Genomic DNA, 113777 nt, shown 5'->3' with positions numbered 1-113777 from the left:
GCCAGTTCGCCGACCAGCGCCTCGATCCATGCGCGGCGGGGACCGTCCTTGGCGACGAGCAGGGCCGAACCGACCTTGACCACCAGGCGGGGACAAAGCTGGGGGCTACCGAGGTCTGCAAGCGTGGCGATTTTCATTGAGCCAGCGGATTAGGGAAAATGCGCGGCGATGCAAGGCGCGATGACGCGCGGGCTATCGTGCGCGCAGGGCGGACTGCGGCGGGAGGAGTCTGGGATGGGGCTGATGGAAGATGGGAGGAACGGGAAATGATCCCGGGGCCATGGGCCCCAAACCCCTTGCCGTCTTCCGGCGCAGCCGTGGTGAGCGGGGATGGGGATTGCGCGGCCTTGGCGGCGGGAGACAAGTTCAATGGGCAAAAAGGTAGCGCACAAGGGCCATGGCAAAGGCGAAGGCAAAACCGTTCCAGAAGTGGTCAAGCCCGACCAGACCCTGCCCCCTTCGGGCTCTCAACTTGCCGACCTGGAGCATAACGAAGCCCATGACGAACGGCACCACGAACACCGCCGCAATCCGGAAATCTGGATTTGTAATTTGAGACTTCGGCAGGACCAGAAGGCTGATTCCGCCCGCAATCGCGCCCCATAGATTGAAACCCAGTGATGCGAAAAGCGGGTGACGAGGCCGGGTGATTGGCGCGGCGACCAAGCGAAGCCCCAGTTCGGCAGCGGCTTCGAAGAGCAACTGGATAAGGAGTTCGCCGAAGAGCTGGAAGATCAGTTCAAACAGGAATTCCATGACCGTGAAACTATGCCCCTTGCCACAAGTGGAGGCAAACATGGTCAAACAAAGTCTCGGACGCAAATCGCACGCACTGCGCCGCCCCTTCCGATAGCCTTCGCTCGCTCAGATCGTCATTTTTGGCGTGGCCCGCCTGCGAGGAAGGCAACCTGGCGCGCGAACGCATCGCCGGGCGACGGATTGGGGTGCAGGAGTATTGACCCCTGCATTAATCACGTATTCCTGACGCTTATTCGTCCGCTCAGATCGGGGACCACGGGGTGTCGTCCTGTTCCTCGCGTTCGCCGTCGGGCCGTTCGGTGACGGTGGCGGCGGGGAGGTAGGAGATCACGGCGTCGAGCAGGGCCTGGATGCCTGCGCCGCTGGCGCCGGAGATCGGGAAGACCTCGTCCGCGCCGGCTTCCTTCAGTTCGCGGGAGAAAGCTTCGACCAGTTCGGCATCGACGAGGTCGATCTTGTTGAGCGCGACGAGGCGGGGCTTTTCATCCAGCCCGCCGCCATAGGCTTCGAGTTCGGCCTCAACGATGTCCATCGCCTCGACCGGGTCGGTGCCGTGGACGTCGATCAGGTGGATGAGGACGCGGCAGCGCTCGATATGGCCAAGGAAGCGGTCGCCCACCCCTGCCCCGTCGGCGGCGCCTTCGATCAGGCCGGGAATGTCGGCGAGGACGAATTCGCGGCCCTTGTGGCTGACCACGCCGAGCTGCGGGCGCAGGGTGGTGAAGGCATAGTCCCCCACCTTGGCCTTGGTGTTGGTGATCTTGTTGATGAAGGTCGACTTGCCGGCATTGGGCAGGCCGACGAGGCCGGCATCGGCCAGCAGCTTGAGCCGCAACCAGACCCACATTTCCTCGCCCGTGATGCCGGGCTGGTGCTGGCGCGGTGCGCGGTTGGTGCTGGTCTTGTAAGATGCGTTGCCGCGCCCGCCGAGCCCGCCTTCGAGGAAGACGACGCGCTGGCCGGCCTCGGTAAGGTCGGCGAGCACGGTTTCGCGATCTTCGTCCGAGATGATCTGGGTGCCGACCGGGACCTTGACCACGAGGTCGTTGCCGCCCGCGCCGTTGCGGTTCTTGCCCATGCCGTGGCCGCCGCGCGGGGCCTTGAAATGCTGGGTGTAGCGAAAGTCGATCAGGGTGTTGAGACCGGCCACGGCCTCGAACACGATATCGCCGCCCTTGCCGCCGTTGCCGCCATCGGGCCCGCCGTATTCGACGTATTTTTCACGCCGGAACGAGACGGCACCGGGCCCGCCGGAACCGGCGCGCACATAGATCTTGGCCTGGTCGAGAAAATGCATGGTGGGCGATCTAACGGTTTATGAGGCATTTGTCGCGCGCGACATTAGCTTCGCTGGCCTTCGGCTCGACAAGCTCAGGCTGAGCGGGAATGGATGGCCAGCGTGCTGGAAATTGCCTCAGCCCGAGCCGAGAATGGTGCCTTTCGAGAACCGGCGCGCAGCGACCATCAGGGTCGTGAGCACCGGAAGCGCAGATAGGTGCCGTTCGCAGGCCGGGATGTGGCAATTTACAGTACACTGGTGGAGCCGAGGGGGATCGAACCCCTGACCTCGTCATTGCGAACGACGCGCTCTCCCAGCTGAGCTACGGCCCCGTTCCAGTGCGAGCCCGAGGCCGGCCACCGGGGGGTGGCTGCCTGCGGGAGCGGCCCCCTTAGCGAAGGGTACCGCCCTTGGGAAGCGCAAAATGCACTTCGCCGCGCGCTTCGCTTACGAGGCCGGGCGGCCTGCCGCGGCCGCCGCGGCGGAGACATTGGTGCCCACCGCCGGGCTCGATGAACCGGGCAGCACGACGGGCGTCGGCGCGGGGGCATATTTGGCCTGCCAGTCGGCGAGGTTGACCTTGTACTCGTCGTAGCGGCGATAGAAATTGTCGAACACCACCTCGACGTTGGGCAGGCTGCGCGCGGCGAACGCCTCCAGCTCGACCGGCTTCACCACGAGGGCATCGCGGCTCATCGCGAGGACGGCGGTGCAGAACTCGCTCATCGTTGGCGGGAGGGCGTAGTGGTTATAGACCTCGGTCATGTACTTTTCGCGCGGGACGACGAAGCCGTTGCCGTACTTCTTGCGGAACTCGGCATCGACGGTCTTGTTCGCCTTGGACAGCCCCGCCGCGTGAGCCTTGAGGAAGGCCTTGTAGTTGGTGAGGATATCGGTGTGCCGCGGATCGTGGCAGTTGAGCGCCGCGACGTTGTAGGCCGAGCGCAGGTTCCACAGGGTCTGCGCTGGGGTGATGTTGCGGTTGACGCTGTAGCGCAGGCCCGTGGCATCGACCGGGGGAACGAACAGCGTGGTCGAAGCACCGAAGGGCGGCGTGGGCCGCGGCGGGATCACGATCGCCACCGGCGGCGGGGGCGGCGGGGGCGGCAGGGGCGCGGGCGGGGGAGCCTTTTCACCGCAGGCGGCGAGCAGCCCTGCTGCGCCGATGGCCGCCACGAGTGCGGCATGCTGCATGGTGAAACGGATCATTCAACACCCCTCCGGATGGCCGACGCTGCGGCCCAGGCGACCATGGCACGGCGCACCTTGCGCCAGCCTTAAGCGCATCATCTAGTGGTTAACGCAGCATATGAAAATGCCCGGCAGACCATTCGGACCGCCGGGCATCTCAATTAGTCGTGGGAATTGCTGCGGTTCGTCGCAATCAGCGGCGATCGCCCAGAAGCTGCAGCAGGAAGGTGAACATGTTGATGAAGTCGAGGTAGAGGCTCAGCGCCCCCATGATCACGACCTTGCCCATCATGTCCGACCCGGCCACGTAGGCATACTGTTCCTTGAGCCGCTGGGTATCGTAGGCGGTGAGGCCCGCGAAGATCAGCACGCCGAGCAGCGAGATCACCAGGCCCAGCCCCTGCGAGGGCCAGATCATGTTGATCACCATCGCCGCGAGCAGGCCCCAGACCCCCATGATGAGGAAGGTGCCAAAGCCCGACAGGCTCTTCTTCGTGGTATAGCCCACGAGGCTGAGGCCGGCGAAGGCCGCCGCCGTTGCAAAGAAGGTCGTGGCGATCGACGGGCCGGTGTAGACGAAGAAGATCGACGACAGCGACAGGCCCATGGACACGGCGAAGGCCCAGAACAGCGCCTTGAGCGTCGAGGTCTGCATCCGGTTGAGGCCGAAGCTCATCGCCATGACGAAGCCGAGCGGCGCCAGCGCGATCAGCCAGCGCAGCGGGGTGGCGAAAACCGCCGCAGCCGCGCCAGACGAGGCGAATACCAGCGCGACGATGCCCGAAAGCAGCACGCCCGATGCCATGTAATTGTAGATCGAGAGCATGTAGCGGCGCAGGCCCATGTCATAGGCGGCCTGGTTCGCCGGGGCGAAGCTCGCGGAGGCTCCGAAGCCCGACCACGCATTGCGGTTCGAGGGCTGGGGATCGTTCCAGTTAGCCATTGTCTTCAAAGCTCCTGTGACCAGCCCCGATCGGACCGGCTCGCGTAATATCGGCCTGTCTGCTTAATCTTTCAAGAATAACCGGACGGGCGCCCCACCTGTCTTTTGTCGCAGGATTGTTGCTGCAGGCAGTTCGGCCGCGCCTCAGCCGCGCGCGCGGGCCTCGCGGGTCATTTCAGCGCTGCGATCACGCGCGGCGCGCAGGGTATCGGTCATCAGCGCGGCGATGCGGCCTTCAGCATCGAGGACGTCGAGCCCGGCGCGGGTGGTGCCGCCGGGGCTGGCGACGCGGTCGGCGAGTTCGCCGGGCGAATTGGGCGAGGCAGCGGCAAGCGCGGCGGCGCCCTCCACCATGGCAAGGGCCAGGCGGTCGGCCTGATCGCGCGGCAGGCCAAGCTCGGCGGCGCCCGATGCGAGCGCGTCGATCATGCGGTAGACGAAGGCGGGGCCCGAGCCGGCGAGCGCGGTAACGAGGTCCATCCGGTCCTCGCCCGTGAGCCATTCGGCCTGGCCGAGCGGGGCCATCAGGCCGTCGACCTCGGCGCGGCTGGCGGCATCCCCCTCGCCCACCAGCCCGATCGGCGACTTGCCCATGGCGGCGGCGAGATTGGGCATGACCCGGACGATGGCGCGGGCGGCCGGAAACAGACGCCGCAGCGTTTCAAGATCGACCCCGGCGAGGACCGAGAGCAGCACCGTGCCCTCGCTCACCAGAGGCACGATCGGCGCGGCAGAGTCTGCCAGTTGCTGCGGCTTGAAGCCCAGCAACACGACATCGAAGGGCGCAGCATCGGCGGGCGCTTCGCGCAGCAAGGTGACGCCGGCAGGAGCCTCGGCCAGATAGGGATCAACCACGGTGAAGCTTTCCGGCGCGATCCCGCCGGCCAGCCAGCCGGCCAGCATGGCCCCGCCCATGTTGCCGCACCCGAACTGCAAGATCCTCACGGCCGTATCCCTTTCGCTGCCATTAATGCGCGATGGGCAAGCGGGGCCCGGCCGTCAAGCCTTGGCGTTCAGGCCTCTCCGGCAGCGTCGACCAGCGCGCTGGCGAGGGCCTCGGCCGGCGTCTTGTCACCCCAGAGGATGAACTGGAACACGGGGTAGAAGCGATCGCACTCATCGATCGCGGCCTCGACCACGGTCTGGGCCTGGGCGATCGAGAGCAGACCCTCGTCGCCCAGCATCAGGGCGTGGCGGTAGAGCAGGACCATGCCGTTCGACCAGACGTCGAAATGGCCGAGCCACATCTGTTCGTTGACGAGGGCCAGCGCCTCGAACATCGGCGGTCGCTTGTCTTCGGGAATGCGGATGTCCGGCAGGCACAGCAGCTGCAGGACATGATCCTCGCGGCGCCAGATCCCGCGCAGCTGGTACGATGCCCAGGCCCCCTGGACCTCGACGGTAATCTCGTCGTCGCCCACGAAATCGTATTGCCAGCCGCGCGCATCGAAAAGCGACGCAAGCATTTCGACCGGAGCGGCATCGTCGTCGCGTTCCATGTCGTGCTGGTCCGTCCTCACTTGTCTGTTCTCCCCGAAGGCAGAGGCTGGATGCGTTGCTTGCCCCCTCCGACACAATCCGGACCCGGGCAAGCCCTGCGCAAAACTCGACAAGGCTGTTTACAAGGTGTGGAAAAGCAGGGGAAAGCCCTGCCCCACCCCATGTCAGGTGCCGGGCAGGTCGTCGACCACTTGCCCAGCGGGGCTGATCCACTCGAACGCGTCGAGCCCAGCCTTCTTGAGCTTGACGAGATAGGCCTCGGCCGCCGCCTCGGTCGGGAAAGGCCCGGTCAGCAGGCGGTTGGTGCGGCCCCAATCGGAGGTCATGGCATCCTTGCCGCGCAGGAGGGCCGGATTATCCTTCACCAGGCCGCGCCAGGTAAAGGCCAGCGCCCTGAGATCGCGGCCAGTGCCGACCTGGACCCAGATCCGGCTGGGGTGAGCCGGCTTCTTGGGCTCGGGCGGCTTGGGCTTGGCCGCCGCGATCTTGCGCACGTCGACCGCGCCGGGTGCCGGGGCAACCACTCCCTTGGACACGGTGAAATCGCCGAAGGCATCGGCAACGCGAGCCGGCGGCGCCGGGCGACGCACAGGCGCGGGAGCGGGCGCCGAGGCAGCGACGGGCGCCGGGGCGGACGGCACGTGCGGCGCGTCGACAAAAGCTGGCGCCGGCGCGGGAGGAGCGGCTGGCGACGAACCCGGCGCGGCCGATCCGCTCTGAGCAGCGACCACGCGGGCGAGATCGAATCCGGACGCGGAAGCCGGGGCCGGCGCGGGTGAAGCCACCGCCGGAGCGGGAGCAGGAAGGGCGGCCTGCACAGGTGCCGGAACTGGAGCCGGACGCGCGATCGGCGCGGGCTGGCTGGGCGCGGGCTGGCTCGGAGCGATGCTGGCGGTGACCGGTGCGAAGACGGGAACGCGCGCCGGGGTCGGAGCCGGACTTGGGGCAGGGGCGACTGGGAGCGGCGCAGCGGCTGTACGCGGGGGCAGTTCACCGGTTGCGACCAGCTGCGGCGGCGCGCCGACCTGACGATCGGGCATCGGTTCGGGCGGCGCGCTGCGCATCGCAGCAGGCGCGACCGGCGGGGTGACGGCGGCCGCGCGCGCGGGGGCTGGCTGGCGGACACTGGTCCGGCTGCGACCGAGCGGCGTCCCGGCCGGGACCAGCGGCGCATCGGCCGTGGAAGCAACGCGCTTGGGCGGGGCATAGAGCGCCACGCGCGGATCATCGCGCCCGATCTCGGCGGCGCGGGGAAAGCGGCCGAAATTGGCCGCCGCGGCCTGCTGGGCAGCCGTGAGGCGCGGCATGTAGCGCAGGTAGGGCGCGATCCCGTTGGCGAGATCCGTCGGCATCGACTGGTTGGCAATCGCCACGGCCTCGTCCGGACGCCCGAGGATCGCCAGGGCAAAGGCGCGGGTGCGCCAGGCTGCCTTGTCCTGCCGCTGCAGCAGGGGCGAGAGGGTCTGCTCCATTCCGGCGCGGTCCCCGGCGATGGCCTGGCTGAGGGCCAGACGGCGCTGGGTCTCGTCGTTCGGCGCGGCGGAGAGCGATTGGCGATAGTAACGCTGCGCGGTCGCATTATCGCCGACCAGATCGTAGGCGAGGCCGCGATCGGACACCACCAGCGGGTCGTTCACCCCTGCCCGCTCGGCCTCGGCGAACATCGGGATCGCGTCATAGGGGTTGGCGCTGCGCACCAGGGCCGAGGCGAGCCCGGCCTTGACCCGCATGTTATTCGGCGAAAGCTGGTCGGCCCGGGCGAAGAAGCCGGTGGCCGCGTCGATATCGCCCACCTGCAGCGCGGCATTGCCGGCGTCGATCAGGGCGCCCAGATCGCGCGGATCGCGGGCGAGGCGGGCGAGCGCGCTGTTGAGCGTCTGGGTGCTGCCGCCGGGCAGCGGCTGGACCACAGGCTGGGCCGCAAGCGGGGCCGGAAGCAAGGCCGGCGCGAGCAGGGCCGCGACCGGCAAGAGATACCCTGCGGCGATCCGCCGCGCACGCAGCTTGCCGCCGCCCAGATTGCAACTGCCCAGATCGCAGCTGCCCTGCCTGTCCTGCTTCACGTGACCCGCCTTCATTGCCGAAAACCACGCCGATCCCACGGCGTGGTCCCTGTATTGCCAGTTGTCTGCGCCCGTCGGTCGATTGGCCTGAGCAGGCGAAGCTGAACCGCGCCGGAACGGGCGGCGGACTTGCGCCCGCCCGCCCGCTGCGGCCGATTACTGGTTGTTTTGCCGGCCGAGGAAGCGCGGGATCGAGATCGACTGGCTCTCGCCGTCGTCCTCGCCCTCGTCCTCGCGCAGGCTGCGCCCGCCGCCGCGCGAGAGGTTGGCCATGCGCTCGAACAGGGTGGTGCCGCCACCCGACAGGCGCGGGGTCGGCGCTTCGGAAACCACCGGGCGGCGCAGGGCCGCAGCGGCCTGCTCGTCCTCTGCGGCAAGGCGGCTGGCGTCGAGCAGCAGTTCGTCGGAGGACGGCTCGGCCGGAGCATCTTCGACCGCGGCGACCGGTTCGGCGCCAGCCTCTTCGGGTTCGAAGCCGGCAAGGTCGAGTTCGAGCGGCTCGGCCGGTTCGGACGCGGCAGCGACGGGGGCCGGCTCAGGCTCGGGCGCGGCAACTATCGGGGCGGGAGCCGGCTCGGGCTGGACCGGCGCCGGGGCAGGAGCCTCGGCGCGGGCCACGCCCGGACGGGCGATCCCGCGCGAGGCGCCGAGCGAGAAGCCGCTGGACGTCAGCTGCTGCTGCTGTTCGGCGGTCTGCTCGATACCGGTGGCGACCACCGAGACGCGGATCTTGCCTTGAAGGTCCGGGTTGAAGGCCGAGCCCCAGATGATGTTGGCATTGGGATCGACCAGTTCGCGGATGTGGTTTGCGGCCTCGTCGACCTCGAGCAGCTTCATGTCCTCGCCGCCGATGATCGAGATGATCACGCCCTTGGCGCCCTGCATCGACACGCCGTCGAGCAGCGGGTTGGAGATCGCCCGCTCCGCAGCCTCGAGCGCGCGGCTTTCGCCCTCCGCCTCGCCCGTGCCCATCATGGCCTTGCCCATCTCGCCCATCACCGAGCGGACGTCGGCAAAGTCGAGGTTGATCAGGCCCGGCATGACCATCAGGTCGGTGATCGAGCGAACGCCCTGCTGGAGCACCTCGTCGGCCAGCTGGAAGGCTTCCTTGAAGGTGGTTTCCGCCTTGGCGACCAGGAACAGGTTCTGGTTCGGGATGACGATCAGCGTATCGACGTGCTTCTGCAGCTCCGCGATGCCGCTTTCAGCCGAGCGCATCCGGCGGGTACCCTCGAACAGGAACGGCTTGGTCACGACGCCGACGGTCAGCACGCCCTTGTCACGCGCGATCTTGGCGATGACCGGCGCAGCGCCGGTGCCGGTGCCGCCGCCCATGCCGGCGGCAATGAAGACCATATGCACGCCTTCCAGCGCGCGCTCGATCTCGGCCACGGTCTCTTCCGCCGCGGCCCGGCCCACTTCGGGGCGCGAACCGGCGCCAAGGCCCTGGGTGATATCCGGCCCGAGCTGGATGCGATGCTCCGCGATCGCATTGTTGAGCGCCTGGGCATCGGTGTTGGCGACGATAAAGTCGACACCCTCGATCTCGGCCTGGATCATGTTGGCGATGGCATTGCCGCCAGCTCCGCCAACGCCGATCACGGTGATGCGGGGGCGCAGTTCCTCGACTGCCGGCGGTCCGATATTGATGCTCATCCTGATCTCCAGCCAGGGCCCGGGGCGGCGGGCACTACAATTATTGGTAAATGCACCGTTCGAATCGGCAGACCAAGGGGGCAACAGGCTTTGTCCACAGTCCGCAGCCGCGCATTTCCCCCATTCTGCCTCAGAAATACTCCATGACGGCCCGGTATATCCGGCTGACCAGCCCCTTGCCGGCGCTGCCCGCCACCGAACGGCCCGCGCGGCCGACCGAGCGGATGTCGACCGGATCCGCCGCGGCATAGAGGATGAGCCCGGCGAGCGTGGCGAATCCCGGCCGGGCATGAGCCTCCGGCAGGCCGATCAGCTGGGGCGGACGGCCGATCCGGACCGGCTTGCCGAGCGCCTGCTGGGCATAGTCGGCCAGCCCCACCAGTTCGGCGCCGCCGCCGGTGATCACCACCTGCTGGCCGCGCGTGCCGCTGAAGCCGAGGTGTTTGAGCGCCTTGTTGACCTCTTCCATCTGCCGCCCGAGCTGGGTGGTGATGACCGAGACCAGTTCGGCGCGGGGGATGCGGTTCTGCTCGTCGGCATGGCGGGCCAGCGTGCCGGTCGGCTCCTCGCCCGGCCCGTTGACCGGGACCAGTTCGCGGTGGTCGGCCGGGCTGGCGATGGCCGAGCCGTTGACGCATTTCAGGCGTTCGGCCTGGAAGCGGCGGATGCCGAAGGCCGAGGCGATCGCGTCGGTGATGTCGCCCGAGCCCAGCGGGATCGAGGCAAGGCCAAGCAACATGCCGCCGGCATAGACCGAGACATTGGTGACATCGCCGCCCATCTCGACCAGCGCGACGCCGAGGTCGCGCTCTTCCTGCGTGAGGCAGGCATGGCCCGCCGCCATCGGCGAGGCGACCACGGCATCGACGTCGAGATGGGCGTTCTGCACCGCCTCGGTAATGTTGCGGACCGGCGCGCCATCGGCGAGCATGACATGGATATCGACGCCCAGCCGCTCGGCATGGAGTCCGCGCGGATTGGAAACGCCGTGCGCCCCGTCGAGCGTGTAATGGGCGGGCTGGGCGTGGAGCACCATGCGCCCGTCGGGCTGGATCACCTCGCGCCCGGCGACGAGCAGTTGCTCGATATCGTCCTGCTCGATCCGGCGGCCGCCGATCTCGATCTCGACCTGGGCGACGGAGCTGGCGAGCCCCGCCCCGGCCGTGCCGATCCAGACCGAACCGATCGCGGTCTGGGCAATTTTCTCCGCCCGCTCGATCGCATCGCGCACGGCATAGGTGGCGGCCGCCATGTCGGTGACGTAGCCGCGCTTGACCCCCTGCGCGGCGCGGTGCGCGGAGCCGAGGATCTGCAGTTCGCCGCCTTCGGTGATCCCGGCGACCATGGCCGAGATGCGGAACGAACCGATGTTGACCGCGCCGATGACGCGGGTGATGCGCGCGGGCTGCACCATCAGGTCTGCTCCTGCGCCTTGGCTTCGGCTTCCTTGGCCGCCTTCTTGGCGGCTGCCTTTTCGGCAGCAGCCTTGGCCGCGGCCTTGGCCTCATCCTCGACCCGGCCGGGAACGCGGAAGTAGATCCGGTCGCCCGCGCGCATGTCGAAGGCGGCGACCTTGCCGCCGAGCAGGCGGTTGGTCCCGTCAAGCCGGGCGAAGGCCATCAGGGCATTGGCCGACGTCTTGTCCCCCTCGGGCAGGGCGAGGACCTGCCCGGTGCCGAACTTGAGGTTCCAGCGGCGGTTGCCGACCCATTCGGCCTCGGTCACCTGCGGCTTCAGCGCCGGGGCGGCATCGAGCAGGGCGGAAAGCGCCACGACCTGCTGGCCCGCGCCGGGACCGGAGACGACGAGCTTGCCCTTGGCCCGCGCGGCCGAGACCGATTCCAGTTCATGGCCGGTGGCATCGATCAGAACCAGCTTGTCGGGCTTCCTGAGCACCGCGTGGGGCCTCCGCTCGACGATGTCGACCACCAGCGTATCGGGCAACTGGCGCGAGACGCGGGCATCCTCGACCCATGACAGGCCAAGCAGGTCAGCCCGCAGGCGGTCGATGTCGACCACCGTCATGGCCTGGTCCTTTTCGCCCAGGACCTTTTCATAGACCTTGAGTTCGTTGAGGTGGTTGACCCCGCGGACGTCAACCCGGCGCACGGCAAACCCGCTCTCGGCGGCGACCGCGGCGACCTGGCCGGTGGCGAGCGTGGGCACGCCGGCGATCACCGCAACGACCCAGGCGATGGCAATCGCGGCGGCGAAGATCAGGGCGAGGAAGATGCGATGGAGCTGTTCGTCGGTAAACGGCAGCCAGGCCATGATCGCGTCGAGCGCCGAGCCGGTGCGGGCGCGGGCGGCCTGCGCCTTGCGCGCCTTGCCCTGCTGCGCGGCGACCTTGCGCACGCCCGGTGCCTTGCGCCGGATCGTCTGGCTCATGCCGGGATTTCTCCGTGGTGCCGGGCGGCGGCAGCATCACGCAGGGCCTCGGCGATGATCGCCTCGACCAGGTCCTCGTAGCTCATGCCGCAGTGGCGCGCCTGCTCGGGCACGAGGCTGAGCGGGGTCATGCCGGGCTGGGTGTTGACCTCGAGCAGGAACAGGCCCTCGACGCCGCGCTCGTCATCCCAGCGGAAATCCGAGCGGCTGGTGCCCTTGCAGCCGAGCAGCTTGTGGGCGCGCAGGGCAATGTCCTTGCAGGCCTCGGTGATATCGTCGGGGATCTCGGCCGGGCAGACATGCTCGGTCATTCCGTCGGTGTACTTGGCGTCGAAATCGTAGAAGCCGGACTTGGGCTTGAGTTCGGTCACCATCAGCGCCTTGTCGCCGATCACCGCCGTGGTCAGTTCCTTGCCGCGGATGAAGGGTTCGGCCAGCAGGCGGTCGAACTCCTGCCACGGGCCCTTGGCGGCGCGGCTGATCGGGCTGCCCATGTTGCCGCCCTCGGTAACGATGGCGACGCCGACGGACGAGCCTTCATTGACCGGCTTGAGGACATAGGGCCGGGCAAGCGGATCGCGCTCGTAAAGCTCGGCGGTCTCGACGATGCGGCCGCCGGGCATGGGAATGCCGTGCGGCACCAGCGCCTGTTTCGTCAGTTCCTTGTCGATCGCGATGACCGAGGTGGCGAGGCCCGAATGGGTATAGGTCAGGCCCATCAGGTCCATCAGGCCTTGCACCGTGCCATCCTCGCCCGGCGAGCCGTGAAGCGCGTTGAACACCACATCGGGCGCGGCCTCGGCCAGGCGGGCGGCAACGTCACGGTCCATGTCGATCCGGGTAACGCGGTGGCCGCGCGATTCCAGCGCTTTCGCCACCCCTTCCCCGCTCATCAGCGAGACCGGCCGCTCGCTCGACCAGCCGCCCATCAGGACCGCGACATGAAGTTTCGGGAGGTTCACTTGCTACCTGCGCTTTCGATGACTGGCGTCGCGGCGGCAAAGCCCACGCCATTGTTTTCTGGCGCTCCGGCAAACATGCCTACGCCATTGTTGTCTGGCGCTCCGGCAAACATGCCTACGCGCTGAATTTCCCATTCCAGCTCGACGCCGGAATTCTCTTTTACCCGGCGCCGCACTTCCTCGCCCAGCGCCTCGATATCGGCGCTGGTCGCCTCGCCGGTGTTGATCAGGAAATTGGTGTGCTTTTCACTGACCTGCGCCCCGCCGACCATGAGGCCGCGGCACCCCGCCTTGTCGACCAGTTCCCAGGCCTTGTGGCCGGCGGGGTTCTTGAAGGTCGAACCGCCGGTCTTGGAACGTAGCGGCTGGCTCGCTTCGCGGCTGGCGGAGATGCGGTCCATTTCGGCCTGGATCGCCTCGGGTTCGCCCGGACGACCATGGAAACGCGCGGCGACGACGATCGCGCCGGTCGGCAATTCGGAATGGCGGTAAGTGTAGTGCAGGTCCGTGAGCGGCAGGGTGACCAGTTCGCCCGAACGCAGGACCACGTCACAATCGACGAGGATGTCCTTGACCTCGCCGCCATAGGCCCCGCCGTTCATGCGCACGAAGCCGCCGACCGTGCCGGGGATCGAGCGGAGGAACTCGAAACCGGCGATCCCCGCGTCGCGCGCGGTGGAGGAGACCAGGATGCCGCTGGCCCCGCCGCCGCAATCGAGCGTCAGGCCATCGAGCTTGCGGACTTTCGCAAAGGCCTTGCCGAGCCGCACGACGACGCCCGGCACGCCGCCATCACGCACGATCATGTTCGAGCCGAGACCAAGCGCCATGACCGGCACTGCGGGATCGAGCGCGGAAAGGAAGGCACGAAGGTCGGCCACGTCCTTCGGCTCGAACAGCCACTGCGCCGCGCCGCCCGCCTTGAACCAGACGAGCGGGGCGAGCGGGGCCTCAGCCGTAAGCTTCCCCGCGACCTCGGGGAATGGGGGGACGGTCAGATCCGCCACAGGCCGAGCCACTCCCACTGCGCGCGCGACCAGTTCTCGGCAGCCTCAACCGCCTGCTTGCCGGCCTCCTCAAGCTGCTGGCGCGCTTCGTCCACCCGTTCGGGATCGAGCGCCGTGCTGCCCGCCTCAACCAGCTTCGCGGCGGCTTCGAGCTGGGCCTTCTGGACCTCCAGCATGACCCGCATCCACGCTGTCGGATCGGGGAGAAAACCGTTCATCGCCGTCACCTCCTCTTGCCTATCGCATCGGCAAGACCGGCGGCCCACTTGGTAATGTCGCCGGCGCCGAGGCAGACGATCATATCACCTTCCCGGATCGTGTGGGCGAGAGTTTCAGCCAGATCATCGGCGCCGGAGGTGACGAAGGCGGCGCGGTGGCCCCGGGCCTTGACCCCTTCGACCATCGCCGCGCTGTCCACCCCCTCGATCGGCTGTTCGCCGGCGGGATAGACCGGAGCGGCATAGACCACGTCGGCATCGTTGAAGGCGCCCTGGAAGTCTTCCATGTGATCGCGCAGGCGGGTGAAGCGGTGCGGCTGGACCACGGCGATGACCCGGCCGGTTGCGCCTTCGCGCGCGGCGGCGAGGACGGCCCGGATTTCGACCGGGTGGTGTCCATAGTCGTCGATCACCGTCGCCCCGGCAACCTCGCCGACCTTGGTGAACCGGCGCTTGACCCCGCCGAACTTGCCGAAGCCGGTGCGGATCACCTCGCCGTCGCAGCCCATCTCGACCGCGACCGCGACGGCGGCGAGCGCGTTCTGGACGTTGTGGCGGCCGGGCATCGGCAGCTCGATCCCCTCGATCCGGCGGAACGATCCGTCGCGCTGGCGCAGGACGGCGGTAAAGCGGTTTCCGCCGGGAATCGGGGTGACGCCCTCGCCCCGCACGTCCGCCTGGGCGGAGAAGCCATAGGTGATCACCCGGCGATCGCGCACCTTGGGGATGATCGCCTGGACCTCGGGATGGTCGATGCACAGCACCGCCGCGCCGTAGAACGGCACGTTCTCGATGAATTCGACGAAGCACTCCTTCACCCGCTCGAACGAGCCATAGTGATCGAGGTGTTCGGGATCGATGTTGGTGACGACCGCGATCGTACCGTCGAGCCGCAGGAAGGACCCGTCGCTCTCGTCGGCCTCGACCACCATCCAGTCCGACGCGCCGAGACGGGCGTTCGAGCCGTAGGAATTGATGATCCCGCCGTTGATCACCGTGGGATCGACCCCGCCGGCATCGAGCAGGGCCGCGACCATCGAGGTGGTCGTGGTCTTGCCGTGCGTTCCGGCCACGGCGACAGTGTTCTTGAGCCGCATCAGCTCGGCCAGCATTTCGGCGCGGCGCACGACGGGAATGCGGTTTTCTAGGGCGGCGGCGACTTCCGGATTATCGCGCTTCACGGCGGTGGAAGTGACGACGACCGCCGCATCGCCAAGGTTATCGGCCTTGTGGCCGATCATCACCTTGATCCCGCGCTTGCGCAGCCCTTCGACCACGTAGCCTTCGGCAATGTCGGAGCCCTGCACGGTATAGCCGAGGTTGTTCATCACCTCGGCAATGCCGGACATGCCGATCCCGCCGATCCCCACGAAGTGGATCGTCCCGATATCGGTTCCAACGCCCTTCATTCGGCCATATCGCGCGCGAGGGCTTCCTTGCCGCCGGTGGCCTGCGCCGCACCGCCAACCCGGATCACGTCCATCAGGGGGGTAGCGCCGAAGCTTTCGACGAGATCGGCAAGGTCGCTTGCCGCATTGGGATAGCCGCAGTTCCACGCCGCATGGGCGGCATTGGCGAGACTATGCGGATGCTGGGCCATGGCCTGGATCTGCTTGGCGAGTTCGACGGCCGTGAATTTCGCCTGGCGGATCGAGCGGGCGCCGCCCGCCTCGACGATCTCGCGCGTGTTGGCGGCCTGGTGATCGTCAGTCGCGATCGGCAGGGGAATGAGGATGGCCGGGCGGCCCACGGCGGTCAGCTCGGCGATGGTCGAGGCCCCGGCCCGGCCGATGAACAGGTGGGCATCGGCCAGCCGCTCGGCCATATCCTCGAAATAGGTGGCGAGTTCGGCCGGGATGCCGTGGCTGGAATAGCGCTGGCGCACGACGTCGATGTCTTCCGGGCGGCACTGCTGGATCACCTGGAGCCGGGTGCGCAGCGCCGGCTGGAGCATGGCAAGGCCATCGGGCACGACTTCGGACAGGACCCGCGCGCCCTGGCTGCCACCGGTCACGAGCACGCGCAGCAGCCCGTCCTCGGTGAATTCGGGATAGGGCTGGTCGCGCAGGGTCAGGACCTCGGGCCGAACCGGGTTGCCGACGAGATGGACCTTGCCCGCGAGCTTTTCGGCGAGGCGATCGACCTGCCTGTAAGCCGTGGCAATGGCATCGACCTTGCCGGCGAGGAAGCGGTTGACCCGGCCCAGCACGGCGTTCTGCTCGTGGATCACCGAGGGGATCCTGGCCGAGGTCGCAGCTAGCAGGGTCGGCAGGGCGGGATAGCCGCCGAAGCCGACCACGGCGCTGGGCTGGAACGAGTCGAACAGGCGCAGCGCCATGCGCCGCCCCTCCAAGATCGCCCGAAAGCCCTTGAGCCAGTTCAGCGGGTTCTTCCCCTCGATCCGCCCGGCGGGCAGGACATGGGCGGGCAGGAAGTCGGGCTTGCCCGGAATCGCCGCGCCGCGCGCGTCAGTCACCAGCGCGACGTGGTGGCCGCGCCGCTCCAGCTCGGTCGCCAGGGCGAAGGCCGGAATCAGGTGCCCGCCGGTGCCACCGGCGGCCAGGACATAGTGGCGGCTTACCCCGCTCATTGGCCAACGCTCATTTCAGCACTCCGGCGTCGCGCAGGGTAAAGCGCTCGCGCTGCAGGTAGGGATTGCGGCGGGTGATCGCCAGCAGGAAGCCAACGCCAAGGCACAGCGCCACCGTGGACGAGCCGCCGTAGGAGATCAGCGGCAGGGTCATGCCCTTGGACGGGAACAGCTGGAGATTGACGAGGATGTTGATGAAGGCCTGCCCGCCAAGCTGGGCGGTAAGCCCGGTCGCGGCGAGCACCGTGAACAGATCCTCCTCCTCGACCAGCCGGAGCAGGACCCGGGTGACGAGGGCGAGATAGAGCAGGACGATCAGGCCGCAGACCAGCAGGCCGAATTCCTCGCCGATCACCGAGAAGATATAGTCGGTATGGGCCTCGGGCAGAGAGAGCTTGCGGGTGCCGAGCCACAGGCCGGAGCCGGTCCACCCGCCCGAGGAGATCGTGCGCGAGGCGAGGTCGACCTGATCGTAGGCCGTGCCGCCGCCCAGGAAATTGTCGATGCGGTGGCGGGCGTTGTCGTAGAGAAAATAGGTCGCCACCACGCCAACCACGCCGCCCGCGCCGAGGAGCGAGATCTGCTTGACCGGCAGGCCCGAAAGCAGGACCAGCACGAACCAGACCCCGGCGAACAGCACGGTCGAGCCGAAGTCCGGCTGGAGCATGAGCAGAAACGAGACCAGCCCCATCATGCCCGTGGCGATCCACAGCACCGGCAGGCCCGGATCGCGCACCCGCCACGACAGGACCCAGGCCATGGCGATGGCATAGGCGGGCTTGAGGAATTCCGACGGCTGCAGCGAAATGCCGAGATTGAGCCAGCGCTTGGCGCCGTTGACGTTGGTGCCGATAACCGGGACCAGCATCAGCGCGAAGATCATCCCGAAGCCGAGCATGATCCCGGCGCGGCGCGCGGTTTCCTTGGGCAGTGTCGAGGCCGCGAACATTGTGACGAGGCCGATGATCTGCCAGCGGATGTGCAGCACGAAGAAGTGCAGGTCATCGAGCCGGATTGCCGAGGTGGACAGGCGCCGCGCGCTGGCGGGCGAGGCCGCAGCCACGGCGGCGGCGCCCAGCGCCATCAGTGAGAGGACGAGGAACAGCAGCACCCGATCAATCTCGCGCCACCATACGGCCAGTTCGTGGCGGCGGTTGCGCTTGAGGCGCAGCCCGGCCGGAACCGCACCGGCGCGCGGGACGAAGGGCGTGTGATCGGAAATGCCGCTGAACTGGGTCATCCGCAGCTTCCTCCCTCGAGCAGGGCACCGACCAATTGGCGGAAGGCATCGCCGCGCGCCTCATAGTCGCGGAACTGGTCGAAGCTGGCGCAGGCCGGCGAGAGCAGGACCACGTCGCCCGGATGGGCCGCGTCGATCGCCTGGCGGATCGCCTCGCACATCATCTCGCTGCGGCGGACGGGCACATGGCCCTCGAGCAGCTCGGCAAAGCGCGGGCCGGCATCGCCGATGGTATAGGCGGCAGCGACGTTGCCCAAGAAGGGCACGCAGTCGTCAAGGTCATCGCCCTTGGGCAGGCCGCCAAGAATCCAGTGGATGCGCGGTGCGGGAGCGGCCGGGAAGGCAGCGAGGGCCGGGGCAGTGGACGCCGGGTTGGTGGCCTTGCTGTCGTTGATGAAGATAACGCCATTGGCCTCGGCCACCCGTTCCATCCGGTGGGGCAGGCCGTAAAAGGTCTTGAGCCCGGCCTCGATCGTCGCATCGTCGAGCCCGAGGTGACGAACCGTAGCGACGGCGGCGGCGGCATTGGCGCGGTTATGCGGTCCTTGCAGCGAGGGCCAGTCCGCCTGGTTGCCGGGCAGGTCCACCCCGTCGATGAACTGGAATCGCTGGCCATCGGGGGCGAAGCGGAGGATGTCCTCGTCCATCTCCGCCCGGTAGTCGACAAGCGCGACATGGCCGATCGCCTGCATTCCGAACAGGCGGGCCTTGGAGGCGACATAGGCCTCGTAGCTGCCGTAGCGGTCGAGGTGGTCGGGGCTGACGTTGAGCAGCACCGCGACATCGCAATCGAGCCGCTGGGTGATGTCGATCTGGTAGCTCGACAGTTCAAGGACATAGACCCCCTCGCCCCTGTCGTTCGGGGCGAGCGGCTTCTGGCCCAGGATCGGCAGGCCGATATTGCCGCCCATCAGGCTCGGCAGGCCGGCGGTCTGCAGCAGGTGGTGGACCAGCGCCGTCGTGGTCGACTTGCCGTTGGTGCCGGTGATGCCGACCACCCTGTGCGGGGGCAGGTTCATCCGGGCCTGCGAGAAAATCTCGATATCGCCGATCAGCGGCACGCCGTGACGCTCCGCCGCTTCGCGGATCGGGTGGCGGTTGAGCGGAACGCCCGGCGAGACCAGCACCCCGGCATAGCCGGCAAGGTCTGAAGTGACCGGATCGGCCAGGGCGACCCGTTCGCCGAATTCGGCGACGATGGCCTGGCGCGGCTCGTCGCGGCTGTCCCACGCAGTCACTTCGGCGCCGCTTGCCAGCAGGGCGCGGACCGCGGCGAGCCCGGTGCGGGCAAGACCGAGGACGGCATAGCGCTTGCCGGCAAAGGCGGGCGAGGTGATCATCGTAGCTTGAGCGTCGACAGACCGATCAGGGCAAGGATGATCGAGACGATCCAGAAGCGGATCACAACGGTCGATTCCGCCCAGCCGAGCTTTTCAAAGTGATGGTGGATCGGGGCCATCAGGAATACCCGCTTGCCGGTGCGCTTGTAGACGAAGACCTGGATGATGACCGAGACGGCCTCCATCACGAACAGGCCGCCGACGATGGCGAGCACGATCTCGTGATGCGCGGCAACGGCGATGGCGCCGAGCGCGCCGCCGAGCGCGAGGGAGCCGGTATCGCCCATGAACACGGCGGCCGGCGGCGCGTTGAACCAGAGGAAGGCGAGCCCCGCCCCCATGATCCCGGCGCAGAGGATGGCGAGTTCACCCGCGCGCGGCACGTGGGGAATGCCGAGATAATGCGCATAGTCGATGCGGCCCGCCAGATAGGCGATGATCGCGAAAGTCCCGGCGGCGATGATCACCGGCATGATGGCCAGCCCGTCGAGCCCGTCGGTCAGGTTGACCGCATTGCCCGCGCCCACGATCACCACGGCGGCAAAGACATAGTAGAGCGGCCCGAGCGGGATGTAGCGATTGCTCAGGAACGGGACGTAAACGTCGGTGCCGACCTGGCTGACGATGATCCAGGCGGCGATCCCGGCCACGACGAATTCCATGGCGAGGCGAACCCGGCCCGGCACACCCTTGTGGCTGTATTTGGTGACCTTGTCGTAGTCGTCCATGAAACCGATCGCGCCGAAGCCGGCGGTGACCGCGAGGCAGGCCCAGACGAAGGGGTTGGACAGGTCCATCCACAGCAGCATCGAGATCACCAGGGCGATCAGGATCATCAGGCCGCCCATGGTCGGCGTGCCGCGCTTGGCGAGGTGGCTCTGCGGGCCGTCCTCGCGGATCGGCTGCCCCTTGCCCTGGCGCACGCGCAGCATGTTGATGAAGCGCGGGCCGATGATCAGGCCGATCAGGAAAGCCGTGGCCATGGTCGCGCCGGCGCGAAACGACTGGTAGCGAATGAGGTTCGCAATGCCGGGGAAGTTCATCCAGTCGGCGATGAGGTAAAGCATGTTTGTGCGAACCTAGCCTTGCCCGAGAGTGAGGGCGGCGACCAGTTGGCCGAGCCCCACCGAATTCGATCCCTTGACGAGGAGGACGTCGCCGTCTTCCAGGCCCCATGCCGACAGGGCTTCGATTGCCTCTGCGGTTGACCGGCAATGAGCGAAGGGGATCACTTTGCCAAGCGCGCCGCCTGCCGATTTCCCCAGTTCGTCGGCCAGCGCGGTCATCTCGTCGCCCACCAGAAGCGCATAGTCTGCTCCGGCAGCCGCGAGCGGCCCGGCCAGCTCGGCGTGAAACTGCGGGCCGTGCTCGCCCAGTTCCTTCATCGCGCCGAGCACGGCGATGCGGCGCCGGGCCGGCGTGGCGCCGAGCTGGGCCAGGGTCGCGGCCATCGAGGCGGGGTTGGCGTTGTAGCTCTCGTCGATCAGCAGGGCCTTCCCGCTGCCGGCAGTTATGGTGTGGCGCGCGCCGCGCCCCTTGAGCCCTTCGAGTTCGGCAAGGGCGAGGCCCGCCGCGCCGAGATCGCCGCCCGCCGCGCGGACCGCGGCCATGACAGCGAGCGAATTGGTGACCCAGTGCTCGCCCGGTGCGGCGACGGTGTAGCACAGCCGCCGGTCGCCCATGTCGGCCGTGACCAGCGAGCCGCCGCCCGGCGCCATGACCGCGTCGAGCAGGCGGACATCGGCCTCGCTTGACCGGCCGAACGAGACGACGTTGGCCCCGGCACGGCGCGCGGCATCGGCAAGACGGCGAAAATGCGGGCCGTCGGCCGGGATCACCGCCGTGCCGCCCGGTTCGAGGCCCTCGAAGATTTCGGCCTTGGCATCGGCGATCGCTGCTTCCGAGCCGAGGTTCTCGATATGGGCCGGGGCGATCGTGGTGATCAGCGCGACGTGGGGGCGGACCTGCCGGGTCAGCGCGGCGATTTCGCCGGCATGGTTCATGCCCATCTCGAACACGCCGAAATGGCTGCCGGTGGGCGTGCGCGCGAGGCTGAGCGGCACGCCGACGTGGTTGTTGTAGCTTTTGACCGAACGGTGCGCGCGGCCGTGGCTTGAACGGTCGAGCGCGGCGAAGAGCGCTTCCTTGACGCTTGTCTTGCCGACCGATCCGGTCACCCCGATGACGCAGGCGGTTGCCGCGATCGCGGCACGGCGGGCGGTGGCCAGAGCTTGCAGCGCCTCGAAAGTATCCGGCACAAGTATATGCGGATAATTGACTTTCCGGTCGACCACCGCGGCGACGGCGCCGTTCCGGAAGGCGGAATCGAGGAAACGGTGGCCGTCCATGACTTCGCCCTTGAGCGCGAAGAACAGGTCACCCTCGACCACGTCTCGGCTGTCGATCTCGACGCCGGATACCTCGAATTCATCGCTGGCAAGGCCGCCGGTCGCCTCGGCCAGTTCGGCCGAGGTCCACAGCGCGAGGCGCCATTCGGTGAGGCTGTCTTCCGGCCAGTCGATCAGGGCGGCTATTGCACTCATTGCCCGGCGCACTCCCTCGCTACCGTGACGTCGTCGAAAGGTAGGACGCGCATGGCCTCGCCCCGCCCGATGATCTGCCCCTGCTCGTGCCCCTTGCCGGCAACGAGGACGACATCGCCCTTGCAAGCCGTCTGCAACGCCGCTGCAATGGCCTCGCGCCGGTCGCCGATCTCACGGACCTTGCCCATCAGGCCGCCCGAGCATCCGGCGAGCACGGCCTTGCGGATTTCGCCCGCATCCTCGCCGCGCGGATTGTCATCGGTCACGATCACGATGTCGGCCTGCTCGGCCGCGACCTGGCCCATCAGCGGGCGCTTGCCGGAATCGCGATCCCCGCCCGCTCCGAATACCACGATCAGCCGCCCGGTGACATGGGGCCTGAGCGCGGCGATGGCGGCTTCAAGCGCATCGGGGGTGTGGGCATAGTCGACATAGACCGGCGCGCCCAGCCCGGTGATCGCGGCCCGTTCGAGCCGCCCGCGCACCGGCTGGAGCCGGCCGAGCGCGTCGAACGTGCACGCCGGATCGCCGCCCGTGGCGAGGACGAGGCCCGCCGCCACCAGTGCGTTGGCGGCCTGGTAGGCCCCGATCAGCGGCAGGTTGATCGTGCGGGCCGCGCCTTCATGCTCGATCTGAAGAGTCTGGCCCAGAGCGCTGGGGGAGCGGGCGAGAAGGCGGATCTGCGTCCCCTTCTCGCCCACCGTGAACAGGCGCAACCCCCTTGCCTGCGCCCGCTCTGCCGACGACGGCGACCATTGGTCGTCGGCCCAGATGACTGCCGTGCCGCCTTGTTCCACCACCTCGTCGAACAGGCGCATCTTCGCGGCAAAATAGTCCGCCATGTCCTTGTGGTAATCGAGGTGATCGCGGCTGAGATTGGTGAAGGCCCCGGCCTTGACCCGCAGCCCCTCGTTGCGGAACTGGGCGAGACCGTGGGAGGACGCCTCATAGGCGACGTGCGTGACGCCTTCGCGCGCGAGGCCGGCCATGTTGGCGAGGAAGGTGACGATGTCGGGCGTGGTCAGCCCGGTCGAGACCGAGCCTTCGGGCGTGGTCACGCCGAGCGTACCGATCGAGGCGGCGCGGTTGCCCGCCATGCGCCAGATCTGGCGGACCATCTCGACGGTCGAGGTCTTGCCGTTGGTGCCGGTGACGGCGACGATCGTTTCGGGCACCGGCGCATAGAACCCGGCGGCAAGGCGCGCGAAAGCCCGGCGCGGCTCGGCATCGGCGATATGGACTGCGCCCTCGACGCGGGCTTCGGGCCGGGCGACGACTGCAACGGCCCCGGCCTGGATCGCGGCCGGAATGAAGTCCTCGCCGTTTACCGTCGCGCCCTGAAACGCGCCGAAGACCGTGCCCGGGGCAACCTTGCGATTGTCGATGGCGAAGCCGGTCACGTCGCGCTCCGCGCCCTCTGCGAGCGGCAGGCCTGCCGCGGCAGCAAGGGCGCCGAGCTTCATTCCCCTTCCCCGTTGCCGACCAGCGGCGCCAGTTCGGAAATATCGACGTCGCGGGTGGCATCGGGCATGACCCCGAGCAGTGGCCCGATGCGCGGCACGACCCGCCCGATCACGGGCGCCGCGTTCCAGGCGGCGGTGCGCTGGCCGGATGTGGCGACGGTGCCCTTGGGCTCGTCCATCATGGCGATGACCACGAAGCGGGGCCGGTCCATCGGGAAGGCGGCGGCGAAAGTGGTGATCAGGTTGGTGCGCTGATAGCCATGCGCGCCGGGCTTTTCGGCCGAACCGGTCTTGCCGCCGATACGGAAGCCCGGTGCATCGGCCTTGCGGCCCGTGCCGACCGAGACGATCATGCGCAGCAGCTGGCGCATCCGCGCCGAGGTGCTGGCCGCCCAGATGCGCTTGCCGGCCGGGACTTCATTCGGCTGGAGCCTGCGCAGGGTGGCCGGGCGCCAGATCCCACCGTTGACGAGCGCGGCATAGGCCGAGGCGAGATGCATCGGGGTGAGCGCGACGCCGTGGCCGTAGGATACGGTCATCGTGGTGATCCGCGCCCAGTCTCCGCGCGGCCAGATCGGGAAGCCGGCGGGAAGCTCGATCTGCGGGCGGCGGTCGAAACCAAGTTCCTGCATGGTCTTCTTGAGCTTCACCCCGCCAAGCTGGTCGGCCACCTGGGCGGTGACGATGTTCGACGAGTGGATCAGCGCCTCGGGCACGTTGAGCGAGGCGCCATAATTGTGGCTGTCATGGATCTGGAAGCCGCCGATCTGTAGCGGCGCACCCGATGGGTAACGGCGAGCCATGTCGGTCACCACGCCCGCCTCGATCGCGGCGGCAACGGTGATCGGCTTCATCACCGAGCCCAGTTCGTAGACCTGGTTGGTGACGCGGTTGAAGATGTTGGGGACCGACTGCTGGTCGATCAGGTTGGGGTTGAACGAGGGCAGCGAGGCCAGCGCGAGAACCTCGCCAGTATCGACATCCAGCACGATGCCGCCCGCACCCTTGGCCTCCGAAAGCTGCATGGCCCGCATCAGCTCATCCTCGAGCGCGCCCTGGACCCGGCTGTCGATCGACAGGACGGCGGGCTTGGCACGAGTGGCCGGATCGAACAGCTGCTTGTCGAACACGGCTTCCATGCCGAGCTTGCCATGCCCTTCGGTCGAGACATAGCCGAGCACGTGGGCGGCCATCGAACCTTGCGGATAATACCGCTCGTTCTCGCGCGGGAATTCGAGCGCGGGTTCACCCAGGGCATGGATGCGGTTGGCGTCTTCCGGCATGATCCGGCGGCGCAGATACTGCGGCTTGCCCGAGGCGAGGCGCGCCTTCAGCTTGGCATAGTCCTCGTCCGGGAAGATGCGGACGAGCGCGGCAGCCACTTCGGCCGGGCTCTTGACCAGGGCCGGGCCATCACCCAGCGCCTTGGGATTGTACCACAGGGCATAGGCCGGGAAGGCGCGGGCCAGCGGCACGCCGTTGCGATCGACGATCTCCCCACGCGGGGGCAGCATGGCATCGGCCATGGTGCGGCTTTCCGGGGCATCGCCCGACAGGCCGATCCAGCCGATCCGGAAGAAGGCAACGACGGCGATGAAGGTGAAGGCCGCCACGACCCAGTAGACCCGCCACTTGGCCACCAGCAGCGAACGCTGGCGAATGTCGACGAGCCGGACCCGTCCCGATGAGATCGCGGTCGAGACGGTAAGGGAGGTCATTTCAGTCCAGGGCCGCCTTCAGGCTCTTCGCAACGGGTTTGGGGCTGCGTTCGACATGGCTGAGGCGTTCGACCAGTCCATCCGGGGTCGAGCCGCTGGCCAGTTCGCGCGCGCGCACCTTGTCACGTGGCAATTCGGCGGCGATGGCCTTGCCGGTCAAGGGGTTGACCATGGCCGGAAGCAGGGAATCCCCCGATTGTTGCGCCGGATCGGCCTTGGCGACGCGAATCATGTCGGGCGCATCGGGCCCGCGCGGCTTGCCGAGCATGGCCAGCTGCCGCTCGCTTTCGAGATACTGCCCGGCGGTCGGCGCCTGATAGCCGAATTCCACCTCGTTGAGCGCGCGCAACTGCTGCTGATTGGCCCGCGTCTCGAACTCGGTCTCGAGCATGCCCCTTTCCATTTTCAGCGAGACGATCCGGCGCTCCGTGAGACGCACCTGGCTTTTCACCGCGTTGACCCGGAAGGTCAGGGCGAGCGTGAGCGCAAAGCACGTAACGAGGACCGCGGCCCAACCGATGGAACGGGCGCGGGAGCGAGTGAGCATCAGGCTGCCCTCCTTGCAGGTGCCGCGGTGCGCATAGCGCTACGCAACGTGGCTGAACGCGAACGGGGATTGAAGGCCAGCTCCGCCTCGGAGGGACGAACTGCCTTGGAAACATGTGCAAAAGTGGGACTGGACGCCGATTGGGCCTGCGGCAGGTGCCGCGAACCGCCGGAAACCGCCCCGCTGGCATCGCGCAGGAACTGTTTCACGATGCGATCCTCGAGGCTGTGGAAGCTGACGACGGCCAGCCGGCCACCCTCCGCAAGCAGTGATTCGGCCGCGAGCAGCCCCTCTTTCAACTCGTCCAGCTCGGCATTGACGTGAATGCGCACGGCCTGGAACGAACGCGTCGCCGGGTCCTTGGGCGCGCCGGGGCGATAGCCGAGCGCCTTGCGCACGACATGGGCAAGCTGGCCGGTGGTCTCGAGCGGGCGGGCCGCGACGATCGCACGGGCGACGCGGCGCGACTGGCGCTCCTCGGCGTAGAGGTAGAGCACGTCGGCGATCTCCGCCTCGGCCGCCGTATTCAGGAAATCGGCCGCCGAGGGCCCTTCCTGCGCCATGCGCATGTCGAGCGGGCCATCGGACGAGAAGGCGAAGCCGCGCTGGGGCTGGTCAAGCTGCATCGAGGATACCCCGATATCCATCACCACCCCGTCGACCCGGTCGATGCCGACTTCGGCCATGCCCTCGGCCATTTCCGAGAAACGGCGGGCATGCAGCACGAGGCGCGGCGGATTCTCGCGCGTTTCGGGCCAGAGTCGGCCAGCGGCGATGGCATCGGGATCGCGGTCGAAAGCGTGAACCGTGGCCCCGGCTTCTAGCAGACGGCGGGTATAGCCGCCGGCGCCGAAGGTGGCATCGACGATCACCATGCCGGGCGCGGGCTGAAGCGCGCCAAGCACTTCGCCCAGCAGGACCGGGATGTGGGGAGCCCCATTCTCGGGCCGGGATGCTTCCGCCATCACTTGCGCCCCCGGGCGAGGGCCTGTTCGGCGAGGTCTTCGCAGGCCAGCTGGGCATGGCGCCAGTCGGCCCCGAGCTTCATCAGTTCGTCGGGGTTGAAGATCAGGAAATCGGCGCCCGCACCCTGGAAATAGAGCCGATCAGCGATCAGCGCGCCTTTCACGAAGCGCGGCGGCAGGACGAAGCGGCCGGAATCGTCAAACGGCACCTTGAGGAAGCCGAACAGCTGGGAGGCGCGAAGCTGGCGATTGAACGGCTCATTCCGGCGAAGGGCGTTTTCCTCCTCGCGGTCCAGCTGGACGTCGAGTTCGGCCTCACGGCTGAGGCCGAACCCGACGAGGCACGGGAGTTCCGCATGAAGCTGGAGGCAAAGCTCCTTGCGGCCATCCCCTGAATCCTTGAGCGCCTTGCGGAAGTCCGGCGGCAGCACGAACCGATCCTTTTCGCCGCGAAGCGAAAAGCCCTGTCCGTTGTACCTGACGCGCCTGCCCTCCACTTCGCCCCCAGCCCCCTTCCGCTTTGGGGTGAAACCACGCTTCGAAAAGGGACGAATGAACCCGCCCGGCCGAGCCTTACGCCCGCCGGTTTGCAGCCCTGCTCCGCCATGTGGCGGACCCGCCCTGTCCGATGGAGTTCATTCATAACCCGGAGGGGCCGGGGTTGGAAGGGAAATTTGCGGGAAATCACGGGAAATTGCGTTTTCACGGCGGTTTTTCGCCAAAAACCGCCGTACACCTTCCGCAACAAGGCGGAATGATCCTGTTATGTTCACTAAATTCTGACATGAAAGCAGGGGGTTAGCTCGCTTCAAACGCAGCATCCCGCGATTTCCCCGGCTGCCCCGACGCGACTCGCAGACGCACCGTCGCAGGCCCGCCGGCGCGGCGCGGCCCCGTCCAGCCCGGGAAGGCTCAGGTCAGTTGGTGGGTGCGGGAACCGGGGCGGCGGTGGCCTTCGCCTCGGGCGAAGGGATCACGCCCATGTCGGCAAGCGGGTCGCTCTTGGGGGCAGCGGCCTCGGTCGGCAGGCCAGCCGCTTGCGGAAACGTGCTCTCCGCCATGCGGGCCCGCTCCATGATGATGTTCGCAAGCCCCACCAGCAGCAGCATCGCGGCCAGCCCGAACAGCCCCATCTGCAGGCGATGAATCGCCTGAGAGCGGAGTTCCCGCTGGGTGGGGGCGACAACGAGCTGCGGCCCGGCGCTGCGCCCTGACTGGTTCGGCCTGGTTGCCATTGGGCTCAAGATAGCCCCGCCCGCGACCAGCCGCAAGGTTCATGGAGCCAGAGGGGGAAGCCGCCTCCCTTCAGGCGAGCCAGGGAAAGACCGGCAGGCCTTTCGCGCGCAGCCATTCGGCGTTGTAGAGCGAGGACAGGTAACGGAAGCCCGTGTCGCACAGGATCGTGGCGATCCGCGCGCCCTGCCCCAGCTGGCGGCCGAGCGCGATGGCCCCGGCAACGTTGATGCCCGAGGACAGGCCAAGGCACAGGCCTTCTTCCGCGAGCAGGCGGCGGACCCATTCCAGCCCTTCCTCATCGGAAATGCGGAACTGGGTATCGATCGGGGCGCCATCGAGATTGGCGGTGATCCGCGACTGGCCGATCCCTTCGGCAACCGAGTTGCCCTCGGCCTTGAGCTCGCCGTGAGCGTAGTAGTTGTAGAGCGCCGCGCCGTATGGATCGGTCAGGGCGATGGCGATGTTCTCGTCAAAGGCCTTGAGGCCGAGGCCGACCCCGGCGATGGTCCCGCCCGTGCCGGCGGCGCAGGTGAAACCGTCGATCCGGCCATCCATCTGGGCCCAGATCTCGGGAGCCGTGCTCTCGATATGGGCCTTGCGGTTGGCGATGTTGTCGAACTGGTTGGCCCAGACCGCGCCCTCGGTCTCCTCCGCCAGGCGGCGCGAGGTGTGGACGAAGTGCCCCGGGTTCGAGAACGGCGCAGCGGGGACGAGGACCAGTTCCGCCCCGAGCGCGCGCAGCGTGTCCATCTTCTCGCGCGACTGGGTTTCCGGCATGACGATGATCGTCTTGTAGCCGAGGGCATTGGCCACCAGCGCGAGGCCGATCCCGGTATTGCCGGCCGTGCCCTCGACAATCGTGCCGCCGGGCAGGAGCGTGCCGCGCGCCTCGGCATCGCGCACGATCCACAGCGCCGCCCGGTCCTTGACCGAGGCACCGGGGTTGGCGAATTCGCACTTGCCCCAGATTTCGCAGCCGGCAGCCTCGCTCGGGCCCTTGAGCAGGACGAGCGGGGTATTGCCGATCAGGTCGAGCGTGTTGCGGACGGCGGGCGGGTTCATGCCGGAACTGCTAGGGCGCCAAGGCCCCGGCGGCAAGATAGATCAATCTTCCGGCGCGATAGTGACCTTGAGGCCGTCCATACCGGCACCCAGGATCAGCTGGCACGAAAGACGCGAGGTTTCGTTGCGGTGATCGGAGCTGTCGAGCAGGTCGTTCTCGTCCTCGCCCATCGCCGGGAGGGCCGAGGCGAAGGCGGGATCGACGTAGACGTGGCAGGTGGCGCAGGAGCAGCAGCCGCCGCACAGGGCCAGCAGTTCGTCGAAGCCGTTGTCACGGATGGCTTCCATCACCGACATGCCTTCGCTGGCCTGGACTTCCGATTCCGCGCCCTGGCGGTCAACGACGATCAGCTTGGTCATTCGCAAGGTCCCCGATCAAATTCGTGGTTCATGCCTGTTCGGCATACGGGCCGGGCTGCTAACGGGTGGCAGGTGGATTTGCAAGCAAACCGATGAGGCGGCCATGGGATTGAGCGCGGAGCAGTTGAAAGAGGGGCTGGACAGCCTCGCCGGGCGCGAGCCGGCATTCGCACTTGCGCTGGACAAGGTCGGCTATCCGGCGCCGCGCCTGCGCGAGCGGGGCCATGCCACGCTGCTGCGCACGATCGTTGGCCAGCAGGTGAGCGTGGCGGCGGCCAGCTCGATGTGGCGGCGGGTGGAGGCGCTGGCCGGGCCGGATATCGACCCCGCGATCCTGCTGGCGAGCGACTTCGACACGCTGCGCGGCTGCGGCCTGTCGCGCCAGAAGCAGGGCTATGTCCGCTCGCTGTGTGAAATGGTGAGTGCGGGCGAACTCGATTTCTCCGCCCTGCCCGCCGACGACGAGGAAGCGATCGCCCTGCTGACCCGGATCAAGGGGATCGGGCGGTGGTCGGCCGAGATCTATCTGCTCTTCGCCGAAGGGCGCGCCGACGTCTGGCCGGCGGGGGACCTTGGCGTCCAGGCCGGGCTGCACAAGGTGCTGGGTCTGGAGGCGCGGCCTTCGGAAAAGGAGACAAGGACGCTGGGCGAAGGCTGGCGGCCGCACCGCGGGGCGGCGGCGATCTTCACCTGGCATTGCTACGACAATCCGGCGCTCTAGAAACCAGTTGCAAAAAGAAATTAGCTCACGTCTTTTCCGGCGCGAGGACAGGCCCCATTTGGGGCCCCTGCTCCACGCCCCTGCCCCAAGCCAATGGAAACCGCCCATGCAGACTACCGGTTTTGCCGCCTATGCCCCCGATGCGCCGCTGGCGCCGTGGTCCTTCGAGCGGCGCGACCTGCGCGCTGACGACGTGGCGCTGGAAATCCTCTTCAGCGGCGTGTGCCATTCCGACCTGCACACCTGCCGGGGCGACTGGGGGCCGACCTACAATCCGATCGTGCCGGGCCACGAGATCGTCGGCCGGGTGATCGCTACCGGATCGGCGGTGACGGCCCACAAGGAAGGCGACCTTGTCGCGGTCGGCTGCTTCGTCGATTCCTGCGGGCATTGCGACAATTGCGAGAAGGACCTCGAGCAATATTGCCGCAACGGCTTTACCGGGACTTACGGCGGGCGCGACCGGGTGACGGGCGATCCGACCCAGGGCGGCTATGCCAAGCACATCGTGGTGAAGGACCACTTCGTGCTCAGGATGCCCGAGGGACTTGATCCATCCAAGGCGGCACCGCTGCTTTGTGCGGGGATCACCACCTGGTCGCCGCTGCGGCAGTGGAACGTGAGCGCGGGCACGCGGGTCGGCGTGATCGGCCTCGGCGGATTGGGCCACATGGCGGTCAAGCTCGCCGCCGCTTTGGGTGCCGAGGTCAGCGTATTCAGCCGGACCGTGGGCAAGGAAGCGGACGCGGCGGCGCTGGGCGCGGGCAAGGTCGTGATCTCTACCGACGCCGCGCAGATGAAGGCGGCGGCCGGGGGCTTCGACCTGATCATCGATACCGTGCCGGTCAAGCACGACCTCAACCCCTACCTGCCGCTGCTCGACGTCGACGGGACGCTGGTGATCGTCGGCCAGGTCGGGCCGATGGAGGAGGCGGTGACCGTGCCGCTGATCATGGGCCGCCGCCGGATTGCCGGTTCGCTGGTCGGCGGGATCGCGGAGACGCAGGAAATGCTCGATTTCTGCGCCGAGAAGGGCGTGCTGCCCGAGGTCGAGATGATCGCCATGGCCGAGATCAACGAGGCGTGGGACCGGATGGAGCGGTCCGACGTGCGGTACCGCTTCGTGATCGACATGGCGACGCTGGAGGGCTGACCTTCCTGCCGGATCAGAACAGTTTCTCGATTTCGAGCGCGAGGGCGATGTCGCGCGGGGTCAGGCCATCGGCGGAATGGGTGGAGAGCGTGATGTTCACCCGGTTCCACGAATTGCTCCAGTCCGGGTGGTGATCGGCGCGCTCGGCCGCCTCGGCCACGCGGGTCATGAAGGCGAAAGCCGCGGCGAAATCGGCGAAGGTGAACGAGCGGGCAATCGCCGTGCCGTTGTTCACCAGCGCCCAGAGCGGCAGGGCCTCGAGTTCGCGGGCCAGTTCGGCGGGCTTGAGGCGGCGGGGGGCATTGGGCATCGGGCGCTCCTTGGCAGGGGCGCGAGCTTCGCCTAAGGCGCTCGGCGATGCAATCGTGCCGACTTGCCGCAGAGGGTCTTGCCTGCCGGAGGGGGGACCGGATCCTGTTCCGGGGCCTGTCGCTCAGCCTTGAGGCGGGCGAGGCGCTGCGCGTGTCCGGGCCCAACGGGATCGGCAAGTCCAGCCTGATCCGCATTCTTGCCGGACTGATGGCGCCCTTTTCCGGAAGCGTGGAGCGCGAGGGCGAGGCCGGGCTGGTCGACGAGCGCCCTGCCCTCGACACCCACCTGCCGCTGGGACAGGCGCTGGCCTTCTGGGAGCGGTTCGATGGCCACGGCGCCGACGCCGTGGACCGGCTGGGGCTTGGCGCGCTGCGCGAGGTGCCGGTGCGGTTTCTTTCCACCGGGCAGAAGAAGCGTGCGGCGCTGGCGCGGCTGATCGCGCAAGGGGCGCCGGTCTGGCTGCTCGACGAGCCGCTCAATGGCCTCGACAGCGATGCCGTGGCGCTGGTCGAGACGATCGTGGCCGAGCACTGCGCTGCCGGGGGACTGGCTCTGGTCGCCTCGCACCAGCCGATCAACCTGCCCGAACACCACACGCTGGCGCTCCGGAAATATGTCCACGCCGGGGAATTTGCCGATGAGGAGTGGGGCGAATGAGCCACCGGCTCTGGGCGCTCCTTCGCCGCGACGTGGCGCTGCTGCTGCTGGGCGGGCGGCGCGGCGGAACCATGTTGCCGCTGCTGTTCTTCCTTGCGGTCGCCATGCTGTTTCCCTTTGCCGTGGGGCCGGACCCGAAACTGCTGGCGCGGACCGGCGGCGGGGTGATCTGGGTGGCGGCGCTGCTGGCGGCGATCCTGCCACTCGACCGGCTGGTGGAGCCCGATCTGGACGCGGGCATGTTCGACCAATGGGCCCTGCGCGGGATGAGCGAGGAATGGACCATCGCCGTGCGGGTGGTGGCGCATTGGCTGAGCTTCGGGCCGCTGCTGATGCTGGCCACCCTGCCCGCCTCAGCCCTGCTCGGGATCGACGCGGCAGCCTTTCGCACGGTGGAACTGGGCTTGCTGGTGGGTACGCCGGGGCTGGCGGCGCTGGGCGTGACCGTGGCGGCGCTGACCGCGGGCCTGCGCGGCGGGGCGGCGCTTTCGGGGCTGCTGGTGATCCCGCTGGCCGTGCCGCTGCTGGTGTTCGGCGCGGGGAGCCTTGCCACGGGCGGGGACAGCGGGATTGCCCTCACCGCCGCCGTGAGCCTTGTCCTGCTGGCGCTGGCGCCGTTTGCCGGCGGCGCGGCGGTGCGCGCCGGGCGGGGTTAGGGTGACACGGGTGTAACCCTGCGTTCGCGCCGGAATGGCGGGAATGCGCGGGTTTTTGGGTGAGTGCATGGGTGACACTTGTCCAACTCGGTGCGAGGCACTGACGGTTCAAGGAACGGGCTTGTGGGGCTCGCGACGGGAGGCTGACAGCGGGAGGCGATGTAGGAAAGTGGATTTTGGTGGGGCGCGATTGTGGGCTGTCTGGAGACGCGGACATTCCGGCCATTCGAGAAGCCCCCGCTCCTTCGCAAGCGGACCTTGGCGGAAAACACCCGTTTGTTGTGCGCTCAACAGGAACGGAGGCTTGGGGTGGGGAGCGGACACTAACGCATTATGTCGGTTTGTGCGGTCGCGCGACTTGCTTTATTTAAAGGGATCGACTGATGGCGGATTCGACGTCGTCAAACTCCTCTATAAAGCAGTTGGATCGCACGGCTTCTTCTAACTTCTCTCGGGCAAGATCGTGATTTCCGACCGCGCGAGCGACGTACCCTGTCAGATAAGAGCGGATGGGTGAGGGGTTGCGTCCGAAGCCCCAGACATTGTTCATGTCCTCTTCCTGATTGAGCAGGATATTCAGCACCTCGGATTTATCAGCCAGGCGATCGAACCACGATGCCGCTTCCGGTAGTTGCTCAGCAACGTCCCGTATGCACCACAGCAAGTTCTTGCCCTGCTCATCTAAATTCCAAACATCACCGTGCTCTTTGCCTCGGGGTGTCACTCTCCGCCTCAGTCGCCGTCGGAAATGGCATTGAGCTTCGTCAGGAATTTGGTGGCCATCTTTGACCTTCTGCGGCCACCGGGACGGCACATAATTTAGGAAAATACCGAGGTTCACACAAAAAGAGAACGTAGTAACGTCCATGACACCAGCGTTGTATGAATTGAATGACTGAAAATTCAGAACGTCGATCTTCCCCTCACAGTACCGCCATGCAGTTCGTGACGTAAAGTGACTAAAACCGACATCCTTCAGTAGGGGCCATATCCGCCCTCTTATTTCCCTATTTACGACCTTGCTGTCCATGCGTCGGAAGCCCTTTTCCCTCCGCCCTAGGCGGACAGAGTTCACGATATTCGACGCTACAAGAACGTCGTTCGAATGTCAGCAATCGGGTCGCGGATAGGCAGCTTTTGCCTGCGCTGCCGGAAACCACATGATTTCCGAAAAATATAGCCCAATAGTGACGGAATTCCGGACCCCGACATGGATGCTGAAACGAGTTCAGCATGACGCAGAGATCGGGGCGGCCTTGGTGCGTGGCCCCTTCGGCGAAGCTCAGGACATGCTTCGACAGGCTCAGGCTGAGCGGGGTTTTGTGGTTGGGACGAGGATGGCTGCCTCCTGATATTCCAGCCGAACGTGCTGTGGGTGCGCTGGGGATTTGCGCTGTCGCGCAGGCCCACCCCCAACCCCTCCCGCTTGCGGGAGGGGTTGGGGGTAGCGCCATCCCGCTGGCGGGAGGGGAGCAGGTCGCGTCAATAGGGCGGGTTGTGGAGGCCCTTGGGGCTGAGGGTGAAGATCTCGCAGCCCGTTTCGGTGATGCCGATCGAGTGTTCGAACTGGGCCGAGAGCGAGCGGTCGCGCGTTACGGCCGTCCAGCCGTCGTCGAGCATCTTCACGCCGGGCTTGCCGAGGTTGATCATCGGTTCGATCGTGAAGAACATGCCGGGGCGCAGTTCAGGGCCGGTGCCGGGGCGGCCGGCGTGGATCACTTCGGGGGCATCGTGGAACAGGCGGCCGACGCCGTGGCCGCAGAATTCGCGGACGACGCCGTAGCGGTGCGCCTCGGCGTGCTTCTGGATCGCGGCGCCGATATCGCCGAGGCGGTTGCCAGACCGCGCCAGGTCGATGCCGATCATCAGGCATTCGTAAGTGACGTCGACCAGGCGGCGGGCCTTCAGCGGCACGTCTCCGACGAGGTACATGCGGCTGGTATCGCCGTGCCAGCCATCGACCAGCGGGGTGACGTCGATGTTGACGATGTCCCCGTCGCGCAGGACCTTGTCGCCCGGAATGCCGTGGCAGATCACGTTGTTGATCGAGGTGCAGCAGGAATGGGCATAGCCCCGGTAGCCGAGCGTGGCGGGAACGCCGCCGCCATCGAGCGTCATCTGGCGGACGAGATCGTCGATCGCGCCGGTGGTGACGCCGGGCTGGACGAACGTGGTCAGCGCGTCGAGGATTTCGGCGGCGAGGCGGCCGGCCTTGCGCATGCCTTCGAAGCCGGCGGGGCCGTGGAGCTTGATCGTGCCGTCGCGCAGCACGGTCTCGTTTCCGGTGATGGTCTGGTATTGAGTCATGAGCCCTCACATAATCGCGGAGGCCCGATTTTGCGATGGAATATTACTTGGGTACGAGTCTTTGCTGGGTGCGCCCTTCGCCTTACGCGAAGGGCTTGCAGCACCGGCCGCGCGAGGTCACGCCGTCAGGCGGGGCCGGTCAACGCACATCAAAGCTGGCGCGGAAGGCGGGCTTGACCGCCGCCAATACGGCGGGCGTGACCGGGACCGTGACCTCGTAGGTCCCTTCGGCGTAGGGGCCGGCGCTGTAGGGCGCGACGAGGATGCCGAGGCGGTCGAAACCCTGCCCGCCGCGCGAGCCGAGGATCACCGTTTGCGCCGTGGGATCGATGCAGGCGTCGAAATCGTCGGCGGCGGTGCGCGTGACGGCGTGGCCGCGCTTTTTGGCGCGCTGGCGGTCAAGCTCGTCGCAGAACGGCGCGCGGATCGCCTTGGCCAGGGCCACGCGGGAGACGAACAGGTCGAGCGGGCTGCGCGCGCGGGCGGCCCTGCGGTCCCACAGCATCGAGCCGGCCCAGGTCATGCCATGAGCCCCCCCGGTGTAGGAATAGTAGGTGGCCGACAGGGAGAGCCAGCCCGGCAGGTTGGAGACCACCAGCCACGACTGGGTCCAGTCATACTTGCGATAGGGAAAGCCGCCGGCCTTGGCCTCGGCCGCGTCGGTGCGGGCATCCTTCTGCAGCTTGGCGAGGCGGGTGGCGAGATCGGCGTCGAGGCTGGCGCGCAGGCCCGGGATCGTTCCCGCCGCGGCCGGATAGGTGTAGGAGAAACTGTAAAGCGCGTTGTCCTCCTTGACCGCGCGAGCGGGCGGCGCGGCGAGCGCGGCCGGGGCGGTGACGGCAAACAGGATGGCGGCGAAGCGCAACATGGCATTTTCCCTCTTCACCGCCGGCTTATGCCGCGCCAAGATTGACGGAACATGACCGACAGACAAGCGCTCGTCCAAGCCGACCGTGGCCAGGCCGCCACGACCATCCATCTTGTGTCCAAGGACAGCTTCGCCGACTGGGCCAAGCGGCTCTCGGCCGGGCAGCGCGCGGCGCTGGCGGCGCAGAAATTCGACGGCGGCGGCTTCGACCATGCCGTGGTGCCCGATGGCGACGGCTGGTTTGCCGTGGCCGGCGTGGCCGACCTTGCCGCGCTTTCGACCTGGTGCCTGGCCAAGCTGGGCGAGGTCTTGCCGGGGGGCACTTACCGGCTGGCCGAGGAACCGGCGGCGCTGGACAAGGCCCTGGTCGGCTGGGCCTGCGGGCAGTACCGCTTCGACCGCTATCGCAGCGAGGCCAGCGAGGAAGGCCCGCGCATCCTGCTCACCAAGCAGGCCAAGGCGGTGGAGCCGGCCCTGGCCGAGGCGGCGGCGGTCGAACTGGTGCGCGATCTCGTCAACACCCCGGCCGAGGACATGGGGCCGGCCGAGCTGGAGGCCGTGGCCAGCCAGCTGGCCAAGGCCTACCGCGCTGAGCTGCACGTGACCAAGGGCGACCAACTCGAGCAGGTCTTCCCGATGGTCCACATGGTCGGCCGCGCGGCGGGGCGCAGCCATGCGCCGCGGATGATCGAACTGGAATGGGGCGATCCGGCCCATCCGCGGCTCGCCATCGTGGGCAAGGGGGTCTGCTTCGATTCGGGCGGGCTCGACATCAAGCCTTCATCCGGCATGCTGCTGATGAAGAAGGACATGGGCGGCGCGGCCCATGCCCTCGCCCTCGCCCGGCTGGTGATGGAGCACGGGCTGAAGGTGCGGCTGCACCTGCTGGTGCCGGCGGTGGAGAACGCGGTCTCGGCCAATTCCTTCCGCCCGGGCGACGTGCTGCGCAGCCGCGCGGGGCTGAGCGTGGAGATCGGCAATACCGATGCCGAGGGGCGCCTGATCCTTGGCGATGCCCTGGCCAAGGCGGGCGAGGCCAAGCCGGAGCTGGTGATCGACTTCGCCACGCTGACCGGGGCGGCGCGAGTGGCGCTGGGGCCGGATCTGCCGGGCCTGTTCGCGCGCGAGGATGCGACCGCCGAGGCGCTTTATCGCGGCGGCGAGGAGAGCGACGACCCGGTCTGGCGCCTGCCGCTGCACGCAGGATACCGGGAGTATCTCAAGAGCGACATCGCCGACCTCAATAACGCCGGCGGGGCGGGCATGGCCGGGGCGAGCGTGGCGGCGCTGTTCCTCGACAAGTTCGTGCCCGAAGGGATCGACTGGGCCCATTTCGACACCTTCGCCTGGCGCCCGGCGGCCAAGCCGGGGCGGCCCAAGGGCGGCGACGCGCTGGGCCTGCGCGCGGCCTGGCACATGCTGAAGGCGCGCTATGGCGGCTGAACGCGACGCCTTCATGCTGCGGGATGCGGCAGGCCGGGCGGCAGCCAACTTGCCTGAATGCGCACTATTGGCTAAGCGCCCGCCTTCATATCCGACTGGGGTCTCTGAAGGCTTGACCGATTTTTCCGACATTACCGCGCCGGGCGCCAGTTTTGCGCTGTCCGGGCCGAGTGCCAAGCTCGATCCGCTGCACCTGCCGGTGCGCGGGGACCTTGCGCATATCCGTCTCGCCGGAAAGGTCTTCGTGCCGCACTACGTCGTGCCGATGGCCCATGTCGTGGCCGCAGGCGGCGCGCCCCTCCTCAAGGCCGGGCGGAGCGACGCGGAAGCCATTGCCGAGGTTGAAGGCGGCGCCCTGTTCAACGTGCTTGATGCAGCCGGGGCCTATGCCTGGGGCCAGATCGGCGAGAACGGGCTCGTCGGCTATGTCGCGCTTGCCGCGCTGACCGCGCAGCCGTGACCTCCACAGTCTTCATCGACGGCGCGGCCGGGACCACCGGGCTCGAGATCGCCGAGCGGCTCGCCGGGCGCAGCGAGTTCGAGCTGATCGTGCTTGACGATGCGCGGCGCAAATTGCCCGAAGCGCGCAAGGAAGCCCTCCACGCCGCCGATTTCGCCGTGCTGTGCCTGCATGACGATGCCGCGCGCGAGGCGGTGGAGATGGCCGAGGGCAGCAAGGTCAGGATCGTCGATGCCTCGACCGCGCACCGGGTGACGCCGGGCTGGACCTATGGCTTTCCCGAGATCGTCGGACGCGAGGCCGTGGCCACGGCCGGCCGCGTCGCCAATCCGGGCTGCTATCCGACCGGGTTCATCGCGCTGATCGCTCCGCTGGTCCGCGCCGGGCTGGTGCCGGCCGACTGGCCCTACACCGTTAACGCCGTCTCGGGCTATTCGGGCGGCGGCAAGGCGCTGATCGAGCGGTTCGAGGACGATGGCGACATCGCCTTTCGCGGCTATGGCCTCGCCATGGGCCACAAGCACGTGCCGGAAATGCAGAAGCTGGCCGGGCTTTCGGTGCCGCCGCTGTTCGCGCCGGCGGTGATCCCGGCGCACCGGGGCATGGTGGTCGAGGTTCCGTTGCCGCTGGGCGCCATGCCGGGTGCCGCGGCGCCGGACGCGCTGCGGGCCGAACTGGCCGCCTACTATGCCGGCAGCCCGATCGTGACGGTGCGCGAGGACGTGCCGGACGAACTGCTGCTGCGCCGGTCGATGGAACCGTGGGACGGCATTGCGCTCTACGTGTTCGGCGCCGGGGACGACAGCCAGGCCCGGCTCGTGGCCGTGCTCGACAACCTCGGCAAGGGGGCCAGCGGAGCGGCGGTACAGAGCCTGAACCTGATGGCCGGCCTGCCTGAAACGGCCGGGCTGCGACTCTGATCACAAGTAATTGCTTAAAATTCGGGCAGAGCTGCCCGCAATTTAATCACGCCGTGCAAGTCCTCATCCTCAATCCGTTTCAACTGGGGGAGCGGTTTGGTTGCGAATCTTGCGATTCCGCTCTTTTCCATCCCGCGGCCTTCGCCTAGGCATGGTTTACCGCCTCTGGCACGATTCTTGGATTGGGGCTTCTGAGGCGATTGGACATCCGGTCCGGCAATCTCCCTTGACCAGACGGGCCGAGGGAGCGGGCCGCGGCAAACGCGCAGGGGTCTGGAAGACGTGAAAAAGATCGAAGCGATCATCAAGCCGTTCAAGCTCGACGAAGTTAAGGAAGCGCTCCACGAAATCGGCGTTTCCGGCATTACCGTGACCGAGGCCAAGGGCTTCGGGCGCCAGAAGGGCCATACCGAACTCTATCGCGGCGCCGAATATGTCGTCGACTTCCTGCCCAAGGTGAAGCTCGAGGTCGTGGTGGGCGATGCCCTGGCCGAACGCGTGGTGGAGGCGATCGCCTCGGCCGCCCAGACCGGCCGCATCGGCGACGGCAAGATTTTTGTAATCCCGATCGAAAGCGCGCTGCGCATTCGCACCGGGGAACGCGACGACGCGGCGATCTGATCGACCGCGCGACAATTTCGGGGCTATCCGTTCAACCAGTTTTTCCATGCCGGGCACGCCCGGTGGGAAATAAGTGCAGAAAAAGGGATCACGAATGACCAAGGCTAGCGACGTCCTCAAGCGGATCAAGGACGAGGAAATCGAGTGGGTTGACCTGCGTTTCACCGATCCGAAGGGCAAGTGGCAGCACCTCACCATGGTCGCCGCCATCCTCGGCGAAGGCGAGCTGGAAGACGGCCTGATGTTCGACGGCTCCTCGATCGAGGGCTGGAAGGCGATCAACGAGTCGGACATGATCCTCAAGCCCGACCTTGACGCGATCTACATCGATCCGTTCTCGGCCACCCCGATGATGATCATCAACTGCGACATCGTCGAGCCCTCGACCGGTGAGCTCTATGCCCGCGACCCGCGTTCGACCGCCAAGCGCGCTGAATCGTACGTGAAGAGCGCCGGCTTCGGCGACACCGTCTACGTCGGCCCGGAAGCCGAATTCTTCGTCTTCGACGACGTGCGCTTCTACGACGGCTACAACGGCAACGGCTTCTCGATCGACGACATCGAGCTGCCGACCAACTCGAACAAGGAATACGACGGCGGCAACCTCGCTCACCGTCCGCGCGCCAAGGGCGGCTACTTCCCGGTCGCCCCGGTCGACAGCCTGGTCGACATCCGCGGCGAGATGGTTTCGACCATGATCGAGATGGGCCTGCCCTGCGACAAGCACCACCACGAAGTGGCCTCGGCCCAGCACGAGCTCGGCCTGACCTTCGGCACCCTGGTGCAGACCGCTGACCGCATGCAGGTCTACAAGTACGTCGTGCACCAGGTCGCCCAGGCCTATGGCAAGACGGCCACGTTCATGCCGAAGCCGATCATGAAGGACAACGGCTCGGGCATGCACACCCACATCTCGATCTGGGATGGCGGCAAGCCCCTGTTCGCCGGGAACGGCTATGCCGGCCTGTCGGACATGTGCCTCTACTTCATCGGCGGCGTCATCAAGCACGCCAAGGCCCTGAACGCCTTCACCAACCCGACCACCAACAGCTACAAGCGCCTGGTGCCGGGCTATGAAGCCCCGGTTCTGCTCGCCTACTCGGCCCGTAACCGTTCGGCCTCGTGCCGCATCCCCTACGGCGCCGGCACCAAGGCGAAGCGCGTGGAATTCCGCTTCCCCGACGCGATGGCCAACCCCTACCTCTGCTACTCGGCCCTGCTCATGGCCGGCCTCGACGGGATCAAGAACAAGATCCACCCGGGCGAAGCCATGGACAAGAACCTGTACGACCTGCCGCCGGCCGAGCTGGCCCAGGTTCCGACCGTCTGCGGTTCGCTCCGCGAAGCCCTGGAATCGCTGGAAGCCGACTACGAGTTCCTGCTCGAGGGCGGCGTGTTCACCAAGGACCAGATCGAAGCCTACATCGAACTGAAGTGGCCGGAAGTGCTGCGTTGGGAAACCACGCCGTCGGCCGTCGAGTTCGACATGTACTACTCGGCCTGATCCTTCGGGACCGGTTGAAAGAAAGGGGCGCTCCGGGAAACCGGGGCGCCTTTTTCGTTGGGGCGGCCGGAAATTTCGTCTTGTGAAATGGGCGCGGGAGGCAGACCTTCGGCGGGAACGGCTGCGGGCCTTCGAGTCCGCGGCGGTGTTGGCGTGAAACCGGAGGGACGATATGCAGGGCTTGCTCGATACGCCGTGTGACCAGACTTTCATCCGCGTCGCCGAAGTGTGGATTCCCGATGGAGACCGGCTGCGGCTGGCTGACGGGAACTACGGGGCGCTGGCCGATTTTGCTGAGGTTTCACGGACGGCGAGCTTCGCCCGGGGCGAAGGCCTGCCCGGCAAGGCCTGGGCCGAGCAGCGGCCGGTGGTGCTGGGCGACCTTGACGGCGGCGACTTCGTGCGCGGCGCGGCGGCGGCCGAGGCCGGACTGACCAGCGCCGTGGCGATCCCGGTTTTCGCCGGGAAGCAGCTCAAGGCCGTGCTGGTGCTGATGTGCGGCGCCGGCGAGGGCCAGAGCGGCGGCATCGAGATCTGGCAGGACGAGGATGGCCGACTGGTGCTGGCCGACGGCTGCTATGGCGAGGCCGGCGATTTCGCCGCGGTTTCGCGCGGCATGTCGTTCGGCCATGGCCAGGGCTTGCCCGGCGGCGTGTGGTCCGCCCGGATGCCGGTGCTGATGCGCGACCTTGGGCGCGCGGCAGCCTTCCTGCGCTCTGCGGCGGCGAGCGCGGCCGGGTTCAAGAGCGGGATCGGCCTGCCGGTGCCGGTGCCCGATGGCTCGCACTATGTGCTGACGCTGCTGTCCTCGGTGAAAGCCCCGATCGCCCGGCGCTTCGAGCTGTGGGATACCCGCGTGTTCCGGGTTGGCCCGGGCGGGCGGGCCGAACTGGTCGACGGGATCTGCGAGCGGCAAGGCAACCTTGCCCCGGTGCTCAACCCGCCGGTCGATCCGGTGACCGTGGGTCTGTGGGAAGGGCCGATCGGGCGGGTGCTGGGAACCGGCCTGCCCTGCGTGCAGGAAGGGCCGACCGCCCTGCCGGAGGGTTACTCCCAGATGATCGCCCTGCCGATCTACCGCGAAACCGAGATGGCCTATGTGGCGGCCTGGTATCTCTGAGAGGGGGCCCATCGCGCTTTCAGGCAGGCGATGACCTTCGCTTGATCGCGCCGTGACGCCGTCCGGCCGGGCCGGATAAATCCGCTCGCATCGCTCACCGCACCAGCGCCCTCCGGAACTATCCGTAGAACGGGGGCGTTGGCTGAGGGAAGGAGATCGGCGATGCGCACCCATTTTGTGACTTCGACGCTGGGCATGGCTGCGGCCCTGAGCATGGCCTTGGCAGCGCCCGCACTGGCAGCGCCGGGTGGCGGCAAGGGCGGCGGCGGTGGCGGTGGTGGTCACGGCGGCGGCGGGCCAGCCCATGGCGGCGGTGCCGAGCGGGGCGGCGGCGGCGGCGGCGGCGGTGGCAACCATGGCGGCGGTCAGGCCCAGCATGCGCAGCAGTCGCATGGGGGCGGCAAAGCCGCGCACGCGCAGCAGGAGCGGGGCGGCGGGCGGCAGGCTCATGCCTCGGGCCCTGCCAAGGCCAGCCATGCATCGGCCAGGAGCGGCGGACGGGGCTCTGCCAAGAGCGCGGGGCATATGGCGACGAAGGGTAACGGGCGGGCCTCGGCAGGGCCGGGCAATTCGGCCAAGGCGATGCACAAGGCCGCGGTCGGTGCCGCTGGCGTCGGTGCGGTGGCAGGGGCTGCGCACCCGGGGAGCGGCGGGGGCGAGCGCGTTTCCTTTCGCGGGGAAAGGCCGAACATGTTGGGCGGATGCCCGCCGGGGCTGGCGAAGAAGTATAACGGGTGCAATCCGCCGGGGCTGGTCAAGCAGGCCTATGTGCCGTGGCGGGCGGACTGGTGGGGGTACGGGGACAGCGGCTATCGCTATTTCGACGGGTACCTGCTGCGCACTTCGGGCGTGAGCATCCTGGGTTATGTGCCGCTGCTGGGCGGGGCGCTGTTCATCGGCGAGATGTGGCCGGTGGGCTACGAGACGGCGCCGCTGCCGGTTTATTACGACCGGTATTACGACCTTGGGCCGGACTACCGTTATTATGACGACACGTTCTACCGGCTTGAACCATCGGGGCGGATCGTGGGCGTGGCGGGGTTCATGACCGGGGACGAATTCATCGTCGGGCAGCCGATCCCGGTAGGCTATGGCGTGTACAACGTGCCGTGGGACTACCGTGACCGCTATTACGACGGGCCGGACGCCTATTACCGCTATGCCGACGGCTACATCTACCGGGTCGATCCGAGGACGCGGCTGATCTTGGCCGCGATCGAACTGCTGAGCTGAAAGGACCGGGCATGAACAAGCCGATATATGCGCTCATGCTGGTGTTGGCGGGCGCGGGCATCGTGGCGGGCTGCAAGAAGGACGGGGCGCCTTCGGACGCGGCGAGCAGCGAGGCCGCGAAGCCGAGCGCCGACACGCTGACCAAGGCGCTGGCGGGCGAGGCGCAGTTCTCGACCGTTTCCGGCGCGATCAAGGATACGGGGCTGGCCGGGGTGTTCGAGGGCAAGGCGAGCTACACCCTGTTTGCGCCGACCAATGCCGCCTTCGCGGCGCTGGGCGATCCGGGCAAGGCGCTGATGGCGCCGGAGCAGCGCGCCGCGCTGGCCGCGCTGCTGCGCGAGCATATCGTGCCGGGGATGCTGACCAAAGCCGACCTGACCAAGGCGCTCGATGCGGCCGGAGGCAAGGCGGTGAAGCTGCGCTCCATGGGCAAAGGGACGCTGAGCCTGAGCAAGGAGGGCGACAAGATCGTGGTGACCGGGGCCGATGGGGCCAAGGGCGCCCTGACCGCCGAGGCGGCGAGCGCGAAGAACGGTTCGGCGCTGGGGGTGGACGCGGTGCTCAAGACCGTGAAGTGAGCGGGCGCTGCCGGCGAAGTTGACGAAGTTGACAGGGTTCTGGGGGGAAAGCCCCCTGCCCCGTCCCGCGACTTGTATTCGCGTCCTTCGACAGGCTCAGGATGAGCGGCGTTTTGAGCAGAGAGACGGTCGACCGCCTGTTCGGCCTTGGCGCGCCAGTGGTCCCATTCCCCTTCCGCGCGGCGGCGGGCGCGGGGATAGGCGCGCGGGCCAAGGCCGTCGGTCGCAGCGGCAACATGGTCGGCGCGTTCGGGCGGGAGGTAGGGATCGTGATTCCGCTTCCACGGTTGGGGTTCGATCGCCTGAGGCTCGGCGCCCGACAGGGTGGCGAGGAGTTCGTCGAAGCGCTCGGCGCGGCGGCGCGCATCGGGGCGGGATTCGCACTGCCTGTCGAGCCGGGCGAGATGGGCGAGGAGCAGGCGCGCGTCGAAGCGGCGGCGGACGGCGACCTGCTCGCCGTGATAGAACACCGCTTCCTCCACACCTTCAAGCGCGCGCTCGGCCAGGACCTGCTCGGCATGTTCGCGGGCGAGGATCAGCGCGGCATCCCAGGCGGCGGCGAAATGGGGCGAGCGGCGGCGGGCAAGGTAAGCCGCCTGCGCCGATATGCCGACGGCAGCGGCGGCCGAGCGGACCGAGCCGCCCAGCGACAAGGCCTGACAGAACCGCGCCTGCCGCTCGGGCGTGAAGCCATCGTGGCGCAGAGCGGGGAGATGGGGCTGCGCTTCCAGCCCCGCCCGCTCATCCCGAGCCTGCGCGAGGACGTCTCCCGGAAGCCCCAGATCGCGCGCGGCGGGGATCCAGCCGCGACCGAACGGGCTGGACGGCGTATTGTCGTGATCGGGCATGATCCGGCGCTCCTTCAGGTGCGGAGGGGATCACGGGAGATATGGGATTTCGGGGGGTGTAGGAAAATGGTTTCGGCGCGAGGGAGCGCGCGGGCGACGGCCCCCGCGCTCCCGCAAGCGGCCGATCAGTGCTTCGTCAACTGGCCGCGAATGGCCCCGGCCGGACGATCGCTGGTATGGATGTTGACGTAGTAGTCGCCGGTCATCGAAACGATCTTTTGCGCGGCCGCCTTGTCCACGGCCATGCAGGTTTCGGTGGGGGCATTGGCCATCAGCGTGACGACCGGCGGCCCGGCCACCCCGACCTTGCCCGAATGGATATGGGCCATGGTGAGCGTGCCAAGGTGTGCGCTGGTCAGGGTGTAGCACAGCTGGCCCTGCCCGACGTTGAGCCGGGCCTTGAAGGTGCCGGTGCCATCCGCATCCCCCGGCCCCGGCACTTCCGCCGCGCCGGTGAGCGAGGCCATCAGGGTCACGCCGGTGGCCTTGGTGGGCGCGGCAGACAGGGCCGGCGCGAGGGCGGCAGTCATGAGCAAAGCCAGCGCGGACGCGGTCTTGGGATAGGGCATTGTCTCTCTCCGCAATCTGGTGCGGCGTTTAAGCGCCGCCTGCGGGAGCAACGGATGGGGTGGCGGGGTGTTCCGGTCGGCCGGGAGGTGGTGAGCACGGAAGCCTAGACCATGGTTTTGGGCTGAAGGGAGGAAGGGGTTGATGCGAGGGCCATCGCCCTCGCGCTCCCGGAATTGGGGATTTAGCAACGTGTCGCCGTAATGCCCGTAATTCCAGCGGTTTGACGAGAAGGCCGCTCGACAAACCGATTCCTTTCCAGCAACTTAACCTTAAGATTATGGAATCTAAAGGAGAATCTTGACAGAAGACTCTACTCGTGAGATTCTCGGTATCGGTAGGCAACGCTGGATAAACCCTGCGGCCTGAGGAAAGAACAGGACGCCCCTTACGTGACGGTTGCCCACTGGATGGCAGCCTGAAAGCATATAAGGTTCGGGTGCCAGGGGCCTACCACCTTGCGAAATCGTAGCCGTAAAATTCAAAAATTCTCTTCTGATCGGCGGTCAAGTCCGCCCTCCAAGCCGGGGTTGGGAAAAGCGCTACCCCAAAATCGCGATGCAATCCTGCTTCCTTTGGAAGAATTGGTGCCAAGGATTTGGCTGGTTCCAAATCCCAAACCCCCGGCCCTCCGCAGTCGATTGCCTGATAGAATGCACTGGCTACGTAATCAGCCAGTTGAAGGCCCGCGCGCTCTTGGTGTGGGTGGGCAGCCATCAAGTCCCAGTCGAGCATTGACATAACTGGCTCGCGCTTCTTGAGGTATATCTGACCGCCCTGCTGCTGCTGTCGCAGATAATATTGATAGGCCGCTGTTTGGCTATATCTGATGCCCCCACGCTCTGAAAATTCAATCTTTATCAGCTTGCTTTCGCCATGGTCCTTCACCGTGCGAGCCGCGCAGAATGCTGTCACACGTTCAAGTAAAAGACGGATGCAAAAGTTATAGTACCATTGCTGCGATGGCGTCTTTTCTGCTCTTGGATTTTGATAACCCCGCATGTTCTTCTTGTTCGAGCATATTGCGAAAGCTCGAACAGGAAGGGCCGCGATCTGCTCGCCCGCAGAGATCTTTCGAGTTGGCGATAGGGTGCGGTAGTGCAAGTCGTGGCGCTGCTTCACGCCAAGGTTGGAAATGATGCCTCGCGTCCAGCCAAGAACATCAGGTTCGCGTTTTGCCTGCATGACAACCGCACTCAAGACCAGCCATTCACTCGCACCGTTTTGATCAATTGGACGCACTCGCTTGAGGCCGGGGTCACCAGCTTCATCGATATATGCGATGTAACCGTATTCTTTTTCGCTGGATGGCATCGTGCCTACTGGAACCGACAAGCTGGTTCAAAGTCAACTTGATAAGATTAAGCAAGCCGCCCGTGAGATCGGCGCGGACGAGAACAAGACGCATTGGGATGAGAGGCCGCGGAAAGAAGCTAAGCACATGCCGCAACCAGACAAGCCAAAGTGATCGCGGCCATCTTGGAAGCGAACGCCTTCGATTCAGCGTTTACTCCCTGCCTTCGTATCGTGGAGCGGGTTGCGCTGCCCTTGCGGGACCTGTGCCGCAGGCCAGCGCAGCTAAACGAGTTCAGGATGACGGTGGGCGAGGTTTGGAGCGCTCTGTTCGGTGGGCGGCGCTTGGATCTCTGGATTGCCGCGGGCCTTTGGCCCTCGCAGTGACGAGGGTGGGGTATGGGGCGAGGAAGCGGGATCCCGGGTCAAGCCCGGGATGACGGGGAATCGGGACGAACTGGCATGGGTGCGTCAGGTTGGCCATGAGGCGCGAAGTTCGTGCCGGGAGACGGATTGGGGGTCGAGGGGGCGATGGCCCCCTCGGTTGTTTTTGGGTTCTGGTGAGGTTTGGCTTGGGTTGTGTCTGGAACATGCCCTCCCCCGGCCCCTCCCGCAGGCGGGAGGGGGGTTGTTGCGCTTGGGGCGGGCGTTGCGCGCCTCTTTAGCTTCGCTGGCCTTCGGCTCGACAGGCTCAGGATGAGCGGGTGTTGGTGAGCGGGGTGAGCGTTTCGGGCGTAGATGCGGAACGTTGAGCTTGGGGCTCTGGATTGCCGCGGGCCTTTGGCCCTCGCAATGACGAGGGCGAGTGTGGGTGTGTGGGGCGAGGACGCGGGGCCCCGGATCAAGTCCGGGGCGACGGGGGATTGGGGCGGTGCACGGCGGCTGTGGATTGCTTCGTCGCTGCGCTTCTCGCAATGACGAAGCGTGGGGGTCAGCGTTCGAGTAGCGGTTTGAGGTAGTGGCCGGTGAAGGAGCGTTTGTGGGCGGCGACTTGTTCGGGGGTGCCTTCGGCTACGACTTCGCCGCCGCGGATGCCGCCTTCGGGGCCGAGGTCGAGGATCCAGTCGGCGGTCTTGATGACGTCGAGGTTGTGTTCGATGACGACGACGCTGTTGCCCTGGTCGACGAGGCGGTGGAGGACTTCGAGGAGTTTGCGGACGTCTTCGAAGTGGAGGCCGGTGGTGGGTTCGTCGAGGATGTAGAGGGTTTGGCCGGTGGAGCGGCGGGAGAGTTCCTTGGCGAGCTTGACGCGCTGGGCTTCGCCGCCGGAGAGGGTGGTGGCCTGTTGGCCGACCTTGACGTAGCCGAGGCCGACTTCGTTGAGCATGTGCATCTTGTCGCGGATCGGGGGGACGGCCTTGAAGAATTCTTCGGCGTCTTCGATGGTCATGTCGAGCACGTCGGCGATGGAGAGGCCCTTGAATTTCACTTCGAGGGTTTCGCGGTTGTAGCGCTTGCCGGCGCATTCCTCGCAGGTGACGTAGACGTCTGGCAGGAAGTGCATCTCGATCTTGATCAGGCCGTCGCCCTGGCAGGCTTCGCAGCGGCCGCCCTTGACGTTGAAGGAGAAGCGCCCGGCCTTGTAGCCGCGGGCGGCGGATTCGGGGAGGCCGGCGAACCAGTCCCGAATTTGGGTGAAGGCGCCGGTATATGTCGCGGGGTTGGAGCGGGGGGTGCGGCCGATGGGGGACTGGTCGATCTCGATCACCTTGTCGCACATCTCGAGGCCGGTGATCCGGTCATGCGGGCCGGCGATGACGCGGGCGCCGTTGAGGACGCGGGCGGCGCCGGCGTGGAGCGTGTCGAGCGTGAAGGAGGACTTGCCCGAGCCGGAGACGCCGGTGATGCAGGTGAAGGTGCCCAGCGGGAGCGAGGCGGTGACGCCCTTGAGGTTGTTGGCGCGGGCGTTTTCGACGGTGATCTGGTGGCCGTTGCCCTTGCGGCGCTTGGCCGGGACTTCGATCCGCCGCGCGCCGGTGAGGTAGGCGCCGGTGAGGCTGTCCTCGCTGGCCATGATGTCTGCGAGGGTGCCCTGGGCCACGATCTCGCCGCCGTGGACGCCGGCGCCGGGGCCGAGATCGACGATATGGTCTGCCGTGCGGATGGCGTCCTCGTCATGCTCGACCACGATCACGGTGTTGCCGAGATCGCGCAGGCGGTGAAGGGTTTCGAGCAAGCGGTCGTTATCGCGCTGGTGGAGGCCGATGGAGGGCTCGTCGAGCACGTAGAGCACGCCGGAGAGGCCGGAGCCGATCTGGCTGGCGAGGCGGATGCGCTGGCTCTCGCCCCCCGACAGGGTGCCGGAGGTGCGGTCTAGGTTCAGGTAATCGAGGCCGACGTTGTTGAGGAAGCCAAGGCGCTCGTTGATTTCCTTGAGAATGGCGCGGGCGATCTGGTTCTGCTGGTCGGTGAGTTTTTCGGAGAGGGTGCTGAACCAGTTCAGCGCGGAGACGACCGAGCGGCGGGTGCCGGAGGAAATGTCCTCGCCCGCGATCTTGACGGAGAGCGCCTCGGGCTTGAGGCGGGCGCCCTGGCAGGTTTCGCAGGGCTGCGCGGTCTGGAACTTGCCCAGTTCCTCGCGCATCCAGGCGCTCTCGGTTTGCAGGAGGCGGCGGTTGAGGTTGCCGATCACGCCTTCGAAGGCCTTCTTGACGGTGTAGGACTTCTTGCCGTCGATAAAGGTCAGGGGCACGGCCTTGCCACCGGTGCCGTGGAGGATGATCAGGCGGACCTCGCCGGGCAGATCGGCCCAAGGGGTTTCGAGGGAGAAGCCGAATTCCGCCGCGAGGCTGGCGAGGACCTGCATGTAGTACGGCGAGGGCGGGTTGGACTTGGCCCAGGGGACCACGGCGCCCTGTTTGAGCGAGAGGTGCTCATTGGGGACGACGAGCTGGTCGTCGAACAGGAGCTTTTCGCCGAGGCCGTCACACGCCGGGCAGGCGCCCATCGGTGCGTTGAAGCTGAACAGGCGCGGCTCGAGGCTCTCCAGCGTGAAGCCGGAGACGGGGCAGGCGAACTTTTCGGAGAAGACGATGCGGTTGGCGGGGAGGCCGGCGCCTTTGAGGTTCTTGCCGGTTTCCTCGGCTTCGCGGCCGGGGACGGGGCCATCGGCCAGGTCGATGTAGGCGAGGCCTTCGGCGAGCTTGAGGGCTTGCTCGAAGCTATCGGCGAGGCGGGTCTGGATGCCGTCTCGCACGGCGATGCGATCGACCACCACTTCGATATCGTGCTTGTACTTCTTGTCGAGCGTGGGGGCATCCTCGATGGCGTAAAGCTCGCCATCTATGCGGACGCGGGTGTAGCCGGCCTTCTGCCACTCGGCCAGTTCCTTGCGGTATTCGCCCTTGCGGCCGCGCACGACGGGGGCGAGCAGGTAGGCGCGGGTGCCCTCGGGCAGGGCCATGACCCGGTCGACCATCTGGCTCACGGTCTGCGCGGAGATCGGCAGGCCGGTGGCGGGCGAATAGGGAATGCCGATGCGCGCCCAGAGCAGGCGCATGTAATCGTAGATCTCGGTCACCGTGGCGACGGTGGAGCGCGGGTTGCGGCTGGTGGTCTTCTGCTCGATCGAGATGGCGGGGGAGAGCCCGTCGATATGCTCGACGTCGGGCTTCTGCATCATCTCGAGGAACTGGCGGGCATAGGCGCTCAGCGATTCCACGTAGCGGCGCTGGCCTTCTGCGTAGATCGTGTCGAAGGCGAGGCTGGACTTGCCCGAGCCGGAAAGGCCGGTGATGACGATCAGGCTGTCACGCGGCAGCTCGACGTCGAAGCCCTTGAGGTTGTGTTCGCGCGCGCCGCGGACAGTGATTTTCGAAAGCGACATGCGCGGGGATGTTCCACATCTGTTCGGGTGAGACAAGGGGGTTGGCTTCGGTCCGTCCCCAAGTAGGAAGCGCGCGGCCGCCTTGCAACTTGGCGCTGGCCGCGAAAGATGCCGGGCAGGTCGTCCGCCCTTCCCCGCCGTTCGCTCACTCGCCCCGCACGTGCGACGAAAAGTTAACGCTTTGTCGCATAGCTTTTGAAATCATTCGCGCCTGCCCTCACAAGCGCGGGCGACGGGTAGGGAGCTTCGCTTTTTCATGATGACGCAACGATTTGCCGGTGCTGTCGCGCTGGCTCTCGCACTGGTTCCGGTTGCGGCCCAAGCCGACGATCCGAACGATCCGACCATGCGCAGCGCCGCGGCGCGGGCGCGGGACAAGGCGATCATCAAGCGGCTCAACGAGGAGCAACTGGCTTACGTGCGCCAGCGCGACGCGGGCTATGCCGAAGGCTGGCGCGCATACCGGGAGGCCCAGCAGGGCCGCCAGCCGACCCGTTCGGGCGACCGGCAGGCCGATGCCGACTATGCCGAGGCCCGCGCCGACTATCAGCGCCGGATGGCCGAATGGCGCCATGCGGTCTCGGCCTGCCAGTCGGGTCGGTACGAGTACTGCGAGCGCTGAGCAGCGGTCCGCCGGAGAAAACGGCAAACCGCCCCCAATACTCGGCGTTACCTATACTCGCAGCCCTTTCCATATGGCACGAGCCGCGCCTCTCTACCGGCGGCCTGCGCTCCGCCCGCACGAGGCGGACGGAGTTTGATCGGGTTATTGCTTCTTGGCGACGGTAACCCCCGAGATCGCCAGAAAGTCCTGGACGAAGGCGAACGAGACTCCCAATTCTTCGGCATTCGGACCGAAGAATACCTTCGACAGGTAACCGTTGCTGAGCAAGGAACTGGCGAAGTTGACCGGGACTGTCATTGTTGTGACGGTGCTGTTGGTGGTTGAAGCCAGTTGCAAATTCAAGGTGCCGGTGCTGCTGCCGGCCGCGGCGAAATCGACGTTGAACAGAGACTGGCCAGTCACGTTGTAGGCTTTGGTTCCGTCGGAGTATTCGCCGATGCCATAGATCGGCCCCGCATAGGTGGCCGTCCCTGTCTTGGGCATCAGGACCGCTGGCGTGGGAACGCCGAACAGAGCGTAGCGAACGCCGGTGCCACTGCCTCCCGCAGGCGGCCCGACGTCGAGGCGATAGAAGCTGGCGTAGGACAGCTGAATCTCGCCGTTGGCGGCCCCAACCTTGTAGAATCTTGCCGTGACTGCACGGCCATCGACCGTACCATCGTACCTGATGAAGCGCGCATCGTCCTGCACCGCAGCTTTTTGCGATGGGCCTAGGGCGAACTGGCTAAAACTGTCGTAAAATGACGGCCCGGTGTTCGACAGGTGAGGCAGTTGACTGGCCGCAATCGTATAATTCTGGGTCGCCGGGTCGTAGGTCAGGGCCTTGCCGAGATTTTGCCCCCCGTAATGGACTTCAAACGCCGTGGAGGCAGTCAGCTTGTCCAGCGCGACGATGGAACTGCCGGGATCGTTACGCCCGAGAAAAGCACCGGTCGCGACGTTTCCGGCGGAATCAGCCGCCGAGAAGCTACCGCCGACCTCCTCGGCATTGGGACCAAAGAACATGCCGCTCACCGGCCCACCATATGAGCCGGACGACGTGCCGATGGTCATGCCGCCGGAAAGCTGGTTGGCGGTCGAACTCACGGTCAGGGTCGAGAAGAACGTGCCGCCACCGAAGGTCGAACCGGTGGTTGGACTCAGGAACTCGAGGTTGCCTGAGTGCTGAAAGGTCCCTTTGGCCAGATCGCCGATCATGTTGCCCGTACCGGAGATGGCCCAGAGGTTCCCATATTGTGAGATGGCCCCGTAAACCCGGGTAGCATAGGAGGCCGTTCCGGTGCGAACCAGAGTGGCTGTAGGCACGCCATAAACGAAGGAATTGATCGAGCCGTCGATTCCACCATCGCCGCGCTGGGTCTGACGCTGCCAGAAACCAGCGCCAACGTAACGGAACGTGCCACCGGTGCTGGTTCCGGTAGGCGTCAGCGTCAGGTCGTCGGTCGTGCTGCCGGATGTGACACGGTAATTGCCGGTGCTGGTCATCGCGGCGGGGCCGAACGACTGCGACTGACCGGCGGCATTCACCGTGTAGGTGTTGGTCGTCGCATTGTAGGCAAAGGTCGCGGTTGGCGTTGAGCGGCTCTGGCTGGTTGGTACACCGTTGCGATCATAGCTGACCGCCGCAGCCGCAGCCGTATTGGCAAAGCTTTCAGAGACAAGCGGCGCAATGAGGTCATCGTTAGTGGCAGCGGTCGTCGGCGTCGTGGTCGGACTTGTAGTCGGGGACGTCGGCGTGCTGGCGACGCTGCCGCCGCCTCCCCCGGCGCCGCAGGCGGACAGGGCGAGGCAGGTGGTCAGGGCCAGGAGCGGCAGGGCCCCGATCTTGCGTTCAGTCATCACTCAATTGCCCCCTTGTTGATGTTCAGAATGCCGAGGTGATCCCCAGTTCGGCGGAAATGCGGCGGTACGCGTAGAGTTCGACGGTCGAGCGGTTGCGTTCCCAGCTGACGCGGGTGAGCGGGGCGAAGCCCTTCCACTGGACGCCGCGCCAGGTGGCGGCGAGGCTGGCGGTGAAGCGGTCGTCCACGCGGCGGCGCGGGAACAGGAACAGGCGCGCGTCGGCCTCGAGCCGGTTGTAGCCGAGGGTGGCGACGAGGGTGGTGCGCCCGGCCTCGCGCCAGGCATAGGCGGTGGCGCCGCCGCTGGCGTCGGACCAGCCGGGGTCCTGCGCGGCGGTGCGGCTCGCGGTGAGGCCGAGGCCGAGGCCGGCGCGGGCGGAAAGGGCGCGGTCGAGCCCGGTGGAGAGCGCGTAGGTCGTGCCGGTCTGCAGAGCGTTGCGCTGGTTGACGGTGCGCGTGAGCCCGAGCGCGACGCGGGCCTGGGCCTTGGGCCCGAGCAGGTGGAGCCACGCGCCCTCGCCGCCCAGCGAGCGGCTGTAGGGATCGGTGCCGTACCAGCGCCAGGTCGGCCCGGCGGTGAGGGTGATCCGGTCCGTGCCCGAGCGGAATTCGGGGCCGAGCTGGAACCCGGCGGTAACGTCGCGGAACTGGGGATCGCGGTAGAGCGTGGCGCTGGTACTGATGCGCGCGAGCAGGCTGGCATTGCGGTCCAGCCCCTGCCGCAGCCATGCCTGACCGCGCAGGGCGAGGCCGAGGCCGGAGCGGGCGCGGGCATTGTCATCCAGCGCGAAGTTGCCGATTACCGTGCCGAGGGTGTCCGAGCGGGTGGCGCGGTTGATGTTGCTGTCTGGCGCAAGGGCCAGTTCGATCGAGCCGCCGAAGGGCTTTCCGGCCTGAAGCGCGGCGGCATAGAAGCGCACGGCGCGCTCCACCTCGGGCGGGAGGCCGGCGGCCTGGGCGGCGCGCAGTTCGCGCCGGGCCGCGCCGAGATCGCCGAGCAGGGCCTGTATCCGGGCGAGTTCGAGGCGGACGCGGGCGGCACCGGGCTTTTCATCGAGGATGCGGCGCAGTTCGACCGCGGCTTCGCGGTATTTGTGCTGGCGATCGGCCAGCATCAGGGCAAGGCGGAAGCGGGCCTCGGCCCTCAGTTCGGGATCGGGGTTGGCGGCAAGCGCGCGGTAGGCCTGCTCGGCCACATCAAACCGGGCCTGATCGCGGGCGGCATCGGCGAAGACGAAAAGCTGGGCCGGAGTGAGCTGGACGGTTTGCGCGGGCGCGGGGGCGCGCTCCGGCGCGCTATCCGCCGGGGCCACCTGAGCCTGGGCTGGCGCTGGGGCCGCACCCGCAAAAGTGATGCCCGCCGCAGCCATAGCCGCGGAGAGTCTTGTCAAACAGCCCCTGTCCATCCCACTCGATACTATACTTAGTTATAGTGCGTAGATCGGCACTTAGTGCCGGAACATGCCGCGGGCAACATGCAAAATTGCGCCTATGCGATTGAAAGCGTTCTTCTTCCCGCTTCGCCCAGCCATTCGCCCGAGACTTGCCAGACCCGTTCGATAAGCGCGGGCGACAGGGCCTGTTCGGGCGCGCCGTCGGCCGCGACCTGTCCGCCGGCCAGGACGATCACCCGGTCGGCATGGTTCATGGCGGCGGCGAGGTCGTGGAGGACGAGGACGACGCCGCGTCCGGTGCGGGCCTCGGCCTTGAGGCGGGCGATCAGGGCGGCGGCATGGGCGAGGTCGAGGTTGGCCAGAGGCTCGTCGGCCAGCAGCCACTCGGGCGCTCCGGCAAGGACGCGGGCGGCGAGCGCCCTCGCCCGCTCTCCGCCGGAGAGGCGCGAGACCGGGCGACGGCGCAGGTCGGCGAGGTCCATGCCGGAAAGGGCTGCCTCGACGGCGGCATGGTCTTGCGCCGGGGTGGCATGGGCGCGGTGGAGCGGGGCGCCTTGCCACGGCAGGCGGCCGAGGGCGACGAGGGTTTCCACGGTGACGTCCCACGCGACTTCGGGGCTTTGCGGGAGATAGCCGAGGCGGCGCGCGCGCTGGCGCGGGGGAAGCTGGGCGAGCGGAGTTTCGCCCAGCAGGACCGTGCCGTGGGCGGGCGTGACGAGCCCGGCGAGGCAGGCGAGGAGCGAGGACTTGCCCGCGCCGTTGGGGCCGACGATGGCGGTAAGCTGGCCCGGTTCGAGTGACAGGGTAACGCCATGCAGGCGGCCGGGGAGCGTGAGGGCGCTGGCGGCGAGGCTCATCCGAGGCCTCCGTCGAAAGCCGGCGTGCGGCGCAGGCGCAGCAGCAGGGCGAGGAAGAACGGTGCGCCGACGAGGCTGAGCGCTATGCCGAGGCGCAGCTCGGTGACGGTGGGGATGAGGCGGCAGAGGCAGTCCGCAACGAGCAGGAGCAGGGCTCCGGCGAGGGCGGAAGGGACGATCAGGCGCGAGGGCCGGCGATCGGTGAAGGGGCGGACGACGTGCGGCACCATCAAGCCGACGAAGCCGATGATCCCGGCGACGGCAACCCCTGCCCCCACGGTCAGGCCGACCCCGGCGATGAGGAGGGCCTGGAGGCGGCGCGGCTCGAGCCCGAGCGAGCGGGCGGCGGCCTCGCCCAGCAGGAGGGCATCGAGCGACGGGCCACTGGCGCGCAGGAGGGCGAGGCCGGCGAATGTGAGCGGGGCGGCAAGGGTCAGGTCGGACCACGAGCGGTCGGTCAGCGCGCCCATCAGCCAGGTCACGATCTCGGACTGGGCGAAGGGCGTGGGAGCGAGGCTGATGGCGAGGCTCATCAGCGCGCCGGCGAGGCTGGCGATCATCATGCCCGCGAGGGTGAACAGGGCGATCCCGCCCCCTGCCCCGCTTCCCGCCCCGTCACCGCGATGGCCCGCGATCAGGCCGAGCAGGGCCATGGCCCCGCCCGCGCCGGTCAGGGCGAAGAGGGGGAGGATGAGGGGGCCGGCGGAAAGGCCGGTCCAGAACGAGAGGACCGCGCCGAGGGCGGCGGCGGGGGCGATGCCGAACAGCCCCGGATCGGCCAGCGGGTTGCGCAGATAGCCCTGCATGGCCGCGCCCGAGGCGCCGAGGCCCGCGCCGAGCGTGATCGCCAGCAGGGCGCGGGGGAGGCGCAGGTCAATGAGGATCAGGGCGGCATTGGGGAGCGCGGGATGCAGCGGGTCAATCCAGACCTTGCCGGCGAGCAGCGAGAGCGGGAGGGCCAGCACGAGCAGCGCGGCGAGGGTGAGGTTGAGGCGGGTCATCGGGCGAGCTTGCGGCGAACGGCGGACAGGCGCTCTGCCGCGCGGATGATGGTGGAGCCGCCGCACCAGAGCAGCGAGGGATCGAGGCGGGCGCGGGCGGTGTGGGTCAACCGCGCGAGGACGGGGTGCGTCAACAGGCGGTTTTCGCCGGATGGGCTGTCGGAGGCGGCGAGGATCACGCGGGGGGGATCGACCAGCATCCGCTCCAGGGGGAGATAGTCAGCCTGCTTGAGGCCGCGCGCGGCGCTGAGGCTGGTGAAGCCTGTGCGGGTGAGCAGGTCGGCGATCAGGCTGTCGGGCCCGGGGACAATGCCGCCCGACTGCCAGACGATGGCGGTGACGGGAGCGCCATGCGGGGGGGCGGCCTTGCGCAGGGCCTGTTCGATCCGGGCGACGAGGGCCTCGCCCCGCGCAGGATTTCCGGCGAGCGCGGCGATCTGGCGGACCTGCGTTTCGCTTTGGGTCACGGTCTGGGCGATGGGCAGTTCGACCAGCGGGATGCCAAGCCGGGCGAGCGCGGCGCGAGTGGCCGGCGGGGTGAAAGTGCCGCCGATGACCAGCGCCGGGCGCAGGGCGGCGATCTCCTCGACCGTGCCGGTGATGGCGGGGAAGCGGCGCGCCGCGGCGACGTCCATCGAACTGGACGATGGATCGGAACTGTAGGCCGAGAGCGCCGCGATCCGGGCGGGATCGGCGACTTCGGCGAGGATCGCGTCAGTGCAGGGATTGAGGCTGACGATGCCGGAAGGAGTGGGGCCGGAAGGATTGGGGCCGGAAGGCGCGCCCTGCCCCGGCGCGGCGGCCGGGGAACAGGCCCCGAGCAGCAACGCCAGTGGCAGGGCGGCGCGCATCAGAAGCGGGTCCGCGCGCCGATATAGGCCGAACGGCCCGGCGTGTTGTAGCCCGCGACGGTCTGGTACTTGGCATCGGTCACATTATCGACGCGGCCGTAGAGCTCGAAGTGCTCGCCCACCGGCAGGCTGGCGCGCAGGCCCGCCACGGCATAGCCGTCGAGCCGGACCGTGTTGGCGGCGTTGTCGAAGCTGTCTCCCACCAGCCGGATATCCCCGCCAATGGCGAGACCCGCAAGGGGTGTCGTCCAGTCCGCCGCGAGGGTGAGCGCATGGCGGGGCCGCCGGGCAAGGTCCTTGCCGGTCACGCGATTGACGCTCTCCACGTAGCTGTAGGCCGCGTGGATCTGGAACGCCGCCACCGGGCGGACGTCGCCTTCCAGCTCGAAGCCGGTGGCCCGCGCCCGGTTGACGTTGAAGTAGCCGCCCCAGCCGCCATTGGCCGAGGCGTCGTAATCGATCAGGTCGCGGCTGTCGCGGCGGAACACGGTGGCGGCGAAGTGCAGCGGTCCGGCGCGGTTGCCGTGTTCGATCCCGGCATCGAGCGACTGGCTGCGCTCGGGCCGCAGGGCGAGGTTACCGGCGAAACCGTAGAGCTGGTACAGCGTCGGGGCCTTGAACCCCTCGCCCCACGAGCCGCGCGCGCGCCAGCCGCTGCCGAGAGCGACTGAGCCGTTGGCCCCGGTGGTCCAGACATCGCCGTAGAGCGGGTGGTGGTCGAGCCGCAGGCCGGCGGCGAGGTTCACCGGGCCGGACGTATAGTCGAGCAGGGCGTGAGCGCTGTCCTGGTTGACCGACTTGCGGGCATCGTAAGTGCCCTCATAGCGGTCATGCTGGTGCGTGCCGCCGAAGACCAGCGCGAAGGCCGGGGCGAAGCGCCAGCGCCCGTCGACGTCGATCTGCTCGTCGCGGCCGATATAGCCGTAGCCGCCGTAAGTGACGCTGTCATAGTCGCGGTGCGTGTCGGCGATGCTGTAAGCGGCGGTGAGGTCGAGCACGTCGCTGGCATAGGCGAGGCCAGTGCGGCCCGAGAGCTGCCGGGTTGTCTGGACGTAATCGTTGGCGAACGTGAAATCGAGGCCGACCTTGCTGCGGGCATAGCGTGCATCGGCGAAGGCCGAGAGGTTCGGGGTGATTTCGACCCGCGCGCGCAGGCCGCCCTGCCACTGCTTGAAACCGTCGGCCTCCGTGTCGGACGCGAGCTGGGAAAAACCGTCGGAGCGGGCATAGCCGCCATTGGCCGAGAGGCTGAGCCCGCCGGTCTTGATACCGGCCGCGAGGGCGGCGTTGACGCTGTCATAGGCGCCATATTCAGCCGAGGCCTGAACGCCCTCAGGCTGGCGGGTGGTGACGGCGACCACGCCGCCGATCGCGTCCGAGCCCCAGACGAGGGAATTGGCGCCGCGCAGCAGTTCGACCCGCTCGACATTGCTCGCCAGCAGCGTGCCGAAATCGAAACCCGAGCCGGGCGAGGAGACGTCGGCCACGCGGGCGCCGTCGACCAGCACGAGGGTCTGTTCGCTGTCCGCGCCGCGGATGCGCAGGCCCGAGAAGGCGCCGAGGCCGCCGTTGCGGGTGACGGTGACGCCGGGGAGGCGTTCGAGGGCGCGGGTCAGGTCAGGTGACTGGATCGTGTCGAGCTCGCCCCGGCCGAGGACCGAAATGGCCTGCCCGGTGGTGTCGAGCGGCTGGCGCACGCCGCTGCCGACAACGGTGATTTCCTCGTTGGCCGTGCCGGCCACATCTTCGGCCAGCGCGGGGCTGGCAATCAGCAGCGCGGCGGTGAGGAACAGATAGGTCTTCAAGATACAATACTCCCGTCATGAACGAATGCCGTCCATGGCGTGAGCCCCCGCCGACCTGCGGGTGCTGCGCTGCATTCCGGTACACCCCGCCCGGCGCGGAACGACCGTCATCGGCAGGTCTCCTGGCTTCCGGATCGATGCTTTCCGCCTGTCTTCCCAGCCGAGGCCAGTGACGTTGGTGGCGGAAGGCTCCCCGGTCACAGTTGCGGGGGCAGCGCGGGATTTTCAGCCCGCTTCCCTCTTAGGTCCGCGTTTGTACGGACAACCCATGACGTGGCCGGGCGGATAGGCGGCTTTGTTCGCGGGTGCAATAGGGTGGCGGGGTCGGGGTTGGCGGGAGGGCTGAAGGGGGCGTTAACCCCTCGCACCCTAGTGTGCCGGGACGGGACGGAGCGGATTCGGCGGGTGCGCCGGGACGCGGGCGGAATTACGCGCTTCGGCGCGTGACGCGAAGGAATGGTGTGGACCCTGTCTTTTCCCTTGAATGCGAGCTGAGCCCGCGGGATTTTTCCGCGCGGCTGAAGCGCCGCGCGCGCGGCGCGGGCGCGCGGGCACAGGCGCGGCACCGGGGGCGGCGGGCGCTGGCGCTCGCGGCGGCGATTGCCGTGCCGGCCTTTGCCGCGCCGCAGGACTGGGCCAGCCCCTTTGTCATCGGCAATGCGGCGGCCGCCGATCCGGCCGTGCTGGAGCCGATGCCGTTCGAGCGGGCGGGCATGAGCTTTCCGGGCTCGGCCTTCTATTACCTCGCCCCGGAAGCGAGCCGGCCGCTGGAAACGGATTCGCACTGGGACGGCGAGACTTCGGCAGGGCCCGCCGCGCGCGGCCTCGGCTTTCGCGGGACGGCGCTCGACCGGATGCGGGCCGAGACCTGCCTGACGCAGGCGATCTATTACGAGGCGGCGAGCGAGCCTGACGCTGGCCAGCGCGCCGTGGCCCAGGTGGTGCTCAACCGGGTGGCCCATCCCGCCTATCCCAAGACGGTCTGCGGGGTGGTCTACCAGGGCTCGGAGAAGCCGACCGGGTGCCAGTTCACCTTCACCTGCGACGGGGCGCTGGCGCGGGTGCCAAACCGGCTGTTCTGGGAGCGGGCGGCGAGCGTGGCGCGGGCGGCGCTGGCCGGATACGTCTATGCGCCGGTGGGGCTGGCGACACATTACCATACGATCGCGGTCCATCCCTACTGGGCGGACAGCCTGAATTTCATCGGCACGATCGGGGCGCACCGCTTCTACCGCTTCGGCGGGCCGGCGGGGGCCCCGGCGCTGTTCAACCCGGCGCTCTATCGCGGGGGCGAGCCCGACGCCGCGCCGCCGCCGCGCGGGAGCATCGGCGCGGCCGGCGAGACGGCGGCCGATCCGGTGGCGATCGAGCAGGCCTATGCCGCCGGGATGAAGGTGGCGGCTGTTGCCGCGCCCGAGCTGGCGCCTGGCCGTGCCCCTGCCCCTGCCCCTGCCCCGGCGCCAAGCTATGCCGCCACGATCACCGCGCGCGGGGGCGACGCGCTCTATACGGCCAAGGCCCTGCCCGGCTCGGGCGCGGTGCGGCCGGAATATGCCAATGCGGGGCAGTGGATCGCGCGGCCGGGAAGCTAGGGCGCTTCCCCGCCCCACCCCTGCGCCAAACCTTACCGCTTCCTCAACGCCCTCGTTAAACTCCCTAAACCATGCCGCGCAACCTCACCTTAGCGCGCAGGCCGCATAAGCGGGGCGGGTTCAGCCAATCGGGAGTTTCGCCGCGTGTCCATCTATTTTGCCGGATCGCGCCGCCTGTCTCTCTCGCCGCTGGCACGGTGCCTGGCGGTTCCGCTCGGGATGCAGGCGACAAACGACAATGGCCGCACGATCGCCGACAACGCCCTGCTGCGCGCGGCCCTGCTCCATTTCGCCGAACACGGTCTGGGCGCGGCACGGCAAGCGAGCCGGCAAGCCGAGGACTCCCTCCTCGCCGGGGATGACGAGGGCTATCGTCACTGGCTGGCGGTGTGCCGGACGCTCGATCGGCGGCTGGCCGACCGTACGCGCCGGGGGTGAGGCCGCTCCCGGAATTGCCGGTGTGATCCGGAGGGGCCGAGCGGCCCCTTCTTCGTGCGGGCCGGACGCTTTCGATCGGGCGCGGCACGTTTTCCATCTTTGTGCCGCGTGGCAGGCAAGGTAAACTGGCGCGGGTTTCGTAACGGGCCGCAGCGCCCCGATTCCGGTCCAATACCGCAAGCGCGACCCGATTTCGCATAGTTCCGACAGGGGCCGCAGGGATCAGTTCCGGCACCTTATTGCTATTGCGAACCATTATCGCAAAATGGCGGTTTTTCGACGTTTTTCGAGGTTGCTTTCCTGCGCTCACGCGCCTAGGGCACTCTCCGTTTCATCGGGCCCCTGCATGCTTTCGCGGGACATTTGGCAGGCTAGCCCAGCAGCGAGAAGTCCCGCGACAGGGAAGGTAGTCCATGGCTCGCAAGAAGATTGCCCTTATCGGCGCCGGCAATATCGGCGGTACGCTCGCCCACCTCGCCGCCCAGAAGGAACTGGGTGACATCGTGCTGTTCGACGTCGTCGAGGGCGTGCCGCAGGGCAAGGCGCTCGACCTGTCGCAGTGCGGCCCGGTCGAAGGCTTCGACGCCAAGATCACCGGCACCAACGATTACAAGGACATCGCGGGCGCCGACGTGATCATCGTCACCGCCGGCGTGGCCCGCAAGCCGGGCATGAGCCGCGACGATCTGCTTGGCATCAACCTCAAGGTGATGAAGGCCGTGGGCGAAGGCATTGCCGCCAATGCGCCCGACGCCTTCGTGATCTGCATCACCAATCCGCTCGACGCCATGGTCTGGGCGCTGCGCGAATTCTCGGGCCTGCCCCACAACAAGGTGGTCGGCATGGCCGGCGTGCTCGATTCGGCGCGCTTCTCGACCTTCCTCGCCTGGGAGTTCGGCGTCTCGATCCGCGACGTGAACACTTTCGTGCTCGGCGGCCACGGCGACACCATGGTCCCGGTGGTCGAATACTCGACCGTCAACGGCATCCCGGTCCCCGACCTCGTCAAGATGGGCCTCTCCACCCAGGAGCGCATCGACGCGATCGTCCAGCGCACCCGTTCGGGCGGCGGCGAGATCGTTGGCCTGCTCAAGACCGGCTCGGCTTTCTATGCCCCGGCCGCATCGGGCATCGCCATGGCCGAAGCCTATCTCAACGACCAGAAGCGCATCCTGCCCTGCGCCGCTTATGTCAGCGGTGAATATGGCGTGGAGGATCTCTATGTCGGCGTGCCGGTGCTGATCGGTGCGAACGGCGTGGAGAAGGTCATCGAGATCGAACTCGACGCTGACGCCAAGGCCGGCCTTCAGGTCTCGGTCGACGCGGTCAAGGAACTGCTCGAAGCCTGCAAGGGCATCGACGGTTCGCTGGCCTGAAACTGATTTAACCGCCCCTCAGGAGCGAAAACCCCATGTCCATCCTTATCGACAAGAACACCAAGGTCATCACCCAGGGGATGACCGGTGCGACCGGCACTTTCCATACTGAACAGGCGCTGGCCTATGGCACCCAGATGGTCGGCGGCGTGACCCCCGGCAAGGGCGGCACCAGCCACATCGGCCTGCCGGTATTCGACACCGTGGCCGAAGCCAAGCACGCCACCGGCGCCACCGCCTCGGTGATCTACGTGCCGCCGCCGTTCGCGGCCGATTCGATCCTGGAAGCGATCGACGCCGAAATCCCGCTGATCGTGACCATCACCGAGGGCATCCCGGTCATGGACATGGTCAAGGTGAAGCGCGCCCTGTCGGGTTCCAAGTCGCGCCTGATCGGCCCGAACTGCCCCGGCCTGCTGACCCCCGGCGAATGCAAGATCGGCATCATGCCCGCGAACATCTTCTCCAAGGGTTCGGTCGGCGTGGTCTCGCGCTCGGGCACCCTCACCTATGAAGCGGTGTTCCAGACCACCAACGCCGGCCTGGGCCAGACCACGGCCGTCGGCATCGGCGGCGATCCGGTCAACGGCACCAACTTCATCGACGTGCTCGAACTGTTCCTCGCCGACGAGGCGACCAAGTCGATCATCATGATCGGTGAAATCGGCGGCAGCGCGGAAGAAGAAGCCGCGCAGTTCCTCAAGGACGAAGCCAAGCGCGGGCGCAAGAAGCCGATGGCCGGCTTCATCGCGGGCCGCACGGCGCCTCCGGGCCGCCGCATGGGCCACGCCGGCGCGATCGTTTCGGGCGGCAAGGGCGATGCCGAGAGCAAGATCGCGGCGATGGAAGAGGCCGGCATCCGCGTCTCCTCCAGCCCCTCGCTGCTGGGCGAAACCCTGGTCGAGGTCCTCAAGGAACTCGTCTGAACCTGTGCTCGGGCGGCGGTAATCCGCCGCCCGCCGCGCGGGGCCTGACCGCTTCGCGCCAAGACATCAAGCCCGGGTGGTGGCGGCAACCGCTCCGGGCTGGCGAAGCCGGTCTGCAAGGGCCGGCATTTCGATGCATGAAGCCGCGGATGTGATGCCACTTTTGGCAGGAAACCCGCAAGGCGGGGCCGAGGACAAGACGATGGGCCAGGAAATGCACGACTTTCTCCCGGACATGGGCCAGGACGCACCGCAAGCGGGTCCGAGCTGGAAGCGGAGCAATTGGCCGCTGGTCGGCGGCGCGGCCGAGGACGAGCTGACCCAGTCGCTCGACCCGATGGCCCTGCGCGAGGCGATCAAGAAGTCGGCCAAGGGCCCGGCGGCCCCGGCGCTCGACGACGCGGCGCTGGAAGCGGCGGCCTCGGATTCGATCCGCGCCATGCTGCTGATCCGCACCTATCGCGTTCGCGGCCATCTTGCCGCCGACCTCGATCCGCTGGGCCTGGCCAAGCAGGACCTGCCGGCCGACCTCAACCCCGAATACCACGGGATCATCGGAGCGGCGCTGGACCGCAAGGTGTTCCTCGGCGGCGTGCTCGGCAGGCAGTGGGCCACCCCGCGCGAGATCGTCGACATCCTGCGCAAGAACTACTGCGGCAAGGTCGGCCTCGAATACATGCACATCTCGGACGTGGAGGAGCGCAAGTTCCTGCAGGACCGGATGGAAGGCGCCGACAAGACCATCGAGTTCACCCCCGAGGGGAAGAAGGCGATCCTCCAGGCCGTGGTGCGCGGCGAGCAGTACGAGAAGTTCTGCGGCAAGAAGTGGGTCGGCACCAAGCGCTTCGGCCTTGACGGCGGCGAGGCCATGATCCCGGCTCTGGAAGCCGTGATCAAGTATGGCGGCCAGCGCGGGGTCAAGGACATCGTCTACGGCATGGCCCATCGCGGCCGCCTCAACGTGCTCGCCAACGTGATGGCCAAGCCCTACAAGGTCATCTTCCACGAATTCTCGGGCGGCACGGCCAACCCGGAGGACGTGGGCGGCTCGGGCGACGTCAAGTATCACCTCGGCACCTCGACCGACCGCGAGTTCGACGGGATCAAGGTTCACATGAGCCTGATGCCCAACCCCTCGCACCTCGAGACCGTCGACCCGATCGTGCTCGGCAAGGTCCGCGCCTACCAGACGGAGCGCGACGACATCGGCGAGGGCCAGCACAAGTCCGTGCTGCCCGTGCTGATCCACGGCGATGCTGCCTTCGCCGGCCAGGGCATCGTCTGGGAGTGCTTCGGCTTCTCCGGCGTGCGCGGCTACAACACCGGCGGCTGCATTCACTTCGTCATCAACAACCAGATCGGCTTCACCACCAGCCCGCAGTTCTCGCGCGGCTCGCCCTACCCCTCGGACGTGGCCAAGGGCGTCCAGGCGCCGATCATCCACGTCAACGGCGACGATCCGGAAGCGGTGACCTTCGCCTGCAAGCTGGCGATGGACTACCGCCAGACCTTCGGCCGCGACGTGGTGATCGACATGTGGTGCTATCGCCGCTTCGGCCACAACGAAGGCGACGAGCCTTCGTTCACCCAGCCGCTGATGTATGCCCAGATCCGCAAGCACCCGCCGGTCAGCCAGCTCTATGCCGAGCGGCTCAAGGCGTCGGGCGTGATCGGCGAAGGCTTCCTTGCCGAGACCGAGGCCCAGTTCAACGCCCTGCTCGAGGAACACTTCGACGCGGCCAAGGACTACAAGGCCAACGAGGCGGACTGGTTCGCCGGCCGCTGGAGCGGCCTCAACAAGCCGGCCGACCCCGAGACCGCACGCCGCAACGTCGACACCGGGATCGAGCAGAAGCTGTTCGACAGCCTCGGCCGCACCCTGACCACGGTGCCCGAGGGCCTGACCATCCACAAGACGCTGGGCCGCGTGCTCGACGCCAAGCGCGAGATGTTCAACTCGGGCGAAGGTTTCGACTGGGCGACCGGCGAGGCTCTGGCTTACGGTTCGCTGCTGTCGGAAGGCTACGCGGTGCGCCTCTCGGGGCAGGACTCGGGGCGCGGGACATTCTCGCAGCGCCACGCGGTGTGGGTCGACCAGACTGACGAGCACAAGTACGTGCCGCTCTCGACCGTGCCGCATGGCCGCTTCGAGGTGCATGACAGCCCGCTCTCGGAATATGGCGTGCTCGGCTTCGAATACGGCTATGCCAGTGCCGATCCGAAGACGCTGGTGCTGTGGGAAGCGCAGTTCGGCGACTTCGCCAACGGCGCCCAGATCATCTTCGACCAGTACATCGCGTCGGCCGAGAGCAAGTGGCTGCGCGCCAACGGGCTCGTGATGCTGCTGCCGCATGGCTATGAAGGCCAGGGCCCCGAGCACTCCTCGGCCCGGCTCGAGCGCTATCTCCAGCTCTGCGCCGAAGACAACATGCAGGTGTGCAACATCACCACCCCGGCCAACTACTTCCACGTGCTGCGCCGGCAGATGCACCGTTCGTTCCGCAAGCCGCTGATCATCATGACGCCCAAGAGCCTGCTGCGCCACCCGCTGGCGAAGTCGAAGGCGTCGGACTTCATCGGCGAGGGGCATTTCATGCGCATCCTCTCCGACATGAAGCCGGTGGAGGACAAGGCGACCAAGCGGCTGGTGCTGTGTTCGGGCAAGGTCTCCTACGACCTGTTCGACGCGCGCGACGCGGCCGGGATCGAGGACACCCAGATCGTCCGCATCGAGCAGATCTATCCGTTCCCGGGCGAGCCGCTGGCCGCCCGCATCAGCCGGATGGGCAATCTCGAAGAGGTCGTCTGGTGCCAGGAAGAGCCCAAGAACAACGGTTCGTGGTTCTTCGTCGAGCCGCTGATCGAGGAGGCGCTGGCCAAGGCCGGGGCCAAGATAAAGCGTCCGCGCTATGCCGGCCGCAACGCCTCGGCCAGCCCCGCGACGGGTCTCGCCAAGCGTCATAATGCCGAACAGGCCGCGCTCGTCGCCGACGCGCTGGGCCTCTCGGTCCGTTCCGAAATCCGCCGCAAGCAGAAGGCCTGAGCCGGGCGCTGCCGCTTTCACCATTCGTTTCTGGCGACAAGCCTGAGGGAAAAGAGATGTCGATCGAAGTGAAGGTCCCCACGCTGGGGGAATCCGTGACCGAGGCCACCATCGGCCAGTGGCTGAAGAAGCCGGGCGAAGCCGTCGCGCTCGATGAGCCGATCGCCAGCCTCGAGACCGACAAGGTCGCGGTGGACGTCAACGCGCCGGCCGCCGGCGTGCTCGGCGCGCTGCTGTTCCAGGAAGGCGACAACGTCGGCGTCGGCGCCCTGCTGACCACGATCGAGCAAGGCGGCGCCGCTGCAGCCGCTCCGGCCGCGGCTGCTCCGGCGGCTGCCCCGGCTCCGGCCGCCGCGCCGGCCCCGGCTGCCGCGCCCGCCGCTGCCCCGGCCGAAGCTGGCGACCCGGTGGCGCTCTCGCCCGCCGTGCGCCGCGCCGTGCTCGAATACGGGATCGACCCGGCCAGCGTGAAGGGCACCGGCAAGGACGGCCGCCTGACCAAGGAGGACGTGATCGCCGCCGCCCAGGCCAAGGCCGCCAGCCCGGCGCCTGCCGCTTCGGTCCCGGCCGCGCCTGCTGCCGCGCCTGTTTCCGGCCGCAACGAGGAACGGGTCAAGATGACCCGCCTGCGCCAGACCATCGCCAAGCGCCTCAAGTCTGCCCAGGAAACCGCCGCTCTGCTCACCACGTTCAACGACGTGGACATGAGCGCGGTGATGGCCGCGCGCGATTCCTACAAGGACGCCTTCGAGAAGAAGCACGGCGTGAAGCTCGGCTTCATGTCGTTCTTCGCCAAGGCCTCGGTCCTCGCGCTCAAGGACATCCCGGCGGTCAACGCCCAGATGCAGGGCGATGAAATCGTCTATCACGACTATGTCGACATTTCGGTCGCCGTCTCGGCCCCGAACGGCCTCGTCGTGCCGGTGGTACGCGACTGCGACAAGCTTTCGTTCGCCGGGATCGAGAAGGCCATCGTCGAATTCGGCAAGAAGGCCCGCGAAGGCACGCTGACCATGGAAGACATGAAGGGCGGCACCTTCACGATCTCCAACGGCGGCGTGTTCGGCGGCCTGATGTCGACCCCGATCATCAACCCGCCGCAGTCGGCCGTGCTCGGCCTGCACCGCATCGAGGATCGCCCGGTCGTCCGCAATGGCCAGATCGTGATCCGCCCGATGATGTACATCGCGCTTTCGTATGACCACCGGATCATCGACGGCCGCGAGGCGGTGACCGCGCTCAAGACGATCAAGGAGGCGATCGAGAACCCGACCCGCCTGCTGATCGACCTCTGACAGGACGGCAAGAACAATGGCTGATTTCGACTACGACGTCCTTGTCATCGGTGCCGGTCCCGGCGGCTATGTCGCGGCGATCCGCGCGGCGCAGCTGGGGCTGAAGACGGCCTGCGCGGAAAGCCGCGAGACGCTGGGCGGGACCTGCCTCAACGTCGGCTGCATTCCCTCCAAGGCCATGCTCCACGCTTCCGAGTTCTATGAAGCCGCCGCCAGCGGCGAGATGAACAAGATGGGCGTGAAGGTGCAGCCCGAGCTGGACCTCGATGCCATGCAGGCGCAGCGGCTGGAGACGGTCAAGGGCCTGACCGGCGGGATCGAGTACCTGTTCAAGAAGAACAAGGTGGACTGGCTGAAGGGCCGCGCCTCGTTCGTCGACGCGCACACGGTTGAAGTCGCGGGCAAGCAGGTCAAGGCGAAGAACGTGGTGATCGCCACCGGTTCGTCAGTCACCCCGCTGCCGGGCGTGACGATCGACAACGATGGCGGCGTGGTGGTCGACAGCACCGGCGCGCTCGAGCTGGCCTCGGTGCCGAAGAAGATGGTCGTCATCGGCGGCGGCGTGATCGGGCTCGAACTGGGTTCGGTCTGGCGGCGGCTCGGTTCGGAAGTGACCGTGGTCGAATTCCTCGACCAGCTGCTGCCCGGCATGGACGGCGAGGTCCGCAAGGAAGCGGGCAAGCTGTTCAAGAAGCAGGGCATGGCGCTCAAGCTCTCGACCAAGGTGACCGGCGTGGCCGTGAACGGCAAGTCGGCCACCGTGACGGTCGAGCCCTCCGCTGGCGGCGCGGCGGAAACGCTGGAAGCCGATGTTGTGCTGGTGTCGATCGGGCGCCGCCCGAACGTCGATGGCCTGGCGCTCGACAAGATCGGCATCGCCGTCAATGGGCGCGGCCAGATCGAGACCGACCATGACTTCGCCACCAAGGTCCCCGGCGTCTGGGCGATCGGCGACGTGATCCCGGGCCCGATGCTGGCGCACAAGGCCGAGGACGAAGGCATCGCCGTGGCCGAGAACATCGCAGGGCTCACCGGCATCGTGAATCATGACGTGATCCCGGGCGTGGTCTATACCTTCCCCGAGATCGCCGGCGTGGGCCTGACCGAGGAAGCGGCCAAGGAAAAGGGCGCGATCAAGGTCGGCAAGTTCCCGATGATGGCCAACAGCCGCGCCAAGACCAACCACGAGCCCGATGGCTTCGTGAAGGTGATCGCCGACGCCGCGACCGACAAGGTGCTGGGCGTGTGGTGCATTGCCTCGGTGGCGGGCACGATGATCGCCCAGGCCGCCCAGGCCATGGAATTCGGCGCGACCAGCGAGGACATCGCTTACACCTGCCACGCTCACCCGACGCACTCCGAGGCGATCAAGGAAGCCGCGATGGCGGTGAAGGGCAAGCCGATCCACATCTGATTTCGGCCGCAAGGCAGAACGCAAAAGGGCCGTCCGGGCGACCGGGCGGCCCTTTTGCCGTGCGGTGAACGGGGGAACGGGAATCGGGCGAGGCGCGTTGGCCGGCAAAGAGGTTGACGCGATGCAGAACTTCACTCTCGCCCTTGCCGGGATCGCCGTCTCCACCGTGGGCGCGATCGCGGGCATGTCCGTCCGGCCCGAGCTGAAGGGCCCTTCGCTCCCCGACTGGCGCGAGAAGTATCGCGCCATCGCCATGCAGGCGACCGTGCCCGACGAGCCAGCGCAATATACGCTCCCGGTCTCGTCCTATGCCTATGACCTCGCTGCGGCGGGCTATCCTTCCAGCCGGCCGATGAGCCGCGATGAGCGCCGCTATGCCGAATTGCAGGCCGATCCGGCCCTGCTGCGGATGGATGTTCCGACCAGCGACGTCCCGCTCGAATTGGCGGACACGCGCGGCCATGATGGCCGGATCGAGCGGCCGGCGGCAGGGATCGACGCGGTCAACCAGGCCCTGCGCCAGACTGACGGCATCGGCGAAGGGCCCCTCCCCTCGGGCCCGGTGATGGCAGAGCCCGCCACGGTGCGGGTAACGCGCGGCAACGGGCAGATGGTGCCGGTGGTCTATGCGGCCTCCAATCTGGCCGGGGGCGCCAATCCGGTTGCGGGAGAGGGCGCGGGAGACTAGGACGCGGCCCATTCCACCGCATCCACAGGATCTGACCGACATGGCTATCACGCTCAAGCTGACCGAAGACGAGGCCGAAATGCTGGTCGACGCGCTTGAAGTGGATCTTGAGGGCTACGTCGAGGCCGCCAAGGAAGCGCGCGGCAACAACAAGCGCGACGACGTGGCGACCTTCACCGAGGCGGCCGAGCGGATCATGGCGCTCAAGAAGAAGATCGAGGCCCTGATCGAGGACTGATCCGGCGCACGCCAGGTGATGCCTCCCCTCCCCGGTCCTGACCTGCCAGCACTGCTCGGCCTGCTCGATCTGGCCGGGATTGCCGTCTTCGCGCTGAGCGGGGCCTTGCTCGGCGCGCAATTGCGGCAGGACATCGTCACCATGGGCTTTTTCGCGCTGGTGACCGGCCTTGGCGGCGGCTCCCTGCGCGACCTGCTGATCGGGGCGCCGGTCTTCTGGATCCACGATCCGCGGCTGGCCGCCGTCTGCCTCGGCATGGCGATAGTCGCGTGGTTCACCCCGCGCCGGCCATGGGAGGAGGACCTGCTCAACTGGGCCGACGCCCTGGGCCTCGCGGCCTATGCGGTGATCGGCACCGGCAAGGCGCTGGCCTATGCCGTGCCGCCGGTGCCGGCCGTGCTGATGGGGGTGATCACCGCCTGCGTCGGGGGGATCATCCGCGACGTTCTGGCGGGGCGCCCGTCGATCCTGATGCGCCGCGAGCTTTACGTGACGGCGGCGGCGCTCGCCGCCACCCTTGCCTGCCTGTCGCAACTGGCCGGCCTTTCGACCAGCATCGGCTGGCCGGTCGCCATCGCGGCGGGCTTCGCCCTGCGCGCGATGGCGATCCGGCACAGGCTGCACCTGCCGGTCTATGGCAAGAGCGAGGGCGGGGAGCCCTGACCGTCAGGCCGTGGTGGTATCGACCACTTCGGCGCCGGGGCCGTTCTTGAGAATCGATTCGATCGCGTTCTTGGCGCTCGCCTTGCTGGCGTAGCCCTCGGTCCAGAAGATGCTCTCGGCGTTGTGGCAGAAGTAGGCGACGAATTCGCCGGCCTTGTTCTTGCGGATCTCGAAACGGTGAGCCATCGGATCTTCTCCCTTGCCAATTGGCGGCGGGCCGCAGTCTAGCGCCGCCGCGCGGGCTGGCCAGAGGAGATTTGCGCGGTCAGGCGCGGAAACGGCGCGGACTGTAGGGGGCGGGATCGAGACCGGACGCCGTGCCGGTGAGCAGCGCCGCACCGAGCGCGGCCGCGGCCGGCGCGGTCTGGATGCCGAAGCCGCCCTGCCCGGCGAACCAGAAGAAGCGGGGGCTGGCGGCATCGAAGCCGAAAACCGGGAGGCGATCGGGAGCGAAACTGCGCAGGCCGGCCCAGCGATGCTCGACCCGCTCGATTCGCCAGTCCACCACCTGCTCCAGCCGGTCGATCGCCACGGCGACGTCGATCTCCTCCGCCGCCGCATCGCAGGGCGGGCTGGCGGTCTCGTCGTGCGGGGAAAGCCACAGGCGGTCACCCTGCGGCTTGAAATAGAACTTCTCGGCGAGGTCGAGCACCAGCGGCAGGCTGTCCGTTGGCGCAGGCGCAGTGCGCAATTGGGCGACGGTGCGGCGATAGGGCTGGATGGCGAGCGGGGCGATCCCGGCGGCGCGGGCCAGATCGTCGGCCCAGGCGCCTGCGGCATTGACCAGCACCCCGCAGCGCGCCCTCCGCCCATCGGCCATGGTCAGCAGCCACCCCTCCCCATCGGGCGCGGCAGCGGCGAGGCGGGCCGAGGTCCACAGTTCGGCCCCGGCGCGGCGCGCGGCGCCGAGATAGTCCTGATGCAGGCGGGCGACATCGATGTCGGAACAATCGGGCTCAAGCGCGCCGAGGGTCCATTCACCGCGCAGGCCGGGAATATGGGAAGCGATGGCGGCGCGATCGAGGCGCTCGACCCGCACGCCCAGCGCCTCGTAGCGGCGGACGAAGGCGGCCAGTTCCGCCTCCTGACTGGCGCGGGCGATGGTCAGGGCGCCGCGCGGGGCAAGATAGCCGCCTGCGCGCAGGGCCGGACCGGAGGCCGTGGTCAGCGGCTGGACGCCGGGGCCGCCATAGCTCTCGGTCCAGAAGGCGGCCGATCGGCCGGTGGCGTGGTAACCGGGGGCCTGCTCGGCTTCGAGCAGCAGGATCGCGGCGCCCGAGGGGGCGAGCGCGGCGGCGAGGCTGGCCCCTGCCATGCCGGCCCCGGCTATGGTGATATCGAATCGGCGGTCCATGTCGGGCGGTCAGTTCCCTGCGGGGGCCGCGCGGTCAAGGAAATCGTCGATCGCGGCGAGGGCCTTGTCGCGCACCGGATCGACCTCGCGCAGGATCTCATGGCGCGATTCGCTGCCGAATTCGAGCAGCTCGGCATGGGGCAACCAGCCGGCGGCGCGGCGAATCGCCGCCGGGCCGACCAGCTTGTCGGCGCTGGCGGCGATGATGAACACGGGGGTTTCGATCCGTTCCAGCACCTCGCGCCGATCCAGCCCGCGCATCGAAGTGATCGCCGCGCAGAGCCAGCCCCATGAACCGGGCCCCATGACGAGGCCGGGGCGCTGCTCGCGCCAGGCGATCTCGTCGGCATAGCGGGCGGCATCGTGGGTGAGCAGGACTGAGCGGTCGACCGGGAGCTGGCCGGGCTTCTCGCTCCACTTCCACGCCGGGCGGCGCGGATCGCCAGTGCCGCACATCAGCTGTGCAGCCCAGTGAAACGGGGCGAGCGGCAGGCCGTGCGTGATCAGGCCGAGCATTGGCGCGGAGAGGACCAGCGCATCGGGCGCGATCCGCCCCTCGGCCACGGCGCGCAAGGCGAGATGGCCGCCCATGGAATGCGCCACGAGGACATGCGGGCCGGGCCGGTGGGCCTGCCACTGGGTCCAGAAGGCGGCAAGATCGCCGACCCAGAGCGCGAAATCGTCGACATGGCCGGTGACGGAATCGGCCCCGAGACGGCCCGACAGGGCCTGCCCGCGCCAGTCGATTGCAGTCACTCCCCAGCCCTGCTGGTGCCAGTGATCGAGCGTCTCGAGATATTTCTCGAAAAAATCACCCCGGCCCGGAACGAACAGGAGGCTGCCCCGTTTGCTTTGCCCGCCTGCCCAATCGAGCCGCCGAACGGCCCATCCATCCGGAGCTATCCATCTGGATTCAATGGCATTTTCGGGAATTCGGCGACGATCGAATGTTACCGGTTTAACCTCAGTCACCCGTTCGCATCCCTAATTCCCGCCTCAAGCGGTTGGTTACTTTTTGGTAAGCCCTGTGGTGGCAGACACGTAATCGGACAAAGGGGTTACGGGGGCGTGTCGTGCGCAGTGAAATGCTTACCTATGGACTGCTGGCTCTCTTGGCAATCGGACTGCTGACGGCCGCGTTCACCGACCTCAAGCGCCGCCAGATCGACAACTGGCTCAACGCCGCCATCGCCCTTGCAGCGCCCGCCTTCTGGTGGGCGAGCGGGCTGGACCTGTGGCCGGGCGCGGCCTGGCAGATCGGCGTTGCCGCTCTGACTTTCGCGGTCTGCGCCGGACTTTTCGCGCTGCGCATGATGGGCGGCGGCGACGTCAAGCTGCTCGCCGCGCTCGCGCTGTGGATCCGTCCGGAACATTTCGCCTGGCTGGTGGTGTGGATGAGCCTGATCGGCGCGGTCCTGACCATCGTCTTCGCCGCCTGGCACATTGCCCGCCGCCAGCAGGGACGCGCCGCGATCCCCTATGGCGTGGCGATCTGCGCCGCCGGGCTGCTCACTCTCGCCGACAAGTCACTGCCGCTGCTGCAAGGCCAGCTCGGCTGAGTGACCCAATCTTAACCATTTTGACCCAGACTGATTTCAAATCGGGACATTCCTTAGGGGGGCTTGCAAAGCCATGGACAAGAGAAAGCTGATGCTGCTGCTGGGGGCGCTGGTCGTTGCGATCGGCACCGCCCTTGCTGCCCGGAGCATGCTCGGTGGTGGCGCCGCGCCTCAGGCCCAGGCCGCCCAGCAGGTGGCCCAGGGGCCGAAGGTGATGGTCGCCCAGCGCGCCCTGCCGGTCGGCACGATCATCACCCAGGACTCGCTGGTCTTCCAGGCCTGGCCGAAGGAAATGGTCAAGGACGCCTACTTCCTCGAAGGCGAGGCGGACCTGAACAAGCTGCTCGGCACCGTGGTCCGCTTTCCGATCACGGCCGGCCAGCCGCTGACCCAGGGCGCCCTCGTCCGCCCCGGCGACCGCGGCTTCCTCGCAGCCGCCCTCGGGCCGGGCATGCGCGCCGTGACCATCACCGTCTCGGCCAAGACCGGCGTTGCCGGCTTCATCTTCCCGGGCGACCACGTCGACCTGATGCTGACCCAGACCGTTTCGCCCGCGGGCGAGGATGGCGGCCAGCCGCTCAACACCACCGAGACCGTGCTGCGCAACCTGCGCGTGCTCGCCACCGACCAGTCGACCGATCAGGAAGTGGTCGACGGCAAGACCGTGGTGAAGGCCTTCTCCACCGTGACCATCGAGGTCACCCCGAAGATCGCCGAGAAGATCGCCGTTTCCGAAAAGATCGGCGCGCTCTCGCTCTCGCTGCGCTCGCTGGCCGACAACCAGTCGGAACTGGAACGCGCGGTCGCCTCGGGCCAGGTCAAGCTGCCCACCGGCGCCAGCAAGGATGAAGAGCAGCGTGTGCTCTCGGCGGCGATGAACCGCCCGCAGGACACCGGCTCGACCTTCGTCACCGGCGGCGACGTCTCGCGCTTCCAGCGCCGCGCCCTGCCCCGCGCCGGCAGCGCCGACGGCGCCTCGAAGTTCGCCAATGCGATGGGCTCGATGATCAAGGCCGTCGCCACGGCCGGCGCGCCGCAGGGCCAGCCCCTGCCGGTGCAGACCGGTCCCGTCGTCCGCGTCACCCGCGGCAAGAACACCACCTACGAACAGGCAGGGAAGTGATCATGGGCATGAACCGCACCATCCCCGCCACCGCGAAACCGAAGGGCAGCTCGATGACCAGCCGCTTCACTTCCTCCCTGCTGGGCGCCGCCGCGGCCCTCGCGATCCCGGCGACCGCCATGATCGCCGCTCCGGCCGCCGCCCAGACCGTGACCCGCCCGGCGCAGGACATCGCGCTCTCGATCGGACGCGGCCAGCTGATCACCGTCCCCGGACGGATGGCCGACGTCTTCGTCGCCAACGACTCCGTCGCCGACGTCCAGATCAAGTCGACCAACCAGCTCTACCTGATGGGCAAGGCCGGCGGCGTGACCACCGTCTATGCATCGGACGGCCAGGGCAATGTGATCTGGTCGGCGAATGTCCGCGTCGGCACCAACATCGACAGCGTTGACCAGATGCTGCGCGTGGCCATGCCGGAAGCGCGCATCGCGGTCTCGACCATCGGTTCTGACACGGTTCTGCTGACCGGCACGATCGCCGCCCCCGAAGACGCCGCCGAGGCCCAGCGCCTCGTCCAGGCCTTCATGGGCAAGCAGACCAACGTGATCACCCGCCTCAAGATGGCGACCCCGCTGCAGGTCAACCTGCAGGTGCGCATCGCCGAGGTGAGCCGCACCCTGTCGAAGTCGCTGGCGAGCAATATCGCCACGGCCGACGGGACCGGCGGGTTCAAGTTCGGCATCGGCCAGGGCACTGGCCCGACCCAGTGGACCCCGGGCGGCCTGATGGGCGTCAACGTGACCACCGGCTCGGCCGGCACCACGGTCGTCCCCTCGATCACGACCGGGACGACGCTGGCGGGAGCGGGCAAGCTGTTCGGGCTCGACATCCTCGGCACACTCGATGCGGGCGAAACCGCCGGTCTCGTCACCACGCTGGCCCAGCCGAACCTCACCGCGATCTCGGGCGAAACCGCCGACTTCCTCGCGGGCGGCGAATATCCCTATACCTCGTCCTCGGGCATCAACGGCGCGACGGTCGAGTTCAAGAAGTACGGCGTCTCGCTGAGCTACACCCCGACCGTGCTTGCCAATGGCCGCATCTCGCTGCGCGTCCGGCCGGAAGTGTCGGAACTGGGCGCCAGCGTGATCCAGAACGGCAACTCGGTGCCGACGATCACCACCCGCCGCGCGGAAACGACGGTGGAACTGGGCTCGGGCCAGAGCTTCATGATCGCCGGCCTGCTGCGCAACCAGACCACCAATTCGGTGCAGAAGCTGCCGGGCGCGGGCGACATCCCGATCCTCGGCGCGCTGTTCCGCTCGACCGGGTTCCAGCGCGGCGAGACCGAGCTGGTGATCGTGGTCACGCCCTACCTGGTCAAGCCGGTCGACGCCAATGCGATCAAGCTGCCGACCGACGGCTACCAGGCGCCGGACGACGTCCAGCGCATCTTCGGCAACCAGCAGAGTGCCGGCAAGAGCGGGGCCGACCGCCCCAAGCCGAGTGCAGCGGCGCCGACCCAGTCGAACAATCCGCCCGCGCCCAAGGTGGGCGAGGCTGACGCCGCCGCACCGGCCCTGGCCGCCGGCAGCGAACTGCCGGCCCGTAAGGGCAAGGCCGACACGTCGGCCCAGCCCGGCTTCAGCCTGAAGTGAGAGAGGTGAGACCCATGCGTACCATGACCCTTCGCGCCGCCGTCGCCCTCTCGGCCACCCTCGTCCTTGCCGGCTGCGGCGGGATGGCGGCCAACCGTTCGCTCGACAGCGTGCACCAGCCGATCGTCGAGAAGACCAACTTCGTGCTCGATCTCGCAACCGGCCCGGGCGGGCTTTCCCTGCCCGAGCAGAAGCGCCTCGCCGGGTGGTTCGACGCCATGCACCTGCAATATGGCGACCGCATCTATGTCGACGATCCGCTCGCCAGCCCCGCGACCCGCGCGGCCGTGGCCGAAGTCGCCGGCAAGTATGGCATCCTGCTCAGCGAGGGCGCCCCGGTGACCCAGGGCTACCTCAACGCCGGCACCGCCCGCGTCGTGGTGGTGCGCGCGGTCGCCTCGGTTCCGGGCTGCCCGGACTGGCGCGACAACTCCGACACCAATTTCGCCAATGCCACCAGCCACGGGTTCGGCTGCGCGGTCAACGGCAACCTGGCGGCGATGGTGGCCGATCCCGAACATCTCGTGCACGGCGCAACCGGTTCGGGCGAGACCACGGTCATGACCTCGACCAAGGCGATCGACGCCTTCCGCGAACATTCCGCCACCACCAACAAGGCTTCTACTCAGAGCACCGGGGGGAACTGACCGATGAACGCGCCGTGGAAGACCGGGATGCCCGGGAACAGAGACCCCTTCTCCGCCTATATCTGCGACGAGGCCGCGCTCGACGTGCTGCGCCCGGTCGTGGTCGAGATGGGCTGGCAGCCGGAAAAGTGCCACAAGGGCGGCCTGCGCAATGCGGTCCAGTCGCTCTCGATCACCGCCAGCCCGAACATCCTGATGGTCGACCTGTCGGAAAGCGGCGATCCGCTCAACGACATCAACGCCCTCGCCGAGGTTTGCGAACCGGGCACGGTGGTGATCGCGGTGGGTCAGGTCAACGACGTGCGGCTCTACCGCGACCTCGTGGCCAGCGGCATCCAGGACTACCTGCTCAAGCCGCTTTCGGCCGGGGCCGTGCGCGATGCCCTGATCCAGGCCCAGGCGATCTTCACCCAGCCCAAGGCACATGACCCGGCCGCGGCCAAGCGCCACGTCTCGACCGCCGTGGTCGGCACGCGCGGCGGCACCGGGGCCTCGATGCTGACCACCTCGCTGTCGTGGCTCTTCGCCAATGACCACCAGATGCCGACTGCGCTGCTCGATCTCGACGTGCACTTCGGCACCGGCGCACTCACCCTCGACCTCGAGCCGGGCCGCGGCCTGACCGACGCGATCGAGAACCCGAGCCGCATCGACGGGCTGTTCATCGAACGCGCCATGATCCGCGCGAGCGACCGCCTCTCGATCCTCTCGGCCGAGGCCCCGATCAATTCCCCGCTGATGACCGACGGCTCGGCCTTCGTTCAGCTCGAGGAAGAGTTCCGCCAGGCCTTCGAGATGACGGTGATCGACCTGCCGCGCAACATGCTGATCAACTTCCCCCACCTGCTGGCGGACGTGAACTGCGTGGTGCTGGCGACCGAATATACCCTCGCCTCGGCGCGCGACGCGATCCGCATCCTGTCCTGGCTCAAGGCCAATGCGGCCCACGTCCAGACCTTCGTTGTCGCCAACAAGGTCCAGACCGCGACGCAGGAGATCAGCAAGGCCGACTTCGAGGCCTCGATCGAGCGCAAGGTCAACTTCTCGCTTCCCTACGACCTCAAGGGCGTGACCAACGCGGCCAAGCTCGGCCAGACCTATGCCGAGGCCAACCGCGCGGCCAAGGGCGGCGCGGTGATCCGCGAGATCGCCGCGACCATCATCGGCGTCAGCGATGCCGAGGAAGAGGCCGCCAAGGCGGGCAAGAAGGCGGGCGGCGCCTCGCTGCTCGGCAAGTTCGACCTCAAGGGTCTGCTCGCCAAGAAGGACAAGGCCCCGGCGTGAGCGCCGGGATCGCAAGGACAAGGGTGGCCGCCCCCATGCGGCCGGATGACGAAGGGGCGGAGCTGCGCCGATGAACACGCTGCAGTTGATGGTGATCGCAACCGGCGGTGCCGCAGTTCTGGCGATGGGCTTCGGTGCCTTCTTCGGGCCCAACCCGGGCAAGGAAAGCGCGCGGCGCCTCCAGGCCCTGCGTTTCCGCCATTCCGAGAACGCGACCGACAAGGTCGAGGCCCAGATGAAGAAGGCCGTGGCCGCGCGCAAGCCCAGCGCCCACGTGGTCGCCGGCTCGGGCTCGAGGGCCGAGGCCCTGGCCCTCAGGCTTCACCGCACCGGCATGAACTGGTCGATGATGCAGTACATCTACGGCTCGGCCGGCCTGGCGCTGTTCGTGACCGCGCTGGTCTTCATGAAGACCGGCATTCCGATCGCCTCGCTGCTGGTCGGCGTGGTGATCGGTGGCGGCCTGCCGCACATGGCGGTCAACTACATGATCAAGCGGCGCATCGGGGCCTTCACCTCCAAGTTCCCCGACGCGATCGAGCTGCTCGTGCGCGGCCTGCGTTCGGGCCTGCCGGTGACTGAAACCCTCGGCATCGTCTCGAGCGAGGTTCCCGGGCCCGTGGGCGAGGAATTCAAGATGGTGACCGAGCGCATCCGCATCGGCAAGACCATGGAAGATTCGCTGCAGGACACCGCCGACCGTCTCGGCACGCCGGAATTCCAGTTCTTCTGCATCACCCTGGCGATCCAGCGCGAGACCGGCGGCAACCTGGCGGAAACCCTGTCCAACCTTGCCGACGTGCTGCGCAAGCGCGCCCAGATGAAGCTCAAGATCCGGGCCATGAGCTCGGAATCCAAGGCCTCGGCCTATATCGTGGGCGCGCTGCCGTTCGTGGTGTTCGGCCTGATCTGGTGGATCAATCCCGGCTACATCCAGAAATTCTTCGAGGACGAGCGCCTGATGGTGGCCGGCCTGTTCGGCCTGGTGTGGATGTCCATCGGGGCCTTCATCATGGCCAAGATGGTCAGCTTCGAGATCTGACGGGGGCGCGATAATCATGTTGGCAAACGAACATCCCACCCTCCTCGGCGTCGACGTCGTCTGGGTCGGTTCGATCCTCGCCGGGATCGCGGCGCTCGCCGTGGTCATGGCGATCTACGCCGCGGTCACCGTGCGCGATCCGATGGCCAAGCGGGTCAAGCAGCTCAACGAGCGGCGCGAACAGCTCAAGGCCGGCATCGTGTCCAATTCGGCCCGCCGACGCCAGAGCCTGGTCCGCAAGAACCAGACCGCCGACCGCATCCGCGAGCTGCTGTCCAACCTCAAGGTGCTGCAGGACAGCCAGATCCAGGAAATCACGCAGAAGCTGGCCTATGCCGGCATGCGTAAGAAGGAATGGGCGGTCGCGGTCATCTTCGGGCGCATGGTCCTGCCGATCGTGTTCGGCGGCATCGCGGCGATCGTGATCTTCGGGATCAACTTCTTCCCCGAATGGTCGAGCCTCAAGCGCTTCATGGGCTTCGCCGCGATGGTCATCGCCGGCTACAAGGCGCCCGAACTCTACATCGACAACATCGCCAAGAAGCGCACCGACGCGATCCGCAAGGGTCTGCCCGACGCGCTCGACCTGATGGTGATCTGCGCCGAGGCGGGCCTGACCGTCGATGCCGCCTTCGGCCGCGTCGCCAAGGAACTGGGCCGCGCCTATCCGGAACTGGGCGACGAGCTGACCCTGACCGCGATCGAGCTGTCGTTCCTCACCGAGCGCCGCATGGCCTTCGAGAACCTCGCTTACCGCGTCAACCTCGACGCCGTGCGCGGGGTGGTGACGACCATGATCCAGACCGAGCGCTACGGCACCCCGCTGGCCTCGGCCCTGCGCGTGCTCTCGGCCGAATTCCGCAACGAACGCATGATGCGCGCCGAGGAAAAGGCCGCGCGCCTGCCCGCGATCATGACCGTTCCGCTGATCCTGTTCATCCTGCCGGTGCTGTTCATCGTCATCCTCGGCCCGGCCGGCTGCTCGATTGCCGACGCCTTCTCCAACCAGAACAAGTAACGGTCGCGGCGAAGGTTCGAGAAAAAGGAAGGGCGGCCCCGCGGGGCCGCCCTTCTTCGTTTCACCGGTAGTGCCGTGCTTCAGGCGCGGACGGTCCGCTCGATCGCGCCGAGCAGGCTCTTGCCGCGCGCGTCGCGCAGTTCGATGCGGATCGTCTCGCCTTCGGCCAGCGGGGGCAGCTGCGCCAGCGGGGCGGAGCCGACGATCGTGCCGGGGCCAAGGCGGCGGTCGGCCGCCAGCTCGGCGACGAGCGCGCCGAAGTCGACCGGGGCAACGTCGTTGTTGGCCGCGACCTTCCCGCCGCGTTCGACGTGGAGCACGAGCCCCTCGCGCTCGAGAAACTCGGGCGTGGCGAGGAGCGGCGAGAGAGCGCCGGCCCCGAGATCGTGGACCAGCCCGACAAGGCGGACGGCGGCGCGGGCTTCGGCCGGGCCGGCGCCATGCGGCACCTCGCCGGTCACGACGCACAGTTCGATCGACGAGGCGATGCCCGCCTCGGCCACGTCCGAGCGGCCGGAAGCGAGATCGTCACCCGGGCGGTCCTCGCCATCGGCGGTGCGGCGGAAGGCGCGCGGCAGCGGGGCGCAGGCCTCGCGCTCGTGAAAGCGGCGGCGGGGGATGGCCGCGTGCTCAAGCTCGGTGAACAGGGTGTCGAGCAGCGGCGCCTGCCGGTCCCAATCATCCAGCGCGGCCTGCAGGGTGGGAACGATGTGATCGGCGTCGGCATACCAGGCCTGGTCGGTCGAGACCACAACCAGCCGTCCGTCACGGCGCTGGGGAAGTGAGGCGAGTTTCATGCATTTTCTCCCAGCACGCGCCCGGCAACGGCACCGAGCATGGCAACAAGTTTGCGATCGCGCGCGGCCGGCGCGGTAACGATTGCGTGATCGAGCGCGGTGTCGATCGGGCTCGGCTCGCGCGTTTCAGGCAGGGCCTTGGCGAGGCGCTTGACCGCATCGCGGGCGCGCGCGGCATTGGCCTTCATCACGGCGAAGACCTCGGCCGCCTCGACCCCCTTTTCGGCCTCGCGCCAGCAGTCATAGTCGGTGACCATGCCGAGCAAGGCATAGGGCAGCTCGGCTTCGCGCGAGAGACGCGCCTCGGGCATGGCGGTCATGCCGATGACGTCGGCACCCCACGTGCGGTACATCTGGCTTTCGGCGCGGGTCGAAAACTGCGGGCCTTCGATGGCGATGTAACAGCCCTTGTCGTGGACCGTGCCGCCGGCCTTGCGCGCGGCCTCGGCCACCAGCGCGGAAAGGCGCGGACAGACCGGATCGGCCAGGCTGACATGGGCGACCAGCCCTTGCCCGAAGAACGAATGGGCTCGGCCCGAAGTGCGGTCGATCAACTGGTCCACCGCGACGAACTGCCCCGGCGCCAGTTCCTCGCGCAGTGAGCCGATGGCCGAGAGCGCGACGAGGTCGGTCACCCCGCAGCGCTTCATCACGTCGATATTGGCGCGATAATTGATCGCGGAGGGCGAGAGGCGGTGCCCGGCGCCGTGGCGGGCGAGGAAGGTGAAGCGGACCTTGCCGATGCGGCCGATCGTGACCGGGCCGGACGGCTCGCCAAAGGGCGAGGATACTGCGATTTCCTGAGCGTCTTCAAGGCCGATGCCTTCGGCGAGGCCCGAGCCGCCGATCACGCCAATATGCCAGGATGCCAAGCGTCGTCCTCTCCTGCTCGCTGACCCTATGCTTGCGACAATCCAGTGGCCGGCGCAACAGGGGGCAATACTTTTCGCGCTCTCCCCTCGTGATTGCGAGGAGCCTGGCGACGAAGCAATCCAGGGCCTCGCATTGCCGCACTGGATTGCTTCGCTGCGTTCGCAATGACGAGGACGGGGTTACTCCACCGTGATCGCCAGGGCGCCGTCGCCCTCGTCGATCCGCACCGCGCTGCCATCGGGGATCTCCCCGCCGAGCAGCTTTTCCGCGAGCGGGTCCTGCACGTAGCGCTGCACCGCGCGCTTGAGCGGCCGGGCACCATAGACCGGATCGTAGCCCACCCGGCCCAGCCAGCGCCGCGCGGCGTCGGTGAGGTCGAGCGTGATCTTGCGGTCCGCCAGCAGCTTGCCGACGCGGCCGACCTGAATGTCGACGATCGGGGCCATGTGCTCCTGCCCCAGCCGGTGGAACAGGATGATCTCGTCGAGCCGGTTGAGGAATTCCGGGCGGAAGTGCGCGCGCACCACCTCCATCACCTGCGGCTCAACGCTGTCGACGTCCTGCCCCTCGTCCAGCCCGGCGAGGTACTGGCTACCGAGGTTCGAGGTCAGGATAATCAGGGTGTTGGTGAAGTCCACCAGCCGGCCCTGCCCGTCGGTCAGGCGGCCATCGTCGAGCACCTGCAGCAGCACGTTGAACACGTCGGGATGAGCCTTCTCCACCTCGTCGAACAGGACGACCTGATAGGGCCGTCTGCGAACCGCTTCGGTAAGAACGCCGCCCTCATCATAACCAACATAGCCCGGAGGGGCGCCGATCAGGCGGCTGACGGCATGCTTTTCCATGAACTCCGACATGTCGATGCGCACCATCGCGCTGTCATCATCGAACAGGAAGCCGGCCAGTGCCTTGGTCAGCTCGGTCTTGCCTACGCCTGTGGGGCCGAGGAACAGGAACGAGCCAAGCGGCCGGTTCGGGTCCTGCAGCCCGGCGCGGGCGCGGCGCACGGCCTTGGACACGGCAACGACCGCGTCCTTCTGGCCGATCACGCGGGCGCCGATTACCTCTTCCATGCGCAGCAATTTCTCGCGCTCGCCTTCCAGCATCCGGTCGACCGGCACGCCGGTCCAGCGGCTGACGACCCCGGCGATGTCATCGGCGGTCACTTCCTCGCGCAGCAGGGCATTGCTGGAGGCGCCCTGCGCCTCGGCCAGCTGCTTCTCCAGCTCGGGGATGCGGCCGTAGGACAGCTCGCCCGCCTTGGCATAGTCACCCTGCCGCTGGGCCTGTTCCAGTTCCACCCGCGCGGCGTCGAGCGCCTCCTTGATCTTGCCTTCGGCGGCGATCTTGTCGCGCTCGTTCTGCCAGCGGGTGGTCAGCTCGCTCGACTGCTGCTCAAGGTTGGCCAGTTCCTCGCGCAGGGCCGCGAGCCGGTCCTTCGACGGCTGGTCACTCTCGCGGCCAAGGGCCTGCTCCTCGATCTTGAGCTGAATGATCCGGCGGTCGAGCTTCTCGATCTCCTCGGGCTTGCTTTCCACCTCCATCCGGATCCGGCTGGCGGCTTCGTCCATCAGGTCGATCGCCTTGTCGGGCAGGAAGCGGTCGGCAATGTAGCGGTTGGACAGGGTCGCCGCTGCAACGATCGCGCCGTCGGTGATCCGCACGCCGTGGTGCAGCTCGTAGCGGTCCTTGAGCCCGCGCAGGATCGAGATCGTGTCCTCGACCGTGGGTTCACCCACGAACACGGGCTGGAACCGCCGCTGCAAGGCGGGGTCCTTCTCCACGTACTTCTGGTATTCATCCAGCGTGGTCGCCCCGATGCAGTGCAGTTCGCCGCGGGCGAGCGCGGGCTTGAGCAGGTTGCCCGCGTCCATCGCGCCCTCGCTCTTGCCTGCCCCGATCAGGGTGTGCATCTCGTCGATGAACAGGATGATGTCGCCCTCGGCGCCCTTCACCTCGTCGAGCACGGCCTTCAGCCGCTCCTCGAACTCGCCGCGATACTTCGCGCCCGCGATCAGGCTGCCCATGTCGAGCGCCATCAGGCGGCGGTCCTTGAGGCTGTCGGGCACGTCGCCATTGGCGATGCGCAGGGCCAGCCCTTCCGCGATCGCAGTCTTGCCCACGCCCGGCTCGCCGATCAGGGCCGGGTTGTTCTTGGTGCGCCGGGCAAGGATCTGCACCGTGCGGCGGATTTCCTCGTCGCGGCCGATCACCGGATCGAGCTTGCCCTCGCGCGCCGCCTCGGTCAGGTCGCGGGCATATTTCTTGAGCGCGTCGTAGCTTTCCTCGGCGCTGGCGCTGTCGGCCGAACGGCCGCCGGTCGCTTCCTGGATCGCGGCTTCGAGCGCGCGCGCATCGACATTGGCCGCCTTCAGCGCCTGTCCCGCCGCGGTGGTCGCGGCCAGCGCGAGCGCCTGCAGGATGCGCTGCACCGGCACGAAACTGTCGCCCGCCTTGGTGGCAAGCTGCTCGGCCTGGTCGAGCACCCGCACGGCATCGTTGTCGAGGCCGGGCGTCGCTTGCGCGCCCGCGCCGGAAACGGCCGGGATCTTGCCCAGCGCCTTCTCGACCTCGTCATTGGCGAATTTCGCATTGCCGCCGGCGCGCTGGATCAACTGCGCGGCCATGCCCTGGTCGTCGTCGAGCAGGGCCTTCAGGAGATGCTCGGGCCCGATCCGCTGGTGGCTCTTGCGGATCGCGACGGTCTGCGCGGCCTGCAGGAAACCCTTGGCGCGATCAGTGAACTTCTCGATATTCATGGGGATCTCTCGCTTCTCTGCTGCCCGGCAAGATAGTGTGGCTTTTCGGCCACACAAGGAGATGGATCAATTTTTGCCCGCCCGCCCTTCTTTGCACCGCGCGGCGCGCAATGACGAGCGGCTTGAACGAAGTCGCGAATATTCATAAGCAAACCACGGGTGGGAGCGGTCCCATGAAAGCGCCGATCCGGCGGCGGACAATGAGGAGAGGGCAGAATGACGACACGAGGCTGGAAGCCGGCACTTTTCCTGGGCGCTGCGATGCTGCTCTCGCTTTCGCGGCCTGCCCCGGCGGCGGCGCAGAATGCGGAGGACCCGGCAAGCGTGAAATCGCCCGAGGTTCTGCCCGATGGCCGCGTGACCTTCCGGCTCCTCGCCCCCAAGGCGGATGCGGTACAGCTCACGGGCGACTGGATGGACAACAACCGCCGTAATTCCTCCCGCTCCGCCACGCGCGAGGCGAACGGCGTGTGGTCGATCACCGAAGGGCCACTGCCGCCGGACTATTACGTCTATTCCTTCAGGGTTGACGGTGTCGCCGCGCTCGATCCGAAGAACCCGGTCATCAAGAATGGCAACACCTTCAATCACAACATCCTGAAGGTTCCCGGCCCCGAAACCGCCTTCGAGGATGACCGCGCCGTACCCCACGGCCAGGTGCGCATGGCGTGGTATCCTTCCGGGGTGACCGGAACGGTGCGGCGGATCCACGTCTACACCCCGCCCGGCTATGACGGGAACGCAAGCCGCTATCCGGTGCTTTACCTGATCCACGGCGGCGGCGACAATGACAGCGGCTGGACCACCGGTGGCCGGGTCAATTTCATCCTCGACAACCTGTTGGCCGAGGGCAAGGCCAAGCCGATGATCGTCGTCATGCCCGACTGGAACCTTGGCGTACCCGCCGCCCCGCAGGCCGGACAAAGCGCGATCGACCTTGCCGCGCGGGAACAGGATGCATTTGCGGCCGACCTGACCGGCAGCATCATGCCGTGGGTGGAAAGCAATTTCCGCACCCTGGCCGACCGCGATCACCGCGCCATCGCCGGGCTTTCCATGGGCGGGGCGCGCACCCTGCGCATCGGCCCGTCGCGCACCGACCTGTTTTCCTACATCGGCGTGTTCAGCATGGGCCTGCAGAAGGGCCAGACCCAGGGCGTGCCTGACGATTTCGAGCAGCGCAACGCCGCCTTCCTGGCCAATGCGGCGCAGACCAACATGCGGGTCAAGCTGTTCTGGATCGGCGTGGGCGACCATGACGACCGGATCATGGACGGCGGACGAACGCTGGATGCCACCCTCACCCGCTATGGCGTCACCCATGAATTCCACGAAAGCACCGGCGGCCATTCCTGGCTCAACTGGCGGCGCTACCTGCACCAGTTCGCGCCGCGCCTGTTTCGCTGAAGGATCGCGCCGCCGCCGCCGGATTACGGCTGGCGGCGGCGCCGCGCTCTGTTAGACAAGGCGCCATGCCAAGACCGAACCGCTTGTTTTCCGCCTCCCTGATCGCCCTCGCCCTCACCGGCTGCGCCGCGTCCCCCGCCCCGCTCGCCACTGCCCCTGCTGCTCCGCCCCCGACTGCTCCGCCCTCGGCCGCCACGCCCCCAGCGCCGCCGGCCCAGCCCGCACCCTTGGCCGATCTCGTCAGCCGCGTGGATATTCCGTACCAGAAGTTCGTCCTCGCCAACGGCCTGACCGTGCTGGTCCATACTGACCGCAAGGCGCCGATCGTGGGCGTGACGCTCTATTACCGGGTCGGCTCGAAGAACGAGCCCAAGGGCAAGACCGGCTTTGCCCACCTTTACGAGCACCTGTTTTTCGGCGGCTCGGAAAACGTGCCCAATTTCGACATTCCGCTCGAAGGCGCCGGCTCGACCTCGACCAACGGCTCGACCTCCTATGACCGCACCAACTATGTCGAGACCGTGCCCACGGGCGCGCTCCCGCTCGCCCTGTTCATGGAGAGCGACCGGATGGGTCACCTGCTCGGCGCAGTGACCCAGGACAAGCTGAACAAGCAGCGCGGCGTGGTCCAGAACGAGAAGCGGCAGGGCGACAACCAGCCCTATGGCCTGGCAGACTATGCCCTCGGCGAAGGGCTTTACCCGGTGGGGCACCCCTATCGCCACACCCCGATCGGCTCGATGGCCGACCTCGACGCCGCCTCGCTGGCTGACGTGCGACAGTGGTTCAAGGACAATTACGGGCCGAACAACGTGGTCCTCGCCCTGGCCGGAGACATCGACGCGGCCGCCGCCCGCCCCTTGGTGGAAAAGTGGTTCGGCGACATTCCGCGCGGGGCCCAGGTGCCGCCTGTCACCGCCGGGCCGGTGACGCTCGCCGCGCCGATGCGGCGCGAAATGACCGACCAGGTGCCCACTACCCGGATCTACCGGACATGGTCCGCACCGGGGCTCAACGATCCCGAAATGCCCGCGCTGGTCGTGGGCATGGACATTCTCGGCGGCCTTGCCTCGTCGCGGTTCGACAATGCGCTGGTCAAGGGCGCGCAGGTGGCCACCATGGCCACGGCCATGGCCCAGCCGATGGAGCAGGTCAGCCAGCTGATGGCGGCGATGGACGTGAAGGACGGGGTTGACCGCGCCGCGGCGGAGAAAGCCTTCGACAGCGAGATCGCCCGCCTGCTGAGCGAGGGACCGAGCGAGGACGAGGTGCGCCGCGCGGCAACGCGGCAGGCCTCCTACCAGATCGGCGCGCTCGAACAGGTCGGCGGCTTTTCCGGCAAGGGCGCGACGCTCGCCGAGGGCGAGCTCTATTCGCACGATCCCGAGAAATACCGCGCCGACCTTGCCGCGATCGCCGCGCTGACCCCGGCTGAGGTCAAGGCCGCCTTGCAGAAGTGGCTGGGGCGCCCCTCGTTCACCCTCACCGTCCTGCCCGGCCAACGTACCGAGAAGGGCGAACTGATGGGCGGTTGGGGCGATGAAACGGCGGCAAAGGGTAAGCCGGTCGCCAAGCCTGCGGCCAAGGCCGCGCCCGCACCGAAGCTCGTGAAGTCCGCGCCGCGCGCGGCGCCGCCGGTCGAGCCGGTCGGCGCCCTCGCCTTCCCTGCGGTCGAGCGGTCGGTCCTGTCCAACGGCATTCCCGTTACCCTCGCCCGGCGCAGCGCCGTGCCCAAGGTGCTGGTCAATCTGAACTTCGATGCCGGAACCTCGGCCGACCTCAGCGACGCGCCCGGCACCCAGGCGACCATGCTCGCCCTGCTCGATGAAGGCACGGCCAGCCGCAGCGCGATCCAGATCGCCGAGGAGCAGGAGCGGCTCGGCGCCACGATCAACGCCGGAGCCTCGCAGGATTCCAGCGCGATCGCGCTCGACGCCCTTGCCGCCAACCTTGCCCCCTCGCTCGCTCTGATGGCCGACCTCACCCTCCACCCGGCCTTCGCCGCCGAGGACGTGGCGCGGGTCAAGGCCCAGCGCCTCGCCGAGCTGGCCCAGGCCGAGGCCACCCCGATGCAAAAGGCGCAGCGGACAATGGCACCGCTGCTGTTCGGTCCGGCCCACCCCTATGGCCTGCCCGCCGATGGCCTCGGCACCGAGGCGGCGCTCTCCGCCCTCACCCCGGAAGCCCTGCTCGCGGCGCATGACAAGTGGCTGCGCCCCGATCTCGCACGGATCACCGTGGTGGGCGACATTACCATGGCCGAGTTGAAGCCGCTGCTCGAACAAGCGTTCGGCAACTGGGCCCCGCCCGCCGCGCCGAAGCCGGCCAAGCCCATGGCGGCGCCGGTCCCGGCCGCGCAGGCGCGCATCGTGGTGGTCGACCGACCGGGCTCGCCGCAATCGGCGATCCTGATGGGCCGCATCCTGCCCCTGACCGGCACGGTGCCGGACAAGGAAGCGCTGGACCTTGCCAACGAGGTGCTCGGCAGCGGCTTCCTCTCGCGGCTCAACATGGACCTGCGCGAGGACAAAGGCTGGACCTACGGCGTGCGCTCGTCGATCGACCGCAACGTCGGCCCGCGCACCTTCACCGTGGCCACCCCGGTGCAAAGCGACCGCACCGGCGATGCAATCAAGCTGCTGCTGGCCGACATGAAGGCCTTCCCGGCGAGCCGCCCGGTCGAGCCGGTGGAGGTTTCGCGCGTGACCGACGGCAACGTGCGCGGCCTGCCCAACCGCTACGAGACCAATGGTCAGGTCATGGGACAGGTGGTGATCAACGACCGGCTCGGCCGGCCGGACGACTATGTCCAGACGCTCCCCGCGCGCTATCGGGCGGTCGACGCCAAGTCGCTGGACACGGCGGCGCGGACCTATCTCGGGCCGGACGGCCTGACCATCGTCGTGGTGGGCGACCGCAAGCTGATCGAGCCGCAGCTCAAGAGTGTCGGCCTGCCGGTCAGCTATCTGGAGGACAGCGCGAAGGGGCCGTAAGCGCCCCCGCGCGCCGCTTCAGCCGCAGCTACGTCAACCGAGCGCCTTCTTGATCAGCTCGTTGACGACCTGCGGGTTGGCCTTGCCCTGCATGGCCTTCATCGTCTGACCAACGAAGAAGCCGAACAGGGCCTCCTTGCCCGCCTTGTACTGGGCCACCTTGTCGGCATTGTCGGCCAGGATCTTGGCAACCACGGCGTCGATCGCGCCGGTGTCGCTCTCCTGCTTGAGCCCTTCGCGCGCGACGATCGCGCCCGCCTTGTCGCCGGTCTCCAGCATCTTCTCGAAGACCTGCTTGGCGATGGTGTTCGAGATCGTGCCATCGGAAACCAGCGCCAGCAATTCCGCGGCTTCGGCCGGGCCGACCGGGCTGTCATCAAGGCCACGGCCCAGCCGGTTGAGCGCACCAAACAGCTCGGACGTCAGCCAGTTGGCGGCCTGCTTGGCGACCACGTCCTCGCCCTTGCCCTGCTGGACCGCGCATTCGGCCAGCAGCGCCTCGAACCAGCGCGCGGTCTCGACCTCGGCGGTCAGCACCCCCGCCACATAGGGCGTGAGGCCGAGCGCGTTCTCATAGCGGTGGCGCTTGGCGTCGGGCAGTTCGGGCAGGCTCTCGCGGCAATCCGCGATAAAGCTGTCGGTCAGTTCGAGCGGCAGCAGGTCGGGATCGGGGAAATAGCGATAGTCGTGCGCGTCTTCCTTCGAGCGCATCGAGCGGGTCGTGCCGGTGTCGGGATCGAACAGGCGGGTTTCCTGCGCGATCTTGCCGCCGCTTTCCAGCACGTCGACCTGGCGCATCGCCTCATGCTCGATCGCGGCCATGACGAAGCGCACCGAGTTGACGTTCTTGGTCTCGGTCCGGGTGCCGAGTTCGTCGCCCACCTTGCGCACCGAGACGTTGACGTCGGCCCGCATCGAGCCTTCTTCCATGTTGCCGTCGCACGAGCCGACATAGCGCAGGATCGCGCGCAGCTTGCGCAGGTAGGCCCCGGCCTCGGCCGGCGAGCGCATGTCGGGGCGGCTGACGATTTCCATCAGCGCCACGCCCGAACGGTTGAGATCGACATAGGACATGGTCGGATGCTGATCATGCATCAGCTTGCCCGCGTCCTGCTCGACGTGAATGCGCTCGACCCCGATCTTCTTGACCTCGGCCTCGGGGTTCTTGTCGTCGAGGCTGATCTCGATGTGCCCCTCACCCACCAGCGGGTGGTAAAGCTGGCTGATCTGGTAGCCCTGCGGAAGATCGGCGTAGAAGTAGTTCTTGCGGTCGAACCGCGAGTACTTGTTGATCTGCGCGTCGATCGCGAGACCCGTGCGGACCGCCTGGCGGATGCATTCGCGGTTGGGCACCGGCAGCATGCCCGGCATGGCCGCGTCGACCAGCGAGACCTGGGCATTGGGCTCGGCCCCGAAGGCCGTGGCAGCGCCGGAAAACAGCTTGGACTTCGAGACGACCTGCGCGTGAACCTCGAGGCCGATCACGACCTCCCATTCGCCCGTTGCGCCCTGGATGCGGTAAGTGCTCATGGCCCTCCCGTTAGGGCGAGACGGCGGGCGTGAAAAGGGGCTTTCGCCTCCGGGCATTGCCCTTATGGTGCGGCGCGCCGATTGTCGGCCAGCTTTGTTGCCAATTGCCGCGCGCACCCAGCGCGAAAGGCCCGCTTTCCAGAGGGATGCCCGAATGCCCATGCCCGATGCCGCCCGATATGCCGCCCTGCCGCTTGCCGCGATCCTGCTGGCCGTCGCCGCCGCGCCCGCCCCGGCATGGGCCGATCAGGCCGCAGTGCCCGTTTCCGCGCCTGCTTCTGTGACCGCTCCCACCGAGCCGGTCGACCGCGATGAGCAGCTTCTCGCCAAGACCAAGGCCGGAACCCTGGTGCTCGACGAAGTGATCGAGATCGAGGACCGCCTCGGCAGCGACCAGTGGCGCGCGGCCAAGCTCGCCAACTCCACCCGGCTGCGCCGCGACGTGACCATCACCCGCGCGGGCAAGACCTTGGGCGGCCTCGTGGTCTTCCCCGACAAGCGCGGCCCGGCGCCAGTGATCCTGATGGTGCCCGAGGACCAGGGCCTCAATCGCTGGGGCCGGCTGATGGCCGACGAACTCGCCGCGCTCGGCTACATCGTGGTGGCGCCGGACTTTCACTATGGCCTTGCCCCCAATGGCGGCGGCGCCAGCGACTACCCGGATTACAAGACGGTATTCTACACCCACCGCGCCACCAAGCGCGACAATGTCGAGATGACCGCCGACATGAACGCCTGGGCCGATTATGCGAAGACCCTGCCCGGCTTCAACGGCAAGATGGCCGGCGTGGGCTTCGCCTGGGGCGCCGGCCGGGTGTTCAACTTCGCCGTGCAGCGTAAGGACCTGACTGCCGCCTTCATCTTCTACGATGCGGCCCCGCCGCCCGAGAAGCTCGCCGGGCTGACCGCGCCGGTCTATGGCTTCTACGCCGAATACGACCCGCGCGTGACCCGCTCGCTCGAGGCGACGCGCAGCGCGATGAAGCGGCTCGGCAAGAAGTATGAGGAAGTGGTCTATCCCGGCTCGGAGCACATGTTCGTGCGGCTGGGCGAGGAACCGCGCAACCGTAACCCGGCCAATACGCTCGCCCGCAACAAGGCGCTGGCGCGGCTGCAGGAACTGCTCGCCGCGATGTGATGCTGCCGGGTGGATCGGGGCGGCGGCGGATCAGGCCGGCTGCGGCCCGATCCGCCCCGCCAGCCGGCGCGACCAATCCCGCGCCGGCCATTCGACCAGCGCGTAGGCCGCCCATGCCGCCACGAGCGTCACCGCCAACATGGCGACGACCACGCCGAAAGCGGGCAGCGGATCGAGCAGGATCACGTCCCGCCCGCCGAGATGAACCGAGATCCACCGCGCCCCGATCCGGGCCTGGACGAAGGCAAGGGCATCGCACAGGCGCCCGATCACCAGCATGTGGACCATGTACAGCGAATAGGACAGCGCGCCGAGCCAGCGCGCCGGGGCCGTCTTCAGCAGGGCGCTGATCGGCCCCTCCGCGCGCGCGAAGACCAATAGGACCAACACGAAGAGCGGATCGATCAGCCGCAGCGACTGGTCGGTGGCGAAAGCGAGCAGGGCGGCGCCGACCAACAGCGGCTCTGCCACTTGCAGCGCCGGGCGCGGCAGGGCCAGCGCCGAAAGGCGCGGCCAGACCGCCCAGCAGGCCATGCCGAAGCCGAAACCCGCCACCCCGCGCAGCAATTGCTCGCCCGCCGGGAACAGGGCGATGGCCCAGAGCGCCGCAAGGCCCGCCGGCAGGGCCAGCCAGTTGGCGCGCAGTCCCAGAACCCGCCAGAGCAAGGCCGATCCGCAATAAAGCGCCATCTCCACCGAGACCGACCAGCTCTGGGTGTTCCACAGGTCCCGCCCCGGCCAGATCCATGCCTGGACCAGCATCAGGCTCGGCAGCAAGGTGGCCGGATCGCGCGGGCCGGTGAATGCCTCGCGCCCGCCGAGGAGGCCGCCGGAGCCGCGCAGCCACAAGGCCGTCTCGAACAGGACATAGGCCAGCACCATCAGCCCATGGAGCGGCCAGACCCGCCCCCAGCGCAGGACGGCATAGCGCAGCAGCGAAAAGCCCCGCGCCAGCCGCTCGCCATAGCTGGCGGCGATCACGAAGCCGGACAGGATGAAGAAGAAATCGACCGCGCTGCTCAGCGCCGAATGGAGCGGGCCGTTCAGGAAGAAAGCCGTGCCGTTGATATGGCGGAAGGCCACGGCAAGGGCCGCGACGCCGCGCCATGCATCGAGCACGGCGAAATGAGCCCGTCCTCCCGCATCGCGCGCCGGGCCGGGCGGCGCCGCCGCGTCTGCGCAAGCGGGCGCCGAAGGGAGCGCGGACGAGGGCAACATGCCGCCCTCGTCCACCCCTGTCACCACCAGCGGGCCGGCTTGGCCGCGAAGCCCGCGCGCTGCTCGATCGCGAGGCCGGCGTTCAGCACGCCCTGCTCGTCGAACGGACGGCCGATGATCTGCAGCCCCAGCGGCAGGCCCTGCGAATTGATCCCGGCCGGGACCGACATGGCCGGCAGCCCGGCAAGGCTCGCGGGAACCGAGAACACGTCGTTGAGGTACATCGCCAGCGGATCGTCCGAGTTCTCGCCCAGCGCAAAGGCCGCGGTCGGCGTGGTCGGCGCGAGGATCACGTCGCAGTGGTTGAAGGCTGCGGCGAAATCGCGGCTGATCAGGGCGCGAACCTTCTGGGCCTGGGTATAATAGGCGTCGTAGAACCCTGCCGAGAGCACGTAGGTGCCGATCAGGATGCGGCGCTTCACCTCGGGCCCGAAGCCGGCGGCGCGGGTCGCGGCATACATGTCTTGCAGGTTCGCGCCGTCCGGCAGGTCGCGCAGGCCGTAGCGCACGCCGTCATAGCGCGCGAGGTTCGACGAGGCTTCAGCCGGGGCGATGATGTAGTAGGTCGGCAAGGCGTACTTGGTGTGCGGCAGCGAGATGTCGACCACCTCGGCCCCGGCGTCCTTGAGCCAGGCGATTCCTTCGTCCCAGGACTTGGCGACTTCGGCGTCCATCCCGTCCATGCGGTATTCGCGCGGAATGCCCACCTTCTTGCCCGCAAGGCTGGCGTCGAGCCCGGCTTCCCACTGCGGCACCGGCAGGTCGAGACTGGTCGAATCCTTGGGATCGAACCCGGCCATCGCCTCAAGCATGATCGCGCAGTCGCGCACCGTGCGGGCCATCGGCCCCGCCTGGTCGAGCGACGAGGCGAAAGCGACGATGCCCCAGCGCGAGCACCGCCCATAGGTCGGCTTGATGCCCGAAATGCCGGTGAAGGCGGCCGGCTGGCGGATCGAACCGCCGGTGTCGGTGCCGGTCGCGGCCGGGCAGAGGCGCGCAGCGATCGCGGCGGAAGAGCCGCCCGACGAGCCGCCCGGGGCCAGCGCGGCCTCGTCGCCTGACTTGCGCCAAGGCGAGATCACCTTGCCATAGGCGCTGGTCTCGTTCGACGAGCCCATGGCGAACTGGTCGAGGTTGAGCTTGCCGAGCATGCCCGCGCCCGCGTCCCACAGCTTCTGGGAAACGGTGCTTTCGTATTCCGGGGTGAAGCCCTCGAGGATGTGGCTCGCCGCCGTGGTCTGCACGCCCTTGGTGGCGAACAGGTCCTTCATCCCGATCGGCACGCCCGCCATGGGCCCAAGCGCCTTGCCCGCCGCGCGGTCGGCATCGACCTTGCGCGCGGCTTCAAGCGCCGCGTCCGGCGTGGTGACAATGAAGGCGTTGAGCGCCGCCTGCGCCTCGGCAACGGCGGTGTTGAAGGCCTCGGCCACCTCGACGGCGGTGAAGCTGCCGCCCGCGACGCCCTCGCGGATGTCGGCGACGGTGAGATCGGTCAGGTCAGTCATTTATTCGATCACCTTGGGCACGCCGAAGAAGCCATGCTCGGGCGCGGGCGCATTGGCGAGCACCGCGTCGCGGATGCCGCCGTCGGTCACCGCGTCGTCGCGCAGGCGCAGGGTGTTGGGGATCACGGCGGTCATCGGCTCGACGCCGGTGACATCGACTTCGCCGAGTTGCTCGACCCAGGCGAGGATGCCGTTAAGTTCGGGGACCATCGCCTCGAGCTCACCGTCGGACACCTTGATCCGGGCGAGCGAGGCGATCTTGGCGACAGTGGCGGTATCGACCGACATGACGGGCCAGACCTTTTACGGAGAGAGTGGGACTTACGGCTGCGGAGCGGCTTCGGGAGCCGGAGCACCCTCGCCATGAGGGGCGCCCTGCATCTGCTGCATCTGCTGGAGCTGCTGCATCATGCGCTGCTGCTGCTCGATCTCGGCCTTGCTCTTGAAGTCGATCAGGTCGACATCGAAGGTGATATCGGTGTTGGGCGGGATCGCGCCGTTTCCGGCTTCGCCGTAAGCGAGGCCCGAGGGGATCTTGACCTTGTAGGAGCCGCCCTTCTGCATCTGGGCCAGGGCCTGGGTGAAACCGGGCACCACGCCGTCAAGCGGCAGCACGGCATTGTTGCCCTTGTCGAACTCCTTGCCGTCCGGAAGATGGCCGACATAGTTGATCAGGACGACGTCGGCCGCGGTGGGCGACGGGCCTTCACCGGCCTTGATCGTCTTGACCGCGACCAGCGCGGGCATCGCCGCCCAGGCAACGCCGCCGGCCACGGCCACGGCCGCCGCCACGCCCAGCCACAGTTTCGTCAGCGAGCCCTTGGCAATGGGCTGGAGCGGAACGCGGGTGATCTCGGTCATCGATTCGTCCTCATGGCGCTGTTTTGGGCCGCGCACAGCAAAAAGGGCGCGGAAAAATCCGCGCCCTCTTGGCGGAAAGCTGCGGCCGGAGCAAGCCCGGCCTGCGGCTTAATCCTGCTTACTTCGCGCCGTCGCGCTCGGCCCGCTTGCGCTCCAGCTTGCGGGCGCGGCGGACAGCGGCAGCCTTTTCGCGGGCGCGCTTTTCCGAGGGCTTTTCGTAGTGACGGCGCAGCTTCATCTCGCGGTACACGCCTTCACGCTGCAGCTTCTTCTTGAGCGCGCGCAGGGCCTGGTCGACGTTGTTGTCGCGGACGAGAATTTGCATAAACCGACACACCTCACAGATCGAAGGCGAGAACCCGCTACATGCTGGCGGGGAGCACCTTGAATACGAATACGAACCGACGCCGAATCCACGGGATCGGCTCGAAGATGGGCGCCGCTAGCAGGGAAAGGCCCTCCACGCAAGGGATTCGGGCAATCAATCGCGCCGCCGCTGCGGCCGGTGTGGCTTTCCCGCCAAACCACGGCTAAGGCACTGGCGATGACATCCTCTCCCCCATTCGCCCAGTCCTCGCTGCTGGTCGCCGTCGGCGGCGGCTTCGGCGCCTGGCTGCGTTACCTGACCAGCCGCGCCTGGCTCGCCGCGGTCGGCCCGATCAAGGCCAGCGCCTTTCCCTGGTCCACCCTCACTTGCAACGTGCTGGGCAGCCTCGCCATGGGCGTGCTGATCGGCGCCATGGCCCGCTACGGCCACCACGGCGGGGAGCAGCTACGCCTGCTCCTCGCGGTCGGCGTGCTCGGCGGCTACACCACCTTCTCCTCCTTCGCGATGGAGTTCGCCCTCTTCGTCGAGCGCGGAACGCTCGGCATGGCGGCGCTTTATGTCGGCGTTTCGCTGGCGGCGGGCTTCACCGCCCTCTTCGCCGGGCTCTGGCTGATGCGGGGAGCACACGCATGAGCATCTCCGATCAGGTCCGCCAGTTCACCGTGGGCGCCGATGACGACGGCGTGCGGCTCGACCGCTGGTTCAAGCGTCACTTGCCGCAGGTCGGCTTCGCCACGGTCTCGCGCTGGGCGCGCACCGGCCAGATCCGGGTGGACGGCAAGCGCGCCGATCCGGCCGACCGGCTGACCGCCGGGCAGGTCCTGCGCGTCCCCCCCGGCGGCGCCACCCCCGAAAAGGGCGCGCGCGCCCGCAAGCCGCTGACCGAGGCCCAGATCGAGCTGGCCGATTCGATCGTGATTCATCGCGACCGCGCGGCGATCGTGCTCAACAAGCCGCCGGGCCTCGCCACGCAAGGCGGCAGCGGCACCTTCGAGCATGTCGACGGCCTGCTCGATGCCTATGCCCAGGAAGGCCCCCGCCCCCGCCTCGTCCACCGGCTCGACAAGGACACCTCGGGCGTCCTTCTGATCGCGGCCACGCCAGGCAGCGCGGCCTTCTTCTCCAAGCGCTTTTCCGGTCGCTCCGCCCGCAAGATCTACTGGGCGCTGGTCACCGGCGTTCCCTCGATCGACGATGGCCTGATCGAACTGCCGCTGGCCAAGCAGCCGGGCACCGGCGGCGAAAAGATGATGGTCGACGAGTCCGGCGAAGGCCAGCCCGCCCGCACCCGCTACCGGGTGCTGGACCGGGCCGGCAACCGCGCCTGCTGGGTCGAGCTTCAGCCGATGACCGGACGCACGCACCAGCTGCGCGTCCACATGGCCGCGATCGGCCACCCGATCGTGGGCGATGGCAAGTATGGCGGGCAGGAAGCCTTCCTCTCCGGCTCGATCAGCCGCAAGATGCACCTCCACGCACGCCGCCTGATCATCGAGCATCCCGACGGCGCCCCGCTCGACGTGACCGCCGAGCTGCCCGAGCATTTCGCCAATTCGATGGAACAGCTCGGCTTCAACGAGGCTGACGGCGCCGACCTGCCCGAAGCCCCCCGGCTGCCGGAAAAGGAAGCCAAGAAGGTCGCGGCCAAGGCCCACGCCAAGCAATACCGCAAGGAGCGGCGCGGCGAACGGCGCAAGCGCAGCGAAACCCCCGGCGGCGCCCGCAAGCCCACCGGTCAGCGCGCGGGCAAGCCGGGTGCGAAAGCGGGTGCCAAGCCTTCCGGAAAGCCTTCCGCAAAGCCCGCCGCCAAGGCTGGCGCGCGGCCCACCGCCAAGCCTGCCGCCCCGCGCAAGGGGCCTCCGCGCGGCAAGAGCTGATGCATCCCGACCCGCGCTTCCGCCACGAGGACCGGGGCCTGCTCGAGGCGCTGGTCGATCAGGTCGGCTTCGGCATGGTCTTTTTGACCACGCCGGACGGGCCGCGCGTCGCCCATACCCCGCTGCTCCCGGCCGGTGACGGTTCGGTGCGCTTCCACCTGTCGCGCGGCAATGCCATGTCCAAGTGGCTGAATGGCGAAACCGCGCTGATCGTGGTCAACGGGGCGGACGGCTATGTCTCGCCGCGCTGGTATGCCGATACCGAGCAGGTGCCGACCTGGAACTATGTCGCGCTCGAGCTCGAAGGCCGGGTGCGGCGGATGGACAGTGACGGCCTCGTGGGCCTGCTTGGCGCGCTCTCGGCCCGGCACGAGGCGCGGATCGCGGCGGGCGAGCCGTGGACGATGGACAAGATGCCCCCCGAAAAGCTGCGCGCCATGCTGGCCGGGATCGTCGGCTTCGAAATGGAAGTCCTCGCCTGGCGGCCGACCTTCAAGCTCTCCCAGAACAAGCCGGCGGACGAGCGCGCCCGGGTGGCCGACGGGCTGGCAGCGGAAGGCGCGGTCGGCATTGCCGAACTGATGCGCAGGCTGGTGCCATGACCCTGGCAACCGTCCCGCTCAAGCTCGCCGTGTTCGATTGCGACGGTACGCTGGTCGATGGCCAGGGCGCCGTGGTCAAGGCGATGCACGAGGCCTTCGCGGCTTCCGGCCTTTCCGCGCCCGATGCCGGGCAGGTGCGGCGGATCGTCGGCCTCTCGTTGCCGCAGGCGGTGATGCGGCTGGCGCCCATGGCCGATGCCGAGCAGGTGCGGCTGACCGTGGCCGAGTACAAGGCCGCCTACCGCGCGGCGCGGGCGTCGGGCGAATTGTCCGAGCCGCTGTTCGACGGCATACCGGAGGTGCTCGATGCCCTCGCCGCCGCGGGCTGGACCATGGGCGTCGCCACCGGCAAGTCGCTGCGCGGGCTCACCCACTGCCTCGCCGGGCACGGGCTGTCCGGCCATTTCGTGACGCTGCAGACCGCCGACCACCACCCCTCCAAGCCGCACCCCGCCATGCTCGAGGCCGCGCTGGCCGAGGCTTTCGCCGAGCCGGAGCAGGCGGTGATGATCGGCGATACCGCCTTCGACATGGCTATGGCCGTTTCCGCCGGGGTGCGGGCCGTCGGCGTGGCCTGGGGCTATCACGGCGCGGCCGAACTGATCGGCGCGGGCGCGGCCTATGTCGCCGAAACCCCGCAAGACCTGCTGGAGTACTTGATCGATGGCTGACGCGCCCGATCCCGCGAAGAAGCGCTTCATCGCCCTCACCCTGATCCGCTGGACCGGGGTGGGCCTCGTCCTGCTGGGCCTGCTGATCAATGCCGGCAAGATCGCCCTTCCGGGCATCGTTGGCGTGGTACTGGTCGTGGTCGGCCTGTTCGACGCCTTCGTCATGCCGGTAATCCTGGCGCGCAAGTGGAAATCGAAAGACTGATGAAGCGGTTCTACAAGGATGTTACGGCGGCCGAGCAGGAAGGCGGCTGGCAGGTGCTGCTCGATGGCCGGACGGTGAAATCGCAGGGCGGCCGGGCCCAACTGGTGCCGAGCGCGGCCCTGGCCGCGGAGCTCGCCGCCGAATGGGCCGCGCAAGGGCCCGACATCGACCCCGCCGCCTTCGTCCTGCGCGACATGGCCGACTATGCGATCGACGTGATCGGCAATGACCGCGAAATGGCGATCCGCGAACTGCTGCCCTACGCCGAGACTGACACCCTGTGCTACCGCGCGGAAGCAGGCGATGCCCTGCGGCGCAAGCAGGACCTCCTGTGGGAGCCGCTGGTCACGGCGGCCGAGGCGCGGCTAGGCGTGCACTTCGAGCGGATCGGCGGGGTGATCCACCGCCCCCAGCCGCCAGAGACCATGCTGCGCCTCGAAACCCTGCTGGGCGGGCAGGACGATTTCGCCCTCGCCGCCCTCAGGAACCTCGCCGGCCTCGCCGCCTCGCTGATCACCGGCCTCGCTGCGCTGGAACCTGATGCCGACACCCCGGCCCTGTGGCACGCAGCGCACCTCGAGGAAGAGTGGCAAGCCGAACGCTGGGGCCGCGACGAGGAAGCCGAACTACGCAGCCAGCGCCGCCGCGAGGCCTTTCTGGCAGCGGCAAGGTTCGCCGCGCTGGCGCGGGGCTAGGCGGCCGGGAGAGCCTTGAGGCTGAACGACTGTCCGTTATTGGGATCTCCTTGCGGAGTGTCGGACGGCAGGATTGTCGGGAAAGCGGACATTTTCGCACTCAGATGAAGTTCGCCCCGCATTTCGTGCATCTGTGTCGCAGCGGTAAATGCACGCCGCCATATTCCTGTCCCCAGAAGCGCGTCGAGAACCGCTCATCTCGCTTAAGCCTTTCGTCCGCTTGGAAATCGGCGAAGGCAGGATAGCCGCATTTGTAGCATCGGATATTGAACAGCCAGACACTTGGAATGAAGCCGACGAAAGCTACAAGTGAGGGCCAAAAAAAGCCGAGCGGCCATCCGACGAAGCAGGTCAGAACAAATGCGGCGCTCACGGCTGCTGCGAACCATTGCCAAGTCCGCGCAATGCGGAAACGTCTGGGTATCCGGTCGGTCTGGACGCTCATGGGCCCGAGGATGCCCCAGCGGACCTAATGTCCGCAATGGGTCGCATCCGGTCAGGCAGCTTTCAATGCAAATTTTCGGAAACCAGCCGCCCGAAGCCCGCACCGACACCCCCACCCAATCTCAAGCCCCATTCTCCCCAAAATGCCGCATCTTCCCCAGCCACTCCTCGCGCGTACCGGCATCATCGATCCCGCCGATCACCGTGGTCTCGACCGGATCGATCCCGACAAAGCGCAGCACGTTGCGCTCCAGGCTCTTGAGGCTGTGGGCGCGGTAGAACACGCGGTAGGCGATGCCCGGCATCCCCATCGTCACGACCACCCGCGCCGAGCGGCCGCGCAGAAGCTTCTTCGGAAAGCCATGCTCGGCATAGGCCAACGCGAAGCCGGGGCGCAGGGCCTGTTCGAGGAAGGCCTTGAACAGGGCCGGCACGTCGCCCAGCCACAGCGGATAGATCATCACGATATGCTCGGCCGCGCGGATCTGCTCCTGCGCTCTCACGATCGCCGGCGGCGCCGTGCCCTCCATCCAGTCGGCGGGCGAGCGCAGCAGCGGAAAGTCCAGCTCTCCAACGCGCAGCCGCTCGACCGTGTGGCCGGCGCTCAGCGCGCCCTCGGCATAGGCTTCGGCGAGCGCGTGGACATAGTGATCCCGCGCGGGATCGGGATGGCCGTCGATCACGAGGATGCGGCGCGTATCGACCGTGTCGTTCATGGCGCTCACCTAGCCTTCCGGCGAGGCCCGCGCCTTGAGCGGGATCAACCGATCCAGTCGGCCACTTGCCTCGCCACGTCGTTGGCCGCGCGGTTCAGGGCCGGGGCGGCCTCCCGGCTTTCGGGATCGACCCCGTTTATACGCGCCTCGAACCGCTTGGTCGACACTTCCCCGCCCGGCTTTTCCAGCACGGCGTCATAGCGCACCACCACGGTGCGCGTGGGTCCGTCGTAGCCAAGGTCGAGCAGCCGCCCGGCAAGGCGCAGGCGGCCGCTGGCCGTGCCTTCGTTGTCCTCGAAGACGAGGCGGCCGCCCTTGGCGCGGATCGTTTCGGCGAGCAGCGAGCGGAACAGCCGCGTGGGCCGTTCGACCCACATCGCCTTCTTGAGATAGGCCACGTTGGAGGGATCGACCGCCACGGCCACGCGCTGGACAGCAAGACGGCGATCGGTCTCCGGATCGAGCACCACGAGCGCCTCGGCCGCCGTGCCGCTGGCCGTGCTGCCGGCGGGTACGCTGGTCTCGGCGGTCAGGGTGAACAGCGAATCCGGCCCCTTGCCCCCGCCGAAGCTGATGCAGCCCGACAGCGCCAGGGCGAGCCCGGCCGAAAGGGCCATCAGGCCGGAGCGGAACAGCGAGCGGGAGTGCATCTTGGCGGTCCTTGTGGCCGGGAATGATCCGTGGGGCGTCATGGCTTGTAATCCGGCAGCTTGGGGCCGTTGATCACGGCGGCGGCGCCCTGGTCGTCGATCTTCTCGGTCACGTTGCGCAGGGCCCGGGTCGTGGCGCGCAGGTCGCGGATCGCGGCCTCGGCGGCCGGCAGCGTGGTCTCCGAGAGCTGGCGCGCGGCCGGGCGGGTGTCGGCCAGGGTCGCCTTGAGCGCGTCGGCGGCGCTCTGCGCGGAAACCAGCGTTTCGCGCAATTGCTTCGCCAGCGGCTGCCCCTGGTTGTCGAGCAGGTCGTTGGCCTTGCTCGCCGTGGTCTCGAAAGCGGCGAGCGTTTCCGAGGCCTGGCGCAGGGTCACCTGCAGCTCGGCCATGGTCCGCTCGAACTGCGGCGAGGCATCGGCAAGGTTCGCGGTCATCCGGTCGGTGTTCGCAAGGATGCCCTCGATCGCCTTCTGGTTCTTGTCCGAGAGCAGCACGGTCAGCCGCTCGGTCAGCGTCGCCAGCCGTTCGAGCAGCAGCGGCGCGTTGGAGAGCAGCGCGCCCAGCCCGCCGCGCCGGGTCGGGATCACCGGCGCGCCTTCGGGCCCGGGTTCCACGATCGGCGGGGCACCCTTCACCGCGCCTTCGAGCTGGATGTTGGACACGCCGGTGAAGCTGCCCTGGATCGTCGCCGTCGTGCCCTGCAGGATCGGCACCTTGCGATCGACCTTGATCCGCACCCGCACGAAGCTGGGATCGCGCGGCCACAGCTCGATCTTGGCGATCTGCCCGGCCGGAACGCCCGAGAAAGTCACCTGCGAGCCCTTGGCCAGCCCGTCGACCGACTGCTTGAAGAAGATGTCATATTCGTTCTGCGCACCCTCGTTCAGCCGGACGATCCAGATGAAGAAGGCCGCGATCGCCGCCACGAGAGCGAGCGTGACCGCACCGACCCAGACGTGGTTTGCGCGGGTTTCCATTCAAAGCACCTTCTGGTTGGCGCCATGCCTGGCACCATGTTGCGCATCGCGGGCAGCTCGCCCTCGCGGGCCGTTGAAATATTCCTGGATCCACGGATGGTCGAGGGCAAGCAGTTCCGGAATTGTCCCGACCGCGATTACCTTCTTGTCCGCAAGGACCGCAACCCTGTCGCAGATCTCGTAAAGCGTATCGAGATCATGCGTGATCAGGAATACGGTGAGACCGAGCGTTTCCTGCAGCGCGCGGGTCAGCTTGTCAAAGGCGGCGGCGCCGATCGGGTCGAGCCCGGCCGTCGGCTCGTCGAGGAACAACAGCTCCGGATCGAGCGCGAGGGCGCGGGCGAGGCCGGCGCGCTTCTTCATCCCGCCCGAAAGCTCGGCCGGATACTTGTTCACCGCGTCCCGCGGCAGGCCCGAGAGCATGACCTTGAACTGCGCGATCTCGTGGCGCAGCTGCTCGGCGATCTCGGGATAGAACTCCTTCAGCGGGACCTCGACGTTTTCCCCCACGGTGAGCGTGGAGAACAGCGCCCCGCCCTGGAACAGCACGCCCCAGCGCGCGCGGATGTCGATATCCTCGTCGCCCTCGGCGTCCGTGATCGAACGCCCCAGCACGGTGATCGATCCGTCATCCGGCACCTGCAGCCCGATGATCGAGCGCATCAGCACCGACTTGCCCGTGCCCGAACCGCCGACCACGCCGAGGATCTCGCCCCGGTTGACCGTGAGCGAGAGCCCCTCGTGAATCACATGGTCACCGAACGAGTTGCGCAGGTTCTCGACCACGATCGGATGCTGCGGATCGTCGGGCAGGAAGGTTTCGCTCATCCCCTCAGCCCCACCCGACCTTGGTGAAGAACACGGCGAAGAAGGCATCGAGCACGATCACCATGAAGATCGCCTGGACCACGGCCTTGGTCGTGCGCAGGCCCACTTCCTCGGCATTAGCCTTGACCATCATGCCTTGATAACAGCCCGACATGGCGATGATGAAGCCGAAGAACGGCGCCTTGATCAGCCCCACCCACAGGTCGCGCACCGGCACGACCTCCTGGATGCGCAGGAGGAAGGTGACGAAGGGAATGTCGAGCACCAGCTGCGAGATGAAGGCCCCGCCGATGATCGCCAGCACGGCGGCATAGAAGCCAAGCAGCGGCATCATGATCACCGAGGCCAGCACCCGCGGAATGATCAGCGCCTCGATCGGGGAGACGCCGATGGTGCGCATGGCATCGACCTCCTCGGTCAGCTTCATCGTGCCGATCTGGGCGGCGAAGGCCGAGCCGGAACGCCCGGCAACCATGATCGCGGTCATCAGCACGCCCAGTTCGCGCATGGCGAGGCGGCCGGTGAGGTTGACCGTATAGACCTCGGCCCCGAACTGCTGGAGCTGCACCGCGCCCTGCTGGGCGATCACGATGCCGACGAGGAAGCTCATCAGCCCGATGATGGCGAGCGCCGAAACGCCGACCAGCTCGAGCTGGCGGATCAGCGCCTTGCCGCGAAACCGGCTCGGCGCGGAAACCAGGTGCCAGCAGGAGACGAGGATCGCCCCGAAAAAGCCGATCACGCCGACCGAGCCCTCGCCCACCTCGACCACGAGGTCGCCCACCGCCTCGGGCACGCGTTCGACCAGCTCGGGGCGGGGCGCAGCGATCGAACGGTCGCCGTGCGAGCGGCTGACCGCGTCGATCAGGCGGCGGGTTTCCTCGTTCTCGCAGACGATCTCGGCCCCGGTATCGCGCGCCAGCCGCCAGGCGACCCAGGCGCCCACCGTGTCGATCGCGGTGGCCGGGGTGAGGTCGACCTTGGCCAGCGGCCCGGAAATCGCGCGCAGATCCGTATCGAGCCCGCCGACTCCGGCCACGGTAAGCGGGCCCGTCAGGGTCACGATCTGCGCGCCCCCTTCCCCGTCCGCCAGGGTATAGCCTGCCAATTGCCTCATCGGATTGGGTTCATGGGCGAAATTGTGCCATGCGACAAGGGGCCCGGCCGCTGCGGTGAAGCCGGTGGGTTGCGCATGCGCATGCCCGCTGGCAAAGCGCCGTGCCATGAGCGCCAGCGAAAAGACCCTCGACAAGACCTTCGATCCCGCCGCGATCGAGACGAAGTGGTATGCCCATTGGGAAGGCAGCGGCCTGTTCCGCCCGGCCCGGCCCGAGGCCCAGCCCTATACCATCGTCAATCCCCCGCCCAACGTGACCGGCTCGCTGCATATCGGCCATGCGCTGGATAACACCCTGCAGGACATTGTGATCCGGTATGAGCGTCTGCGCGGCAAGGATGCCCTGTGGGTGGTCGGCACCGACCATGCCGGGATCGCCACCCAGATGGTGGTCGAGCGGCAGATGGAAGCGCGGCAGGACAAGCGCACCAACTACAGCCGCGAGGATTTCATCGCCAAGGTCTGGGAATGGAAGGCCGAGAGCGGCGGCACCATCACCCGCCAACTGCGCCGCCTCGGCTGCTCGATGGACTGGTCGCGCGAACAGTTCACCATGGACCCGCATTTCACCAAGGCGGTGCTCAAGGTCTTCGTCGACCTCTACAATCAGGGCCTGATCTACCGCGACAAGCGGCTGGTGAACTGGGACCCCAAGCTCAAGACCGCGATCTCCGACCTTGAGGTCGAGACCCGCGAGGTCAAGGGCGGCTTCTGGCACTTCAAGTACCCGCTGGCAGACGGGGTGAAGCGCGCGGACGGGCTGGCTTACATCGAAGTCGCCACCACCCGGCCCGAAACCATGCTGGCCGACATGTGCGTGGCCGTGCACCCCGAGGACGCGCGCTACAAGGCGGTGATCGGCAAGGACATCGTCCAGCCGCTGACCGGGCGCCGGTTCAAGGTCGTTGCCGACGAACACGCCGATCCGGAACTGGGCTCGGGCGCGGTAAAGATCACCCCGGGGCATGACTTCAACGACTTTGAAGTCGGCAAGCGCGCCGGGATTCGGGCTGGGGACATGCTCAACATGTTCGATGCCGAGGCGAAGGTGGTGCAGACCGCCGACGGCCTGATCCCCGAGCAATACCTCGGACTCGACCGCTTCGTGGTACGGGACCTGATCGTGGCCGACATGAAGGCCGCCGGAATGCTCATCCCCCATGTCACCAAGGACAAGGAAGGGAACGAGACCGAGCACGACGCAGAGCCGCGCACGATCCAGACGCCGTTCGGCGACCGCGGCGGCGTGGTGATCGAACCGTGGCTGACCGACCAGTGGTACGTCGATGCCGAGAAGCTCGCCGTCGCCCCGCTCGAGGCCGTGCGCTCCGGCGCGATCGAGATCGTCCCCAAGTCGTGGGAAAAGACCTTCTTCAACTGGATGGAAAACATCCAGCCGTGGTGCGTCTCGCGCCAGCTGTGGTGGGGCCACCGGATTCCGGCGTGGTATGCCGAGGACGGCGAAGTCTTCGTGGCAGAGACCGAGGAAGAAGCACAGGCGCTCGCCGGCAACAAGGTGCTGACGCGCGACAATGACGTTCTCGACACGTGGTTCTCCTCGGCCCTCTGGCCTTTCGCCACGCTCGGCTGGCCGGACGAGACCGAACTGCTCAAGCGCCATTACCCCAACGACCTGCTCGTTTCCGGCTTCGACATCCTGTTCTTCTGGGATGCGCGCATGGCCATGCAGGGCCTGCACCTGATGAAGGAAGTCCCGTGGAAGCGGCTCTACCTCCACGGGCTGGTGCGCGCGGCCGATGGCCAGAAGATGTCCAAGTCCAAGGGCAACGTGGTCGACCCATTGGGCCTGATCGACCGTTACGGCGCCGACGCGCTGCGCTTCTTCATGGCCGCCATGGAAAGCCAGGGCCGCGACGTGAAGATGGATGAGAAGCGGGTCGAGGGTTACCGCAACTTCGCGACCAAGCTGTGGAACGCGGCGCGCTTCTGCCAGTCCAACGGCATCACCGGAAGCACTTCGGTCGCGGCGCCGTCCGCCACCTCCGCGGTCAACCGCTGGATCGTCGGCGAAGTGGTCGAGACCGTCGCGGCGCTGGATCAGGCCATGGCCGACCTGCGCTTCGATGCCGCCGCCAACGTGATCTACCACTTCGTCTGGGACACCTTCTGCGACTGGTACATCGAGCTGATCAAGGGCAGCTTCGATGAAGAGACCAAGGCCGTCGCCGGCTGGGTGCTCGACCAGATCCTCGTCATGCTCCACCCCTTCATGCCCTTCGTCACAGAAGAGCTGTGGAACGCACTGGGCGACCGGCCGAATGAGCTGATCGTGGCCGCCTGGCCCGCCCCGGCCGCCGAGGTCGATGCCGCCGCCAAGGCCGAGGTCGAATTCCTGATCGGCCTCGTCGGCTCTTTGCGCACGGCCAAGAACGAACTCGGCATCGCGCCCGGCGCCAAGCTCGACGCTTACCTGCCCGACCCGAGCGAAGCGACGCGCGGGATCATCGAGCGCAACCCGGCGGCGATCGACCGCCTCGCCCGCCTGAACGGCATCCGCTTCGAAGCCGCTCCGGCCGGCGCGGCGATGCAGGTCGGCGCCGGCGATGCCAATATCGTGATCCCGCTCGAAGGGGTGATCGACATCGCCGCCGAAAAGGCCCGCCTCGAAAAGGCCCTCGCGACCTCGGAAAAGGAAGCCAAGTCGCTCGCCGGGCGCCTCGGCAACCCCTCTTTCGTCGAGAAGGCCAAGCCCGAGGCCGTCGAAAAAGCCCGCGCCGACCACGCCCTCCACGCCGCCGAAGCCGAACGCCTCAAGGCCGCGCTGGCAAGGCTGGGCTGAACCATCGTCCTCCCCTCCCGCAAGCGGGAGGGGGCGGGGTGGGCCGGACGAGGCGCGACACAAGACCGAAAAACCGTTTCCTACCGGCTCACAGTCTGACAGGACAAAGCCATGAGCCCCGCCCCGTCCCCCCACCGCGCCGCGCGCCCGATTTCCGGGCCGAACGCGGCCTGCCGAGCGGGCCGGAACATTTCCGCCAGAACCCTGTCAACTTCGTCAACTTCGCCCCGAAACGGGACGCGCGCGCCGTGCTGACCCTCGCCACCACCACCCCCGGCGAACCGGAAATCTTCGCCTCCCTCCAAGGCGAAGGCGCCTCCCTCGGCCGCCCGGTCGCCTTCGTGCGCCTCTCGCGCTGCAACCTCGCCTGCCAATGGTGCGACACGGCCTACACCTGGCGCTTCACCGGCGATAATCGCCCCCACCGCGACGATCTCGCCTTCGAGCGCACCGCCAACCAGCTGACGCTCGAGGAAGCCGAAGTCGCCGCCCGGATCGCCGCGCTGGGGCAGGACCGCCTCGTCATCACCGGCGGCGAACCGCTGCTGCAAGGCGCCGCGCTGGCAAAAATGTTGGCCCTGCTGCCCGAAGGCATGACGGTCGAGATCGAGACCAACGGCACGGTCGCCCCCCACCCGGCGCTCGACAGCCAGGTCGCCCAGTACAACGTCAGTCCCAAGCTGGCGCACAGCGGGAACCCGGCCGAACTGGCGCTCGTTCCCGAACGGCTGGCGGCCTTCGCGGCCGATCCGCGCGCCTGGTTCAAGTTCGTGATCGCAAGGCCGGAAGACGTGACCGAAGTACTCGCGCTGCAGCAGGCCCATGCCATTCCCGGCCTGCGCATCTTCCTGATGCCCGAGGGCACCAGCAGCACGGTGATCAACGAACGGCTCAGGTGGCTGGCCCCGCTCGCGCTCGAACACGGCCTGCGCCTGACCGACCGGATGCACATCCACCTCTACGGCGATACGAGGGGCACATGAGCGAGACCGTCCTCATCGAAGTCGAACCGGCCGGACAGGGCGATGGCCAGCCCGCGCGGCTCAAGGGCGACCTCACCGAGGGTCCGATCCTGCGCACCCTGCTCGCCTTCTCGATCCCCACCCTGATCGCCAACGTGCTGCAAACGCTGAACGGCTCGATCAACGCGGTCTGGGTCGGCCGCCTGCTCGGCGAGAGCGCGCTGGCGGCCACGGCCAACGCCAACGTCATCATGTTCCTGCTCTTCGCCGCCGTCTTCGGCTTCGGCATGGCCACCACGGTGCGCGTCGGCCAGCATTTCGGCGCGCGGGACATCGCCGCCGCCCGCCGCACCTTCGGCGCGGGCCTCGGCTTCTGCGTCCTGATCGCGGTCGGTGTCGGGCTGGCCGGCGCGATCTGGTCTCCCGCCCTGCTCCACGCGATGGCGACGCCCGCCGCGAGCCTTGCCGAGGCCGATGCCTACCTGCGCGTGATCTTCGTCACCACACCGCTGGTCTCCGCCTCGATGATGCTGTCGATGGGCCTGCGCGGCGCCGGGGATTCGCGCACGCCGCTTTACGCGATGATCCTGACCGTCGTGCTGGACGTGATCTTCAATCCGCTGCTGATCCGCGGCATCGGCCCCTTCCCGCAGCTCGGCATCGCCGGCTCTGCCCTCTCGACCGCGCTGGCTAACCTTGCCGGGGTTTGCCTGATGGTCGCCTCGCTCTACTGGCGCGACCTGCCGCTGCGCCTGCGCGGGGCGGAGCTGCGCTGGCTGTTTCCGGGCCGGGCCGAGACCGCTTACGTGGTGAAGAAGGGCCTGCCGATGGGGGCGCAGATGCTGCTGATCTCCTCGGCCCAGATCGTCGTCGTCGGCCTCGTCAACCGCGAGGGGCTGGACACGACGGCCGCCTACGGGGCCTCGGTCCAGCTCTGGAACTACCTGCAGATGCCAGCCATGGCGATCGCCTCGGCGGTCAGCGCGATGGTTGCCCAGTCGGTCGGCGCGGGCAAGCATGGACGGGTGCGGCAGGTGACCCGCACCGGCATCCTCACCACCCTGGCCTTTACCCTGACCATGGCCGGACTGATCATCGTGGCAGACCGCCCGCTGCTCGCCCTGTTCCTCGGGGGTGAGAGCCGCGCCCTGCCGATCGCGGCGCACATGCAGCTGATCTGCACCTGGTCCTTCGCCATCTCGGGCATCATGATGATCCTCACCGGCACCATGCGTGCCTATGGCGAGGTGATCCTGCCGCTGGTGGTGATGGCGATCGCCTTCTACCCCGCCCGGCTCGGCTTCTACTACGCCTTTCACCCGCTGATGGGGGCCGAAGCGCTGTGGTGGTCCTACCCGGTCAGTTCGGCCGCGGCCGTTGGGCTGACCTGGCTGGCCTACGCGCGCGGAAGCTGGCGAAGGAAAGCGCTCGGCGCCTGAACCGGCTCAGGGTCGCGCTTGCTAGCGGCCCTGGGCGCGCCAGCGCATGACGGTGCGCTGGACCATTTCCTCTTCGCCGCCGGACTGTCGCCACAGCTCGCTGATCGAGGGGTCGGCCGAAGCCGGGCGCTTGATCTCGTCGAGGTCGTCGAAGGCCACGCGGATCGGGATCGAGACACCCTCGCCGCAGATGATGCATTCCCGGTTGCGCAGCGCCGGGATCGAATCGAGGAACCCCCGCGCGCCTTCGGGCATGGCCGCCTTCACGAAGGCCTGGTCACGGTCGTTGTTGAGACGCATCGAGATGATCGTGCCGCACTGCGACAGCACGCCTTCGGCAAGATCCGACGGGCGCTGCGTGATGAGGCCCAGCGAAACGCCGTACTTACGGCCTTCCTTGGCGATGCGGCTGAGGATGCGCCCCACCGAGGAACCATCGGCATTGCGCTCGTTGGGCACGTAGCGGTGTGCTTCCTCGCAGACCAGCAGCACGGGGCGGGTTTCCTCGTCACGCGCCCAGATCGCGAAGTCGAAGATCATCCGGCCGAGCACGGCCACCACGGTCGAGGTCACTTCGGACGGGACGCCCGAGACGTCGATGATCGAGATCGGCTTGCCCACGGCGGGCAGGCGGAACACCTTGGCGATGAATTCGGCCATCGTATCGCCAACCAGCACGCCCGAGAACATGAACTGGTAGCGCGGATCGCCCTTGAGCTCGTCGAGCTTGGTCTTGATCCGCATGTAGGGGATCGAATTGGTGCCCTTGTCGAGCTTGCCCATCTCGTTCTGGAGGATGTTGGACAGGTCGGACAGCAGATAGGGGATCGGACTGTCGACCGTGATCTTGCCCATGCCTTCGGCCAGCCGGTTCTTCATCCGCGCCTGAAGCAGGCACTTGGCCAGAATGTCGGCATCGACCTGCCGCGCCTCGCCGCGCGCGGTGAGCAGGACCTCGCAGTGCTCCTCGAAGTTCATCAGCCAGTAGGGCAGTTGCAGGTTCGTGGTGTCGAAGATCAGCCCGGTGTTGCGGAAGGCCGCGGCATATTCGCCGTGGGGGTCGATCATCACGATATGGCCCTGCGGCGCGCTCTCGCAGATCTTGTGCAGGATCAGCGCGGCGCTGGTCGACTTGCCGGTACCGGTCGAACCGAGCAGGGCGAAGTGCTTGCCGAGCAGGGCATCGATATAAAGCCCGGCGCGAATGTCGCGCGTGGGAAATACAGTGCCGACCTGGATCGAGGAACGCCCGTCGCTGGCGTAGATCTGGCGCAGGTCGTTGCTGGTGGCCGGATAGACCATGGCGCCCGGGATCGGATAGCGGGTGACGCCGCGGCGGAAGCCGTGGATCTTGCCGGTGAGCTTTTCCTCGTCGCCTTCGCCGAGGAAGTCGATCGAGGCTAGAATTCCGCCGTCGACCTTGCTGTCCTGCCGCTGGGCGCGGACCGAGGCGAGCAACCAGCCGCGCCCGACCCTGATCTTGATCTGGCTGCCAACCTGCCCGGCCAGCGCGACCGAGGGGTCGGCATCCTCGGTGCACTCCTGCAGGCGCTTCAGGTCGAGCGCGACGGCCGAGGACGAACCGGAAATGTCGAGGATCATGCCGATCGGCTCGCCGGCATTGCCGGAGGCGATATACTGACGATCGCCGACGAGATCGGGCGAAAGATCCTGCAGACTTGCGGGGTTTGCCCTGTCGAAACCCCTCATGCTCATGTCGGACATTATCCACCAACCCGGTTATGCAAGGGGGCCAGACTAGGCACCGGGAGTTAATATTGGGATAAGTCGCCCCGCCCCGCCCGGATCAGCGCAGGGCGAACAGCCGGCCCGCGAGCCAGCCCATGCCGACCGAGATTGCCACGACGAGGAGGCCGTAGACCAGCCCGTCGTTGCGGGCGAAATCGGCGATCCCCTTCTCGAACCCCTGCTTGCTCACCTCGACCCGCGAGATCGCTGAGGCCACCACCCGGCCGCGCGCGATGGCGAAGGTCTCGGCCGTATAGGTGCCGGTCTGGACATTGGAGGGCAGCTTGATCCGGGCCTGGTAGAGCACCTGTTCCTTGACCTGCACCGCATCGGCATTCTGCTGGTAGAGCGTATCGCCCGCCATCAGCGCCACCAGCCCGGCGGAAAAACGCGCCTGTATCCCAGGATCGATCGTGCCGATCGGCGAAAGCTGGAGGAAGGGCAGGCCCAGTTCGTAGATCGCCGCCGTGCGGGTATCGACGATCCGGTCGATCGGGCGCGAGGAGGCGACCGCGTAGAAGGTCGGGGCGGAGCGGAACTCGGCGCTCTCGGCATTGACCCAGATGCCGAGATGCTTCTGCTTCTCGCGCACGGTGATCGAGCGGGTCGGCCCCTTGAGCACGACGACGATGTCATAGTCCCGCCCGGCCCGCGTGCCGGCCGGATCGAGGATCGCGCCGAACAGCAGCAGTTCGGTTCCGGTGAAGCCCTGCCGCACCTCGACCTCGTGCTGCGAGATCTCGGGGACGAGGATCGGATCGCGCGCCGCGCCCAACATGATGAGGCACAGCAGGGCGAACAGCCGCCTCACAGCGGACTGACCGTGTAGATCGCATCGGGCCGGTAGGTCAGGCCCAGCGCCATGCGGAAGGCAACGATCAGGACGATCGCGGCAAGAACCAGCCGCAGCCGCTCGGGCCGCACCTGCAGCGCGACGTTCGCGCCGACCTGCGCCCCGGTGACCGAACCGAGCAGCAGCAGCACGGCGAGGACAAGGTCGACCGCCCGCGTGGTCAGGGCGTGCGTCATGGTCGTGGCCATCGTCACGAACATGATCTGGAACAGCGAGGTGCCAACCACCACGCTCGCGCTCATGCCGAGAATGTAGAGCATGGCCGGAACCAGCATGAAGCCGCCGCCGATCCCCATCAGCATGGTGAGAATGCCGGTCGCCATGCCGAGCAGCAGCGGGGCGAGCGGGGAAATGTAGAGCCCCGAACGGTAAAAGCGCCAGCGCCACGGCAGGTTGGCGACGAGCGGGTGATGGCGCCGCTTGCGCGCCGGCAGTGGGATGCCGGTGCGCTGGGCCCGGATCTCGCGCACCGAATCGCGCGCCATGAAGCTGCCGATCCCGCCGAGCAGCAGCACGTAGAGCACGTTGATCACCGTATCGATCTGGCCGAGCGCGGTGAGCAGGCGGAACAGGAGCGCGCCGAACCCGGTGCCGATGATCCCGCCGAGCACCAGCATGCCGCCCATCTGGTAATCGACCCCGCCGCGCCGGGAATGGGCGAAAACGCCCGAGACGCTGGCCCCGGTCACCTGGCTGGCGGCCGATGCGGCGGCGACCGTGGGGGGAATGCCGTAGAAAATCAGCAGCGGCGTGGTCAGGAACCCGCCGCCGACCCCGAACATGCCCGAAAGCAGCCCGGTCAGTCCACCAAGCGCGATGATGACAAGGCCGTTGACCGCGAGGTTGGCGATAGGAAGGTATACGTCCATCGTTGGCGCCAACCTAACCGGGCCGGACCTCCAATAGAAGCGGCTTTCCCCTGAAAGCGGGGGATTTTCAGAAGCCGGTCGAAAGGGTCAGGACGGGGCCGGATTCAGGGCGCGAACGGCCCGCGACCCGCAGCCGATAGTCGGCCTCGATCCGGGCGGTGGGGCCGGCATTGCCGAGCCGCACGGTCAGGCTGGCGACCGGGCCGAGATCGAGGCGCGAGGCGCCGCGCTGCTTGGCGCCCCAGATCCCCGCCCCGGCCTTGAGCGTGAGGTCTTCCCCAAGGTCGGCCACTGGGCGCTCCGCCCGGGCCAGCCCATCGATGAACCCGGTGGGCTTCGGCCCGCCGACCCAGCCGCCCTGGACATAGGCCTCGCCGACGAAGCCGGCCCCCAGTTTCTGCGGCGGCAGTTCGGTCACCACGGTCAGCGCCGGGCGCAGGCGCGCCGTGCTGCCCTTGCCCTCGGTCACGCGGCCTTCGGCCATCACCACCAGCGGCAGGGCGGAAACCGGACGCAGCGAGAGGCCCAGTGCCGCCTCGTGCTGGCGCGTCTGGCCGATGGCCAGCGCGGCGCGGGCATAGACCGACGGCTTGTTCGGGCTTGAAGGGGCGAGGCGGTAGCGGATCACCGCCCCGGCCTGGCTGGCGCCATAGGTGCCCGGCAGCGGGCCGGGCGCGATCGGCCCTTGCGGATCGGGGCGCAGCAGCAGCCAGCCATCGGCCGACCAGCGCCGCGCCGGAGCCACGGGCGGAGGGACGAAGGCTGGCCCCTTGGCCCGGCCGGGCGCCGGATCGGAGAGGGCGAAGGGCGGCAGCGGGATCAGCGCGGTTGCCGCCATCCACAGCGCCGCGTGGCCCCCGGCGGCGGCAAGCTTCGCCTGCATTTCCGGCGAGGGCGATGGGGCGGCGGCCGGGGCCAGAGCCTGGGGCGGCGCGAGCGGGGCCTGCAGCAGCGGTTCGGGCGCAACCTCGACCTGCGGAGCCAGCGGACGCGGCGGCAGGGCATGGCCCGCAGGCAGGCCCCAGTCCGGCGCGGCGGCGCGGGCATGGCCGGCGGCGCGGCCATGCCCGCCGATCAGGGCGCGGGCCGCGCGCATCAAGGCCGGGCGCGCGGCGCCGGCCT

106 protein-coding genes, 1 tRNA gene and 1 riboswitch (1 of these 108 running past the window's edge) are annotated in these 113777 nt (G+C 67.7%); of the genes, 43 read left to right on the top strand and 64 right to left on the bottom strand.

The genetic code is table 11. The features are described 5' to 3' along the window. From proB to H7F51_RS00395, 29 genes are all read right to left on the bottom strand, one after another. Positions 1-137: the start of a glutamate 5-kinase gene (gene proB, locus H7F51_RS00535; protein WP_185662253.1), read on the bottom strand. It extends 1003 nt beyond the left edge of the window; 137 of the gene's 1140 nt are visible here — the first part of the coding sequence; the start codon lies at positions 135-137; its stop codon lies off the left edge, out of view. Between the two features lie 229 nt (positions 138-366). Further along, complete coding sequence (locus tag H7F51_RS00530) at positions 367-756, bottom strand: hypothetical protein (RefSeq protein WP_185662525.1); 390 nt, start codon at positions 754-756, stop codon at positions 367-369. A gap of 244 nt (positions 757-1000) precedes the next feature. Next, positions 1001-2056, bottom strand: a complete 1056-nt coding sequence (gene obgE / locus H7F51_RS00525) for a GTPase ObgE (RefSeq protein ID WP_185662252.1) — start codon at positions 2054-2056, stop codon at positions 1001-1003. Positions 2057-2294: 238 nt separating this feature from the next. Continuing rightward, positions 2295-2370: transfer RNA gene (locus H7F51_RS00520), tRNA-Ala, on the bottom strand. Between the two features lie 115 nt (positions 2371-2485). After that, complete coding sequence (locus tag H7F51_RS00515) at positions 2486-3247, bottom strand: hypothetical protein (protein WP_185662251.1); 762 nt, start codon at positions 3245-3247, stop codon at positions 2486-2488. 175 nt (positions 3248-3422) lie between these two features. After that, complete coding sequence (locus H7F51_RS00510) at positions 3423-4172, bottom strand: Bax inhibitor-1/YccA family protein (protein WP_185662250.1); 750 nt, start codon at positions 4170-4172, stop codon at positions 3423-3425. Between the two features lie 144 nt (positions 4173-4316). Beyond that, positions 4317-5117, bottom strand: a complete 801-nt coding sequence (gene proC / locus H7F51_RS00505; RefSeq protein WP_343061151.1) for a pyrroline-5-carboxylate reductase — start codon at positions 5115-5117, stop codon at positions 4317-4319. Between the two features lie 68 nt (positions 5118-5185). After that, positions 5186-5671 (bottom strand): type III secretion system chaperone family protein, encoded by a 486-nt coding sequence (locus H7F51_RS00500; RefSeq protein ID WP_185662523.1) that lies wholly within the window; start codon positions 5669-5671, stop codon positions 5186-5188. Positions 5672-5836: 165 nt separating this feature from the next. Beyond that, entirely contained in the window at positions 5837-7735 is a 1899-nt protein-coding gene (locus H7F51_RS00495; protein ID WP_343061150.1) for a tetratricopeptide repeat protein, read from the bottom strand. Between the two features lie 156 nt (positions 7736-7891). Next, positions 7892-9391, bottom strand: a complete 1500-nt coding sequence (gene ftsZ / locus H7F51_RS00490) for a cell division protein FtsZ (RefSeq protein ID WP_185662248.1) — start codon at positions 9389-9391, stop codon at positions 7892-7894. Between the two features lie 130 nt (positions 9392-9521). Further along, positions 9522-10805, bottom strand: coding sequence for a cell division protein FtsA (gene ftsA, locus H7F51_RS00485; RefSeq protein WP_185662247.1), 1284 nt, complete (start codon positions 10803-10805; stop codon positions 9522-9524). Beyond that, positions 10805-11779 (bottom strand): cell division protein FtsQ/DivIB, encoded by a 975-nt coding sequence (locus H7F51_RS00480; RefSeq protein ID WP_185662246.1) that lies wholly within the window; start codon positions 11777-11779, stop codon positions 10805-10807. Before H7F51_RS00480 ends, ftsA begins: the two co-directional genes overlap by 1 nt. Beyond that, a complete protein-coding gene (locus H7F51_RS00475; protein ID WP_185662245.1) occupies positions 11776-12741 on the bottom strand; it encodes a D-alanine--D-alanine ligase in 966 nt (321 codons plus the stop codon). The genes H7F51_RS00480 and H7F51_RS00475 overlap by 4 nt, the downstream gene beginning before the upstream one ends. Beyond that, positions 12738-13766 carry a UDP-N-acetylmuramate dehydrogenase gene (gene murB / locus H7F51_RS00470; RefSeq protein ID WP_185662244.1) on the bottom strand — a complete coding sequence of 343 codons (1029 nt, stop codon included), beginning with the start codon at positions 13764-13766 and terminating at the stop codon, positions 12738-12740. The genes H7F51_RS00475 and murB overlap by 4 nt, the downstream gene beginning before the upstream one ends. After that, on the bottom strand, positions 13736-13966 hold the full coding sequence (locus H7F51_RS00465) for a hypothetical protein (protein WP_185662243.1): 231 nt from the start codon (positions 13964-13966) through the stop codon (positions 13736-13738). The genes murB and H7F51_RS00465 overlap by 31 nt, the downstream gene beginning before the upstream one ends. Before the next feature lie 5 nt (positions 13967-13971). Next, a complete protein-coding gene (murC, locus tag H7F51_RS00460; protein WP_185662242.1) occupies positions 13972-15375 on the bottom strand; it encodes a UDP-N-acetylmuramate--L-alanine ligase in 1404 nt (467 codons plus the stop codon). Continuing rightward, the gene (murG, locus tag H7F51_RS00455; protein ID WP_185662241.1) at positions 15372-16556 is read right to left on the bottom strand and encodes an undecaprenyldiphospho-muramoylpentapeptide beta-N-acetylglucosaminyltransferase; all 1185 of its coding nucleotides are present in this window, start codon (positions 16554-16556) and stop codon (positions 15372-15374) included. The genes murC and murG overlap by 4 nt, the downstream gene beginning before the upstream one ends. A 10-nt stretch (positions 16557-16566) precedes the next feature. After that, complete coding sequence (locus H7F51_RS00450) at positions 16567-17796, bottom strand: FtsW/RodA/SpoVE family cell cycle protein (protein ID WP_185662240.1); 1230 nt, start codon at positions 17794-17796, stop codon at positions 16567-16569. After that, the gene (murD, locus tag H7F51_RS00445) at positions 17793-19136 is read right to left on the bottom strand and encodes a UDP-N-acetylmuramoyl-L-alanine--D-glutamate ligase (protein WP_185662239.1); all 1344 of its coding nucleotides are present in this window, start codon (positions 19134-19136) and stop codon (positions 17793-17795) included. Before murD ends, H7F51_RS00450 begins: the two co-directional genes overlap by 4 nt. Continuing rightward, on the bottom strand, positions 19133-20203 hold the full coding sequence (gene mraY / locus H7F51_RS00440) for a phospho-N-acetylmuramoyl-pentapeptide-transferase (protein ID WP_185662238.1): 1071 nt from the start codon (positions 20201-20203) through the stop codon (positions 19133-19135). Before mraY ends, murD begins: the two co-directional genes overlap by 4 nt. Before the next feature lie 12 nt (positions 20204-20215). Continuing rightward, complete coding sequence (locus H7F51_RS00435; RefSeq protein ID WP_185662237.1) at positions 20216-21679, bottom strand: UDP-N-acetylmuramoyl-tripeptide--D-alanyl-D-alanine ligase; 1464 nt, start codon at positions 21677-21679, stop codon at positions 20216-20218. Next, positions 21676-23142: a UDP-N-acetylmuramoyl-L-alanyl-D-glutamate--2,6-diaminopimelate ligase gene (locus H7F51_RS00430; RefSeq protein WP_185662236.1), complete on the bottom strand. Its 1467-nt coding sequence runs from the start codon at positions 23140-23142 to the stop codon at positions 21676-21678. Before H7F51_RS00430 ends, H7F51_RS00435 begins: the two co-directional genes overlap by 4 nt. Continuing rightward, positions 23139-24860 (bottom strand): peptidoglycan D,D-transpeptidase FtsI family protein, encoded by a 1722-nt coding sequence (locus H7F51_RS00425; protein ID WP_185662235.1) that lies wholly within the window; start codon positions 24858-24860, stop codon positions 23139-23141. Before H7F51_RS00425 ends, H7F51_RS00430 begins: the two co-directional genes overlap by 4 nt. 1 nt (position 24861) lies before the next feature. Next, positions 24862-25407 (bottom strand): hypothetical protein, encoded by a 546-nt coding sequence (locus H7F51_RS00420; RefSeq protein WP_185662234.1) that lies wholly within the window; start codon positions 25405-25407, stop codon positions 24862-24864. Continuing rightward, positions 25407-26372, bottom strand: coding sequence for a 16S rRNA (cytosine(1402)-N(4))-methyltransferase RsmH (gene rsmH / locus H7F51_RS00415; protein WP_185662233.1), 966 nt, complete (start codon positions 26370-26372; stop codon positions 25407-25409). Before rsmH ends, H7F51_RS00420 begins: the two co-directional genes overlap by 1 nt. Beyond that, positions 26372-26803, bottom strand: a complete 432-nt coding sequence (locus H7F51_RS00410; protein WP_185662232.1) for a division/cell wall cluster transcriptional repressor MraZ — start codon at positions 26801-26803, stop codon at positions 26372-26374. Before H7F51_RS00410 ends, rsmH begins: the two co-directional genes overlap by 1 nt. Positions 26804-27289: 486 nt before the next feature. Beyond that, positions 27290-27607: a hypothetical protein gene (locus H7F51_RS00405; protein WP_185662231.1), complete on the bottom strand. Its 318-nt coding sequence runs from the start codon at positions 27605-27607 to the stop codon at positions 27290-27292. Between the two features lie 70 nt (positions 27608-27677). Beyond that, positions 27678-28670, bottom strand: a complete 993-nt coding sequence (locus H7F51_RS00400) for a cysteine synthase A (protein WP_185662230.1) — start codon at positions 28668-28670, stop codon at positions 27678-27680. Positions 28671-28712: 42 nt separating this feature from the next. Continuing rightward, entirely contained in the window at positions 28713-29030 is a 318-nt protein-coding gene (locus tag H7F51_RS00395) for a 2Fe-2S iron-sulfur cluster-binding protein (protein ID WP_185662229.1), read from the bottom strand. 103 nt (positions 29031-29133) lie between these two features. Here H7F51_RS00395 and H7F51_RS00390 point away from each other — a divergent pair, with 103 nt between their 5' ends. Next, entirely contained in the window at positions 29134-29751 is a 618-nt protein-coding gene (locus tag H7F51_RS00390; protein WP_185662228.1) for a DNA-3-methyladenine glycosylase family protein, read from the top strand. A gap of 106 nt (positions 29752-29857) precedes the next feature. Further along, positions 29858-30904 (top strand): NAD(P)-dependent alcohol dehydrogenase, encoded by a 1047-nt coding sequence (locus H7F51_RS00385; RefSeq protein WP_185662227.1) that lies wholly within the window; start codon positions 29858-29860, stop codon positions 30902-30904. A 13-nt stretch (positions 30905-30917) separates the two neighbouring features. Here the strand turns inward: H7F51_RS00385 and H7F51_RS00380 are convergent, their stop codons facing one another. Beyond that, a complete protein-coding gene (locus H7F51_RS00380; RefSeq protein ID WP_185662226.1) occupies positions 30918-31214 on the bottom strand; it encodes a 4a-hydroxytetrahydrobiopterin dehydratase in 297 nt (98 codons plus the stop codon). Between the two features lie 47 nt (positions 31215-31261). On the opposite strand from H7F51_RS00380, the gene ccmA reads away from it, so the two are divergent. Beyond that, positions 31262-31873 carry a heme ABC exporter ATP-binding protein CcmA gene (gene ccmA / locus H7F51_RS00375; protein ID WP_185662225.1) on the top strand — a complete coding sequence of 204 codons (612 nt, stop codon included), beginning with the start codon at positions 31262-31264 and terminating at the stop codon, positions 31871-31873. Beyond that, positions 31870-32529, top strand: coding sequence for a heme exporter protein CcmB (locus tag H7F51_RS00370; RefSeq protein WP_185662224.1), 660 nt, complete (start codon positions 31870-31872; stop codon positions 32527-32529). The genes ccmA and H7F51_RS00370 overlap by 4 nt, the downstream gene beginning before the upstream one ends. Before the next feature lie 367 nt (positions 32530-32896). Here H7F51_RS00370 and H7F51_RS00365 read toward each other — a convergent pair whose 3' ends face one another. The 3 genes from H7F51_RS00365 to H7F51_RS00355 form a co-directional block, all read right to left on the bottom strand. Then, positions 32897-33559 (bottom strand): DUF4304 domain-containing protein, encoded by a 663-nt coding sequence (locus tag H7F51_RS00365; protein ID WP_221773932.1) that lies wholly within the window; start codon positions 33557-33559, stop codon positions 32897-32899. A 452-nt stretch (positions 33560-34011) separates the two neighbouring features. After that, positions 34012-34836, bottom strand: a complete 825-nt coding sequence (gene map, locus H7F51_RS00360) for a type I methionyl aminopeptidase (RefSeq protein ID WP_185662222.1) — start codon at positions 34834-34836, stop codon at positions 34012-34014. A gap of 139 nt (positions 34837-34975) precedes the next feature. Beyond that, positions 34976-35704, bottom strand: coding sequence for a DUF4163 domain-containing protein (locus H7F51_RS00355; protein WP_185662221.1), 729 nt, complete (start codon positions 35702-35704; stop codon positions 34976-34978). A 51-nt stretch (positions 35705-35755) separates the two neighbouring features. On the opposite strand from H7F51_RS00355, the gene H7F51_RS00350 reads away from it, so the two are divergent. The 9 genes from H7F51_RS00350 to H7F51_RS00310 all read left to right on the top strand — a co-directional run bounded on the left by H7F51_RS00350 (position 35756) and on the right by H7F51_RS00310 (position 44623). Next, positions 35756-37147 (top strand): leucyl aminopeptidase family protein, encoded by a 1392-nt coding sequence (locus H7F51_RS00350; RefSeq protein WP_185662220.1) that lies wholly within the window; start codon positions 35756-35758, stop codon positions 37145-37147. Positions 37148-37259: 112 nt separating this feature from the next. Then, entirely contained in the window at positions 37260-37607 is a 348-nt protein-coding gene (locus H7F51_RS00345) for an SH3 domain-containing protein (RefSeq protein ID WP_246447555.1), read from the top strand. Further along, a complete protein-coding gene (gene argC / locus H7F51_RS00340; RefSeq protein ID WP_185662219.1) occupies positions 37604-38527 on the top strand; it encodes an N-acetyl-gamma-glutamyl-phosphate reductase in 924 nt (307 codons plus the stop codon). Before H7F51_RS00345 ends, argC begins: the two co-directional genes overlap by 4 nt. A gap of 282 nt (positions 38528-38809) precedes the next feature. After that, on the top strand, positions 38810-39148 hold the full coding sequence (locus tag H7F51_RS00335; protein ID WP_185662218.1) for a P-II family nitrogen regulator: 339 nt from the start codon (positions 38810-38812) through the stop codon (positions 39146-39148). A gap of 94 nt (positions 39149-39242) precedes the next feature. Continuing rightward, positions 39243-40652 (top strand): type I glutamate--ammonia ligase, encoded by a 1410-nt coding sequence (gene glnA, locus H7F51_RS00330; RefSeq protein ID WP_185662217.1) that lies wholly within the window; start codon positions 39243-39245, stop codon positions 40650-40652. 172 nt (positions 40653-40824) lie between these two features. Then, positions 40825-41772, top strand: a complete 948-nt coding sequence (locus tag H7F51_RS00325; protein WP_185662216.1) for a GAF domain-containing protein — start codon at positions 40825-40827, stop codon at positions 41770-41772. A gap of 162 nt (positions 41773-41934) precedes the next feature. Further along, positions 41935-43005, top strand: a complete 1071-nt coding sequence (locus H7F51_RS18775) for a hypothetical protein (RefSeq protein ID WP_281384386.1) — start codon at positions 41935-41937, stop codon at positions 43003-43005. Between the two features lie 11 nt (positions 43006-43016). Beyond that, positions 43017-43583: a fasciclin domain-containing protein gene (locus H7F51_RS00315; protein ID WP_185662215.1), complete on the top strand. Its 567-nt coding sequence runs from the start codon at positions 43017-43019 to the stop codon at positions 43581-43583. Between the two features lie 101 nt (positions 43584-43684). Further along, positions 43685-44623, top strand: coding sequence for a hypothetical protein (locus tag H7F51_RS00310; RefSeq protein ID WP_185662214.1), 939 nt, complete (start codon positions 43685-43687; stop codon positions 44621-44623). On the opposite strand, the gene H7F51_RS00305 is transcribed toward H7F51_RS00310, so the two are convergent. The 3 genes from H7F51_RS00305 to uvrA all read right to left on the bottom strand — a co-directional run bounded on the left by H7F51_RS00305 (position 44557) and on the right by uvrA (position 50117). Continuing rightward, the gene (locus H7F51_RS00305) at positions 44557-44961 is read right to left on the bottom strand and encodes a CHRD domain-containing protein (RefSeq protein WP_185662213.1); all 405 of its coding nucleotides are present in this window, start codon (positions 44959-44961) and stop codon (positions 44557-44559) included. The genes H7F51_RS00310 and H7F51_RS00305 overlap by 67 nt on opposite strands. Positions 44962-45448: 487 nt before the next feature. Beyond that, positions 45449-46312 carry a DUF3800 domain-containing protein gene (locus H7F51_RS00300; RefSeq protein WP_185662212.1) on the bottom strand — a complete coding sequence of 288 codons (864 nt, stop codon included), beginning with the start codon at positions 46310-46312 and terminating at the stop codon, positions 45449-45451. 910 nt (positions 46313-47222) lie between these two features. Beyond that, positions 47223-50117 carry an excinuclease ABC subunit UvrA gene (gene uvrA, locus H7F51_RS00295; RefSeq protein WP_185662211.1) on the bottom strand — a complete coding sequence of 965 codons (2895 nt, stop codon included), beginning with the start codon at positions 50115-50117 and terminating at the stop codon, positions 47223-47225. Positions 50118-50373: 256 nt separating this feature from the next. On the opposite strand from uvrA, the gene H7F51_RS00290 reads away from it, so the two are divergent. After that, entirely contained in the window at positions 50374-50739 is a 366-nt protein-coding gene (locus H7F51_RS00290; protein ID WP_246447553.1) for a hypothetical protein, read from the top strand. Between the two features lie 144 nt (positions 50740-50883). Here the strand turns inward: H7F51_RS00290 and H7F51_RS00285 are convergent, their stop codons facing one another. From H7F51_RS00285 to H7F51_RS00260, 6 genes are all read right to left on the bottom strand, one after another. Beyond that, the gene (locus H7F51_RS00285; protein ID WP_185662210.1) at positions 50884-52581 is read right to left on the bottom strand and encodes a HupA family protein; all 1698 of its coding nucleotides are present in this window, start codon (positions 52579-52581) and stop codon (positions 50884-50886) included. Between the two features lie 25 nt (positions 52582-52606). Next, complete coding sequence (locus H7F51_RS00280) at positions 52607-53896, bottom strand: surface lipoprotein assembly modifier (protein ID WP_343061146.1); 1290 nt, start codon at positions 53894-53896, stop codon at positions 52607-52609. Between the two features lie 176 nt (positions 53897-54072). Then, a complete protein-coding gene (locus tag H7F51_RS00275; RefSeq protein ID WP_185662208.1) occupies positions 54073-54834 on the bottom strand; it encodes an ABC transporter ATP-binding protein in 762 nt (253 codons plus the stop codon). Further along, positions 54831-55835 carry a FecCD family ABC transporter permease gene (locus H7F51_RS00270; RefSeq protein ID WP_185662207.1) on the bottom strand — a complete coding sequence of 335 codons (1005 nt, stop codon included), beginning with the start codon at positions 55833-55835 and terminating at the stop codon, positions 54831-54833. The genes H7F51_RS00275 and H7F51_RS00270 overlap by 4 nt, the downstream gene beginning before the upstream one ends. Next, positions 55832-56686, bottom strand: coding sequence for an ABC transporter substrate-binding protein (locus tag H7F51_RS00265; protein ID WP_185662206.1), 855 nt, complete (start codon positions 56684-56686; stop codon positions 55832-55834). Before H7F51_RS00265 ends, H7F51_RS00270 begins: the two co-directional genes overlap by 4 nt. After that, on the bottom strand, positions 56686-58491 hold the full coding sequence (locus tag H7F51_RS00260) for a TonB-dependent receptor plug domain-containing protein (RefSeq protein WP_185662205.1): 1806 nt from the start codon (positions 58489-58491) through the stop codon (positions 56686-56688). The genes H7F51_RS00265 and H7F51_RS00260 overlap by 1 nt, the downstream gene beginning before the upstream one ends. 95 nt (positions 58492-58586) lie before the next feature. Continuing rightward, positions 58587-58776, bottom strand: a riboswitch (cobalamin riboswitch). 176 nt (positions 58777-58952) lie between these two features. Between H7F51_RS00260 and H7F51_RS00255 the strand changes: the two genes are divergently transcribed. The 10 genes from H7F51_RS00255 to H7F51_RS00210 all read left to right on the top strand — a co-directional run bounded on the left by H7F51_RS00255 (position 58953) and on the right by H7F51_RS00210 (position 70164). Continuing rightward, positions 58953-60083 (top strand): cell wall hydrolase, encoded by a 1131-nt coding sequence (locus H7F51_RS00255; protein ID WP_185662204.1) that lies wholly within the window; start codon positions 58953-58955, stop codon positions 60081-60083. A gap of 144 nt (positions 60084-60227) precedes the next feature. Beyond that, positions 60228-60521, top strand: coding sequence for a hypothetical protein (locus H7F51_RS00250; RefSeq protein ID WP_185662203.1), 294 nt, complete (start codon positions 60228-60230; stop codon positions 60519-60521). Positions 60522-60934: 413 nt separating this feature from the next. Further along, positions 60935-61897: a malate dehydrogenase gene (mdh, locus tag H7F51_RS00245; protein WP_185662202.1), complete on the top strand. Its 963-nt coding sequence runs from the start codon at positions 60935-60937 to the stop codon at positions 61895-61897. A 35-nt stretch (positions 61898-61932) separates the two neighbouring features. After that, a complete protein-coding gene (gene sucD / locus H7F51_RS00240) occupies positions 61933-62823 on the top strand; it encodes a succinate--CoA ligase subunit alpha (protein WP_185662201.1) in 891 nt (296 codons plus the stop codon). A 202-nt stretch (positions 62824-63025) separates the two neighbouring features. Continuing rightward, entirely contained in the window at positions 63026-65866 is a 2841-nt protein-coding gene (locus H7F51_RS00235) for a 2-oxoglutarate dehydrogenase E1 component (protein ID WP_185662520.1), read from the top strand. 56 nt (positions 65867-65922) lie between these two features. After that, entirely contained in the window at positions 65923-67161 is a 1239-nt protein-coding gene (odhB, locus tag H7F51_RS00230; protein WP_185662200.1) for a 2-oxoglutarate dehydrogenase complex dihydrolipoyllysine-residue succinyltransferase, read from the top strand. Between the two features lie 16 nt (positions 67162-67177). Then, a complete protein-coding gene (lpdA, locus tag H7F51_RS00225; protein ID WP_185662199.1) occupies positions 67178-68575 on the top strand; it encodes a dihydrolipoyl dehydrogenase in 1398 nt (465 codons plus the stop codon). A gap of 121 nt (positions 68576-68696) precedes the next feature. Next, a complete protein-coding gene (locus tag H7F51_RS00220; RefSeq protein WP_185662198.1) occupies positions 68697-69263 on the top strand; it encodes a hypothetical protein in 567 nt (188 codons plus the stop codon). Between the two features lie 40 nt (positions 69264-69303). Beyond that, positions 69304-69501 carry a hypothetical protein gene (locus tag H7F51_RS00215; protein WP_185662197.1) on the top strand — a complete coding sequence of 66 codons (198 nt, stop codon included), beginning with the start codon at positions 69304-69306 and terminating at the stop codon, positions 69499-69501. An 18-nt stretch (positions 69502-69519) separates the two neighbouring features. Further along, complete coding sequence (locus H7F51_RS00210) at positions 69520-70164, top strand: trimeric intracellular cation channel family protein (protein ID WP_185662519.1); 645 nt, start codon at positions 69520-69522, stop codon at positions 70162-70164. A 3-nt stretch (positions 70165-70167) separates the two neighbouring features. Here H7F51_RS00210 and H7F51_RS00205 read toward each other — a convergent pair whose 3' ends face one another. The 3 genes from H7F51_RS00205 to H7F51_RS00195 all read right to left on the bottom strand — a co-directional run bounded on the left by H7F51_RS00205 (position 70168) and on the right by H7F51_RS00195 (position 72490). Then, positions 70168-70350, bottom strand: a complete 183-nt coding sequence (locus H7F51_RS00205) for a YegP family protein (RefSeq protein ID WP_185662196.1) — start codon at positions 70348-70350, stop codon at positions 70168-70170. A gap of 79 nt (positions 70351-70429) precedes the next feature. Next, positions 70430-71518 (bottom strand): NAD(P)/FAD-dependent oxidoreductase, encoded by a 1089-nt coding sequence (locus H7F51_RS00200; protein WP_185662195.1) that lies wholly within the window; start codon positions 71516-71518, stop codon positions 70430-70432. Positions 71519-71527: 9 nt separating this feature from the next. Beyond that, positions 71528-72490 carry an alpha/beta fold hydrolase gene (locus H7F51_RS00195; protein ID WP_185662194.1) on the bottom strand — a complete coding sequence of 321 codons (963 nt, stop codon included), beginning with the start codon at positions 72488-72490 and terminating at the stop codon, positions 71528-71530. Positions 72491-72591: 101 nt separating this feature from the next. Between H7F51_RS00195 and H7F51_RS00190 the strand changes: the two genes are divergently transcribed. The 7 genes from H7F51_RS00190 (at position 72592) to H7F51_RS00160 (ending at position 79792) form a co-directional block, all read left to right on the top strand. Continuing rightward, the gene (locus tag H7F51_RS00190) at positions 72592-73077 is read left to right on the top strand and encodes an A24 family peptidase (protein WP_343061144.1); all 486 of its coding nucleotides are present in this window, start codon (positions 72592-72594) and stop codon (positions 73075-73077) included. A gap of 73 nt (positions 73078-73150) precedes the next feature. After that, entirely contained in the window at positions 73151-74200 is a 1050-nt protein-coding gene (cpaB, locus tag H7F51_RS00185) for a Flp pilus assembly protein CpaB (RefSeq protein ID WP_185662193.1), read from the top strand. An 8-nt stretch (positions 74201-74208) separates the two neighbouring features. Continuing rightward, positions 74209-75801, top strand: a complete 1593-nt coding sequence (locus H7F51_RS00180; protein ID WP_425490978.1) for a type II and III secretion system protein family protein — start codon at positions 74209-74211, stop codon at positions 75799-75801. A gap of 14 nt (positions 75802-75815) precedes the next feature. After that, on the top strand, positions 75816-76448 hold the full coding sequence (locus tag H7F51_RS00175; RefSeq protein ID WP_185662192.1) for a CpaD family pilus assembly protein: 633 nt from the start codon (positions 75816-75818) through the stop codon (positions 76446-76448). Between the two features lie 3 nt (positions 76449-76451). Beyond that, a complete protein-coding gene (locus H7F51_RS00170; RefSeq protein ID WP_185662191.1) occupies positions 76452-77732 on the top strand; it encodes a P-loop NTPase family protein in 1281 nt (426 codons plus the stop codon). A 70-nt stretch (positions 77733-77802) separates the two neighbouring features. Then, positions 77803-78774, top strand: a complete 972-nt coding sequence (locus H7F51_RS00165; RefSeq protein ID WP_185662190.1) for a type II secretion system F family protein — start codon at positions 77803-77805, stop codon at positions 78772-78774. Positions 78775-78790: 16 nt separating this feature from the next. After that, positions 78791-79792, top strand: a complete 1002-nt coding sequence (locus tag H7F51_RS00160) for a type II secretion system F family protein (RefSeq protein WP_185662189.1) — start codon at positions 78791-78793, stop codon at positions 79790-79792. Between the two features lie 80 nt (positions 79793-79872). Here the strand turns inward: H7F51_RS00160 and H7F51_RS00155 are convergent, their stop codons facing one another. The 3 genes from H7F51_RS00155 to clpB all read right to left on the bottom strand — a co-directional run bounded on the left by H7F51_RS00155 (position 79873) and on the right by clpB (position 84221). Then, the gene (locus tag H7F51_RS00155; RefSeq protein ID WP_185662188.1) at positions 79873-80589 is read right to left on the bottom strand and encodes an FAA hydrolase family protein; all 717 of its coding nucleotides are present in this window, start codon (positions 80587-80589) and stop codon (positions 79873-79875) included. Then, positions 80586-81461, bottom strand: a complete 876-nt coding sequence (mtnP, locus tag H7F51_RS00150; RefSeq protein WP_185662187.1) for an S-methyl-5'-thioadenosine phosphorylase — start codon at positions 81459-81461, stop codon at positions 80586-80588. Before mtnP ends, H7F51_RS00155 begins: the two co-directional genes overlap by 4 nt. Before the next feature lie 180 nt (positions 81462-81641). Then, positions 81642-84221, bottom strand: coding sequence for an ATP-dependent chaperone ClpB (clpB, locus tag H7F51_RS00145; RefSeq protein WP_185662186.1), 2580 nt, complete (start codon positions 84219-84221; stop codon positions 81642-81644). Between the two features lie 216 nt (positions 84222-84437). Here clpB and H7F51_RS00140 point away from each other — a divergent pair, with 216 nt between their 5' ends. Together H7F51_RS00140 and H7F51_RS00135 are read left to right on the top strand one after the other, a co-directional pair. Then, positions 84438-85628, top strand: a complete 1191-nt coding sequence (locus H7F51_RS00140) for an esterase (protein WP_185662185.1) — start codon at positions 84438-84440, stop codon at positions 85626-85628. Positions 85629-85711: 83 nt separating this feature from the next. Continuing rightward, the gene (locus H7F51_RS00135; RefSeq protein WP_246447550.1) at positions 85712-88621 is read left to right on the top strand and encodes a M16 family metallopeptidase; all 2910 of its coding nucleotides are present in this window, start codon (positions 85712-85714) and stop codon (positions 88619-88621) included. A gap of 33 nt (positions 88622-88654) precedes the next feature. On the opposite strand, the gene gatB is transcribed toward H7F51_RS00135, so the two are convergent. After that, the gene (gene gatB / locus H7F51_RS00130; RefSeq protein WP_185662183.1) at positions 88655-90151 is read right to left on the bottom strand and encodes an Asp-tRNA(Asn)/Glu-tRNA(Gln) amidotransferase subunit GatB; all 1497 of its coding nucleotides are present in this window, start codon (positions 90149-90151) and stop codon (positions 88655-88657) included. Positions 90152-90305: 154 nt separating this feature from the next. Between gatB and H7F51_RS00125 the strand changes: the two genes are divergently transcribed. Beyond that, the gene (locus H7F51_RS00125) at positions 90306-91289 is read left to right on the top strand and encodes a dienelactone hydrolase family protein (protein WP_185662182.1); all 984 of its coding nucleotides are present in this window, start codon (positions 90306-90308) and stop codon (positions 91287-91289) included. A gap of 30 nt (positions 91290-91319) precedes the next feature. Here the strand turns inward: H7F51_RS00125 and H7F51_RS00120 are convergent, their stop codons facing one another. The 5 genes from H7F51_RS00120 to rpsU form a co-directional block, all read right to left on the bottom strand. Beyond that, on the bottom strand, positions 91320-92507 hold the full coding sequence (locus H7F51_RS00120; protein ID WP_185662181.1) for an acyltransferase family protein: 1188 nt from the start codon (positions 92505-92507) through the stop codon (positions 91320-91322). 20 nt (positions 92508-92527) lie between these two features. Continuing rightward, positions 92528-94012 carry an Asp-tRNA(Asn)/Glu-tRNA(Gln) amidotransferase subunit GatA gene (gatA, locus tag H7F51_RS00115; RefSeq protein ID WP_185662180.1) on the bottom strand — a complete coding sequence of 495 codons (1485 nt, stop codon included), beginning with the start codon at positions 94010-94012 and terminating at the stop codon, positions 92528-92530. Continuing rightward, complete coding sequence (gene gatC / locus H7F51_RS00110; RefSeq protein ID WP_185662179.1) at positions 94013-94300, bottom strand: Asp-tRNA(Asn)/Glu-tRNA(Gln) amidotransferase subunit GatC; 288 nt, start codon at positions 94298-94300, stop codon at positions 94013-94015. It abuts the gene before it with no gap. Positions 94301-94333: 33 nt separating this feature from the next. Further along, complete coding sequence (locus tag H7F51_RS00105; RefSeq protein WP_185662178.1) at positions 94334-94873, bottom strand: FKBP-type peptidyl-prolyl cis-trans isomerase; 540 nt, start codon at positions 94871-94873, stop codon at positions 94334-94336. A gap of 118 nt (positions 94874-94991) precedes the next feature. Beyond that, the gene (rpsU, locus tag H7F51_RS00100; protein ID WP_008070684.1) at positions 94992-95198 is read right to left on the bottom strand and encodes a 30S ribosomal protein S21; all 207 of its coding nucleotides are present in this window, start codon (positions 95196-95198) and stop codon (positions 94992-94994) included. Between the two features lie 219 nt (positions 95199-95417). Here rpsU and H7F51_RS00095 point away from each other — a divergent pair, with 219 nt between their 5' ends. From H7F51_RS00095 to H7F51_RS00070, 6 genes are read left to right on the top strand one after another with little or no spacing between them, the layout of a single operon-like run. Next, a complete protein-coding gene (locus tag H7F51_RS00095) occupies positions 95418-95834 on the top strand; it encodes a fluoride efflux transporter FluC (RefSeq protein WP_185662177.1) in 417 nt (138 codons plus the stop codon). Further along, complete coding sequence (locus H7F51_RS00090; RefSeq protein WP_185662176.1) at positions 95831-97078, top strand: RluA family pseudouridine synthase; 1248 nt, start codon at positions 95831-95833, stop codon at positions 97076-97078. The genes H7F51_RS00095 and H7F51_RS00090 overlap by 4 nt, the downstream gene beginning before the upstream one ends. Further along, on the top strand, positions 97078-97680 hold the full coding sequence (locus H7F51_RS00085; RefSeq protein ID WP_185662175.1) for an FMN-binding negative transcriptional regulator: 603 nt from the start codon (positions 97078-97080) through the stop codon (positions 97678-97680). The genes H7F51_RS00090 and H7F51_RS00085 overlap by 1 nt, the downstream gene beginning before the upstream one ends. Further along, positions 97677-98351: an HAD-IA family hydrolase gene (locus H7F51_RS00080; RefSeq protein ID WP_185662174.1), complete on the top strand. Its 675-nt coding sequence runs from the start codon at positions 97677-97679 to the stop codon at positions 98349-98351. The genes H7F51_RS00085 and H7F51_RS00080 overlap by 4 nt, the downstream gene beginning before the upstream one ends. After that, positions 98344-98556: a hypothetical protein gene (locus H7F51_RS00075; RefSeq protein ID WP_185662173.1), complete on the top strand. Its 213-nt coding sequence runs from the start codon at positions 98344-98346 to the stop codon at positions 98554-98556. Before H7F51_RS00080 ends, H7F51_RS00075 begins: the two co-directional genes overlap by 8 nt. Then, entirely contained in the window at positions 98556-99251 is a 696-nt protein-coding gene (locus H7F51_RS00070) for an ATP12 family protein (protein ID WP_185662516.1), read from the top strand. Before H7F51_RS00075 ends, H7F51_RS00070 begins: the two co-directional genes overlap by 1 nt. Before the next feature lie 100 nt (positions 99252-99351). Here H7F51_RS00070 and H7F51_RS00065 read toward each other — a convergent pair whose 3' ends face one another. The 6 genes from H7F51_RS00065 to H7F51_RS00040 all read right to left on the bottom strand — a co-directional run bounded on the left by H7F51_RS00065 (position 99352) and on the right by H7F51_RS00040 (position 103983). Next, positions 99352-99696 (bottom strand): hypothetical protein, encoded by a 345-nt coding sequence (locus tag H7F51_RS00065; RefSeq protein WP_185662172.1) that lies wholly within the window; start codon positions 99694-99696, stop codon positions 99352-99354. Between the two features lie 121 nt (positions 99697-99817). Then, positions 99818-100411: an NAD(P)H-dependent oxidoreductase gene (locus H7F51_RS00060; RefSeq protein WP_185662515.1), complete on the bottom strand. Its 594-nt coding sequence runs from the start codon at positions 100409-100411 to the stop codon at positions 99818-99820. A 44-nt stretch (positions 100412-100455) separates the two neighbouring features. Then, positions 100456-101061: an ABC-type transport auxiliary lipoprotein family protein gene (locus H7F51_RS00055; protein ID WP_246447548.1), complete on the bottom strand. Its 606-nt coding sequence runs from the start codon at positions 101059-101061 to the stop codon at positions 100456-100458. Between the two features lie 38 nt (positions 101062-101099). Next, positions 101100-102038 (bottom strand): MlaD family protein, encoded by a 939-nt coding sequence (locus tag H7F51_RS00050; protein WP_185662170.1) that lies wholly within the window; start codon positions 102036-102038, stop codon positions 101100-101102. After that, the gene (locus H7F51_RS00045; protein WP_185662169.1) at positions 102039-102866 is read right to left on the bottom strand and encodes an ABC transporter ATP-binding protein; all 828 of its coding nucleotides are present in this window, start codon (positions 102864-102866) and stop codon (positions 102039-102041) included. 4 nt (positions 102867-102870) lie between these two features. Further along, complete coding sequence (locus H7F51_RS00040) at positions 102871-103983, bottom strand: MlaE family ABC transporter permease (protein WP_185662168.1); 1113 nt, start codon at positions 103981-103983, stop codon at positions 102871-102873. A gap of 106 nt (positions 103984-104089) precedes the next feature. Between H7F51_RS00040 and H7F51_RS00035 the strand changes: the two genes are divergently transcribed. The 3 genes from H7F51_RS00035 (at position 104090) to H7F51_RS00025 (ending at position 109184) form a co-directional block, all read left to right on the top strand. Then, positions 104090-106783 (top strand): valine--tRNA ligase, encoded by a 2694-nt coding sequence (locus H7F51_RS00035; RefSeq protein WP_185662167.1) that lies wholly within the window; start codon positions 104090-104092, stop codon positions 106781-106783. 248 nt (positions 106784-107031) lie between these two features. Beyond that, positions 107032-107766 (top strand): radical SAM protein, encoded by a 735-nt coding sequence (locus H7F51_RS00030; protein WP_185662166.1) that lies wholly within the window; start codon positions 107032-107034, stop codon positions 107764-107766. After that, complete coding sequence (locus H7F51_RS00025; protein WP_185662165.1) at positions 107763-109184, top strand: MATE family efflux transporter; 1422 nt, start codon at positions 107763-107765, stop codon at positions 109182-109184. Before H7F51_RS00030 ends, H7F51_RS00025 begins: the two co-directional genes overlap by 4 nt. Positions 109185-109205: 21 nt before the next feature. Here the strand turns inward: H7F51_RS00025 and H7F51_RS00020 are convergent, their stop codons facing one another. From H7F51_RS00020 to H7F51_RS00005, 4 genes are all read right to left on the bottom strand, one after another. After that, on the bottom strand, positions 109206-110909 hold the full coding sequence (locus H7F51_RS00020; protein WP_185662164.1) for an ATP-binding protein: 1704 nt from the start codon (positions 110907-110909) through the stop codon (positions 109206-109208). 82 nt (positions 110910-110991) lie between these two features. Further along, a complete protein-coding gene (locus H7F51_RS00015; protein WP_343061143.1) occupies positions 110992-111744 on the bottom strand; it encodes a TIGR02186 family protein in 753 nt (250 codons plus the stop codon). Next, a complete protein-coding gene (locus H7F51_RS00010; RefSeq protein WP_185662163.1) occupies positions 111741-112655 on the bottom strand; it encodes a sulfite exporter TauE/SafE family protein in 915 nt (304 codons plus the stop codon). The genes H7F51_RS00015 and H7F51_RS00010 overlap by 4 nt, the downstream gene beginning before the upstream one ends. 67 nt (positions 112656-112722) lie before the next feature. Further along, on the bottom strand, positions 112723-113777 hold a 1055-nt coding region (locus tag H7F51_RS00005; RefSeq protein WP_185662162.1), incomplete at its 5' end, for a hypothetical protein.

This window comes from Novosphingobium flavum (assembly GCF_014230315.1).
Classification (GTDB): Bacteria; Pseudomonadota; Alphaproteobacteria; order Sphingomonadales; family Sphingomonadaceae; genus Novosphingobium; species Novosphingobium flavum.
Note: the sequence above shows the minus strand (reverse complement) of the source record. Positions and strands in the feature narration are given on the sequence as shown.

What these genes read in the sequence shown, in the direction of transcription:
- H7F51_RS00160 (WP_185662189.1), top strand. Translation starts at nt 78,791, where the DNA reads ATGTTGGCAAACGAACATCCCACCCTCCTCGGCGTCGACGTCGTCTGG.
- H7F51_RS00120 (WP_185662181.1), bottom strand. Translation starts at nt 92,507, where the DNA reads ATGTTGCCCTCGTCCGCGCTCCCTTCGGCGCCCGCTTGCGCAGACGCG.
- H7F51_RS00220 (WP_185662198.1), top strand. Translation starts at nt 68,697, where the DNA reads ATGCAGAACTTCACTCTCGCCCTTGCCGGGATCGCCGTCTCCACCGTG.
- H7F51_RS00105 (WP_185662178.1), bottom strand. Translation starts at nt 94,873, where the DNA reads ATGACCGAGATCACCCGCGTTCCGCTCCAGCCCATTGCCAAGGGCTCG.
- H7F51_RS00390 (WP_185662228.1), top strand. Translation starts at nt 29,134, where the DNA reads ATGGGATTGAGCGCGGAGCAGTTGAAAGAGGGGCTGGACAGCCTCGCC.
- clpB (WP_185662186.1), bottom strand. Translation starts at nt 84,221, where the DNA reads ATGAATATCGAGAAGTTCACTGATCGCGCCAAGGGTTTCCTGCAGGCC.
- ftsA (WP_185662247.1), bottom strand. Translation starts at nt 10,805, where the DNA reads ATGGTGCAGCCCGCGCGCATCACCCGCGTCATCGGCGCGGTCAACATC.
- H7F51_RS00480 (WP_185662246.1), bottom strand. Translation starts at nt 11,779, where the DNA reads ATGAGCCAGACGATCCGGCGCAAGGCACCGGGCGTGCGCAAGGTCGCC.
- H7F51_RS00365 (WP_221773932.1), bottom strand. Translation starts at nt 33,559, where the DNA reads ATGGACAGCAAGGTCGTAAATAGGGAAATAAGAGGGCGGATATGGCCC.
- H7F51_RS00140 (WP_185662185.1), top strand. Translation starts at nt 84,438, where the DNA reads ATGACGACACGAGGCTGGAAGCCGGCACTTTTCCTGGGCGCTGCGATG.
- glnA (WP_185662217.1), top strand. Translation starts at nt 39,243, where the DNA reads ATGACCAAGGCTAGCGACGTCCTCAAGCGGATCAAGGACGAGGAAATC.
- H7F51_RS00435 (WP_185662237.1), bottom strand. Translation starts at nt 21,679, where the DNA reads ATGAGTGCAATAGCCGCCCTGATCGACTGGCCGGAAGACAGCCTCACC.
- H7F51_RS00350 (WP_185662220.1), top strand. Translation starts at nt 35,756, where the DNA reads ATGACCGACAGACAAGCGCTCGTCCAAGCCGACCGTGGCCAGGCCGCC.
- H7F51_RS00370 (WP_185662224.1), top strand. Translation starts at nt 31,870, where the DNA reads ATGAGCCACCGGCTCTGGGCGCTCCTTCGCCGCGACGTGGCGCTGCTG.
- H7F51_RS00060 (WP_185662515.1), bottom strand. Translation starts at nt 100,411, where the DNA reads ATGAACGACACGGTCGATACGCGCCGCATCCTCGTGATCGACGGCCAT.
- murD (WP_185662239.1), bottom strand. Translation starts at nt 19,136, where the DNA reads ATGATCACCTCGCCCGCCTTTGCCGGCAAGCGCTATGCCGTCCTCGGT.
- H7F51_RS00020 (WP_185662164.1), bottom strand. Translation starts at nt 110,909, where the DNA reads ATGTCCGACATGAGCATGAGGGGTTTCGACAGGGCAAACCCCGCAAGT.
- H7F51_RS00080 (WP_185662174.1), top strand. Translation starts at nt 97,677, where the DNA reads ATGACCCTGGCAACCGTCCCGCTCAAGCTCGCCGTGTTCGATTGCGAC.
- mdh (WP_185662202.1), top strand. Translation starts at nt 60,935, where the DNA reads ATGGCTCGCAAGAAGATTGCCCTTATCGGCGCCGGCAATATCGGCGGT.
- H7F51_RS00315 (WP_185662215.1), top strand. Translation starts at nt 43,017, where the DNA reads ATGAACAAGCCGATATATGCGCTCATGCTGGTGTTGGCGGGCGCGGGC.
- H7F51_RS00420 (WP_185662234.1), bottom strand. Translation starts at nt 25,407, where the DNA reads ATGCTCACTCGCTCCCGCGCCCGTTCCATCGGTTGGGCCGCGGTCCTC.
- rsmH (WP_185662233.1), bottom strand. Translation starts at nt 26,372, where the DNA reads ATGGCGGAAGCATCCCGGCCCGAGAATGGGGCTCCCCACATCCCGGTC.
- H7F51_RS00045 (WP_185662169.1), bottom strand. Translation starts at nt 102,866, where the DNA reads ATGAGCGAAACCTTCCTGCCCGACGATCCGCAGCATCCGATCGTGGTC.
- H7F51_RS00300 (WP_185662212.1), bottom strand. Translation starts at nt 46,312, where the DNA reads ATGCCATCCAGCGAAAAAGAATACGGTTACATCGCATATATCGATGAA.
- H7F51_RS00165 (WP_185662190.1), top strand. Translation starts at nt 77,803, where the DNA reads ATGAACACGCTGCAGTTGATGGTGATCGCAACCGGCGGTGCCGCAGTT.
- H7F51_RS00405 (WP_185662231.1), bottom strand. Translation starts at nt 27,607, where the DNA reads ATGGCAACCAGGCCGAACCAGTCAGGGCGCAGCGCCGGGCCGCAGCTC.
- H7F51_RS00380 (WP_185662226.1), bottom strand. Translation starts at nt 31,214, where the DNA reads ATGCCCAATGCCCCCCGCCGCCTCAAGCCCGCCGAACTGGCCCGCGAA.
- H7F51_RS18775 (WP_281384386.1), top strand. Translation starts at nt 41,935, where the DNA reads ATGCGCACCCATTTTGTGACTTCGACGCTGGGCATGGCTGCGGCCCTG.
- murC (WP_185662242.1), bottom strand. Translation starts at nt 15,375, where the DNA reads ATGAAGGGCGTTGGAACCGATATCGGGACGATCCACTTCGTGGGGATC.
- H7F51_RS00085 (WP_185662175.1), top strand. Translation starts at nt 97,078, where the DNA reads ATGCATCCCGACCCGCGCTTCCGCCACGAGGACCGGGGCCTGCTCGAG.
- H7F51_RS00090 (WP_185662176.1), top strand. Translation starts at nt 95,831, where the DNA reads ATGAGCATCTCCGATCAGGTCCGCCAGTTCACCGTGGGCGCCGATGAC.
- H7F51_RS00010 (WP_185662163.1), bottom strand. Translation starts at nt 112,655, where the DNA reads ATGGACGTATACCTTCCTATCGCCAACCTCGCGGTCAACGGCCTTGTC.
- H7F51_RS00200 (WP_185662195.1), bottom strand. Translation starts at nt 71,518, where the DNA reads ATGGACCGCCGATTCGATATCACCATAGCCGGGGCCGGCATGGCAGGG.
- H7F51_RS00265 (WP_185662206.1), bottom strand. Translation starts at nt 56,686, where the DNA reads ATGCGCGCCGCCCTGCCACTGGCGTTGCTGCTCGGGGCCTGTTCCCCG.
- H7F51_RS00210 (WP_185662519.1), top strand. Translation starts at nt 69,520, where the DNA reads ATGCCTCCCCTCCCCGGTCCTGACCTGCCAGCACTGCTCGGCCTGCTC.
- H7F51_RS00310 (WP_185662214.1), top strand. Translation starts at nt 43,685, where the DNA reads ATGAGCGGCGTTTTGAGCAGAGAGACGGTCGACCGCCTGTTCGGCCTT.
- cpaB (WP_185662193.1), top strand. Translation starts at nt 73,151, where the DNA reads ATGGACAAGAGAAAGCTGATGCTGCTGCTGGGGGCGCTGGTCGTTGCG.
- H7F51_RS00275 (WP_185662208.1), bottom strand. Translation starts at nt 54,834, where the DNA reads ATGAGCCTCGCCGCCAGCGCCCTCACGCTCCCCGGCCGCCTGCATGGC.
- H7F51_RS00070 (WP_185662516.1), top strand. Translation starts at nt 98,556, where the DNA reads ATGAAGCGGTTCTACAAGGATGTTACGGCGGCCGAGCAGGAAGGCGGC.
- H7F51_RS00400 (WP_185662230.1), bottom strand. Translation starts at nt 28,670, where the DNA reads ATGAACCCGCCCGCCGTCCGCAACACGCTCGACCTGATCGGCAATACC.
- ccmA (WP_185662225.1), top strand. Translation starts at nt 31,262, where the DNA reads ATGCAATCGTGCCGACTTGCCGCAGAGGGTCTTGCCTGCCGGAGGGGG.
- obgE (WP_185662252.1), bottom strand. Translation starts at nt 2,056, where the DNA reads ATGCATTTTCTCGACCAGGCCAAGATCTATGTGCGCGCCGGTTCCGGC.
- H7F51_RS00055 (WP_246447548.1), bottom strand. Translation starts at nt 101,061, where the DNA reads ATGCACTCCCGCTCGCTGTTCCGCTCCGGCCTGATGGCCCTTTCGGCC.
- H7F51_RS00235 (WP_185662520.1), top strand. Translation starts at nt 63,026, where the DNA reads ATGGGCCAGGAAATGCACGACTTTCTCCCGGACATGGGCCAGGACGCA.
- H7F51_RS00095 (WP_185662177.1), top strand. Translation starts at nt 95,418, where the DNA reads ATGACATCCTCTCCCCCATTCGCCCAGTCCTCGCTGCTGGTCGCCGTC.
- H7F51_RS00125 (WP_185662182.1), top strand. Translation starts at nt 90,306, where the DNA reads ATGCCCATGCCCGATGCCGCCCGATATGCCGCCCTGCCGCTTGCCGCG.
- sucD (WP_185662201.1), top strand. Translation starts at nt 61,933, where the DNA reads ATGTCCATCCTTATCGACAAGAACACCAAGGTCATCACCCAGGGGATG.
- H7F51_RS00205 (WP_185662196.1), bottom strand. Translation starts at nt 70,350, where the DNA reads ATGGCTCACCGTTTCGAGATCCGCAAGAACAAGGCCGGCGAATTCGTC.
- H7F51_RS00035 (WP_185662167.1), top strand. Translation starts at nt 104,090, where the DNA reads ATGAGCGCCAGCGAAAAGACCCTCGACAAGACCTTCGATCCCGCCGCG.
- H7F51_RS00355 (WP_185662221.1), bottom strand. Translation starts at nt 35,704, where the DNA reads ATGTTGCGCTTCGCCGCCATCCTGTTTGCCGTCACCGCCCCGGCCGCG.
- H7F51_RS00465 (WP_185662243.1), bottom strand. Translation starts at nt 13,966, where the DNA reads ATGAACGGTTTTCTCCCCGATCCGACAGCGTGGATGCGGGTCATGCTG.
- gatA (WP_185662180.1), bottom strand. Translation starts at nt 94,012, where the DNA reads ATGACTGACCTGACCGATCTCACCGTCGCCGACATCCGCGAGGGCGTC.
- H7F51_RS00040 (WP_185662168.1), bottom strand. Translation starts at nt 103,983, where the DNA reads ATGAGGCAATTGGCAGGCTATACCCTGGCGGACGGGGAAGGGGGCGCG.
- odhB (WP_185662200.1), top strand. Translation starts at nt 65,923, where the DNA reads ATGTCGATCGAAGTGAAGGTCCCCACGCTGGGGGAATCCGTGACCGAG.
- ftsZ (WP_185662248.1), bottom strand. Translation starts at nt 9,391, where the DNA reads ATGAGCATCAATATCGGACCGCCGGCAGTCGAGGAACTGCGCCCCCGC.
- H7F51_RS00285 (WP_185662210.1), bottom strand. Translation starts at nt 52,581, where the DNA reads ATGACTGAACGCAAGATCGGGGCCCTGCCGCTCCTGGCCCTGACCACC.
- H7F51_RS00325 (WP_185662216.1), top strand. Translation starts at nt 40,825, where the DNA reads ATGCAGGGCTTGCTCGATACGCCGTGTGACCAGACTTTCATCCGCGTC.
- H7F51_RS00510 (WP_185662250.1), bottom strand. Translation starts at nt 4,172, where the DNA reads ATGGCTAACTGGAACGATCCCCAGCCCTCGAACCGCAATGCGTGGTCG.
- H7F51_RS00050 (WP_185662170.1), bottom strand. Translation starts at nt 102,038, where the DNA reads ATGGAAACCCGCGCAAACCACGTCTGGGTCGGTGCGGTCACGCTCGCT.
- H7F51_RS00385 (WP_185662227.1), top strand. Translation starts at nt 29,858, where the DNA reads ATGCAGACTACCGGTTTTGCCGCCTATGCCCCCGATGCGCCGCTGGCG.
- H7F51_RS00175 (WP_185662192.1), top strand. Translation starts at nt 75,816, where the DNA reads ATGCGTACCATGACCCTTCGCGCCGCCGTCGCCCTCTCGGCCACCCTC.
- H7F51_RS00515 (WP_185662251.1), bottom strand. Translation starts at nt 3,247, where the DNA reads ATGATCCGTTTCACCATGCAGCATGCCGCACTCGTGGCGGCCATCGGC.
- H7F51_RS00425 (WP_185662235.1), bottom strand. Translation starts at nt 24,860, where the DNA reads ATGACCTCCCTTACCGTCTCGACCGCGATCTCATCGGGACGGGTCCGG.
- H7F51_RS00430 (WP_185662236.1), bottom strand. Translation starts at nt 23,142, where the DNA reads ATGAAGCTCGGCGCCCTTGCTGCCGCGGCAGGCCTGCCGCTCGCAGAG.
- H7F51_RS00305 (WP_185662213.1), bottom strand. Translation starts at nt 44,961, where the DNA reads ATGACTGCCGCCCTCGCGCCGGCCCTGTCTGCCGCGCCCACCAAGGCC.
- rpsU (WP_008070684.1), bottom strand. Translation starts at nt 95,198, where the DNA reads ATGCAAATTCTCGTCCGCGACAACAACGTCGACCAGGCCCTGCGCGCG.
- H7F51_RS00155 (WP_185662188.1), bottom strand. Translation starts at nt 80,589, where the DNA reads ATGAAACTCGCCTCACTTCCCCAGCGCCGTGACGGACGGCTGGTTGTG.
- H7F51_RS00450 (WP_185662240.1), bottom strand. Translation starts at nt 17,796, where the DNA reads ATGACCCAGTTCAGCGGCATTTCCGATCACACGCCCTTCGTCCCGCGC.
- gatC (WP_185662179.1), bottom strand. Translation starts at nt 94,300, where the DNA reads ATGTCGGTCGATACCGCCACTGTCGCCAAGATCGCCTCGCTCGCCCGG.
- H7F51_RS00500 (WP_185662523.1), bottom strand. Translation starts at nt 5,671, where the DNA reads ATGGAACGCGACGACGATGCCGCTCCGGTCGAAATGCTTGCGTCGCTT.
- H7F51_RS00170 (WP_185662191.1), top strand. Translation starts at nt 76,452, where the DNA reads ATGAACGCGCCGTGGAAGACCGGGATGCCCGGGAACAGAGACCCCTTC.
- map (WP_185662222.1), bottom strand. Translation starts at nt 34,836, where the DNA reads ATGACTCAATACCAGACCATCACCGGAAACGAGACCGTGCTGCGCGAC.
- murG (WP_185662241.1), bottom strand. Translation starts at nt 16,556, where the DNA reads ATGAGCGGGGTAAGCCGCCACTATGTCCTGGCCGCCGGTGGCACCGGC.
- H7F51_RS00395 (WP_185662229.1), bottom strand. Translation starts at nt 29,030, where the DNA reads ATGACCAAGCTGATCGTCGTTGACCGCCAGGGCGCGGAATCGGAAGTC.
- mraY (WP_185662238.1), bottom strand. Translation starts at nt 20,203, where the DNA reads ATGCTTTACCTCATCGCCGACTGGATGAACTTCCCCGGCATTGCGAAC.
- gatB (WP_185662183.1), bottom strand. Translation starts at nt 90,151, where the DNA reads ATGAGCACTTACCGCATCCAGGGCGCAACGGGCGAATGGGAGGTCGTG.
- H7F51_RS00215 (WP_185662197.1), top strand. Translation starts at nt 69,304, where the DNA reads ATGGCTATCACGCTCAAGCTGACCGAAGACGAGGCCGAAATGCTGGTC.
- H7F51_RS00290 (WP_246447553.1), top strand. Translation starts at nt 50,374, where the DNA reads ATGATGACGCAACGATTTGCCGGTGCTGTCGCGCTGGCTCTCGCACTG.
- H7F51_RS00025 (WP_185662165.1), top strand. Translation starts at nt 107,763, where the DNA reads ATGAGCGAGACCGTCCTCATCGAAGTCGAACCGGCCGGACAGGGCGAT.
- H7F51_RS00065 (WP_185662172.1), bottom strand. Translation starts at nt 99,696, where the DNA reads ATGAGCGTCCAGACCGACCGGATACCCAGACGTTTCCGCATTGCGCGG.
- lpdA (WP_185662199.1), top strand. Translation starts at nt 67,178, where the DNA reads ATGGCTGATTTCGACTACGACGTCCTTGTCATCGGTGCCGGTCCCGGC.
- H7F51_RS00180 (WP_425490978.1), top strand. Translation starts at nt 74,209, where the DNA reads ATGAACCGCACCATCCCCGCCACCGCGAAACCGAAGGGCAGCTCGATG.
- H7F51_RS00075 (WP_185662173.1), top strand. Translation starts at nt 98,344, where the DNA reads ATGGCTGACGCGCCCGATCCCGCGAAGAAGCGCTTCATCGCCCTCACC.
- H7F51_RS00270 (WP_185662207.1), bottom strand. Translation starts at nt 55,835, where the DNA reads ATGACCCGCCTCAACCTCACCCTCGCCGCGCTGCTCGTGCTGGCCCTC.
- uvrA (WP_185662211.1), bottom strand. Translation starts at nt 50,117, where the DNA reads ATGTCGCTTTCGAAAATCACTGTCCGCGGCGCGCGCGAACACAACCTC.
- H7F51_RS00530 (WP_185662525.1), bottom strand. Translation starts at nt 756, where the DNA reads ATGGAATTCCTGTTTGAACTGATCTTCCAGCTCTTCGGCGAACTCCTT.